General features: G+C 66.9%; 100 protein-coding genes and 5 tRNA genes (1 of these 105 running past the window's edge). 51 read left to right on the forward strand and 54 right to left on the reverse strand.

The features are described 5' to 3' along the window. On the forward strand, positions 1–2,369 hold the 3' portion of the coding sequence (locus IBJ82_RS35190) for a helix-turn-helix transcriptional regulator (RefSeq protein WP_194825359.1). It extends 511 nt beyond the left edge of the window; only the last 2,369 of its 2,880 coding nucleotides appear in the window; its start codon lies off the left edge, out of view; the stop codon is at positions 2,367–2,369. Here IBJ82_RS35190 and IBJ82_RS08035 read toward each other — a convergent pair whose 3' ends face one another. From IBJ82_RS08035 to IBJ82_RS08045, 3 genes are all read right to left on the reverse strand, one after another. Beyond that, a complete protein-coding gene (locus IBJ82_RS08035; RefSeq protein WP_056822409.1) occupies positions 2,370–2,639 on the reverse strand; it encodes a DUF4242 domain-containing protein in 270 nt (89 codons plus the stop codon). A gap of 70 nt (positions 2,640–2,709) precedes the next feature. Beyond that, positions 2,710–4,245 carry a Rieske 2Fe-2S domain-containing protein gene (locus tag IBJ82_RS08040; RefSeq protein WP_194825360.1) on the reverse strand — a complete coding sequence of 512 codons (1,536 nt, stop codon included), beginning with the start codon at positions 4,243–4,245 and terminating at the stop codon, positions 2,710–2,712. A gap of 101 nt (positions 4,246–4,346) precedes the next feature. Further along, complete coding sequence (locus IBJ82_RS08045; RefSeq protein WP_370585218.1) at positions 4,347–5,237, reverse strand: hypothetical protein; 891 nt, start codon at positions 5,235–5,237, stop codon at positions 4,347–4,349. A gap of 200 nt (positions 5,238–5,437) precedes the next feature. Here IBJ82_RS08045 and IBJ82_RS08050 point away from each other — a divergent pair, with 200 nt between their 5' ends. Then, complete coding sequence (locus IBJ82_RS08050) at positions 5,438–6,199, forward strand: lysophospholipid acyltransferase family protein (RefSeq protein ID WP_194825361.1); 762 nt, start codon at positions 5,438–5,440, stop codon at positions 6,197–6,199. A 32-nt stretch (positions 6,200–6,231) separates the two neighbouring features. Continuing rightward, on the forward strand, positions 6,232–6,753 hold the full coding sequence (locus tag IBJ82_RS08055) for an OsmC family protein (protein ID WP_194825362.1): 522 nt from the start codon (positions 6,232–6,234) through the stop codon (positions 6,751–6,753). Between the two features lie 11 nt (positions 6,754–6,764). On the opposite strand, the gene IBJ82_RS08060 is transcribed toward IBJ82_RS08055, so the two are convergent. Next, the gene (locus tag IBJ82_RS08060; RefSeq protein WP_194825363.1) at positions 6,765–7,556 is read right to left on the reverse strand and encodes a helix-turn-helix domain-containing protein; all 792 of its coding nucleotides are present in this window, start codon (positions 7,554–7,556) and stop codon (positions 6,765–6,767) included. An 85-nt stretch (positions 7,557–7,641) separates the two neighbouring features. Between IBJ82_RS08060 and IBJ82_RS08065 the strand changes: the two genes are divergently transcribed. Beyond that, positions 7,642–8,514, forward strand: coding sequence for an NAD(P)H-binding protein (locus IBJ82_RS08065; RefSeq protein WP_194825364.1), 873 nt, complete (start codon positions 7,642–7,644; stop codon positions 8,512–8,514). A 46-nt stretch (positions 8,515–8,560) separates the two neighbouring features. On the opposite strand, the gene IBJ82_RS08070 is transcribed toward IBJ82_RS08065, so the two are convergent. Next, positions 8,561–8,983 (reverse strand): hypothetical protein, encoded by a 423-nt coding sequence (locus IBJ82_RS08070; RefSeq protein WP_194825365.1) that lies wholly within the window; start codon positions 8,981–8,983, stop codon positions 8,561–8,563. Positions 8,984–9,211: 228 nt separating this feature from the next. On the opposite strand from IBJ82_RS08070, the gene IBJ82_RS08075 reads away from it, so the two are divergent. Beyond that, positions 9,212–9,283, forward strand: a tRNA-Gly gene (locus IBJ82_RS08075). A 34-nt stretch (positions 9,284–9,317) separates the two neighbouring features. On the opposite strand, the gene IBJ82_RS08080 is transcribed toward IBJ82_RS08075, so the two are convergent. Continuing rightward, the gene (locus IBJ82_RS08080; RefSeq protein WP_194825366.1) at positions 9,318–10,748 is read right to left on the reverse strand and encodes a lipase maturation factor family protein; all 1,431 of its coding nucleotides are present in this window, start codon (positions 10,746–10,748) and stop codon (positions 9,318–9,320) included. Between the two features lie 72 nt (positions 10,749–10,820). Further along, positions 10,821–11,450 carry a histone deacetylase gene (locus IBJ82_RS08085; protein ID WP_194825367.1) on the reverse strand — a complete coding sequence of 210 codons (630 nt, stop codon included), beginning with the start codon at positions 11,448–11,450 and terminating at the stop codon, positions 10,821–10,823. Between the two features lie 102 nt (positions 11,451–11,552). On the opposite strand from IBJ82_RS08085, the gene IBJ82_RS08090 reads away from it, so the two are divergent. After that, a complete protein-coding gene (locus IBJ82_RS08090) occupies positions 11,553–12,146 on the forward strand; it encodes a DUF6636 domain-containing protein (RefSeq protein WP_228536800.1) in 594 nt (197 codons plus the stop codon). Positions 12,147–12,213: 67 nt separating this feature from the next. Here the strand turns inward: IBJ82_RS08090 and IBJ82_RS08095 are convergent, their stop codons facing one another. The 11 genes from IBJ82_RS08095 to IBJ82_RS08145 form a co-directional block, all read right to left on the reverse strand. Next, positions 12,214–14,469, reverse strand: coding sequence for a cation-translocating P-type ATPase (locus IBJ82_RS08095; protein ID WP_194825368.1), 2,256 nt, complete (start codon positions 14,467–14,469; stop codon positions 12,214–12,216). A gap of 62 nt (positions 14,470–14,531) precedes the next feature. Beyond that, entirely contained in the window at positions 14,532–15,470 is a 939-nt protein-coding gene (locus IBJ82_RS08100) for a hypothetical protein (RefSeq protein ID WP_194825369.1), read from the reverse strand. A 131-nt stretch (positions 15,471–15,601) separates the two neighbouring features. After that, on the reverse strand, positions 15,602–17,017 hold the full coding sequence (locus IBJ82_RS08105; RefSeq protein ID WP_194825370.1) for an MFS transporter: 1,416 nt from the start codon (positions 17,015–17,017) through the stop codon (positions 15,602–15,604). A 137-nt stretch (positions 17,018–17,154) separates the two neighbouring features. Then, positions 17,155–17,781 carry a sterol desaturase family protein gene (locus IBJ82_RS08110; protein ID WP_194826159.1) on the reverse strand — a complete coding sequence of 209 codons (627 nt, stop codon included), beginning with the start codon at positions 17,779–17,781 and terminating at the stop codon, positions 17,155–17,157. 128 nt (positions 17,782–17,909) lie between these two features. After that, the gene (locus IBJ82_RS08115) at positions 17,910–18,647 is read right to left on the reverse strand and encodes a FadR/GntR family transcriptional regulator (protein WP_194825371.1); all 738 of its coding nucleotides are present in this window, start codon (positions 18,645–18,647) and stop codon (positions 17,910–17,912) included. Positions 18,648–18,772: 125 nt separating this feature from the next. Next, a complete protein-coding gene (locus tag IBJ82_RS08120) occupies positions 18,773–19,414 on the reverse strand; it encodes a hypothetical protein (RefSeq protein ID WP_194825372.1) in 642 nt (213 codons plus the stop codon). Continuing rightward, a complete protein-coding gene (locus tag IBJ82_RS08125) occupies positions 19,411–21,102 on the reverse strand; it encodes an ABC transporter family substrate-binding protein (RefSeq protein ID WP_194825373.1) in 1,692 nt (563 codons plus the stop codon). Before IBJ82_RS08125 ends, IBJ82_RS08120 begins: the two co-directional genes overlap by 4 nt. After that, positions 21,099–22,793 carry an ABC transporter family substrate-binding protein gene (locus tag IBJ82_RS08130; RefSeq protein WP_228536801.1) on the reverse strand — a complete coding sequence of 565 codons (1,695 nt, stop codon included), beginning with the start codon at positions 22,791–22,793 and terminating at the stop codon, positions 21,099–21,101. The genes IBJ82_RS08125 and IBJ82_RS08130 overlap by 4 nt, the downstream gene beginning before the upstream one ends. Positions 22,794–22,824: 31 nt before the next feature. After that, complete coding sequence (locus IBJ82_RS08135; protein ID WP_194825374.1) at positions 22,825–24,669, reverse strand: ABC transporter ATP-binding protein; 1,845 nt, start codon at positions 24,667–24,669, stop codon at positions 22,825–22,827. Further along, positions 24,666–25,634, reverse strand: coding sequence for an ABC transporter permease subunit (locus tag IBJ82_RS08140; protein WP_194825375.1), 969 nt, complete (start codon positions 25,632–25,634; stop codon positions 24,666–24,668). Before IBJ82_RS08140 ends, IBJ82_RS08135 begins: the two co-directional genes overlap by 4 nt. After that, a complete protein-coding gene (locus IBJ82_RS08145; protein ID WP_194825376.1) occupies positions 25,631–26,608 on the reverse strand; it encodes an ABC transporter permease in 978 nt (325 codons plus the stop codon). The genes IBJ82_RS08140 and IBJ82_RS08145 overlap by 4 nt, the downstream gene beginning before the upstream one ends. Positions 26,609–26,694: 86 nt before the next feature. Between IBJ82_RS08145 and IBJ82_RS08150 the strand changes: the two genes are divergently transcribed. Continuing rightward, positions 26,695–27,522, forward strand: a complete 828-nt coding sequence (locus IBJ82_RS08150; protein ID WP_194825377.1) for an HAD family hydrolase — start codon at positions 26,695–26,697, stop codon at positions 27,520–27,522. Positions 27,523–27,592: 70 nt separating this feature from the next. On the opposite strand, the gene IBJ82_RS35325 is transcribed toward IBJ82_RS08150, so the two are convergent. Beyond that, on the reverse strand, positions 27,593–29,986 hold the full coding sequence (locus IBJ82_RS35325; protein WP_370585220.1) for an N-acetylmuramoyl-L-alanine amidase: 2,394 nt from the start codon (positions 29,984–29,986) through the stop codon (positions 27,593–27,595). A gap of 217 nt (positions 29,987–30,203) precedes the next feature. Here IBJ82_RS35325 and IBJ82_RS08160 point away from each other — a divergent pair, with 217 nt between their 5' ends. Continuing rightward, positions 30,204–31,664: a SpoIID/LytB domain-containing protein gene (locus IBJ82_RS08160; RefSeq protein WP_194825378.1), complete on the forward strand. Its 1,461-nt coding sequence runs from the start codon at positions 30,204–30,206 to the stop codon at positions 31,662–31,664. A gap of 21 nt (positions 31,665–31,685) precedes the next feature. On the opposite strand, the gene IBJ82_RS08165 is transcribed toward IBJ82_RS08160, so the two are convergent. Next, entirely contained in the window at positions 31,686–32,186 is a 501-nt protein-coding gene (locus IBJ82_RS08165) for a MarR family winged helix-turn-helix transcriptional regulator (protein WP_194825379.1), read from the reverse strand. A 103-nt stretch (positions 32,187–32,289) separates the two neighbouring features. Between IBJ82_RS08165 and IBJ82_RS08170 the strand changes: the two genes are divergently transcribed. Further along, positions 32,290–33,297 carry an EamA family transporter gene (locus tag IBJ82_RS08170; RefSeq protein ID WP_228536802.1) on the forward strand — a complete coding sequence of 336 codons (1,008 nt, stop codon included), beginning with the start codon at positions 32,290–32,292 and terminating at the stop codon, positions 33,295–33,297. A gap of 12 nt (positions 33,298–33,309) precedes the next feature. Here IBJ82_RS08170 and IBJ82_RS08175 read toward each other — a convergent pair whose 3' ends face one another. Further along, positions 33,310–33,936 carry a TetR/AcrR family transcriptional regulator gene (locus tag IBJ82_RS08175; protein ID WP_056822348.1) on the reverse strand — a complete coding sequence of 209 codons (627 nt, stop codon included), beginning with the start codon at positions 33,934–33,936 and terminating at the stop codon, positions 33,310–33,312. 103 nt (positions 33,937–34,039) lie between these two features. Here IBJ82_RS08175 and IBJ82_RS08180 point away from each other — a divergent pair, with 103 nt between their 5' ends. The 21 genes from IBJ82_RS08180 to IBJ82_RS08280 all read left to right on the forward strand — a co-directional run bounded on the left by IBJ82_RS08180 (position 34,040) and on the right by IBJ82_RS08280 (position 62,258). Next, positions 34,040–34,750 (forward strand): SDR family oxidoreductase, encoded by a 711-nt coding sequence (locus IBJ82_RS08180; RefSeq protein WP_194825380.1) that lies wholly within the window; start codon positions 34,040–34,042, stop codon positions 34,748–34,750. Positions 34,751–34,806: 56 nt separating this feature from the next. Continuing rightward, a complete protein-coding gene (locus IBJ82_RS08185; RefSeq protein ID WP_194825381.1) occupies positions 34,807–35,565 on the forward strand; it encodes a MerR family transcriptional regulator in 759 nt (252 codons plus the stop codon). 74 nt (positions 35,566–35,639) lie between these two features. Further along, a complete protein-coding gene (locus IBJ82_RS08190) occupies positions 35,640–36,173 on the forward strand; it encodes a hypothetical protein (protein ID WP_194825382.1) in 534 nt (177 codons plus the stop codon). Between the two features lie 31 nt (positions 36,174–36,204). Continuing rightward, complete coding sequence (locus tag IBJ82_RS08195) at positions 36,205–36,615, forward strand: hypothetical protein (protein WP_194825383.1); 411 nt, start codon at positions 36,205–36,207, stop codon at positions 36,613–36,615. 24 nt (positions 36,616–36,639) lie between these two features. Further along, positions 36,640–37,185 (forward strand): hypothetical protein, encoded by a 546-nt coding sequence (locus IBJ82_RS08200; protein WP_194825384.1) that lies wholly within the window; start codon positions 36,640–36,642, stop codon positions 37,183–37,185. A 90-nt stretch (positions 37,186–37,275) separates the two neighbouring features. Next, positions 37,276–37,923, forward strand: a complete 648-nt coding sequence (locus tag IBJ82_RS08205) for a hypothetical protein (protein ID WP_194825385.1) — start codon at positions 37,276–37,278, stop codon at positions 37,921–37,923. 109 nt (positions 37,924–38,032) lie between these two features. Then, positions 38,033–39,271: a UDP-galactopyranose mutase gene (gene glf, locus IBJ82_RS08210; RefSeq protein WP_194825386.1), complete on the forward strand. Its 1,239-nt coding sequence runs from the start codon at positions 38,033–38,035 to the stop codon at positions 39,269–39,271. Beyond that, complete coding sequence (locus IBJ82_RS08215; protein WP_194825387.1) at positions 39,268–41,190, forward strand: glycosyltransferase; 1,923 nt, start codon at positions 39,268–39,270, stop codon at positions 41,188–41,190. Before glf ends, IBJ82_RS08215 begins: the two co-directional genes overlap by 4 nt. A 98-nt stretch (positions 41,191–41,288) precedes the next feature. Beyond that, positions 41,289–41,777 carry a phosphatase PAP2 family protein gene (locus IBJ82_RS08220; RefSeq protein WP_056822783.1) on the forward strand — a complete coding sequence of 163 codons (489 nt, stop codon included), beginning with the start codon at positions 41,289–41,291 and terminating at the stop codon, positions 41,775–41,777. A gap of 26 nt (positions 41,778–41,803) precedes the next feature. After that, positions 41,804–42,736: a decaprenyl-phosphate phosphoribosyltransferase gene (locus IBJ82_RS08225; protein WP_194825388.1), complete on the forward strand. Its 933-nt coding sequence runs from the start codon at positions 41,804–41,806 to the stop codon at positions 42,734–42,736. 4 nt (positions 42,737–42,740) lie between these two features. Then, positions 42,741–44,636 (forward strand): flagellar motor control protein ZomB, encoded by a 1,896-nt coding sequence (gene zomB / locus IBJ82_RS08230; RefSeq protein WP_228536803.1) that lies wholly within the window; start codon positions 42,741–42,743, stop codon positions 44,634–44,636. A 234-nt stretch (positions 44,637–44,870) separates the two neighbouring features. Continuing rightward, complete coding sequence (locus IBJ82_RS08235) at positions 44,871–45,941, forward strand: alpha/beta hydrolase family protein (protein WP_194825389.1); 1,071 nt, start codon at positions 44,871–44,873, stop codon at positions 45,939–45,941. 298 nt (positions 45,942–46,239) lie between these two features. Further along, positions 46,240–47,301 carry an alpha/beta hydrolase gene (locus tag IBJ82_RS08240; protein ID WP_370585221.1) on the forward strand — a complete coding sequence of 354 codons (1,062 nt, stop codon included), beginning with the start codon at positions 46,240–46,242 and terminating at the stop codon, positions 47,299–47,301. Between the two features lie 272 nt (positions 47,302–47,573). Beyond that, positions 47,574–48,575, forward strand: a complete 1,002-nt coding sequence (locus IBJ82_RS08245) for an alpha/beta hydrolase family protein (protein WP_194825391.1) — start codon at positions 47,574–47,576, stop codon at positions 48,573–48,575. A gap of 203 nt (positions 48,576–48,778) precedes the next feature. After that, a complete protein-coding gene (locus IBJ82_RS08250; RefSeq protein ID WP_194825392.1) occupies positions 48,779–50,572 on the forward strand; it encodes an alpha/beta hydrolase-fold protein in 1,794 nt (597 codons plus the stop codon). Between the two features lie 113 nt (positions 50,573–50,685). Further along, complete coding sequence (locus IBJ82_RS08255) at positions 50,686–51,189, forward strand: DUF732 domain-containing protein (protein ID WP_194825393.1); 504 nt, start codon at positions 50,686–50,688, stop codon at positions 51,187–51,189. After that, complete coding sequence (locus tag IBJ82_RS08260; protein ID WP_370585290.1) at positions 51,183–52,175, forward strand: cutinase family protein; 993 nt, start codon at positions 51,183–51,185, stop codon at positions 52,173–52,175. Before IBJ82_RS08255 ends, IBJ82_RS08260 begins: the two co-directional genes overlap by 7 nt. A gap of 140 nt (positions 52,176–52,315) precedes the next feature. Then, positions 52,316–53,335, forward strand: a complete 1,020-nt coding sequence (locus IBJ82_RS08265) for an LLM class F420-dependent oxidoreductase (RefSeq protein WP_056822285.1) — start codon at positions 52,316–52,318, stop codon at positions 53,333–53,335. 181 nt (positions 53,336–53,516) lie between these two features. Beyond that, on the forward strand, positions 53,517–55,427 hold the full coding sequence (fadD32, locus tag IBJ82_RS08270; protein ID WP_194825395.1) for a long-chain-fatty-acid--AMP ligase FadD32: 1,911 nt from the start codon (positions 53,517–53,519) through the stop codon (positions 55,425–55,427). A 98-nt stretch (positions 55,428–55,525) separates the two neighbouring features. Continuing rightward, positions 55,526–60,709: a polyketide synthase Pks13 gene (gene pks13 / locus IBJ82_RS08275; protein ID WP_194825396.1), complete on the forward strand. Its 5,184-nt coding sequence runs from the start codon at positions 55,526–55,528 to the stop codon at positions 60,707–60,709. A gap of 4 nt (positions 60,710–60,713) precedes the next feature. Next, positions 60,714–62,258 (forward strand): acyl-CoA carboxylase subunit beta, encoded by a 1,545-nt coding sequence (locus IBJ82_RS08280; protein ID WP_194825397.1) that lies wholly within the window; start codon positions 60,714–60,716, stop codon positions 62,256–62,258. A 60-nt stretch (positions 62,259–62,318) separates the two neighbouring features. Here the strand turns inward: IBJ82_RS08280 and IBJ82_RS08285 are convergent, their stop codons facing one another. The 3 genes from IBJ82_RS08285 to IBJ82_RS08295 form a co-directional block, all read right to left on the reverse strand. Then, entirely contained in the window at positions 62,319–62,672 is a 354-nt protein-coding gene (locus IBJ82_RS08285) for a Uma2 family endonuclease (protein ID WP_194825398.1), read from the reverse strand. Positions 62,673–62,689: 17 nt separating this feature from the next. Next, the gene (locus IBJ82_RS08290; RefSeq protein ID WP_194825399.1) at positions 62,690–63,217 is read right to left on the reverse strand and encodes a hypothetical protein; all 528 of its coding nucleotides are present in this window, start codon (positions 63,215–63,217) and stop codon (positions 62,690–62,692) included. A 147-nt stretch (positions 63,218–63,364) separates the two neighbouring features. Next, entirely contained in the window at positions 63,365–63,862 is a 498-nt protein-coding gene (locus IBJ82_RS08295) for a peptidylprolyl isomerase (protein ID WP_194825400.1), read from the reverse strand. 78 nt (positions 63,863–63,940) lie between these two features. Here IBJ82_RS08295 and IBJ82_RS08300 point away from each other — a divergent pair, with 78 nt between their 5' ends. Beyond that, positions 63,941–67,273: an arabinosyltransferase domain-containing protein gene (locus IBJ82_RS08300; RefSeq protein ID WP_370585222.1), complete on the forward strand. Its 3,333-nt coding sequence runs from the start codon at positions 63,941–63,943 to the stop codon at positions 67,271–67,273. Between the two features lie 186 nt (positions 67,274–67,459). Here IBJ82_RS08300 and IBJ82_RS08305 read toward each other — a convergent pair whose 3' ends face one another. The 5 genes from IBJ82_RS08305 to IBJ82_RS08325 form a co-directional block, all read right to left on the reverse strand. Beyond that, on the reverse strand, positions 67,460–67,600 hold the full coding sequence (locus IBJ82_RS08305) for a hypothetical protein (protein WP_165610232.1): 141 nt from the start codon (positions 67,598–67,600) through the stop codon (positions 67,460–67,462). 183 nt (positions 67,601–67,783) lie between these two features. After that, complete coding sequence (locus IBJ82_RS08310; protein WP_370585291.1) at positions 67,784–71,104, reverse strand: arabinosyltransferase domain-containing protein; 3,321 nt, start codon at positions 71,102–71,104, stop codon at positions 67,784–67,786. A gap of 135 nt (positions 71,105–71,239) precedes the next feature. Next, positions 71,240–71,752 (reverse strand): hypothetical protein, encoded by a 513-nt coding sequence (locus tag IBJ82_RS08315; RefSeq protein ID WP_194825401.1) that lies wholly within the window; start codon positions 71,750–71,752, stop codon positions 71,240–71,242. A gap of 215 nt (positions 71,753–71,967) precedes the next feature. Further along, complete coding sequence (locus IBJ82_RS08320) at positions 71,968–72,510, reverse strand: hypothetical protein (protein ID WP_194825402.1); 543 nt, start codon at positions 72,508–72,510, stop codon at positions 71,968–71,970. A 178-nt stretch (positions 72,511–72,688) separates the two neighbouring features. After that, positions 72,689–73,651, reverse strand: a complete 963-nt coding sequence (locus IBJ82_RS08325; RefSeq protein WP_194825403.1) for a YafY family protein — start codon at positions 73,649–73,651, stop codon at positions 72,689–72,691. Between the two features lie 83 nt (positions 73,652–73,734). On the opposite strand from IBJ82_RS08325, the gene IBJ82_RS08330 reads away from it, so the two are divergent. Then, positions 73,735–74,364: a TIGR03086 family metal-binding protein gene (locus tag IBJ82_RS08330; protein ID WP_194825404.1), complete on the forward strand. Its 630-nt coding sequence runs from the start codon at positions 73,735–73,737 to the stop codon at positions 74,362–74,364. Between the two features lie 36 nt (positions 74,365–74,400). On the opposite strand, the gene IBJ82_RS08335 is transcribed toward IBJ82_RS08330, so the two are convergent. From IBJ82_RS08335 to IBJ82_RS08345, 3 genes are all read right to left on the reverse strand, one after another. Continuing rightward, entirely contained in the window at positions 74,401–76,308 is a 1,908-nt protein-coding gene (locus IBJ82_RS08335; protein WP_194825405.1) for a galactan 5-O-arabinofuranosyltransferase, read from the reverse strand. 115 nt (positions 76,309–76,423) lie between these two features. Beyond that, positions 76,424–77,203, reverse strand: coding sequence for a decaprenylphospho-beta-D-erythro-pentofuranosid-2-ulose 2-reductase (locus IBJ82_RS08340; RefSeq protein ID WP_194825406.1), 780 nt, complete (start codon positions 77,201–77,203; stop codon positions 76,424–76,426). Further along, complete coding sequence (locus tag IBJ82_RS08345; RefSeq protein ID WP_194825407.1) at positions 77,200–78,627, reverse strand: FAD-binding oxidoreductase; 1,428 nt, start codon at positions 78,625–78,627, stop codon at positions 77,200–77,202. The genes IBJ82_RS08340 and IBJ82_RS08345 overlap by 4 nt, the downstream gene beginning before the upstream one ends. A 15-nt stretch (positions 78,628–78,642) precedes the next feature. On the opposite strand from IBJ82_RS08345, the gene IBJ82_RS08350 reads away from it, so the two are divergent. Then, on the forward strand, positions 78,643–79,140 hold the full coding sequence (locus tag IBJ82_RS08350) for a GtrA family protein (RefSeq protein WP_228536804.1): 498 nt from the start codon (positions 78,643–78,645) through the stop codon (positions 79,138–79,140). Position 79,141: 1 nt separating this feature from the next. Here IBJ82_RS08350 and IBJ82_RS08355 read toward each other — a convergent pair whose 3' ends face one another. The 3 genes from IBJ82_RS08355 to IBJ82_RS08365 form a co-directional block, all read right to left on the reverse strand. Further along, positions 79,142–79,765 carry a pyridoxamine 5'-phosphate oxidase family protein gene (locus tag IBJ82_RS08355; protein WP_194825408.1) on the reverse strand — a complete coding sequence of 208 codons (624 nt, stop codon included), beginning with the start codon at positions 79,763–79,765 and terminating at the stop codon, positions 79,142–79,144. Between the two features lie 168 nt (positions 79,766–79,933). Next, positions 79,934–82,108: a molybdopterin oxidoreductase family protein gene (locus IBJ82_RS08360; protein WP_194825409.1), complete on the reverse strand. Its 2,175-nt coding sequence runs from the start codon at positions 82,106–82,108 to the stop codon at positions 79,934–79,936. A 107-nt stretch (positions 82,109–82,215) separates the two neighbouring features. Continuing rightward, positions 82,216–82,722, reverse strand: a complete 507-nt coding sequence (locus IBJ82_RS08365; RefSeq protein WP_194825410.1) for a hypothetical protein — start codon at positions 82,720–82,722, stop codon at positions 82,216–82,218. A 194-nt stretch (positions 82,723–82,916) separates the two neighbouring features. Here IBJ82_RS08365 and IBJ82_RS08370 point away from each other — a divergent pair, with 194 nt between their 5' ends. Both IBJ82_RS08370 and IBJ82_RS08375 read left to right on the forward strand, forming a co-directional pair. Next, positions 82,917–83,501: a DUF4282 domain-containing protein gene (locus IBJ82_RS08370; protein WP_194825411.1), complete on the forward strand. Its 585-nt coding sequence runs from the start codon at positions 82,917–82,919 to the stop codon at positions 83,499–83,501. Positions 83,502–83,624: 123 nt separating this feature from the next. After that, on the forward strand, positions 83,625–84,470 hold the full coding sequence (locus IBJ82_RS08375) for a helix-turn-helix transcriptional regulator (protein WP_194825412.1): 846 nt from the start codon (positions 83,625–83,627) through the stop codon (positions 84,468–84,470). Here IBJ82_RS08375 and IBJ82_RS08380 read toward each other — a convergent pair. Beyond that, positions 84,454–84,873, reverse strand: a complete 420-nt coding sequence (locus IBJ82_RS08380) for a MarR family transcriptional regulator (protein ID WP_194825413.1) — start codon at positions 84,871–84,873, stop codon at positions 84,454–84,456. The genes IBJ82_RS08375 and IBJ82_RS08380 overlap by 17 nt on opposite strands. Before the next feature lie 85 nt (positions 84,874–84,958). Between IBJ82_RS08380 and IBJ82_RS08385 the strand changes: the two genes are divergently transcribed. After that, entirely contained in the window at positions 84,959–86,437 is a 1,479-nt protein-coding gene (locus IBJ82_RS08385; RefSeq protein ID WP_228536805.1) for an MFS transporter, read from the forward strand. 61 nt (positions 86,438–86,498) lie between these two features. Here the strand turns inward: IBJ82_RS08385 and IBJ82_RS08390 are convergent, their stop codons facing one another. Beyond that, complete coding sequence (locus IBJ82_RS08390; RefSeq protein ID WP_194825414.1) at positions 86,499–87,050, reverse strand: dTDP-4-dehydrorhamnose 3,5-epimerase family protein; 552 nt, start codon at positions 87,048–87,050, stop codon at positions 86,499–86,501. A 3-nt stretch (positions 87,051–87,053) separates the two neighbouring features. Then, positions 87,054–87,926: a glucose-1-phosphate thymidylyltransferase RfbA gene (rfbA, locus tag IBJ82_RS08395; protein ID WP_194825415.1), complete on the reverse strand. Its 873-nt coding sequence runs from the start codon at positions 87,924–87,926 to the stop codon at positions 87,054–87,056. Positions 87,927–88,170: 244 nt separating this feature from the next. Between rfbA and IBJ82_RS08400 the strand changes: the two genes are divergently transcribed. Continuing rightward, entirely contained in the window at positions 88,171–89,214 is a 1,044-nt protein-coding gene (locus IBJ82_RS08400; RefSeq protein ID WP_194825416.1) for an alpha/beta hydrolase, read from the forward strand. Between the two features lie 126 nt (positions 89,215–89,340). On the opposite strand, the gene IBJ82_RS08405 is transcribed toward IBJ82_RS08400, so the two are convergent. Beyond that, positions 89,341–90,039: a hypothetical protein gene (locus IBJ82_RS08405; RefSeq protein ID WP_194825417.1), complete on the reverse strand. Its 699-nt coding sequence runs from the start codon at positions 90,037–90,039 to the stop codon at positions 89,341–89,343. A 325-nt stretch (positions 90,040–90,364) separates the two neighbouring features. On the opposite strand from IBJ82_RS08405, the gene rfbB reads away from it, so the two are divergent. Further along, positions 90,365–91,366 (forward strand): dTDP-glucose 4,6-dehydratase, encoded by a 1,002-nt coding sequence (gene rfbB, locus IBJ82_RS08410; RefSeq protein ID WP_194825418.1) that lies wholly within the window; start codon positions 90,365–90,367, stop codon positions 91,364–91,366. 21 nt (positions 91,367–91,387) lie between these two features. Here the strand turns inward: rfbB and IBJ82_RS08415 are convergent, their stop codons facing one another. Both IBJ82_RS08415 and IBJ82_RS08420 read right to left on the reverse strand, forming a co-directional pair. Continuing rightward, positions 91,388–92,914 (reverse strand): DUF2142 domain-containing protein, encoded by a 1,527-nt coding sequence (locus tag IBJ82_RS08415; RefSeq protein ID WP_194825419.1) that lies wholly within the window; start codon positions 92,912–92,914, stop codon positions 91,388–91,390. Beyond that, on the reverse strand, positions 92,911–93,879 hold the full coding sequence (locus IBJ82_RS08420; RefSeq protein WP_194825420.1) for a glycosyltransferase family 2 protein: 969 nt from the start codon (positions 93,877–93,879) through the stop codon (positions 92,911–92,913). The genes IBJ82_RS08415 and IBJ82_RS08420 overlap by 4 nt, the downstream gene beginning before the upstream one ends. A gap of 228 nt (positions 93,880–94,107) precedes the next feature. Here IBJ82_RS08420 and IBJ82_RS08425 point away from each other — a divergent pair, with 228 nt between their 5' ends. From IBJ82_RS08425 to IBJ82_RS08435, 3 genes are all read left to right on the forward strand, one after another. Continuing rightward, positions 94,108–94,632 carry a GtrA family protein gene (locus tag IBJ82_RS08425; RefSeq protein WP_370585223.1) on the forward strand — a complete coding sequence of 175 codons (525 nt, stop codon included), beginning with the start codon at positions 94,108–94,110 and terminating at the stop codon, positions 94,630–94,632. Positions 94,633–94,741: 109 nt separating this feature from the next. Beyond that, positions 94,742–96,640 (forward strand): glycosyltransferase, encoded by a 1,899-nt coding sequence (locus IBJ82_RS08430; RefSeq protein WP_194825421.1) that lies wholly within the window; start codon positions 94,742–94,744, stop codon positions 96,638–96,640. 3 nt (positions 96,641–96,643) lie between these two features. After that, complete coding sequence (locus IBJ82_RS08435) at positions 96,644–97,549, forward strand: GNAT family N-acetyltransferase (protein WP_194825422.1); 906 nt, start codon at positions 96,644–96,646, stop codon at positions 97,547–97,549. Between the two features lie 76 nt (positions 97,550–97,625). Here the strand turns inward: IBJ82_RS08435 and rsgA are convergent, their stop codons facing one another. The 6 genes from rsgA to IBJ82_RS08465 form a co-directional block, all read right to left on the reverse strand. Continuing rightward, positions 97,626–98,657 (reverse strand): ribosome small subunit-dependent GTPase A, encoded by a 1,032-nt coding sequence (gene rsgA, locus IBJ82_RS08440; RefSeq protein ID WP_194825423.1) that lies wholly within the window; start codon positions 98,655–98,657, stop codon positions 97,626–97,628. A 259-nt stretch (positions 98,658–98,916) separates the two neighbouring features. After that, entirely contained in the window at positions 98,917–99,453 is a 537-nt protein-coding gene (locus IBJ82_RS08445) for a hypothetical protein (protein ID WP_228536807.1), read from the reverse strand. A gap of 64 nt (positions 99,454–99,517) precedes the next feature. Beyond that, positions 99,518–100,612, reverse strand: coding sequence for a glycosyltransferase (locus IBJ82_RS08450; protein WP_228536808.1), 1,095 nt, complete (start codon positions 100,610–100,612; stop codon positions 99,518–99,520). Next, entirely contained in the window at positions 100,609–101,451 is an 843-nt protein-coding gene (locus tag IBJ82_RS08455) for an ABC transporter ATP-binding protein (protein WP_194825424.1), read from the reverse strand. The genes IBJ82_RS08450 and IBJ82_RS08455 overlap by 4 nt, the downstream gene beginning before the upstream one ends. A 12-nt stretch (positions 101,452–101,463) precedes the next feature. Continuing rightward, positions 101,464–102,291, reverse strand: a complete 828-nt coding sequence (locus tag IBJ82_RS08460; protein ID WP_194826168.1) for an ABC transporter permease — start codon at positions 102,289–102,291, stop codon at positions 101,464–101,466. Between the two features lie 312 nt (positions 102,292–102,603). Continuing rightward, positions 102,604–103,182 (reverse strand): bacterial proteasome activator family protein, encoded by a 579-nt coding sequence (locus IBJ82_RS08465; RefSeq protein WP_194825425.1) that lies wholly within the window; start codon positions 103,180–103,182, stop codon positions 102,604–102,606. 86 nt (positions 103,183–103,268) lie between these two features. Between IBJ82_RS08465 and IBJ82_RS08470 the strand changes: the two genes are divergently transcribed. Continuing rightward, on the forward strand, positions 103,269–104,471 hold the full coding sequence (locus IBJ82_RS08470; RefSeq protein ID WP_056822759.1) for a cysteine desulfurase-like protein: 1,203 nt from the start codon (positions 103,269–103,271) through the stop codon (positions 104,469–104,471). A gap of 12 nt (positions 104,472–104,483) precedes the next feature. Here IBJ82_RS08470 and IBJ82_RS08475 read toward each other — a convergent pair whose 3' ends face one another. Further along, on the reverse strand, positions 104,484–105,467 hold the full coding sequence (locus IBJ82_RS08475; RefSeq protein ID WP_194825426.1) for an NAD(P)H-quinone oxidoreductase: 984 nt from the start codon (positions 105,465–105,467) through the stop codon (positions 104,484–104,486). 83 nt (positions 105,468–105,550) lie between these two features. Here IBJ82_RS08475 and IBJ82_RS08480 point away from each other — a divergent pair. After that, positions 105,551–105,638 (forward strand) — tRNA-Ser (locus IBJ82_RS08480). A 60-nt stretch (positions 105,639–105,698) separates the two neighbouring features. Then, complete coding sequence (locus IBJ82_RS08485; protein ID WP_194825427.1) at positions 105,699–106,367, forward strand: YdcF family protein; 669 nt, start codon at positions 105,699–105,701, stop codon at positions 106,365–106,367. Positions 106,368–106,536: 169 nt separating this feature from the next. Here the strand turns inward: IBJ82_RS08485 and IBJ82_RS08490 are convergent, their stop codons facing one another. Together IBJ82_RS08490 and IBJ82_RS34600 are read right to left on the reverse strand one after the other, a co-directional pair. Beyond that, the gene (locus IBJ82_RS08490) at positions 106,537–107,457 is read right to left on the reverse strand and encodes an alpha/beta hydrolase (protein ID WP_194825428.1); all 921 of its coding nucleotides are present in this window, start codon (positions 107,455–107,457) and stop codon (positions 106,537–106,539) included. After that, entirely contained in the window at positions 107,454–107,672 is a 219-nt protein-coding gene (locus IBJ82_RS34600) for a hypothetical protein (protein ID WP_228536809.1), read from the reverse strand. Before IBJ82_RS34600 ends, IBJ82_RS08490 begins: the two co-directional genes overlap by 4 nt. Before the next feature lie 178 nt (positions 107,673–107,850). Here IBJ82_RS34600 and IBJ82_RS08500 point away from each other — a divergent pair, with 178 nt between their 5' ends. Both IBJ82_RS08500 and IBJ82_RS08505 read left to right on the forward strand, forming a co-directional pair. After that, complete coding sequence (locus IBJ82_RS08500; protein WP_194825429.1) at positions 107,851–108,459, forward strand: TetR/AcrR family transcriptional regulator; 609 nt, start codon at positions 107,851–107,853, stop codon at positions 108,457–108,459. Positions 108,460–108,852: 393 nt separating this feature from the next. Next, complete coding sequence (locus IBJ82_RS08505) at positions 108,853–109,005, forward strand: hypothetical protein (protein WP_194825430.1); 153 nt, start codon at positions 108,853–108,855, stop codon at positions 109,003–109,005. Here the strand turns inward: IBJ82_RS08505 and IBJ82_RS08510 are convergent, their stop codons facing one another. The 4 genes from IBJ82_RS08510 to hisC form a co-directional block, all read right to left on the reverse strand. Continuing rightward, positions 109,006–109,374 (reverse strand): nuclear transport factor 2 family protein, encoded by a 369-nt coding sequence (locus IBJ82_RS08510; protein ID WP_194825431.1) that lies wholly within the window; start codon positions 109,372–109,374, stop codon positions 109,006–109,008. It lies immediately after the preceding gene. 157 nt (positions 109,375–109,531) lie between these two features. Then, positions 109,532–110,020, reverse strand: coding sequence for a PRC-barrel domain-containing protein (locus IBJ82_RS08515; protein ID WP_228536810.1), 489 nt, complete (start codon positions 110,018–110,020; stop codon positions 109,532–109,534). A 170-nt stretch (positions 110,021–110,190) separates the two neighbouring features. After that, a complete protein-coding gene (locus tag IBJ82_RS08520; protein WP_370585292.1) occupies positions 110,191–111,261 on the reverse strand; it encodes a nitric oxide synthase oxygenase in 1,071 nt (356 codons plus the stop codon). Positions 111,262–111,616: 355 nt separating this feature from the next. Beyond that, positions 111,617–112,693 (reverse strand): histidinol-phosphate transaminase, encoded by a 1,077-nt coding sequence (gene hisC / locus IBJ82_RS08525; RefSeq protein ID WP_194825432.1) that lies wholly within the window; start codon positions 112,691–112,693, stop codon positions 111,617–111,619. A gap of 89 nt (positions 112,694–112,782) precedes the next feature. On the opposite strand from hisC, the gene IBJ82_RS08530 reads away from it, so the two are divergent. From IBJ82_RS08530 to IBJ82_RS08550, 5 genes are all read left to right on the forward strand, one after another. Then, positions 112,783–113,499: a dienelactone hydrolase family protein gene (locus tag IBJ82_RS08530; RefSeq protein ID WP_194825433.1), complete on the forward strand. Its 717-nt coding sequence runs from the start codon at positions 112,783–112,785 to the stop codon at positions 113,497–113,499. Positions 113,500–113,592: 93 nt separating this feature from the next. Further along, positions 113,593–113,682, forward strand: a tRNA-Ser gene (locus tag IBJ82_RS08535). A gap of 40 nt (positions 113,683–113,722) precedes the next feature. Further along, a tRNA-Arg gene (locus IBJ82_RS08540) sits at positions 113,723–113,795 on the forward strand. A gap of 784 nt (positions 113,796–114,579) precedes the next feature. After that, positions 114,580–114,675: transfer RNA gene (locus tag IBJ82_RS08545), tRNA-OTHER, on the forward strand. Positions 114,676–114,721: 46 nt separating this feature from the next. After that, positions 114,722–115,153 carry a hypothetical protein gene (locus IBJ82_RS08550; RefSeq protein WP_194825434.1) on the forward strand — a complete coding sequence of 144 codons (432 nt, stop codon included), beginning with the start codon at positions 114,722–114,724 and terminating at the stop codon, positions 115,151–115,153. Positions 115,154–115,343 lie beyond the last annotated feature (190 nt).

Genomic DNA, 115,343 nt, shown 5'->3' on the forward strand with positions numbered 1-115,343 from the left:
CCCATCTGGTCGAGTCGACGGCAGGCGAGCGACTACTGGTGCTGGCCACCCGCCGGACCACCGCCCCTGATCTCACCGACGCGGTCAGCTTCGCCCTCGCCGATCTGCACCGCCTCGACGGCGTCGCCCGGATGGACCTGGTCGGCCTGAGTACCGAGGACGTGGCCGAATACCTCGTCCGAGCGGCCGGGGTGTCGCCCGGCTCGGCGAGATCGGCCGCGCCGGTGCTGCGCGATCACACCGGCGGGAATCCGTTCTTCCTTCAGGAATATTGGCACGACCTGGCGAATCGCGGCGGCCTTGCCGCGGTTCGTTCCGGCGTCGCCGCGCCGCGCTCGGTCCAGGACGCGCTCGCCCGCAGGCTCGCGGTGGTCGATGTCGACCACGCGCGAGTGATCGAGCTGGCCGCGGTGGCGGGCGACGCTGTAGATCCCGCGCTCGTGGCCGACGTGCTCGGCCCGACCGAGGTCCTCGCGGGGATCGACTTCGGCGTGCGCGCCGGACTCCTCGTCGCGGACGCCGCCGACGGTGAGTACCGCTTCGCGCATGCCCTGGCTCGCCAGGCCGTGCTCGACCGAATGTCGTCGAGCAATCTCGCGGCGGCGCACGCCGGGGTCGCGCGGGCGATCGAAGCGCGGGATCCAGCACTAGTCGTCGCGCTCGCGCACCATTATTTTCGGGCTCGCGCCGGCGGTTACGCGGACAAAGCGGTGCACTATCTCGTGCTCGCCGCCCACCAGGCCGAGCGGGGTATCGCCCACCGCGAGGCCGCGGTGCTCTACGAGCGCGCGGCGCAGGTGCGGGTCGCGCAGGGCCCGACGCGGGTCGAGCTCCTTTCGGCGGCAGCGCGTTGCCACATGCACGGCGGTGACTTCTCCACGGCTAGAAGGCTTTACGAAGATCTTTCCGCCGACGAGGACCCCCGCGTCCGGCTGACGGCCGCCATCGGGCACGAGGACGCGTCGTGGCGACCCTCCGCGAATGGTCAGCGTTCGCTGGCACTGCTGCGCGAGGCGCTCGCCGCCGCCGACCTGGATCACGACGATCCGCTGTCGGTGCGCGCCGGCGCGAGTATGGGGCGGGCCGCCGCGTTCACCGGCGATTCCCGGCAGGCTCGACAGATCGGCGAGGACGCACTGACGCGCGCCAGGGCTCTCGGCGACGAGGAACTGCTCGCGCACGCGTTGAGTACGACATTGTGGCAGGGCTTGCGCCCCGACTTGGCGCCTGAGCTGCTGGCCAGAGCAGTCGAGCTCAACGAGATCGGCGCGCGCCTCGGCGACGACGACCACCGCGGTCCCGCCGCCTTCCACCGGGCGTTATTCGCCTACCTGCTCGGTGACGAGCCCGCCTGGAGCAGCGCCCAGCGTGATCTGACCGAGCTGGCGCTCGCTCGCGGGCAGCCGTTCTTCCGCTATGTCGCCGGGTGCTCCCGCTGCGCGCACCGGTACGCGGTCGGCGACTTCGCGGGCACCGAGCGCATCATCGAATGGCTCGACGACCAGTTCACCCACGAGTTCGGCGGCGCCACCGAAGGCTCCTGGGGCGTACAGCAATTCATGCTCCGGCGGGTCACCGGTGGCCTGGAACAGGTCCGCCCGCTCATCACCGGCGCAGAGAGCTTCGACGACCACTGGTTGCCGGGCCTGCTCGCCCTGTACACCGAGCTGGAGATGTGGCCGCCCGCCGCCCGCCTGCTGACCCACCTGTGCGCCCGGCTCGACGATTACCGTTCCGGCGCGCAATGGGCCGCGGTACTGGCTTTCGCGACCGAGGCGGCGGTCCGGCTCGACGACACCGTGGCGGCGGTGACGTTGCGACCGTTGCTGGCCGAATACGCCGGGGCCAACCTGATGGCGGGCGCGAGCGTCGCGGTGTTCGGCAGCGCGGATCGCTATCTCGCCGAGCTCGACTCCGTGCTCGGCGCGCAGACCGCCGACCAGAACTTCGAGCGTGCCCTGGCCATGGACCGGCGGATGGGCGCGGTGACCCACCAGACCGAAACGCTGGCGGCCTGGAGTAGGCACCGTCTCCGTACCCCCGACGCCGTGGCAGGCCCTTCCGCGGCCGACCTCGCCACCGAGGCGCGCGCGTTGGCACGGCGGATCGGTCACCGCCGCATCCTGCGAGACCTCGACGCCGACCCGGCGCCGCATACCGACCACGTGCCGTTGCCGAACGGACTGACCGATCGCGAGGTCGACGTACTTCGCCTCGTCGCCGACGGCCTGTCCAACCGGGAGATCGGCGAACGGCTGTTCATCAGCGCCAATACCGCCGCCAACCACGTGCGCAGCATTCTGATCAAGACCGCGGCACCCAATCGCACCAGGGCCGCGATCTTCGCCACCGAGCACGGGCTGCTCTAACTACATCGAGGCGAAGGTGCCGTCCGGCGTGATCGTGCCGGACAGTTCCATGATCGCGTCGGCGGGGATTCCCGCGCGAACCGCCGCGGCGCGGATCGCGTCGACGTTGTCCGCCTCGTAGAGACAGAACGTCTTGCGTTTGTCCGAGGACAGGAAGGAGCTGAGCCAGCGCACCCCGGCCTCGTCATTGATCCGGTTGATCTCCGCGGCCGTCTCCGGGGCGACCTCCAGCTGTTCGGCGAAGTGCCGCTCCACCATGAATATCGGCATCGACTGTGCCCTTCATCGTGTTCTGTCCCCGAACTCAAGCTACCTCGGTCGCCGTCCCCGGTTCAAGGTTTCAGAGCTTGCGCGAGCGCAGTTCGTGGCCCTTGGAGGTCTTGCAGCGGCCCGACTCCAGGTCCCACTGCCAGCCGTGCAGGTTGCAGGTGAGGTTGTTGCCTTCCACCACACCGAATTTGGAGAGGTCGGCCTTGAGGTGGGGGCAGCGGCGCTGGACTTCCCAGCCCTCGAGTTCGGTGACGGCGGAGTCGTCGTGTGCCTCGGAGAACCAGCCGTCGGCGTAGGCGATCCGCTCGTCGGTGAGGCACTTGAAGAAGGTGTAGAGGAACTCGTTGTAGCCGCCGATGCGCCACGCCTGGAAGCGGGTGGACAGGAAGATCGTGTTCACCCAGTCCGGCTCGTTGTCGCGCAGCACGGTGCGCACCAGTTCCGGGGCGATACGGAAGCCGTAGCGGTAGCGGCCTTCGCCTTCCAGCGGCGCGCGCACGGTGCGGTGCGGGAAGTCCAGAACGATGGTCTCCTCGCCGACCACCAGGCCGACGGGGTAGCCGATGCCGTCGCTGATCAGCGCGCTCTGCTTCATGATCGGTTCGAACAGCTCACGCAGCGGCTCGAGCAGCGAACCCTCGCCGGTCTCCCACGTCGCCTTCTCCGCGGCCAGCACCGGCGCGAAACGCTGCGCCATCTCCTCGATGTAGGCGGCCTTGTCGCCGTAGATCCGATCCGGGTCGAACGGGTGCGCGAGGTCGAGTTCCTTGCCACGCACATCGGCGACCGAACCGGGGATCATCAGGATCCCGCCGGGGTTGCCGTGGATGCTCATCTGATCGAGGAACACGATCTGATCAGGGAAGATGTTGCCTTCGTCGCCGCGATCGTCGTTGAGATAGCGCAGCTCGGAGTCGAGGAACACCGGCGGACCTGCCGACGGCACCACCCAGGTCGCGCCGACCTGCTCGATGTAGGAGCGCGCGCGATCCATCCCGCGCTGACGCTTCTGCTTGCCGAAGTTGGCCTTGGTCCGCGCCGGGATGTCGTACACCGCCGGGTACCAGATCGCGCCCGAGTACTGCAGCAGGTGGATGTCGATCTCGCCGAACGCGTCGTGGATGACGTCCATATCCACCGGACGGGCGTCGTTCATGTTGAAACAGGTCGTCTCACCGTCGGAAATGAGAATGCCGGAGTCACCGATCGGGCCGTCGGCGGGCGCGCGCAACGCCACGATCATGATGTCGACGGAGCCCTTCGGCCCGGTGATCGTGTGCTTGACCGAGTCCTCGGTCTCGAAGAACTTGGTGAACCCGAGCGCCTCGAGCTCACGGCGCAGGTCGAGCACCGGGTAGTCGGGCAGCAGGATCGTCGCGTCCTTGTTGACGTACTTCGCCAGGTGCGCGGCGTCGAAGTGGTCGCGGTGCAGGTGCGAGACGTAGAGATAGTCGACATCGCCGAGGGACTCCCAGTCGAGCTGAGAGTTGTCCGGGAACGGGAACCACGACGCGAAGTACGCGGGGTTGACCCAGGGATCGCACAGGATCGTCCCGGCCTCGGTTCGGATATGGAAGCCGGCGTGTCCGACGCTGGTGATCTGCACGAGCTGTTTCCTCCTACCAGGATCTGATTCGCCGGATCTATGGCGAGCTACCGCCTCAGGCCCCCTGACTGCTTCGGCGTACCAGCCAACCAGGGTAGTGGCTAAATCGTTACGTCACCGATGCAATAGCCCTCAGCGGTCGCGACAACGGTGAAAGTGCGTGTCCGCGTGCCCCCGGGAGAGGTGGTCACAGGGACGTGAACTGCCAGGTAGTCGCCACGAACCTGGTCGGATCGTAGCTCCTCACCGGTGAAGGAGGTGACATTGCCTACTTTGCCCGAGTCGCCTGTCAGGGGGGCTGCTGTGGGGTTGCCGGTGCCCTCGGGATCCCAATTGGCGGGAGAGGCCTTGCAGGTCAGTGGATGGTCTGCTTCGATGTCGGCCGCATCGAGTGGTTTGCCGGTGGCGCGAGCGAGGTAGCGGCGAACGGTGTGGCGCGCGTCGGCATCGTCGTAACCGGGCTCGACGCCCGCCGCGGACACCCTGCCGCAGGCATAGCCGGACGCGACGGATTCACGGTCGACGGTGACGGTGGTGGTTCGGTTACGCCAGGTCACGGTGTCGGCGGTCGCGGCGCCCGGTGCGGCGAGGGCGGCCAGCACCGACTGCGGGTCGGCGTACATCTCGGCGACGGTGGCAGGGGGAATGGTCCAGCAGTTGTCCTGGAGCTCCTTCACCGTGCCGTTTTGTAGGTCGGCCGCCCAGCGGCGCACGGCGGTGACGGCATCGGCATGGCCTGCGACGGTGCCGACCTGCGGTGCATCGGGGGGGAGTGGACTGTTCGGCGCCGGTTCGCCGGGTGCGATGGCCTGGGTCGCCGTAGTCGTCGGCGCGGCTGACGTGGTGGACGCGGTAGTGGTTTCCTCGACCGGATCGCCCGGGATGCCCGACACCGAGTCGCACCCGGTGACCAGGGCCGCGACGGCGAGTCCGGCGACCAGCGCGTAGGCGCGGCGAGTCGTAGCGATCGGGGTCGACTGAGCGCGTTCCACTTCGACGTTCCTCAATTCCTAAGCCGTGGCACCCGCGTGCGATGCGGGCGGTGACTGTCGGGGCGAGCGGACTCGCCGGGTGTAGACCGGTGTGCGCGAAGCGGATTGGCTGCGCGGGCGAACGCCGCGATTCTACGGTGACCGGGCCCACCGAATGCACCCCTGCCGACGAGGAGATCTGCGACTACGCTTGCCTAATTGTGGAACCCCTCTACTTCTCGATCATCGGCGTGGCCCGAACACTATTCTTCCTCGAAGGTCTGAAGTTCACCGTCAAGGGAGCGGAGAACATCCCCGCAACCGGCGGCGCCGTGCTTGCGGTCAACCACACCGGCTACATGGACTTCACCTACGCGGGTCTGCCCGTGCGCACCCCTCGTCGCTACATCAGGTTCATGGCCAAGCAGGAGGTGTTCGACAACAGCATCTCCGGCCCGATCATGCGCACCCTCAAGCACATTCCGGTCGACCGCACCGCGGGCGCCGACTCCTACCAGTCGGCGGTGCAGTACCTGCGCGACGGCGAGCTCGTCGGCGTCTACCCCGAGGCCACGATCAGCCGTAGCTTCGAGATCAAGGAATTCAAGTCCGGCGCGGCCCGCATGGCGCTGGAAGCCGAGGTGCCGATCATCCCGATCACCATCTGGGGCGCTCAGCGCGTGTGGACCAAGGGCTTCCCGAAGCGTCTCGGCCGCACCAACACCCCCATCTCGATCGCCGTCGGCGCCCCCATCCAGCCCTACGAACCCGTCGCCGACCTCACCGCGCAACTCCGCTCCACCATGCAGGAAATGCTCGCCGAACTGCAGGAATCCTACGAACACGAGCCCGGCGCCTACTGGGTCCCGAAGCGGCTCGGCGGCAGTGCCCCGACCCTCGAAGAGGCCACCGCGCTCGACGACGCCGAAGCGGCCGAACGTTTCGCCCGCAAGGCCGAGAAGACGCAGGAGACCGAAGGCTGACGTTCGCCCTCGCGCGGGCATACGCTCGATAGATGACCACCGCGGCGGAGTTGAAGGCCCTGCAAGCTCCGGTGAAACAGCGCTACCGGGACGACCCGGCCGCCGCGGTCACCGCGCTGCGCGGTGCGGGCGCGTTCACCGACCCCGGCATCACCTGCACGGTGCGAACCTTCGCCGGCCCGGTCCGCGCGGGCCTGCACCGCGCCACCGGCGGTGACGACACCGATGCCTGCTCGGGCGACATGCTGCTCGAAGCGGTGGCGGCCTGCGCCGGGGTGACCTGCCGCAGCGTCGCCACCGCGATGGGCCTGCCGCTGACCGGCGCCGATGTCGAGGCGACCGGCTCGTTCGACGCCACCGGCACCCTCGGCATCGATCGCACGGCTGAAGTCGGGGTTTCGCCGATCGCCGTGACGATCTCCGTCACCACCTCGGAGGCAGTCGACGACACTGCTCTGGGCAAGCTCGCCGACCTCACCGAGCGCTACTGCGTGGTCGGCCAGAGCCTGCGGCATCCGCCGACGATCCGCGTGGTGCGCACTCCCACGCCGTGATCGCGAACCACTCAGCGTGGCATCTGGCAGCGGGTCGGTGCGGGGAGCTTGCCGCGCAGGTAGGCGGCGGGTGGGACGCCCATCAGGGTGCGGAAGTCGGCGGTGAGGTGGGATTGGTCGTAGTAGCCGGTGTCCGTGGCCAGGTGCGACCACGGGGTGTTGCCCGCAACGGCGAGCACGCGGCGCAGGCGTTGGATGCGGGCGAAATGCTTGGGGGACAGGCCGATTCCCGCTGTGAACAGGTTGCGTAGCTGGCGTTCGCTGACGGCCAGCTGGGCGGTGAGTTCGGCAAGTGCGGGGGCATTGTCGGCGGTGAGCGCGGAAATCGCCTCGCGAAGAACGATCCGGTGCGCGCGTTCCGTAGGTGATTCCGAGACATGCTGCGGCAGTTGCTCTTCCAAGTAGGTGATCGCCTGCTCGGTCGGCAGCTCTATCAGTTCCGACGCGAAACCACCTAGCGGACCCGGTAATTCGTCGAGGCTAAGGACCCGGTCGGTGAGTTCCGTGGCGGCGACGCCGAGGAGCTGACGTGTCACACCCGGTTCCAGCCGCAGCCGCACGCAACCGGCTGGCTCATCGGGTCGCGAGTAGGACGCCTTCGTCTGCGCGCCGACGACGAATGCTCTACTGCGGCCAGATTGTTCGGTGCGCAGCACCACCGTGGTGGTCGCCGCGGGAGGATGCGTGAACGGCTGAGCGAGATCGTCGAACACCGGTGTGCTGGTGAGTTCGGTGAGCCAGGGGCGCAACGATTCCGGTGTCGTCACGGGGGTCTCGATGTGCGCCGAGGTCAGATACTCCACCTGATCGACTGTAGGCGTCGCGAGCCGCGATGTCCGTGCCGATTTCTCCTATATCCGCAGGCAGCCCGGCGGCCATGCTCATTCCATGATCCTGATCACCGGTGCGACAGGCACCATCGGAAGCGACATCGTTCGACAGTTGGTTGCCGAGGGCGTCCCCGTCCGGGCGGCGACCCGCGACCCGAAGCGGACCGAGTTCCCCGCCGGGGTCGAGGTGGTTCGGGTCGACTACCGCGACCCGACAACGTTCGGGCCCGCCATGCGGGGTATCGAGGCCGCGTTTCTCGTCGGGATCCCCGGCCCGGACGACACCGGCACCGATGCCGCGTTGGTGGCTGCCGCGTGCGAGGCCGGTGTGCGGCGCGTGGTGAAGCTGTCCGCCGTCGGCACCGGCGATCCTCGGTTGGGTGTGCCGGGCTCCTGGCATGTGCCGGGGGAGCAGGCCGTGCGCGACTCGGGCCTGGAGTGGACGATCCTGCGCCCCAACACTTTCGCCTCGAATACGTTCAGCTGGATCGAACCGCTCAGCAGCGGTCACCCCGTCCCGAACCTCACCGGCGAGGGCAGACAGGCCGTGGTCGACCCGCGCGATGTCTCGGCGGTCGCCGTCGCGGCGCTGCGCTCCAACGACCACCACGGCCGCACCTACACCCTGACCGGCCCCGCCCTGCAAACCGGCCGCGACCAGGCCACCGTCCTCGCCGAGATCATCGACCGCCCGATCGCCGTCACCGATATCGCCGAAGCCGACGCCCGTACCTTCATGGTCGACGCGGGCCTGCCGCCCGCCTTCGTGGACGGCGCACTGACCGGCCAAGCCTTCATCCGCGGCGGCCACAACGAACTGATCACCGACGACGTCGAACGCGTCCTCGGCCGCCCACCCCGCAGCTACGCCACCTGGGCCGCCGACCACCGCGCCGCCTTCGTCGACGGCGCCGCGACAGCGCCCCGCTGACCAGGCGGACGGGTCCGGCGCGTGGCGGCGCACCGGACCCGTCGGCTCAGTTCATCGTCAGCACCCACGACCCGTTGCAACCCCTGCGGGCGTTCATATTGCCGTCGTAGACCCAGTTGAACCTGATCGGCGGGTTCGTGCGCACATTCCAATTCCCGGACGGCGAGGTCACCAGCTTGCCGTTGCGCGTCAGCACACCGACCTGGTCGTGGTCGAACTGCCACTTTCCGCCGCTGGTCGGGTAGTTCAACCGCACCGTCACCCGCCCGCCCGTGTGGTTCTGCACCACCAGACACGACCCCGGTTCGGTACGGCTGACCGCGTACTCCCCGAAACCATCGTCTTCCACGTTCTCCCCACTGTCGGTGTACTCCACCGGGTCGGTGAAATCGGCGTGCGCGGGCCCGGCCCCCAACACGGCCGCCGCCGTCACCGCAACGCCCGCCGCAATCATCCCCAGGGTCTTCACGAAGTTCCTCCCGTAGCTCCTGCGACCGATGCCGCGTTATGAAAAATTCTCTCCCGCAACCACTTACACAATCTTGTCGCCCGCTTAACGACGCGCGCCGACGCCCGCATCTCACCGCGGTCGCAGCCCAGGGGTGAGCCCGGATTTCGTAGTTCGGGAGTTTCGCGCTAGAGTTCCTTTTCGCACGACGAAGTCACCGGCGGTCGCCGGATCGGGTTCGGAAGGCACGCGGATGTGGCGCAGTGGTAGCGCATCACCTTGCCAAGGTGAGGGTCGCGAGTTCGAATCTCGTCATCCGCTCAACGAAAAGCCCGGCCATTGTGCCGGGCTTTTCTCATTGTCGGCGTCGTTCGAGGCGCTCGCGATTCAGCGGCGGCAGGAACTCGCCGATCAGTGTTCGGCGCCACCAGATCCGCTCGCGGAACAGTTCGGCGGGCGTACTGAAGTGGTACTCGTACAGCCGGGCGCGCAGGTAGCGCGGCGGTGCGTCGGGGAACGGGCAGTGCCGCAGCAGGCGCAGGGTGTCGGGGTCGTTGTCGAGCAGCCGGGTGACCAGCGGCAGCGCCCACGATCGCGCATAGGACGGGGACAGCGCGGCGAACCACATCAGCCAGTCCAGCCGCAGGTGATACGGCGCCCACTGGCGCGGGCGAAACCGTGGGGCCCCCGGTTTGCCCTTGAACTCGTATTCGCGCCACACCGTGTCCGGCTCCAGATGGGTGGCGTCGGTGCCCTCCAACACGATCTCCTGACGCACCCGGGTGATACTGCCGAACGCGCCATAGGTGTTGACCAGGTGCAACGGTTCGAAAGAGGCATTCATCGCCTGCCGTGCGGACAGCAGGTTGCGCACCGGCCAGAAACTCAGCACGACGACCATCGTGACGAAAGCGATGACAGCGCCGAGGAACCATCGGGGCGGCTCGGCCACCGCCGGCGCGTCCGGCAGCACCGGGTACGCGCTGACAGCGGTCGTCGCCAGGAGCAGGGGCACCCAGTTCAGCCAGGCGAAGTTGCCCGAGAGCACCAGCCACAACTGCGTGACGATGATGATGCCCGCCGCGACGCTCGCCACCGGCTGCGGCGCGAACAGCCCGAAGGGCACGATCAGCTGGGCGACATGATTGGCCGCGACCTCCACCCGGTGCAGCGGCCGGGGCAGGTGGTGGAAGAACCAGCTCAGCGGGCCGGGCATCGGCTGGGTCTCGTGGTGGTAGTACAGGCAGGTCAGGTCACGCCAGCACCGATCGCCGCGCATCTTGATCAGCCCGGCCCCGAACTCCACCCGGAACAGCAGCCAGCGCGCGGCCAACAGCACAAGCAGCGGCGGCGCGACGGTGTCATTGCCGAGGAAGATCGCCAGAAAACCTGCCTCGAGCAGCAGTGTTTCCCAGCCGAACGAGTACCAGGCCTGCCCGACATTGACGATCGACAGATACAGCGCCCACAGCGCGAACCACAGCGCCATCGACGCCCACAGCGGCACCAGATCCGCGGCCCCCAGCGCGAGAGCCACCGCCAACACCGCTCCCGACCAGGCCAGGGCGGCATAGAACCGATCGGAGTAGTGCAGGTGGAACAGGCTCGGTGACCGGCGAAACGGGGTCCGAGCCAGGTAGCGCGGCACGGGCAGCATCCCCCGCTCGCCGAGCAGTGCGCGAAATTGCAGCGCGGCGGCGAGGAACGCGAGCGCGTAGACCACCGCCAGGCCACGCTGGAAGATCAGCCTGCCCTGCCAGTACTCCGGTGCCGTGAACCACTCCATGCACCCGCTCCCGCACGGTCGGCCTCCCCGATTCGATTGTCCTCTTGCTGCTCGCGCGGCGGAATGCCCTCGTCAGCCGCTGAGTAGGACCCGCAAATCGTCATCGCGCCACCGCCCGGCAACCCCCGGGCACACTCGCAGATACTCCACGATGCGATCGGTGTCCCAACCGTGTGACTCGCGCAGTCCCGCGCCGATCATGGCGAGGTACCGGGCCGACGGTCGTTGCGGTGCAACAGTTTCCGGATCCCACGGCGCGGTGAAGGTAAGAATGGGCACACCGTCCCTCGTGCCCGCGTGCAGCACGGTTTCGTAGCGACCCGGCCCGAGACGCACCGCGCCGTCGGCGAGCACCCGCGCCAGGTCGAAGTCGGCGCCGGGCTCGCGGTACATCTCCTGAGCTTGGAGATCGGCGAACTGGTCGACGGTGAGCAGGTATCCCCGCGCCGCGGTCGGCCGCTCCTCGGCGGGCCGGTCGGCGTAGAAGGCGACGCCCCCGGTCCACACCGGGCTCTGCCAGGCAAAATACAGGCTGCCACGCAGCGTGAGGGCGGTGACGGCCGCCGGTGGAGTGGGATCGCGGAACCCCGGATAGGTGTGCGCGGTCTGCGGTGGCGTGCCGCCGCAGCGGTAGAAGTCGAAGCGCGCGGCATGCATATTGGAGCCGTACGCGGCGTACCAGACGTGCTGAGCTGGAGTCACGGGCTCACCTCGGTCACGGTTCTATGAGCGAAGGAAACGAATTCGCTCCCGCTCTCGATTCTTCCTTCGATAGGTCACCGAGGACATCGAGGGGGAGAGATCATGAGATCAGTCATCGTGGTGGCCGCGCTGGTGGCACTGGCGGGGGGACTCACCGCCTGCGACAACCAGGATTCCGCCCCGCTGCCCACCGTCGCTCAGCCCGCCGACTCGTCCACAGCCCAGACCGGCGCAGAACCGACCCTTGTGCCCGGCAATGCTGCCCCGACCGACCTGCCCTCCCGCGACGCCGCCACCGTCGACGCCCGCGACTACCAGCAGCGCGACAACTTCTACTTCCAGTCGCCCACCGGAAACATCCTGTGCGGCTTCGTCGAAGAGGCCACACTCGGCGTCGGCTGCCAGCTGGCCGATACGCGCGTGATCCCACCCGAACTCCCCACCTGCGACAATTCCCCGGCCCGCAAGGTCGCCGCCCATGTCTACGGCGGCACAGCGGAATTCCTGTGCACCAGCCAGGGTGTCTTCGTCGGCGAACCGGTGGACGGCACCAGCAAGGGTGGCGGCAGAACCCTGAACTATGGCGACACCATCATCGTCCGCGCCGCCGCCTGCACCTCCACCGAACAGGGCGTCCGCTGCGACGTCGGCGGCCACGGCTTCTTCATCTCGGCAGACCGGCAATACCTGTTCTGAACTGGGCAAACGGAAAGCGACGGTCTCCGTGGACCCCCTAATACGGAGACCGCCGCTTTCCGTAGTCCTACTGCGCGGTCGACTTGAACCGGCGCAGGCGCAGGCTGTTGCTCACCACGAAGACGGAGCTGAACGCCATGGCGGCGCCGGCGAGCATCGGGTTGAGCAGCCCCGCCATGGCCAGCGGGATGGCGGCCACGTTGTAGGCGAAGGCCCAGAACAGGTTGCCCTTGATCGTGGCGAGAGTGCGCCGCGACAGGCGGATCGCGTCGGCGGCGGCGCGGAGGTCGCCGCGGACGAGGGTGAGGTCGCTGGCCTCGATGGCGACATCGGCGCCGGTGCCCATCGACAGGCCGAGGTCGGCCTGGGCCAGGGCGGCCGCGTCGTTGACGCCGTCACCGACCATGGCGACGACCTTGCCTTCAGCCTGCAGCCGCTTGACGGTGTCGACCTTGTCCTGCGGCAGCACCTCGGCGATGACCTCGGCGATGCCGACTTCGTCGCCGATGGTGCGGGCCGCCCGGGCATTGTCGCCGGTGAGCAGGATCGGCGTCAGCCCGAGCTCACGGAACTGAGCGATGGCCTGCGCCGAGGTCGGTTTCACCGCGTCGGCAACAACGAGCACGCCGCGCGCCTTGCCGTCCCAGCCGATGGCCACCGCGGTCTTGCCCGCCGATTCCGCTTGCACCAGCACGGTTTCCAGCTTCTCGTCGAGCGGCTGCGACCAGTCGGCCAGCAGTCGCGCCCGGCCGACGATCACCGCGTGCCCGTCGACCACACCCTGCACGCCGAGACCTTCGACATTGGCGAAGCCCTCCACCGGCAGCAGCGCGCCGAACTCCTCCCGCGCACCCTTGGCGATCGCCTGCGCGATCGGGTGCTCCGACGAATCCTCCAGTGCACCAGCGAGTTCCAGTACCTTGCTGCCCAGTTCGCCCTCGGCGGGGATCACGTCGAGCAGGGTCATCTTGCCGGTGGTGACGGTGCCGGTCTTGTCCAGCACGATGGTGTCGACCTCGCGGGTCGATTCCAGCACCTCGGGTCCCTTGATCAGGATGCCGAGCTGCGCGCCGCGTCCGGTACCCACCATCAGCGCGGTCGGCGTGGCCAGGCCGAGGGCGCAGGGGCAGGCGATGATCAGCACCGCCACGCCCGCGGTGAAGGCGGCGGCGACCGAACCACCTGTGCCGAGCCAGAATCCGAGCGTGGCGGCGGCGAGCGCGATGACGATCGGAACGAAGATGCCGGAGATCTTGTCGGCCAGCCGCTGCGCCTGCGCCTTGCCGGTCTGCGCATCCTCGACGAGCTGTGCCATCTGGGCGAGCTGGGTGTCGGCGCCGATCCTGGTGGCGCGTACTACGAGTCGGCCGCCGACGTTCACGGTGGCGCCGGTGACACCGTCGTCGACGCCGACCTCCACCGGTACCGACTCACCGGTCAGCATGGACGCGTCGACCGCCGACGTGCCTTCTGTGATCACACCGTCGGTGGCGATCTTCTCGCCCGGCCGCACGATGAACTCGTCGCCGACGGCCAGCTGCTCCACCGGAATGCGCGTCTCGACTCCACCGCGAAGAACCGCGACGTCCTTCGCTCCGAGCTCGAGCAACGCCCGCAGCGCCGCGCCGGCCCGTCGCTTCGACCGCGCCTCGAAATACCGCCCGGCCAGGATGAATGTGGTCACGCCCGCCGCGGCTTCGAGGTAGATGCTGCCGGTGCCGTCCATCCGCGCGATAGTGAATTCGAACGGGTGCTTCATCCCCGGCGTGCCCGCCGTGCCCCAGAACAGCGCGTACAGCGACCAGCCGAACGCGGCGAGCGTGCCCATCGACACCAGCGTGTCCATGGTGGCGGTGCCGTGCTTCAGGTTGGTCCACGCGGCCTGGTGGAAGGGGAGCGCGCCCCAGATCACGACCGGCGCGGCCAGCGTCAGCGACAGCCACTGCCAGTTGGTGAACTGCAACGCCGGGATCATCGCCATCGCGATCACCGGCACGGTGAGCAGCGCCGACACGATCAGCCGGATGCGCAGCGAGGCCGTCGGGTCCGCTTCGGCAACGGGCGTTTCGCCGGTCTCGGGCTTCTTCGGCGCGGGGAGTGCCGCGGTGTAGCCGGCCTGCTCGACGGTGGCGATCAGCTCCTCGGGGGAAACGTCACCGGTGAAATCGACGCGCGCCTTCTCGGTCGCGTAGTTGACCGTGGCGGTGACCCCGTCGAGCTTGTTGAGCTTCTTCTCGATCCGGTTCGCGCAGGAAGCGCAGGTCATGCCACCGATCACCAGTTCTACCTGGCCGGTGCCCGGTGGGTGTGTCACGGTGGTCATGGGGTGCTCCTTCGTTCCTGATAGCAATTCTTGCTGAGAGGTCGCGGGTGAAACAGGTGGGGTCAGTGGCCGTGGCCGGGTGTGCCGTTGTCGGCGGGTGCACTGGTCGGGGCGGGGTTGCTCGCACCGGTGGCGTTCGGCGTGGCGACCCGCACCGTGAACTCGGCGGTGCGCACCACGCCCTGGTGCTGGAAGTCGAGGAACAGGCGGTAATCGCCCGCGCTCGGCGCGTTCACCACGAAATCGATGCCCGGCCCGGCAGGGGTGACTCCGTCGCCGGGTGAGCCCTCGGGGTGGACGTGCAGGTAGGCGAGGTCGGCGGCCCGTAGCGCGACCAGGTGGCCGTAGGCGCCGAGGTATGGCTGGAGGTCGGTGACCGGGGTGCCGTTACGGCTGACCGAGAGCGTCACCTTCGATGCCGTGCCCGGCGTGACCGCGCCGTTCAGCGCGACCGTGTACTCGCCGACCTGCGCGGTGGCGGCCGGGGCGGGGAGCGCCTGCACGTCGTAGTTGCCTGCCACGCGCAGATCGGCGCCGAGCGTCAGGTTCGACCCGCCCTCGGGGGTGAAATCGGCGTAGACCCGGTAGTCACCGCCCCGACTGAGGTTCAGCGGAACAGTCCAGGTCCCGGCCGGATCGAGGACGGGGTGTACGTGCTGGAAACCCGCCATGTCGCGCCGGACCACGATCAGGTGCAGGTCTTTGTCGTGGCTGTTCACGTACTTCGTGACCGGTGCCCCGTTCGCGTCGAGGATACGAAAACTCGTCGACGACTGCGGTGCGGTGGTGGTGTCGGGCTTGTCCAAGGCGAGCGTGTAGCCCTGATCGGTGGCGAGCAGGCCGCCCGGCATCTCCGCGGACGGTGCCGCCGCGGTCGCGTGCTCACCGTGCCCAGCCGGTTCGGAAGGTTCCGGACCGACAAGGTCGCCGACGACCAGAGCGATCCCGAAGACCGCCACGAGGCCGAGGGCGAATCCGGCGAACTTGCCTGTTGCGTTCATCGGGAATGCTCCGTTTCGGTTCAGTCTGCGAGTTCGAAGCCGGTGATGGCGTCGGCGAGGGCGGTGTGTGCGGGTGTGGTGCCCGCGATGGTCACCCACCAATACTTACCATACCCCCCTAGGGTAGGGTGTCAAACGGTCGCGTCGGCCTTGTTCGCGGCTGGGGTGCGCATGGTCGCCGCGGTGATGCCCGCGCCGGCAATTGCCAAGACACCCGCCCCCAGGAAGGCCGAGGAGTAGCCATCGGTCAGTGCCGAGGAGTCGCCGAGCTCGCTCGCGCCGAACGCGGCGGCCACCGCCGTCATGGCGGCCAGGCCGAGCGCCGAACCCACCTGGTAGCTGACGTTGACGATGCCCGAGGCCAGTCCGCCTTCCTCGGGACGGGCCGCCGAGATGGCGGTGCCGAGCGAGGGAATGAAAGCCAGCGACATACCCCCCGCGGCTATCAGCGAGGCGGGCAACACGTCGACCCAGAAATTGCCGGTCGGCCGCACCAGCGACATGACCCCGAGGCCGAGGCCGAGCACGATCAGGCCGGTGACGATCATCGGCTTCGCGCCGAAACGCTGCATCGCCTTCGGCGCGAGAACCACCATGCCGAGCATGATCAACGTGGTCATCGGCAGCAGTGCCGCACCAGACGGGAACGCGCTGTAGCCGAGTACCTGCTGTAGGTACAGGTTGAGGAAGAACCACATCGGTACCCAGGCGGCGGCCAGCGCGAACTGGGCGAAGTTGGCGGCGGCCAGATTCGGTGCGCGGAAGATGCTCAGCCGCATGAGCGGTTCACCGCGCCGGGCCTGGATGACGACGAAGCCGGCCAGCAGCGCGGCGGCCAGTGCCAGTACGCCCCAGGTCTCACCTGAAGCCCAGCCGACTTCCGGCGCCTGCACGATCGCGTACACCGCCGCAGCCAAGCCAGCTGTCACAGTGACGGATCCGGCGATATCGATGGATCCCTTACGCGCCGGGGCGGCGGGCATCAGCAGCGGCACAGCGATCAACGCGAGCACCGCGATCGGGATATTGATGTAGAAAACCCAAGGCCAGCTCATGTATTCGGTGATCACACCACCGAGAAACACCCCCGCGGTACCACCGGCGGGCGCGGCCGCGCCATACACCGCGAGCGCCTTGGTGAGCTCCTGCGGCGAGCCGCCGAACAGCATCATCAGCAGCGTGAGCGCCGAAGGTGCGATCAGCGCCGCACCACCACCTTGAATCGCCCGCCCGGCCAGCTCGACGCCGACACTGCCTGCCGCACCGGCGATTACGGAGCCGACACCGAGCACCACCCAGCCCGCGGCGAACACCCGGCGAGCACCGAGCAGGTCGGAAAGCCTCCCGCCGAGCAACAACAGACCGCCGAAGGCGACCACATAGGCATTGAACACCCACGTCAGATTGCCCGGTGTGAACCCGAGTTCGCCCTGCATCTTCGGCAGCGCGATCCCGATGATCGAGGTGTCCATGATGACCATGAACTGCGCGGCGGCGATCACCGCCAGCGCCCACCACTTCTGGGTGGATTGCGTTTGCGTAGTCACGACTTCGTCCTTTCGAGCGGAATGCTTCGGGTTCTCGGTACCATACCCCCCTAGGGTATAAATCTGTCAAGCAAAAACCCGGCTCGCGTATTGGTGCGAGCCGGGTCTGAGTTCTGCCCCGAGGTTGTACCTCGGACCTAGTCGGCGTGGAGGTTGCGCGCCGTGGGGGAGGTCGGTGTCGTGGCCGGGTCGGGGGCGGTGCCGAGTAGGCGGTCGGCGGTGCCGGAGGTGGTCACGGTGAACCAGTAGTGCTCGTTCTTGTAGTGGTGGTGGCGGTGGTTGCGCCAAATTGCGCGGTACAGGGCATGTTTCGGCTTGTAGTCGGTGTGGATCAGGTAGTGCGTCCACTCGTAGAGCAGGCCGAGGGTGGTGATGGTCAGTAGGAAGGTGAGGCCGAGGCCGGTGCGGGGGAAGGCGAGTAGGGCGATCGCGACCAGGGCGACGATCGTGAGCAGCAGCGACTTCGGCGGAATGAAGATCAGCGGGATGTCGCGCGGGTCGACGTGGTGCTCGCGGTGTTTGCGGGCCAGTTCGCTGTCGATAGTCAGCGGGCCGAGATGCCTTGGGCGCCAGTGCAACACGGTGACATGGATGATCCATTCGATGACCGGAAACGCGGCCAGGATCAGCACGGGAACAAGAGCGTCGGTGAGTTGCCAGTCGCCGATGGCGACGCGGGCAGTCACCGCGACCACGAAGACCGCGGCGATCATCCAGGGTGACGGATGCCGGAGGAATTCGCGGGCAGCCTCGCTCAGGGGCATGCTGCGCCGGATTGCGCGCGGCGAGCCGCGGTCGGGAGTTCGGCGGCGTTCGGTCGCACGGGTTTCGTCGGCGATGTCGTGCGACGTCGTTGTCGGACGGTGCTCGGTCATATCATTCCTCGGGTAATTCACGCCACGTCGAGGGCATGGATCAGGGCGGTGGTCGCCGGCTCGAGCAGTGCTCGAGCGGAATCGGCGGCCCGTTCCGGCTCGCCCGCGGCGATCGCGGCGGCCAGGTCTCGATAGGCGTCGGCGTTGCCCACCTCGGCGGACATGATCGGCGCCAGCGCGGCCAAGGCGGGTTCGTAGGCGGCGCGCAGCATGGAATACATCAGCCGGAAGGCGATCGAATCGGCCAGATCGAGGATGTGGTCCCAGAATTCGAGGGCGATCAGCTGCTGAGTAAGGGGATCGGATTCGGCGACAAGGGAATCGACGGATTTGCGCAGCACCGTCAATTCGCTGTCGACCCGCGGATCGGTCGCGCCGCGCGATCGAACCCGCGCGGCCGCGAGCTCGGCGATCTTCGGCCCGTTGTGCAGCCGCGCCTCGAGAATGCTGCGAGCGACCGCAGGATCGATGGAATCCCCCCGAAGCAACAGTCGCGGCAGCACTTCCAGCCCAGCGCTGCGCCGATAGTCGAGCACAGTCGTCGCCTCACCTTGCCGAACGGCAACCAGCCCGGCCGCGGCCAACCGCTGCAACGCCTCCCGGACAGCGGGCCGCGAAACCCCCAATGCCTCGGCCAACTGCCGCTCACTCGGCAACGTGCTCCCCGCCGCCAACTCCCCGCCCAGCACTTCGGCGGCGATCTGCTCGAACACATCACCGGAAACCGAGCGCTTCACCACGGGAGTCCATGCCATACCCCGATAATGCGCCTTCGATGGTAAGAGGTCAAGTGGTCATACCAGTTGTTGCGGAATTGAGGGGCTGACCCTCAGGCACTGAGGTGAGTATCGGCCGAGAAGAACGGCCCAGATGCGCCAGGTCAGCTGGGGTCGGAGCCTCGGATGGCGGAGAGCCAGGTGAAGGCAGCGGCGGCGACCGTGGTGGCGGCGACGAACGCGCCGAGCCCGCCGTTCATGACGTAGACCCAGAGCAGGCCGACAAGGGGAGCGCCGATCGCGGGCTGGATATCGAGGATCAGGCGACGGGCGACCCCGAAGGCGGGTGGATCGGTGGGGCGAGAAGGGTTGTCGACGAGCTTGCCCGTCGGCTCGGTGGTGCGAACGCGGCCCGAGGGGTAGAAGCGAGTGTTCCCCTGGCGGATGGATCGGCCGATCAGTTCTAGTTCGGTCGGGGTGAGCACCGACAACGCCGGCTCATAGAAAACCGGCTGCCACACCAGACGATCACCACTGCCGATCTCCAGCCACGACCGGCTGACCAGTCGATATTGCTGCCGAACCCGTTTACCACGCACCGTTCCGGCCGCAACCAACCCCGTCGGAAATACACCGAAGGCAAGTCCCAATTGATAAGCGGTGTAAGCGAGTACGGCGAGAGCGACCACGGCGAGCGCACTCAGCTGATCGATATCCGCGAACGGCATCCACGCGGCGATGACAGCGAGGGTGCCGCTCGTGACGAGCAGCGGATAGGTGAGTGCGCGCGCCGGGCCGGAACTCACTTCAGGAAGCCGACCTTGGTGTAATCGGCCGAGGCGAGACCGAACGCACCGAAGTTCGCCAGATTCTCGCGGGTAGCCACGGCTCCGGCCGACTGCACGAGCGGCAGCGAGAACCCTTCTTCGAAGATCATTCGGTCGGCCTTGTTGGCCAATTCGATCGCCTTCTGTGGATCGAGTTCCGCGATGGTCTCCTCGATGAGCGCGTTGAGCTCGGGGGAACCGATGCTGCCGTAGTTGCTCAGCTTGTTCGCCGGATCGTAAGCGTAGATCTGGGGAAGCGCACCGAGTGGGAAAATGCTCTTCAGCCAAGCGAATTGGGCGATATCGAAGTTGCCGGGATCGATGATGTCAGTGAAAAAGCTTGTGCCCGGATAGGTTTCGATGAGCAGCTTCACCCCGATCTCCGCCAGGTTCTGTTGTGTGATCGTGGCGACCTGGACCTGTACATCGTTCTGGGCCATCACATCGCGGATCACCAGCTGACGGCCGTCCTTTTCGCGGACGTCGCCGTTGAGTTTCCAGCCCAGTTCGTCGAGCATGCGGGCGGCCGCGGCCGGGTCGAAGGACACGGACTCGGCGTTGTCCTGGAAACCCGTCTGGCCGACCAGGTACAGGTGGTTGTTCAGCGGCTTCGGGTCGGTGACCAGACCGTTCTGAATAGCGGTGGCGATCGCCTGCCGATTGATGCCTTTGGAGATCGCGATGCGCAGTTTCGGATCCGAGAGCAGGGCACCGGGTGCGCCGTTGAAGGTCGTGTGCATGAACCGATTGGCCGGGGCCCGGCGGACCTGGATGCCGGGTGTATTCGTCGCAGTCTTGATCTCGTCGATGGTGCTCAACGGATCGACGGCGTCGAGTTCGTTGTTCTGCAGCGCGCTGAGTTGGGCCGCGCTGTCGAGGATGCTGTAGGTGACATTGGTGAGTTTGGGAGTGTCACCCCACCATTTCGGGTTGCGGCTGAGCACGATCCGCTGCTGCGCGCGGTCGATAGAGGTGATCATGAACGGTCCCGCCGACAGCGGCATATCGTTGCGATAGAAGTCGTCGAAGGCTTGCGGTGTGGCGGTGCTCTGCTGGGGATACAGGGGATTGAACAGCCCCTTCCACTCCGCGTAGTGCTCGGCGAAGGTCACGATCGCCTGCCTGTCGTCGACGCCGCGCTCGACCTTTTCGACGCTGCTGTAGGCCTGGGTCGCCGAGACCTTGAAAGCCGGATCACGACCGCTCAGCGCGCCGACTTGGGACCGCAGGTCGTTCCAGGTGATCGGGGAGCCGTCGGACCACACCGCTTTCGGGTTGATCGTGTATTCGATCGTCTGCGGGTTGGTGTTGGTGAGCTCGACGGAGGTGAAGTAGTTGGTGTCGGTGGTGAGATTTCCGGCGGCGTCGGCGGTGATAGTTCCCGGAATGGTCCAGCCGGTCACCTCGCTCACATAGCCGTCTGAATCGACATGGCTGCTGTTGAACGTCGCCGGGAATCCGGGAATGGCCAACCGAAGATTGCCGCCATCCTGCACGGCGTCGCGTTCCTGCGGATTGATGTCATTGACCGAGCCGATTGTGCTCGAACCCGATTGCACGTCCGAACCGGACCCACAACCGCCGAGCACCAACGTCAAGGCGCAAACAGGCACCGCGATGCGAAGACCGGCCCGGCGTAAACGCCTGGCGTGAGTAACAGTGGTCATTTCGTGAATCCGATCTTTGTGTAGTCGTAGGTCGCCAATCCAGGGGAGCCGATGTTGGCCAGGGTGGTGCGGGCGCCGAAGCTGCCGTCGGACTGCATCAGAGGGAGGGAGTGGCCTTCTTCGAATACTTTGCGGTCGACCTGGTTTGCGAGGTCGATGGACTTCTGGGGGTCCAGTTCGGTGAGGGTTTGTTCGATGAGGGTGTTGAGTTCGGGGGAGCCGATGCGGCCGTAGTTGGACTGGAGGTCGGTGGGGTCGTAGTAGTAGATCTGGCGGATGCTGCTCAGCGGGAAGGGGTCGCCCTCGTAGACGTACTGGGCGGCATCGAAGTCGCCGGGCTGGATGACGTCGGTGAAAAGACCGGCGGCGGGCTTGGTGTCGATGTTCAGTTGCACGCCGATGGCAGCCAGGTTCTGCTGGATGATCTGGGCGATCTGGACCCAGGTGGGGTCGTTGTACATGACGTCGCGAATGACCAGTTTGCGGCCGTTCTTCTCGCGCACCTCACCGTTGAGTTTCCAGCCGAGGTCGTCGAGTTGCTCGGCCGCGGCGGCGGGATCGAAGCCGAGACTGTTGTCCTGGTAGCCCTTTTGGCCCTGGAGGAAGACATGGTTGTTCAACGGCTTCGGGTTCTCGACCAGCCCGTTCTGCATCGCGTTGACGATCCCCTGGCGGTCGATGGCCTTCGAGACGGCCACCCGCACACCCTCTTCGGCCAGGATCGAGCCGGGTGCGCCGTTGAAAGTGATGTGGCGCCAGCGATTACCGGGAGCGCGACGCACCACCAGTCCCTCGGTGCCACGCACTGTCTTCACATCGTCGAGGGTGGTCAGGCGAATGAGGTCGAGTTCGTTGTTCTGCAACGCCTGGACCCACGAGGTGGCGTCGAGCACGCTGTAGGTGATGGTGTCGAGAACGGGCTTGTCGCCCCACCACTTCGGGTTGCGACCCAGGGTGATTCGACCCTGAGCGCGGTCGGTGGCGCTGACGACGAACGGCCCGGCGGTGAGCGTGATCGCATCGGTGAGGCTGGTGTTGAAGGCCTCCGGCGTGCTGGTCACCGACTTCGGGTAGAGGGCGGAGTTGCCGGAGAACTGACCGCGCCAGTCGGCGTAGGGCTTACTGAAGGTGAGGACGGCCTGTCGGTCGTCGGTACCTCGCTCCACCTTGTCGACGAATTCGAAACCGTTGGTGATCGCGATCAGATAGCTCTTGTCCCGGCCGCTCAGCGCGTGCGCTTGCGAGGCGAGGTCCTCCCAGGTGATCGGCGAACCGTCCGACCAGACGGCTTTCGGATTGATGGAATACGTCACCTGCATCGGATCGGAGCCGGTCAGCTGGATATCGGTGAAGAAATCGGTATCGACGCTGAGCTGGCCCGCCGCGTCGATCTCGAAGGACCGCGGCAGCATCGCGCGCACGATGTAGCCGATCTCGCCGTTGTTGCCGTCATTGGAGAGGATGTTCCAGTTGGCGGGGTAGTCGGTGGTCGCCAAGCGCAGGTTGCCGCCCTCACGCAGCTCGTCGACACCCTTGGGGTTGACGTCGCTGGTGGACCCGATCGCATCGCTCAACCCGGTCGCCGACTCGTCGCCGCCCGCACAGCCCGCCACGATCATCCCGGCCGCCACCACCACGGCAGCACATCGCAATCGGGCCCTACGGCCTGCTTGCATTCGACGGGTTCTCATGGCGCCTCCTCTTTCGGCTGGACCGACGTTCTCAGCCGCTGACGACGGGTTCCGGTACGGCCGCGATGAGCGAGCGCGTGTATTCGTGCTGAGGATCGGCGAAAATCTGCTCGGCCGGGCCGGATTCGACGATCTTGCCCTGCAACATCACCGCGATGTCGTGGGCGAGATTGCGCACCACCGACAGGTCGTGGGAGACGAACAGGTAGGACAGGCCGTGCTCGGCCTGTAGGTCGCGCAGCAGGTTGAGCACGCCCGCCTGGATCGAGACGTCGAGAGACGAGACGGGTTCGTCGAGTACCAGCAACTGGGTGTCCAGGGCCAACGCGCGGGCGATGCTGACGCGCTGCTTCTGGCCGCCGGAGAAGTCCGACGGGTAGCGATCGGCGTGTTCGGGACGTAATCCCACCTGCCGCAACAACTCCGGCACTCGACGGTTGACCTCTTCGCGAGACCGGCCGTCGATACGCAGCGGTTCGGCGAGGACGTCGAAGATCGGCAGGCGCGGGTCGAGGGAGGAGCTGGGGTCCTGGAAGACGATCTGCATCTTGCGGCGGATCTCGCGGGTGCGGGCCTTGGTGAGGGTGGCGACGTCGTTGCCGAGCACCTCGATGCTGCCCGACTGCGGTCGCGCCAGGTCCATGATCTGCGACAGGGTCGTCGACTTGCCCGAACCGGATTCGCCGACCAGCGCGAGGGTGCGACCCGCGCGGACCGAGAAGCTGATGCCGTCCACCGCGCGGACCTCGCCGGTGCGGCGGCGCAGCAGCACGCCGGAGGTGAGGGGGAAGGTCTTCACCAGGTCGGTGACGCGCAGGACCACCTCGTCGTCGGTGCGGTCGGGGTAGGCCGGGGCGGGGATCTCCTTGCGGTAGGCCTCGAAGAGCTGGTGGCTGCCGACCTCGGCCGTGCGGATGCAGGCCACCGAATGGCCGGGGCTCACCTTCTCCAGCGGGGGCTCGGCGGCGACGCAGTCGCCGATCGCGACCGGGCAGCGCGGTGCGAACGAGCACCCGGGCGGCAGGGCGTGCATGGCGGGCGGGGCGCCGAGGATGGGGATCAGCGGGGTGCGCGGCGGGCCGTCCATGCGCGGGATGGAGCCGAGCAGGCCGACGGTGTACGGCATGCGCGGAGCCGCGAAAAGCTCTGCGACCGGCGCGGTTTCGACGACTTTGCCCGCGTACATCACGGCGACCCGGTCGGCGACGGTGGCTGCGATGCCCATGTCGTGGGTGATCATGATGACGCCCGCGCCGGTGATATCGCGCGCCTCGCGCAGCAGCGCGAGGATCTGCGCCTGCACCGTCACGTCGAGCGCGGTGGTCGGTTCGTCGCAGATGATCAGGGCGGGATCGTTGGCGATGGCCATGGCGATCACCACGCGCTGGCGCATGCCGCCGGAGAACTCGTGCGGGAACGCCCTGGAACGAGCCCTCGCATCGGTGATGCCGACGAGTTCGAGCAGCTCGACGGCCCGCTCACCCGCTTCCTTGCGGCTCATCTTCCCGTGCGCGAGAAGGGCTTCCGCGATCTGATCACCGACGCGATACACCGGGGTCAGCGCAGAGAGCGGATCCTGGAAGACCATGCTGATCGAGGAACCGCGCAGCTTCGACATCTGCTTGTCGCCGAGGCCGAGCAGTTCGCGGCCGCGCAGGCGCACCGATCCCTGCACCCGTGCCTGATCGGGCAGCAGGCCGATCACCGCGAGAGAGGACACCGACTTGCCCGAACCGGACTCGCCGACGATGGCGAGCACCTCGCCGTCGGCGACGGTGTAGTTCACCCCGCGCACGGCCTCGACGCGGCCTTCCTCGCCGGGGAACGAGACCCGCAGGTCGGTGACCTCGAGCAGGGGTGCAGTCGACGCGGTCATCGCTTCTCGGCTTTCTTCAACTCCACCTGCGCCTCGTTCTTGTGCTCGGCGACTTCCTTGCGCGATTTGCGCGCGCCACGGGCGCCGGGGTCGAAGGCATCACGCAGGCCGTCGCCGACCAGGTTGGCGCTCAACACGATCGTGATCAGCAGGCCACCGGCGAACAGGAACAACCACGGGTAGGTGAGCGCCGATTTGGTACCGGACGCGATCAGCGAACCCAACGACACATCCGGCGGCTGCACACCGAAACCGAGGAAGCTCAAACCGGTTTCGGCGCTGATCGCCGCGCCGACCGCCAGGGTGGTATCGATGATCAGGATCGAGGCGATGTTCGGGATGATGTGGCTGAGGATCACCGTGCGGGTGGGCGCGCCCATATACCTTGCGGCGCGGACGAATTCGCGATCGCGCAGGCTCAGGGTGAGGCCGCGGATGATGCGGGCGGCGATCATCCAGCCGAACACGCTCAGCAGCACGATCAGGATGACGATCGACCCGGAACCCTTGGTGCGCGGCGCGAACAGCGCGATGATGATGAAACTGGGGACCACCAGCAGCAGGTCGACGAACCACATGATCGCGCGGTCGGGCCAGCCGCCGAGCAGTCCGGCCACCGCACCCGCTGTCGCGGCGACGAGGCTGGAAAAGATCGCCACGCAGAAGCCGATGATCAGCGACTTCTGCAGTCCGCGCATGGTCTGGGCGAGCACGTCCTGACCGATCTGGGTGGTGCCGAACGGGTGCTCGAGGCTCGGGGGTTTCAGCAGCGCTTTGTAGTCCATCTGCTGGTAGTCCCACTGCAGCAGCGGCGGCAGCACGAAACTGGCCACGAACATCAGCACCAGGATCACCGCGCCGACCACGGCGGGCTTGTTGCGCAGGAAGCGCCGCCACACCAGTTTGCGGCGACCGGCCGCGGCGATCTCGGGAGCGCCGACGGCGATGAGTTCGGTTTCGGTCATGAGACACGCACCCTCGGGTCGAGCAGGGCAAGGACGACATCGGAGAGCAGGCCCGACACCAGCACCACCAGGCCGGCGAACGCCGTCACCGTCACCACCACGTAGAGGTCCTGGGAATTGATCGAATCGATCAGCCATTCGCCGACACCGTGCCAGCCGAAGATCTTCTCGACGAAGGTGGCGCCGGTGATCAGGGCACCGAGACTGTAGGCGAACAGCGTCGCCATCGGGATCAGCGCGGTGCGCAGGCCGTGTTTGTAGAGCGCGTGATTGCGGGTCAGACCTTTGGCTCTCGCTGTTCGAATGAAATCGCTGCCGAGCACATCGAGCATGGCGTTGCGCTGGTAGCGGCTGTAGCCGGCCATGGCGCCGAGCGCCAGCGCCAAGGTGGGCAGCACCAAATGCTGTGCGCGGTCGACCATTTGGTTCCAGAACCCGTTGACCTGCGTGGCGGACGTCTCGCCCGTATAGAGGAAGATCTGCGTATCGGACATCGTATTTATCTGCAGGGCACCGTATTTCAACAGCGTCGCCAGCAAGAAGATCGGCGTCGAGATGATCAGCAGCGACAGCACCGTCGAGAAATAGTCGCTGAACTTGTACTGCCGGATTGCCCCCGCCGCGCCGATCAGCACGCCGAGCACGGTGCCGATGACCGAACCGAGAATCAGCAGCCGCAGACTCACCGCCACCCGCCTGCCCAGTTCCTCGCTCACCGGCTGCCCGGCCAGGGTGGTCCCGAAATCCCCGTGCACAACGCCGCCCAGCCAGGTGAGATAGCGCTGTGGGATCGGCTCGTCGAGATGCAACTGCTCGGCCTTCGCGTCGATCACCGACTGCGGCGGGCGCGGGTTGCGCTGCTCGAGGCTCTCGAGCGGATTGAATGTGAGTGAGGCGAGGCTGAACGTCAGAAACGATGCCAGCAGAAGGAGCACAACGTAGTTGAGTGTGCGCCGCAACAAGAAGCCGGTCATCAGTCCCCTCTGGATCGGGTAATCAGGCCCTGATCATAGGGACAGTCCGTCGTCCTCGCGTGGCGACGTGCGGCAGGATAGACCGGATGACGCACCTGCACCCGAAACCGCAGCTGGTGGCCAGCGACGTCGACGGCACATTGATCGACGACTCCGACAAGGTCTCGGCGCGCACCAAGGCCGCCGTCGGGGCGCTCGTCGCCGACGGCGCCACCTTCGTGCTCGCCACCGGCCGCCCGCCCCGCTGGATCGACCCGGTCGTCAGCGAACTCGGGTACGCACCGCTCGCGATCTGCGGAAACGGCGCGGTCATCTACGACAGCGCGACCGATCGGGTGCTGTCCAGTCACACCCTCGACGTCGACACGTTGACCTGGCTGGCCGAAGTCGCCGAACACGCGCTGCCAGGTTGTGGGCTGGCGACAGAACGTGTCGGGGCCAGCGCCCACGACGCCGTGACCCCGCAGTTCGTCAGCTCGCCGACCTACGAACACGCCTGGCTCAATCCCGACGACACCGTCGTCTCGCACGCCGAGGTCATCGACTCCCCCGCGATCAAGATGCTCATCCGGCTCAGCTCGGCCCGCAGTTCCGAGATGCGTGCCGCCCTCGCCCCGCTCATCGGCGACCGCGCCGAGATCACCTACTCCACCGAGAGCGGGCTGATCGAGTTGGCGGTGCCGAAGGTGACGAAGGCGTCCGGACTGGCCGAGGTGGCCCGACGGATCGGCGTCGAGAATTCGTCGATCGTGGCGTTCGGCGACATGCCCAACGATGTGCCGATGCTGGCGATGGCCGGGCACGGCGTCGCGATGGGCAACGCGCACCCGGAGGCTCGGGCGGCGGCGGACGAGGTGACCGGCAGCAATATCGACGACGGTGTGGCGATGGTGCTCGAGCGCTGGTGGCGGTAGGTCCGACACATAAAACGGCCGGTGCCCCTCGCTCGGAGGGTGCACCGGCCGTTCTTCGCCGTGACCGGGTTCAGCCGGTCGGGGCGGGCTCGGGGGCAGGCGGGTCAGCCGGGGCCTGTTCGACAGGTGCCGGTTCGACCGGGGGAGCCTGCTGTTCGGCGGGTACCTGTGGAGCTTCGGGCGGGGCAGGCACGGCAAGTTCGAGCGTGGGGTGGGTCGCCGCCTGTCCTGGCTTCGGCTGTCCGTTCATTTCCTGCTTGTAGGTCTCGTCGTAGGTCTTCCAGAACGTGGTGACGATGCCCGTGAGCTCGTTGAGCACCAGCGAACCGTGCTGGAAATCGGTGCGGAGACCGTTCGGGACCAGGTAGGAACTGGCGGTCGGCAGACCGAGCACGCCCGAGTCGGCGCCGAGGCTCAGATAGCGGTCGAGAATCGCGCCGACCACCTCGAACACCTCACCACCCTCGTCCGCGTAGACGAAGCCGTTGGCGAACTTCGCGTACTGACGGCCCTGCGCGCCGGGGAGCAGGTCCGACTGCGGCGCGCCGAGCGGCCCGTCGACCCCGCCCTTGGCCACCCAGTGCTTGGCGATCGCGTTGTCGCCGGACAGGCCGAGGAACTTGTCGACCATCGCGCCGAGTTCGGCCATGTTCCCCTGCGGGGCACGGGCCAGCTGACTCGGCGGGCGATTCGCCGTCGGGGGTGACGTATAGGTGCCGGAATTGCCCGCCGCGATCCCGCGGATGCGATCCATCAGCGCGTAGGCGGCGTCGCCGGGGCAGTCGGTGTTACCGACATCCCGGTGCGCGAACACCACCGGCAGGTCGACCGCTTCGTCGTACTCGTACGGGGTGAACTCGGTGCCCTCGGAGTACATCGTGGTCGTGCCCTTGGGGTTGATCCCGGCGAGCTTGGCCCGCCAGCCGATGAACTTGCCGATCGCGTTGAGCGACTCGTTGCTCGGGTCCTCGTTCTCGTAGTTGCCCATCAGCGCCACACCGGCGGTGTTCTCGTTGAAACCACCCGCGTGCGCGCCCTGGACGGCGCGGTCGAGGCCACCGTAGCGGCCCTCGAAGATCTGGCCGTACTGGTCGACCAAGGCGTTGTAGCCGATGTCGCACCAGCCGAGCGTTTCGGCGTGATAGGCGTAGATCGCGCGGACGATGCCCGCCGATTCGGAGCGGCTGTATTCGCTGCGACCGGCCGTGTGGTGCACGGTGATGCCGCCGACGCCGTCGTCGTAGGTGGGTTCCTGGCAGCGGATCGACTCGTCGGCACCCCATTGCGCGCGGGTGATGACCTTCGGTCCGCCACCGGGCAGCGCCGCGGCGACGTCGTTGAGCGCGGCATCGATCGCGGCCCGGCCCGGATTGATCAGGACGGCCTTGAGCGCGGCCTCGGTGAGGTGGGCCGGGTCGTGGTCGGGGCCCGCGGCGGGCTTGCGGGTGACCAGCATCTGCACCGCGGTGGTCTCGCCGACGTAGATCGGTTCGGTACCGGTAGGTGCGTCGGCGGGGGTCTGATCGGTGGCCCTGGTGTCGACCGGATCGGCGTTGTACCAGGGGCCCCAGTTGCCATCCAGCTGGCGAGCCCGGAGCTTGGTTGTGGTGTTCGCCAGGTCGCGGGCGGTGACGGCGACCATGCTGAACGGCGTGTCCTGGGTGATCTCCTTGACCTGCGCGCCCACCTGGTCGATGACGTCGGAGCCGACCGCGCCGGGGGAGAGGGCGGGGGTGTCGGGGGTGGTGCCGGGTTCGAGATTCTCCGGGTCAGCGATGAATGCGGCTCCGGTGGAACGGCTTTGGGCTACCGGCGCGCCGGCGGGAGGTGCGACCGCGGCGGGGGGCGGTGCGGCGGGCGCTGATGTCGGTGCCGGTTGAGCGGGAGCCGCAGGTGCGGCTGGAGGCTCCGGGGCAGGGGCCGGGGCGGCCGGAGCGCCGGGCGCGGGAGCTGCCGGGGCAGGAGCGCCCGGGGGCTGGGCTTGGGGAACCGCGGCCGGCGGAGCCGGGGGCGCGGTGGGGACCGAGGTGCTCGGGACCGGTGGGCGCGCAGGCGGTGCGGCGGGGGCGGGTGTCGCGCCGCCCGGCGTGGCCTGCTGCGTCGGGGTCGCTTGCGGCTTGGTCGGCAGCTGCGGCAGCTGGATCTCGGTGGGCAGCGCCACGCCCGGGGGGACCGGCAATCCCGGCGGGATCGGAATCGAGCTCGGCAACTGCAACATGCGCAGGTCCGACAGGTGCAGGTCGGGCAGGTCGAGGCCGGTCAGGTCGCGCAGCGGGACCGTGATGTCGGGAATCGAGGTCAGCGCGACCTCGGCCAGCTGCGTCGGCACGGCCGCGACCTGGGAATCGTTGGCGCTGCGGTAGTCGGTCGAGTCGCTGAGAGCGAACGCGCCGATCGGTGCGGCGACAACGAGGGTGGTGACCACCGGGAGCACGTAGGAACGTTTCGGCTTTCGGTATCTCACGTGCGACTCCTATCAGGGTCGAGCTCGTGTTTTTCCGCGCATGTGATGCTTGCTTCCTCAAACCTCACGCATCACACTAGTTAACATACGTCACATATCTCAACCTCAACTCGAGACTTATGTGATTGCTCGAATGTAGCCCTCGGATCCCGCCCGGCGACGACGACATGCCGACGCGAGCTCCGCCGGTCGAACCGTGAAACCGTGGGAGCACAGTATGAGAGCGAACACCAAGATCACCCGCAGTACCGGCCGTGGCGCCCGTCGCAGGGCTGTGCCGGTCATCCGAACCGTGCCGCTGCCGGTGCTGGTCAGCGGCACTGTGCTGGCGTTGACCGGGGCGATCGGACTGTGGCAGATCCTGCCGGGTCAGATCACGCCGACCGCCGGCGCGGGACACGGTCGCGGGATGAGCCAGGTCGGCGCCTTCGACAACGCGCGGGCGGGTTGGACGGCCGAGGAGATTCTCGGCCATTACTACCCCGGGGCTGATCTCGGGCAAATCGGGCCGACAGAGATCCGTGTCCGCCTCCAGGCGCAGGACGACGCCACCCTCGACACCTTCGCCGCCGCCGGTGCGCAGGTCGCCGGTCGCACGATCGGCCCCGGCGACGCGGCCCATCTCACTCCGCTGCCCGACGGCGGGGCGAACGTGGTGGTGACCGCGGGCTGCGACGGTGAAGTGCTGTGGCAGGCCGCGACCGACGATCCGTTCGTCTATCCGATCGGCGCCGGTGCGGGCAGGCCTGCCGAGGAACACCTGACCCTGTGCGGTGGCACGGCCTATCGTGGCGCGCTCGGTGTGGCGCTGGAAGGCGAGTCCTTTCGCACCGTCAACCAGGTAGACCTCGACGACTATCTAGCCGGCGTACTGCCCGCGGAGATGCAGGCCAACTGGGCCGACCAGGGCGCCTTCGAAGCCTTACGCGCACAAGCGATCGCGGCCCGCTCCTACGCGCTGGCCGAGAGTCGCTACGACTACGCGCAGACCTGCGACACCACCGACTGCCAGGCCTATCCCGGTACGGTGAAGGAGGATTCACGCAGTACCGAGGCCGTCGCCGCCACCACGGGCACGGTGTTGTTACGTGACGGGCAGATCCTGCGCTCGGAATACTCCGCGGCTCCCGATGGCGGTCGGCCCGCCGATATCGAAACCTTCGCGGTCGGGCCTGCGCCCAGTGAACTCGTCGAATCCGCCCCGGCCCCTGCGGTTCCCGCCGCACCGGCAGAGCCGGATCTGACCATCGAGGCGCTGGCGGGTGAGTCGGTGATCGACACCGAGTACCGGCGAATCGGCGGCGCCAACAGCGCGGTGGGCGAGCCGATCGGCCCGGAAATGCTGCTGCCGCAACGGGCAGGCACGTATCGGCTGTACACCAACGGTGTCATCGTCGCGACGCAGACGCTCGGCGCGCAGGTCGTCGACTTCTCCACGCTGCTCCAGCTCGTCCCCGACGCGGGTGATCAGTTGCCCACGTCGGCTTCGGGCAGGCCGAGGCTGAAGATGCCGGAAGGTAGTTTGCCCCAGTTGGGTTCACCCGGCGGTGCGGGAGGCGTGCAGATTCCCTCGGATGCCGATGTCAGGGGTGAACCTGTTCACGGCCCGGTGAACCCCGGCGTGCACGACGGCGGATACGGCCCGGTCGCTACTCCCGGCATCCACGACGGGGAGTAACCGCGCTCAGCGCTGCCCTGGTCAGTCGAGCGTGGTGTCGTCCAGCGCGATGGCCAGGGTGCGCAGCAGGTCGGCGAGCTGCTCGCGGTCCGTGGCGCCGAGGGCGGCGAGCAGGCGCTGCTCATTGGCCACGTGTAGCGGCAGCAGCCGGTCGACGAGTTCGCGGCCCTCGGCGGTGAGCTGCACGAAGACGCAGCGGCGATCGTCGGGGGACGGGACGCGCCGGACCAGGTTCTTCGCCGCCAGGCGGTCGATGCGGTTGGTGATGGCGCCCGAGGTGACCATGGCGGCACGGTTGAGCGCGCCCGCGGTGAGGCCGGTCTCACCGCCGGAGCGACGCAGTGTGGCCAGCACGTCGAACTCCCAGAATTCCAGGCCGTGACCTGCGAAGAAGCGCTTGAGATCCTGTTCGAGCACGCGCGAGAGTCGGGTGATCCGGCCGATGATCGCCATCGGTGACACGTCGACATCCGGGCGTTCGATGTTCCAGTGCTCGGTGATCAGGTCGACCGCGTCGCGCATCTCTTTTCCCTCTCGATTGAAACTCTTAACGTTCATCTACTTGACGCCGAGATATCTCGGCGAGTAGATATTTCAATGTTGAGATTATCAATCAGGAGTGAACATGACGACCGCAACCCGCTCCACCGGCTACGCGGGCACCCTCGCGCTCACCGCCCTCACCCCGATCGTGTGGGGCTCCACCTACGCGGTGACCACCGAGTTCCTGCCTCCCGACCGGCCGCTGTTCACCGCCCTCATGCGCGCGCTGCCCGCTGGGTTGGTGCTGCTCGCGCTGACCAGGGTGCTGCCGCACGGTCAGTGGCTCGGCCGGGCCGCGGTGCTCGGCGTGCTCAATATCGGCGCGTTCTTTCCGCTGCTGTTCCTGGCCGCGTATCGGCTGCCGGGTGGTGTCGCGGGGGTGCTCGGCGCGGTCGCGCCGATGTTCGCGCTCGGATTCGCCGCGGTGCTGCTGGCGGAAGCGCCGACGAGGCGCAAGGTGATCGCGGGTGTTGTCGGCGTTCTGGGAGTCTCGCTGGTGGTGCTTCGCGGCACTGTCGAACTCGATCTGATCGGTGTTGTCGCAGGTCTCGCCGGTGCGGCCTCGATGGCAGCGGGCACCGTGCTCACCAAGAAGTGGGGACGACCCGATGGCGTCGGCCCGCTGGCGATGACCGGCTGGCAGCTCACCGCGGGCGGACTGTTCATCGCGCCGCTCGCCCTGCTGATCGAAGGCGCGCCGCCCGCGCTCGACGGACAGGCCATCGGCGGGTACCTGTACCTCGGCGTCATCGGCACCGCGCTGGCCTACTGGCTGTGGGTGCGCGGAATCTCGCGGGTGCCGGCGACTTCGGTGTCATTCCTCGGGCTGCTCAGCCCCGTGTCGGCCGCGGTGATCGGGTGGATCGCTCTGGGTCAGGCGCTGACCGCTCTCCAGATGATCGGCCTCGGCGTCGCTCTCGCGGCCACCGTCTTCGGGCAGATGCCGTCCAAGTCTGTCGACGGTTCCGCCGGAGATGTTGCGGGAGAACAGGTGCCGCCTGTGGACGATCCGGCCGAACGCCGCAATGATGCCGAGCCGACGGTGAATTCGATTGCACCGGAATTGGTTTCGACGACTGCTCGGGTCTGAGCACTGATTCCGTCAGCCGCGCATCGCCTGCATCAACTGGTCCTCGGTGAGGGCCGGAACCGGCAGGGGGTGCGCGGCTTTCGCGCGTAGGCCGTCGAAGATGAGGGCGAGATTGCGCCGCCAGAGGTCGGGAGCGACGGTGCTGGTGGCGGCGAGAACGCTGATGTGGGACCAGGTGATGAAGGCGATGTCTTCGAGGGTCCAGTCCGGACGCAGGGCGCCCGCCTCCTGGGCGCGGGCGATGATGCGGCGCATGAGGCCGTGGCCGTATTCGCGTGCGCGCTCGACAGCGGCGCTGGGGGGATTTCGCAGGGCGAGATCGCCGAGAATGCGGTCGGAAGCCTGGAGTTCGCAGATCTTCTCGACCAGAAAGACGAACGACTCCCACGGGTCGGTGAGCGCGAGCGCCTGTTCGGCTACCCGGCCGCCCGCTTCCAGGCGGTCGGCGGCAGCGGCGGCGATCAGTGCGTCGCGGGTGGGGAAACGGTTGTAGAGGGTGCCGATCGCGACGCCCGCGCGGGCGGCGATGTCTTTGAGCGGGGCGTCGAGGCCGCGTTCTTCGAAAACCTCGCGGGCTGCCGTCACGAGCGCGGCGCGGTTGCGTTCGGCGTCGCTGCGCAATGGCTTGTCCTCGGGCATCCGCTGATCCTACAAATCTGGTGGTCGAAATATCTTGAGCATGGGTTCAACTTAGTGCTACGTTCGGCGTAACTTGAACCAACGCTCAACTTAGGAGTATTTGATGGGTACGCTCGCGATCTTCGGCTACGGACCAGGACTCGGCACCGGGACGGCACAGCACTTCGGCCGCAATGGTTTTCGGATCGCGGCGATCGGACGCGACCCGGTGGCGCGCGCCGCGGCCCTGCGTGCGGAGGGCATCGACGCCGAACCGTTCGTCGCCGACGTCACCGATCCCGCGCAGGTGCTCGACGTGATCGGCCGGGTCGAGGAGAAGCTGGGGCCGATCGATGTCGCGCTGCATTCGGCGGCCGCCGACATGTCGGTACGCAGCGCCACGACCATCGACGTCGACCTGCCGTCACTCGAGCTGCCGATCGCGCTCAAGGTGTACTCGCCGATCCTTCTCACCCGCGCCCTGCTGCCCGCGATGATCGCCCGCGGCAGTGGCACGCTGCTGTTCACCTCCGGCGCCTCCGAGGAGTACTTGCAGCCCTACCTGGCAAATGTCGGGGTCGCGCTGGGGGCGCAGCGCGCCTACGTGCGGCAGCTGGCGCGCGAAGTGGAAGGCACCGGTGTCTACGTCGGGCTGTTCGCGATCGGCTCGCTCATCGAGAACAGTGCGGTCCAGTCGGTCATCGATGCCAACCCCGACCTCGTGCCCGCCGGGCTGGTGCTGCCGCGGATCGGTAATGCCGAGCTGGGCGCGCGGTTGTGGCGCATGTACACCGAGCGCGACACGGTGGAAGTCGAAGTCGGCTTCGCGTCTTGACCTTGACGTAGCGTCAACTTGCAGAGTGGAGGGACCGACGAGAAAGGGAGCAGGTCATGGTGGGTGAATGGTCCATTCAGGACCTCGCGAAGGCCGCGGGAACCACCAGTCGTACGTTGCGCCACTACGGGCAGCTCGGGCTGTTGGAGCCGAGCCGGATCGGGGCGAACGGCTATCGCTATTACGACCAGACCTCTCTCGTTCGACTGCAGCGAATTCTGCTGCTGCGCGAACTCGGCCTCGGCCTTCCCGTGATCGCCGAAGTCCTCGCCGGAGAACAGGACACCGCCGGTGCGCTGCGGACCCACCTGGAACTGCTTCGGCAGCAGCAGGATCGGGTGGCGCGGCAGATCGAGTCGGTGTCGACCACTTTGCACAAGACGGAAAGAGGTGAACCGCTCATGGCCGCAGAGGTTTTCGACGGTTTCGACCACACGCAGTACAAGGACGAGGTGACCGAGCGCTGGGGCAAGGAGGCCTACGAGAGCGGTGACCGCTGGTGGCGCTCGCTGACCGATGCCGAGAAGGAGAGGTTCCAGCAGACCCAGCTCGACATCGCCGCCGACTTCGGAAAGGCCTTCACCGCAGGACTTCCGGTGGAAGGCGACGTCGTCCAGGCGATCGTCGCCCGGCATCGCGCCTGGCTCGTCAGCGGCGCACAGGGCAGGCCGGTGTCGAACGAATACCTGCTCGGACTCGGCGAAATGTACGTCGCCGACCCGCGCTTCCGAGCCAACTACGACGTGCACGGCGAAGGCGTTGCCGAGTACATCCTCGAAGCCTTCAGGGCTTACGTCGCAGCTCATCCCGCCTGACGGTTGTCGTCGAGGACATTAGGCTGCCGAAGACCGACACGCATGATGTGTCGCAGAGGTCGCGAGGGGGAGCGATGGATGACCAGCAAATTCCGCAGGGCCATGTGCCGCAGAAAATCGAAACGGTGTCGAATCCGCCCGTCGCGGTCGTGCTCGTCGGCGTCGGGTCCGTCGTGGTCGGACTGTTCGGGCTGAGCCGAGCTGTGGCAGCCCTCTCGTCTCTGCGCGCCGCCTCCACCCGGTGGAAACAGCCGGGATTACCCGTCGAATGGAATCTCCAGATGATGGAGCATCAAATCGACCTCGCGGTCGGCGCGGTGCTCGCGGTGTTGCTCGGGCTGGGCGGAGTGCTGATGTTCGGTCGGCGTGCGCGCGGACTGAACATGGTGATCGTCGGTAGCGGGCTCGCGATCTTCGCGCTCTGGGGCGCGGCGGCCATGTCTCCCGGGTCCGGCGAGCTGGTGGCTTTCATCCTGTACTCGCTGCTCCCGTGCGGGATTCTGGTCGGCTCGCTGCTGCCATCGAGTCAACGATGGATTGATTCCGGGCCGAACGCCCAGCTCGCACAGTCGAACACCCCGCACCCGCCGGTTCCGCCGTATAACTGACGGCGACGTCGACAGATTTGCGGGGGCAGTGGTGGAACAGGTGCGGCCGGAGCGGCCTTCGCGCGCGGTGACCGCGCTGATCGCGGGCCGGCTCGGGGTGCTGGTCGGCGCGGCGGGAATCTTCGTCGGCACGGTGACCGCGGTACTGCGGGCGGCGGGTCGCGAGCTCGACCTCGATTACGTGGGCGCGGGGATCGTGGGTGGGCTCGGGGTGGTCTATCTGGTCGGGGCGGTGCTGTTGCTGCGGCGGCGGATGGTCGGCAGGCGGTTACTGCTCAGCATGGCGGCGGTGATGGCGGGGGCGACTTTGCTGGTCATCGTGCTCAACGGGGCCAGCCATGGATGGGGGTTCGGGCCGCTGGATTTCTGGTTGATCGTCAATGTGGTGATCCTCGCGCTCAGTCTCAGCGAGCCGACGCGGCGTTGGACCGCTACGCGCTGAAGCGGTACGGGATACGGTCGGGGGATGGTCGTGCTGGAGACGAAGTCGAAGAGCGGTGAGGTGGCGGCGATCGTGGCCGTGTGCCTCGCGGGGTGCGCCGCGGTGGCGAATCTGGTGGGGACCGTGGTTCTGGTGCGGTCGTTCCTGAGCGATCCGGGCGAGCTCGACGACTCGCTGACCCTGTTCGCCACGCTCGGCGCGCTGGTGTCGGTCTTCGCGTTCGTCTACGGCGGCGTGCTTTTGGCGCGCCGGGACGAGACCGGGCGATGGGTGATCATGGTCGCCGCGGGCACGCAACTCGCCCTCGGAGTACTCGGCCTGCTCGCCACGCTCGTGAACTACGACTCCGGGTACGGAATCCACTGGTTCGCCGACGAATCCGTCGTTCGTTCACTTCTGATCGGCCTCGGTGGGGTACCCGGTGCCGTGACGGCGATCGTGAATCACAGTTGGGCGGCGGCACTTTCGGGTGCGGTGTTCGGTGGGCTCGTGCTGTTGGTCGCGGCACTGCCGCAAACCGCGGCGCACACCCTCGCTCGCCCGGAAAGTGTTGTCGGACCGACCGTATAGTTTCAGCAGGTCAGCATCGCGGCGGAGGGTGTTGCGAGGCCGCGACACGAGATAGTGGCTACAGGTACAGCTCGTCAGGAGGGGGACATCATGGGGTATCCGTACGGTCCACAGCAGGGCCACGACCCATACGCGGGACAGGGGTACGCGCAACCCGGCTACGGGCCCGACCCGTACGGCGGTCAGCCGGGCTATCCGCAGCCCTACGGCGCGCCCGTCCAAAACGGTTATGGCGCACCGGCTTACGGCGCACCCTATCCGTACGCGCCGGGCTACGGTGAGCCGCGAGCGGGCGGTGGCACGGCGATCACCGCCGCGGTCATCTCACTGCTGCTGTCACTGCTCGCACTGGCCGGCATCGGTATCGCCGCGGCGATCCTGTTCGGCGAGGACACCGGCCGCGCCGCCGGGGACGAGATTCGAGCCGCGGCGACCGTCAGCCTGCTGGTCGGGACCGCGGTGGGCCTGCTGTGGTTGCTCGGCGCGATTCTGCTGTTCCGTCGCAAGACCGCGGGCCGGGTGATCCTCATCCTGCTGTCCACGCTTGCCCTGATCTTCAGCGCGATATCGATCGTGGCGGCGGTCTCGAGCGGGTCGGAAGAGCCTGCGGTCACCCTGATCGGCGGCATCATCACCAGCATCATCCCCCTCCTGATCCTGGTGCTCGCCGCCGCACCGTCCACCGGCCGCTGGATTCGCGCCGGGCGGACCGGCGGATACCCGCCTCAGGGGTACTGACGGTGGACTCCGGGCCGGTCACTTTCGTCTGGGATGAATCGGCCCTGGTCAAGGCGTGGTCGGAGACTCCGCCGGGACAAACGGTGGTCTTCCGATACGCTGGGCACCCGTGACCGCCGCATCGTCCTCGGGTAATTCCGTCAACGCAGATTCCAACGCCCCGGCAAACCAGTACGACCTGATCGTGGTCGGCTCCGGTTTCTTCGGGCTGACCGTCGCCGAGCGTGCCGCGAACGTGCTGGGCAAGCGGGTGTTGGTGATCGACCGCCGCTACCACCTGGGTGGCAACGCCTACTCCGAACCCGAACCGGAAACCGGTATCGAGATCCACAAGTACGGCGCGCACCTGTTCCACACGTCGAACAAGAAGGTCTGGGACTACGTCACCCAGTTCACCGAGTTCACCGGGTACCAGCACCGGGTGTTCGGGCTGCACAAGGGCCAGGCGTACCCGCTGCCGATCGGCCTCGGCATGATCTCGCAGTTCTTCGGCCGCTACATCACCCCGGAAGAAGCCCGCAAGCTCATCGCCGAGCAGGCCGCCGAGGTCGAATCCGCCGACGCGCAGAACCTCGAGGAGAAGGCGATCTCGCTGATCGGCCGCCCGCTCTACGAGGCGTTCATCCGCGACTACACCGCCAAGCAGTGGCAGACCGACCCGAAGGAACTGCCCGCGGGCATCATCACCCGCCTGCCGGTGCGCTACAACTTCGACAACCGCTACTTCAACGACACCTACGAGGGCCTGCCCAAGAACGGCTACACGAAGTGGCTGGAGAACATGGCCGCCTCCGACCTCATCGAGGTCAGGGTGAACACCGACTGGTTCGACGTGCGCGACGAGATCGTCGCCGCCAGCCCGGACGCCCCGATCGTCTACACCGGCCCGCTGGACCACTACTTCGACTACTCCGAGGGCGAGCTGGGCTGGCGCACCATCGACTTCGAGACCGAAGTTCTCGAGACCGGTGACTACCAGGGCACCTCGGTGATGAACTACAACGACGCCGATGTCCCCTACACCCGCATCATCGAGCCGCGCCACTTCCACCCCGAGCGCGACTACCCGACCGACAAGACGGTCATCATGCGCGAGTTCTCCCGCTCGGCGCAGACCGGCGACGAGCCGTACTACCCGATCAACACCCCCGACGACCGCGCCAAGCTCCTCGCCTACCGTGAGCGGGCCAAGCAGGAAACCGCCGAGAAGAAGGTGCTGTTCGGCGGCCGTCTCGGCACCTACCAGTACCTGGACATGCACATGGCGATCGGTTCGGCGCTGAACATGTTCGAGAACGTGCTCCGCCCGCACCTGGAATCGGGCGCGGCGCTGGTGGACGAGGCATGACCAAAGCGATGCTCGAAGACGTGACCACCGAAACTCGCGCCATCTCGCTGCTGCAGCGGGTGATCCTGCCGCGACCGGGTGAGCCCCTCGACGTGCGGACCCTCTACCTGGAGGAATCCACCACCAACGCCCGTCGCGCCCACGCCACCAGCCGCACCGCGCTGTCGATCGGCGCGGAGTCGGAGGTGTCGTTCTGCACCTACTTCAACGCGCTGCCCGCCAGCTACTGGCGTCGCTGGAGTGTGCTGAAGTCGGTGGTCCTTCGCCTGGAGCTGGCCGGGCACGGTCGGGTCGACGTCTACCGCTCCAAGGCCGACGGCTCGCGAATTCACGTGCAGGGCAAGGAGTTCGCCGTCGCGCAAGGCGCCGACTCGGTGGACGTCGAGTTCGAAACCGATCTCGGCCCGTTCGAAGACGGCGGCTGGATCTGGTTCGACATCACCACCGACACGGCCGTCACGCTGCTGTCCGGCGGTTGGTACGCACCGCAGCAAGCACCCGGTACTGGCTCCATCGCGGTCGGCATGCCGACGTTCAACCGCCCCACCGACCTGGTCAAGACGCTCGCCGCGCTCGGCTCGGATCCGTTGGTACTCAACAACATCGCCGCGGTGATCGTCGCGGACCAGGGCAACCGCAAGGTCGTCGACGAGCCCGGTTTCACCGAAGCCGCCGCGACCTTGGGCGACCGGCTCGCCATCTGCGACCAGCCCAACCTCGGTGGCTCCGGCGGGTACAGCCGGGTCATGTACGAGGCGCTGAAGACCGACGCCGAGTTCATCGTCTACATGGACGACGACATCGAGATCGAGCCCGACTCGATCCTGCGCGCCCTCGCGTTCTCCCGGTTCGCGAAGTCGCCGCTGCTGGTCGGCGGGCAGATGCTGAACCTGCAGGAGCGTTCGCACCTGCACAGCATGGGCGAGGTCGTCGATCGCTCGATCTTCATGTGGTCCTCGGCGCCGAATGTCGAATACGACCACGACTTCTCGAAGTACCCGCTCAAGGACCGCGACAACTCCAAGCTGCTGCACCGGCGCATCGACGTCGACTTCAACGGCTGGTGGACCTGCGTGATCCCGCGTCAGGTCGCCGAGCAGATCGGTCAGCCGCTGCCGCTGTTCCTCAAGTGGGACGACGTCGAGTACGGCCTGCGCGCGCGCGAGGCCGGCTACCCGACCATCACCCTTCCCGGTGCGGCCGTCTGGCATATGGCCTGGTCCGACAAGGACGACGCCATCGACTGGCAGGCGTACTTCCACCTGCGCAACCGCCTCGTCGTCGCCTCCCTGCACCTGCCCGGTGACGGCAAGCCGATGATCGTGAACACGATCAAGGCCACCCTCAAGCACCTGCTGTGCCTGGAATACTCCACGGTCGCCATCCAAAACGAGGCGATCCGCGACTTCCTGGCAGGCCCCGAGGGCCTGTTCGACCTGCTCCCCACCGCGCTGGGCAAGATCCACGGCATGCGCAAGGAGTTCCCGGACGCGGTCGTGGTGCCCTCGTCCACCGAACTGCCGCTGGCCAACCGCCACGGTGTCGGCGCGGTCGGCGAACCGGGCAACCCGCTCGCCAAGGTCGCGCGCCTGGCCAAGGGCGTGGTGCACAACTTCCGCAAGGCCGACCCGGCCGCCTATGAGACGCCCCAGCTCAACGTGCCGACGCTGGACGCGCGCTGGTACCTGCTCTCGCAGGTCGACGGTGTCACCGTGACCACCGCCGACGGTCGCGGCGTCGTCTACCGCAAGCGTGATCCGCGACAGGCCCGCGACCTGCTCAAGGAAGCGATGCGCCTGCGCAAGGAACTCACCGCCCGCTTCCCGGAGATGCAGCAGCGCTACCGGGCCGCGCACGCCGAGCTCACCAGCACGGCGGCGTGGGAGAAGACCTTCGGCCTGAACGGAACCGAGAAGTGACTGACACCGAACTGCCCGAGCTCGAACTGGCCGACGAGGGCTGCTGCGGCGGCTGCGATTGCAGCGGCGACTACGTAGAGGTCCCGGTAGAGGTCGCGATCCTCAACGCCGTCCAGGGCACCATCGGCAACAACCCGGCCGTCGTCTCCGCCGCGCGCGGCATGTCGCATTTCGGCGAGCACGCGCTGGGCTGGGTCGGCATCGCCGCCGCGGGCTGGCTGGTCGACAAGCCGCGTCGTCGGCAGTGGGCCGGTGTCGCTGTCGGCGCTGTCGGCGCGCACGCCGCGTCCATCGTGATCAAGCGGATCGTGCGGCGTCCGCGCCCCAATGATCCGTCGGTGCAGGTCAACGTGTCGACGCCGAGCAAGTTGAGCTTCCCGTCCTCGCACGCCACGTCCACCACGGCGGCGGCGGTGTTGCTCGGTCGCCTGACCGGGCTACCCTTGCCTGCGGTGATCGTCCCACCGATGCTGCTGTCCCGAGTTGTGCTCGGGGTGCATTACCCTTCCGACGTGATCGCCGGTTCCGCTTTGGGGGCCGCGTCGGCTGCTGCCGTGCTAGCCGCCGAAAAGAGACTCCGACAGTGACCGCAACTGAAAGAACCTTGGCTGAGATGAGCGAAGAACCGTCCGCCGCCGTCCTTGACGAGGGTGCTGTGAAGGGCCCGCCGAAGACGCTGCTCGGCGGTGTCATCAAGGCCATGCGCCCACGTCAGTGGGTGAAGAACGTCCTGGTGCTCGCCGCACCGCTCGCCGTCGGACCGGAAGCGGTCGGCGACGCGAGCGTGCTCCTGCATGTCGCGATCGCCTTCATCGTGTTCTGCATGGCGGCCTCCGGCATCTACCTGGTCAACGACTCGCTCGATGTCGATGCCGACCGGGCCCACCCGACCAAGCGGTTCCGGCCCATCGCCGCCGGCGTCGTTCCTGTCAACCTGGCTTACGCTCTCTCGGCCGTGCTGCTGATCGCTTCGATCGCCGGTTCGTTCCTGGCGTCGTGGCATCTGGCCGTGGTGATGGCGATCTACATCGGCATCCAGCTGGCGTACTGCCTCGGCCTCAAGCACCAGGCCGTGCTCGATATCTGCATCGTGTCCTCGGGCTTCCTCCTGCGCGCTGTCGCCGGTGGCGCGGCGGCGGGCATCGCCCTTTCGCAGTGGTTCCTGCTGATCATGGCGTTCGGATCGCTGTTCATGGCCGCGGGCAAGCGCTACGCCGAACTGCAGATCGCGCTGGACACCGGCGCAAAGATCCGCAAGTCGCTGGAGTACTACACCCCGACCTACCTGCGCTTCATCTGGACGCTCGCGGCCACCGCGGTCGTGGTCTTCTACGGCCTCTGGGCATTCCAGCAGGACTCGGCTCGAGACACCCAGTGGTACTCGATCTCGATGATCCCGTTTACCATCGCAATCCTGCGTTACGCGGTCGACGTCGATGGTGGCGAGGCCGGTGAACCCGAAGAGATCGCGTTGGGGGACCGCATCCTGCAGTTCCTCGCTATTGCCTGGATCGGAGCGGTAGGTGTCGCTGTCTATCTCACCTGACGAGATGTTGGTAGCGGAGCAGGATTCAACCGAAGACGAGCAGCTACGCGACGACGAGTCGCCGCGTAGCGACGCGCGTTCCTCGGTTCTGTCCCGCACCATCTTCGTCGGTGGGGTGATATTGACCGCCGTGCTGTTCACGGTGGGTGCGTGGCAGCGGCGCTGGATCGCCGATGACGGCCTGATCGTGCTGCGCACGGTCCGCAATCTGCTCGCGGGCAACGGCCCGGTCTTCAATGTCGACGAGCGGGTCGAGGCCAACACCAGTACCGCGTGGACCTACCTGATCTGGTTCTTCTCCTGGCTCACCCAGGCCCGTCTCGAGTACGTGGTGCTCGTGGTGGCTCTGGTGGTCTCGGTGCTCGCGGTGGTGTTCGCGATGCTCGGCACCGCGCGGCTGTGGGGTGGAACCAGTGGTCAGCTGCTGATTCCGGCCGGTGTGCTGGTCTACATCGCACTGCCGCCCGCGCGTGATTACGCCACCTCCGGGCTGGAGAGCGGTCTGGTGATCTGCTGGGTCGGGCTGCTGTGGTGGCTGATGATCCGCTGGAGCCAGGCCGCTGTCGTTCGCGTGCCGGGCCTGTTGGGTCTGGTCTTCCTGGCCGGGCTCGCACCACTGGTTCGCCCCGAGGCCACGCTGATCGGCGTGCTCGCGCTCGGCATGATCTTCCTGACGCCGATGCCGCAGTTCCGGTTCGGGCCGGTCGTGCTGCGCGCGCTGATCGTGCTCGTCGCCGGGATCGTGCCGGTGGGCTACCAGGTCTGGCGCATGGGCTACTACGGCCTGCCCTATCCGAACACCGCGGTCGCCAAGGACGCGGGCGGAGCCAAGTGGGGCCAGGGGGCCACGTACCTGTGGGACCTGGTCGGCCCGTACTACCTGTGGATTCCGCTGCTAGTGCTGCTGATCGCCGGCGTGGTCGCGGGGATCGCGCGTGGCTTCGCGCTGCCGCGGTTGTCGGTGGCGGGCGTGCGGGCGTGGCTGCGTTCGCCGAGCGCGGTGGTCGTGATGGTGCTGGGCAGCGGTCTGCTGCTCACCGTGTACGCGGTGCGCGTCGGCGGCGACTTCATGCACGGGCGAATGCTGCTCACCCAGCTGTTCCTGCTGCTGTTGCCGGTGGCTGTGCTGCCGATCCCGACGCGTCTCGGGAAGGCCGATTGGTCGGTCGTGGCGCTGTTGATCGCGCTGCTGGGCACCGCGGGCTGGTCGCTGTACGCGTCGAACACGACCGCGATCACGACCGGGACCAAGATCCGCTCGTCGGGCATCGTCGACGAGCGCATCTACTACGTGCTCAACACCGGCAAAGACCACCCGATCCGGGCCGAGGACTATCTCGACTATCCGCGGATGCGGGCCATGGTCAACGACATCGCCGCCAATCCCAAGGGCGGCCTGCTGCTGAACTCGCCCGCGTTCACGTTCTGGTACCTCGATCCGCCGCCGGAGCCGATCCCCGAGGGGGGCTCCGGGCACACGGTCTACTTCCTGAACCTGGGCATGACGAGCATGAACGTGCCGCTCGACGTCCGCGTGATCGACCCGATGGGCCTGTCCTATCCGCTCGCCGCGCACTCGGACCGGCTGGCGGACGGCCGCATCGGCCACGACAAGAGTCTGCTGCCGGACTGGGTGGTGGCCGACTCGGGAATGGTCGACATCCACCCGTGGATGCCCTGGTACATGGACGAGCAATGGGTCACCCAGGCGCGCACGGCGATGTCGTGCCCGCAGACCCAGGCGCTGCTGGTCTCCGTCCGCGACCCGCTCACCTTCGACCGGTTCAAGCACAACTTCCGCAACGCCCTGGCGTTCTCGAAGTATCGAATCGATCGGATCCCCAAGTACGAGATCCAGCGTTGTGGTCTCATCGACCCGTTCCCCGAACCGCCGCGCTGAAATCGGCCCGGTCGGTCGGTATAAGTACCCCTCTAGCTATGACCTACACCGGCTGGCCAGCACTTATTTAGTGGTGTTCGCCGCTAAATCACTTTTCGGTAACGCCAAGCTATCGATGTAGCGATATGGTCACTGGAGGAACGGCCCGTCGGCGCACTGGTGTGCCGGTAATCAGTCGGCGGTCATTGCAACCGCGGTTCCGCGCGAACCGCATGAGGAAAGGCCCATAACAGAATGCGTGGCGGACGTCTCAGAGCCCGGGGAGCCGGCTGGCTCAAACGATCGGTGCTTCTCTCCCTGGCTGTAGTGCTGCCGATCGGTGCGGCGGTGGCCGGTCCCGCCGGCACCGCGACCGCGGCCTTCGATCCCACCGGTTTCGACTTCTGGGTCGACTCGGAAATGGGCCCGATCAAGTCGCGGATCTTCCGCGCGGCCGATGGCAACACCAATCGGGTCGTGTACGCGCTCGACGGTATGCGTGCAGGCGACGACCTCAGCGGCTGGGAGAAAGACACCAATGTCGCCCGCGCCCTGATGAACGCCAACATCAACGTCGTGATGCCGGTCGGCGGCCAGTCCAGCTTCTATGCCGACTGGAACGCACCGAGCAGCTACTTCGGTCTCGATGCCGGTTCGGGTGGTAGCTCCACCGGTTCGGCCGCGACCGGATCGTCGATGACCGGTTCGTCGGTCGCGCCCACCCAGGTGGCAGGCAAGAAGAATACCTACCGGTGGGAAACTTTCCTCACGAGCCACCTGCGCAACGCGCTGTCGGCGCGCCTGGGCTTCAACCCCAACAACAACGGCGTGTTCGGTCTGTCGATGGGTGGCTCCGCCGCCCTGACGCTGGCCGCCTACCACCCCGACCAGTTCAGCTTCGCGGGCTCGTTCTCCGGGTACCTGAACATCTCGGCGCCCGGTATGCGTGAAGCCATGCGTGTCGCGATGATCTCGGCTGGTGCCTTCAACATCGACGCGATGGCGCCGCCGTGGGGCCAGCAGTGGTTCCACATGGACCCGTTCGTCTTCGCCCCGCGCCTGGTCGGCAACGGCACCCGCATCTGGGTCTCCGCGGCCAGCGGTATCCCCGGCGCAGGCGATGTGTCCAACCCGATGGAGATCGTCCAGGGCGTTCCGCTGGAGCTGCTCGCGATGGTGAACAGCCGCGCGTTCCAGGTCCGCATGGCCACCCTCGGTGGCGGCAACGCCCACTTCGACTTCCCGATCACCGGCGTGCACAACTGGCGCAACTGGGAGACCGAAGTCAACCGCATGATTCCGGACCTTTCCGCGAACATCGGCTAGTCGAACCCGCAAGACCCGAAGCCGCCCGGTGCCTCGTCGCACCGGGCGGTTTTCTCGTTTTCGTCACGATCCGAGCGACACGCGGTGACGAATCATGTGCGACAGATCACCGGGAGTTGTGCTCCGGGTCACTTTCCAGCAACATGTAGACCATTCGTCACCGATTAATACACAGTGAGCATGCGTCGAGGTTGAATCGTCCGTTTTGCCCTGGATTGATTCCTCTCGACGTCCGATGAGGGATCCGACTGCGTAGCTCGGGGTTTGCGCGTTCGGTCTGCGAGAAAGGTCTAGTCGAATGCGAACACTGCGCCGCAAGTGTGGGCCCGTGAAGACCGCAGCCCCTGGTTCGTGGGCTCGGCGCTGGGCCGCAGGCGTATCCATGGCTCTGCTCGTTCCGATCGCGACGGCCGTTACCGGGGGAATCGCCCCCGCCTCGGCCGGATTCAACGGCAATGCCTTCGATTTCTGGGTCGATTCCGGGATGGGTCCGATCAAATCGCGCGTGCTGCGCGCCGCCGACGGCAACACCAACCGCGTCGTGTACGTCCTAGACGGCATGCGCGCACCGGAGAATCTCAACGGCTGGGAGATCGAAACCGATATCCCGAATGCGCTGGCCGCGGCGAATATCAATGTGGTGATGCCCGTCGGCGGTATGTCCAGCTTCTACGCCGACTGGAACGCGCCGAGCGATTTCTTCGGCATTCCCGGCAGCGGCGCGCCGGCCTCGGGTTCGGGCGCGGGCAACGCGCTGTCCGGCGGCCCCGGCAAGAGCTACCGCTACCAGTGGGAATCGTTCCTCACCGGCGACCTGCGCAACGCCCTCGCCGACCGCCTCGGCTTCAACCGGTACCGCAACGGTGTGTTCGGTCTGTCGATGGGCGGCTCGGCCGCGCTGACGTTGGCCGCCTACCACCCGGATCAATTCTCCTTCGCCGGTGCGTATTCCGGTTACCTGAACATCTCGGCCCCCGGCATGCGCGAGGCGATTCGCATCGCGATGCTCGACGCGGGCGGCTACAACGTGGACGCCATGGCACCGCCGTGGGGCCCACAGTGGCTGCGGATGGATCCGTTCGTGTTCGCCCCCAACCTGGTAGGCAACAACACCCGGCTGTGGATAGCGGCGGGCTCAGGCTTGCCGACCAATACCGACGGCCCGAACGTCGGCACCGTCAACGGGATGGCGCTGGAAGCCTTGGCGCTGGCCAACACTCGGGCTTTCGAAGTCAGGATGGCGACGCTCGGCGCCCGTAACGTCACCTACTCTTTCCCGGCCTTCGGCATCCACGCCTGGAACAACTGGAATGACGAAGCCCTGCGGATGATTCCGGATTTGTCCAACAACATCGGGTGAACATCACAGAACCGGCACCGCGAGTTTTGCGGTGCCGGTTCTGTCTGTCCCGATGACCACGCCACGCGAGGCCCACAGGGCCGAAAACCCCGCGGCGCCAGCCGCCAATATCCCTGCCCTTGCAGTTAATTCGCGCGTGGAATATCCTCCAGCGAGCGTAAGTGTGACCAGATCGTTGTTTCATCCGTCTGATCGACCGGGCTGTCGGGGCCGTGTCGGCGGCGGTCAGCGCGTCTGGCATGCCATAACAGCAGAAAGAGAGCGGAATTCACATGCGTTTCGGCAAGGCCGTCGCGCCGGCATCTCGTAGTTGGCGTAATCGAATTCTAGCTGTCGGCGCTGCAGCCCTTGTGCTGCCGATCGCCGCGGGAGCGGCCCCGACCGCGCTCGCCGCACCGGTGTCGGCACCCGCGCTGCGCGCACCGGCCGGTGGCTACGAAGAACTGATGGTGCCCTCGAAGATGGGCCCCGTGAAGGTCCAGGTGCAGTGGGCGCGCAACGGCGGCAACGCCGCGCTCTACCTGCTCGACGGCCTTCGCGCCCGTGACGACCGCAACGCCTGGTCGTTCGAGACCAACGCGATGCAGCAGTTCGCAGGCGACAACGTCACCCTGGTGATGCCGGTCGGTGGCCAGTCCAGCTGGTACGCCGACTGGACCGCCGCCAGCAACACCAACGGCCAGAAGACCACCTACAAGTGGGAGAGCTTCCTGACCGAAGAGCTCCCCGCCTTCCTCGAGGGCTACGGCGTGTCCCGCAAGAACAACGCGGTGCTCGGCCTGTCGATGTCGGGGCCGGCCGCGCTGCGCCTGGCCGCGCTGAACCGCGATCAGTTCAAGCACGCGTCCTCGCTCTCGGGCCCGTTGAACTGGGGCGCTCCCGGCATGCGTGAGGCCATCCGCGTGATGATGCTCGACGCTGGCCGTTTCAATGTCGACGCCATGGCCGCTCCGTGGAGCTCGGCGTGGCTGCGGATGGACCCGATGGTGTTCGCGCCCGAGCTGCGCGGCCTGCCGATGTTCATCTCCTCGGCCAACGGCCTGCCCGCCCAGCACGACAAGCCCGCCGGTCTCGGCGGTGCCTACAACACCGCCAACGCGATGGGCATCGAGGCCATCTCGTTCGTGAGCACCCTGGCGTTCCAGCGTCGCCTCAACACCCTCGGCATCAACGCCGTCTACGACGTCGGCGCCTCCGGTACCCACTCGTGGAAGTACTGGGAAGACGAGCTGTGGAAGGCCCGTCCGCACATCCTGAATGCACTGGGCGCTTAGTAGTTTCCGCTCAGCAACACCTCGAAGACCGGCTCACCCCCAGGGTGGGCCGGTCTTTTTGCTGTATCGGTCCCTCGCGTGTCCTCCCCAGTTATCGCTGCCGACTGCGGTACAACCGACGGTGAGGCTGTGTCCCAATTCCGGGATGAGGAAGGTCGCGTGTGATGAAACATCGTGTCTCGGTACATAGTGTCTCAGCGCCGATGCGGCGGATCCTCGGAATCGCGGCCATGTCGGCGGCGCTGTTCGCGCCGGCTGTGGCCGTTCCCGCGCAGGCCCAACCGGTGGTGTCCGGGGTGCAGCGGGTGGACTGGCTCTCGGATCGGCGAGTGGCGCTGTGGGTGTACTCGGCCGCCATGAAGACCCCGATCCAGGTGCAGATGCTGTTGGCGCGGGACTGGAATGCGCGTCCCGACGCGAAGTTCCCGATGATGCTCATGCTCGACGGTCTGCGCGCGCAGGACGACGAGAACGGCTGGACCAAGGACGCCGACGCCGAGGGCTTCTTCGCCGACAAGAACGTCAATGTGGTGCTGCCGGTCGGCGGCCAGTCGAGCTGGTATTCGGACTGGCTCGCGCCCGACAACGGCTTCACCTACAAGTGGGAGACGTTCCTGACCAAGGAACTCCCGCCGATCCTCGAACGTGACTGGCGAACCACGGATGTGCGTGGCGTGCAAGGACTGTCGATGGGCGGCACGGCGGCGATGAACCTGGCGGGCCGCAACCCCGGGCTGATGAAATACGTGGCCTCGTACTCGGGCCTGCTCACCACGACGACGCTCGGGATGCCGCAGGCGATCACCTTCGCCAACAAGGACGCGGGCGGCTTCGACGCGGGCGCGATGTGGGGCCCGCCCGGCAGCCCCGAGTGGGATGCGCACGACCCCTATCAGCTGGCCGACAAGCTCAAAGGCGTCAGCATGTATGTCTCCAGCGGCAGCGGCCTGGCCGGCTCGCACGATCAGCTCGGTGAAGTGCCGTTGATGAGCGAGAACTGGGCGGGCACCGGCCTGGAGATCCTCTCGCGGCTGTCGACCCAGAATTTCGTCGCCAAGCTCGAGAAGCTGGCGATTCCGGTGCAGGCGAATTACCGGCCCGCGGGCACACACACGTGGCCGTACTGGGATTTCGAGATGCGGCAGTCCTGGACGCAGGCCGCGGCGGCACTCGGTACCGATCCCGGCGGCTCGACCTGCGCGCTGGGTGGGGCGATCGGCGGGGTCGCGCAAGCGGCGAACTGGCTGGGCAACTGCCTGACCGCCGAGTACCCGGCCGGCACCGGAATGGTGCAGGACTTCCCGAACGGTCGGGTGTTCCACTCGGCCGCGGCGGGTACGCACGCGGTGGCGGGGCGGATCGGTGGCACCTACGCCGGTATCGGCGGCGCGTCCTCGCTGCTCGGCTTGCCCAACGGTGACGAGCGCGGCCTGCCCGACGGGCGCGGCCGCATGCAGACCTTCGAAGGCGGCTCGATCTACTGGACCCCGCAGACCGGCGCGCAGGTGATGCGCGGCGCGTTTCTCGAGGAGTGGGGCAAGCAGGGTTACGAGGGCGGTCCCGCCGGCTATCCGGTGGCCGCCGAGGCGCCGACACCCAGCCGTGACGGCTCGGTACAGGCCTTCGAAAACGGTCCGATGTTCTACAGCCCGGCCACCGGCGCACACCGGGTGCAGGGCTTCGTCCTGGACAAGTACAGCCAGCTCGGCTTCGAGACCAGCCCGCTCGGTTTCCCGGTAGCCGGGGAGGCGCCGCTGAAGGATCTCGGGCGCTACAGCCGGTTCGAGGGCGGCAACATCTATTGGAGCCCGCTGTCGGGCGCCTGGTCGGTGCGCAACGGCGCGCTCGCCGATACCTGGGGAGCGCAGGGGTTCGAAAACGGCAGACTCGGGTATCCGGTGAGTGACGAGTTCGCCGTTCCCGGCGGAATCCAGCAGAACTTTCAGACCGGGTTCATCGTGGTGCGCGACGGCAAATCCGAAGTACACGGGGTGTGATCTCGGGCTGAGAACTTTCTGAGCTTCGCCGCTCGGTGCCCGGCACCGCCGAGTGTCCGGCTAGCCTGGTCTGCGACCGCTCCCCTGACGAACGATCGAGGAAAGACATCTTCATGCATCGGATCTCTGGCAAGGTAGCCGGATCGGTCGCGGCCCTGGCTGCCGTCGCCCTGTTGTCCGCCTGTGGCGGCAACGACTCGACCGCGTCGCAGACGCCCACCCTCTCCAGCAGTGCCGCCGCGAAGTCGACGACGACGCCGCCCGTGGTCATCGAGCCGCCGGCCGAGGCACCGTCGAGCACCGCGCCGGAGCCGAGCGCGTCTGCCGAGGAGCCGACGCCCCTCCCGCAGACCAGCCCCGCCGCCCCCGCGGCCGGCAAGGACAAGGCGTTCCTCGACGAGTTGAGCAAGAACGGCATCACCCCGGGCGACCAGACGACCGCGCTGACCACCGCGACCTACATCTGCTCGACCAAGGGAACCGGCGCCAGTGACGCCGATGTCGCCACCTTCGTCGCCGCGATGGCGGGCACCGACCCGGCCTTCGACGCGTCGAAGATGGATGTCAACAAGGCAGCACAGATCTACATCGCTGCCGCGAACTCCACCTACTGCTAGTGACGCCCCGACCGACGCGACGCTCCCGCGGGTTCTGGCCTGCGGGGTGCTTCACCGTGCTGGCGCTGCTCGTGCTGGCGATCATCGTCATCGTGCTGCTCTGGTACCTGCTCGCGGGCCGATTGAAGGAGCCGGGGCCGACACCACCCGGCCCGCCGCCGCCGACCTCGCAGTCGGCGGATTGCCCCGATGTGATGCTGCTCTCGATCCCGGGCACCTGGGAGTCGTCGAGCGTCGACGATCCGTACAACCCGCAGGCGAACCCGATCTCGTTGATGCTCAGCGTTTCCGGGCCCCTGCGCGCGCAGTTCCCGGAAAACCGGCTCGAGGTGTACACCGTCCCGTACGTGGCGCAGTTCTCGAACCCGATCGCGTTCCCGCCCGACGGCCAGGCTTCCTACAACAACAGCCGCACCGAGGGCACCGCGCGCGCCACCGACGTGCTGGCTCAGCGCCACAAGGAATGCCCGTTGACGAACTTCGTCATCGCGGGCTTCTCCCAGGGCGCGGTGATCGCCGGTGACGTCGCCGCGCAGATCGGTGCGGGCAACGGCCCGATCCCGGAAGCCAATGTGCTCGGCGTGACGGTGATCGCCGACGGCCGTCGTACCGCGACCGGTCCCGGTCAGCCCACCGAGATCGGCGACCCGCCGCCGGCGGGCGAGGGCGCCGAGGTGGCGCTCAAGGGCGTCAATGTGCCCGGCATCAGCATGACCGGTCCGCGACCTGGCGGTTTCGGCACGCTGGCGCCGAAGGTGAACTCCATCTGCGCGCCCGGCGACATGATCTGCGACGCACCACGCCAGGCACTCAATCCGGCCAACGCGCTGGGCAGCCTCGCGGCGCTGATCCGCTCCGCGGGTAACCCGGTGCACGCGCTGTACGCCACGAATCCGGTGGACGGTGACGGCACAACGGCCACCCAGTGGACGGTCGACTGGGCTGCCTCACTCATCGAGAACGCACCGCATCCGCCCCATTCTTGACGGAGTTGTCACAGTCACAGTGGGGGCGTGATTGCCATGGATCATGCCTCGCTGTGACATCCGCACGCCGGATCGCTCGCACGCTGTAAAGTGCGCTGGGAATTGCGCCCGAGTACACACCAGCCAGGAGCGAAGAGTTCATGACCGAAGCTGCCGCACCCGTCGGTGAATTGACCGCGCTGGGTACGCCGCTGCGTCCGTTCCGCTTCGGAGCGGCCGGAGAGGGCAACAAGCAGGAGGGTGGCGCGCGCAAGTTCGTTCAGACGGCGCAGGAAGCCGAAGAGATGGGTTACGACACCTTCTTCGTTCCTGATCACCTGGGCGATCAGATCGGCCCGATCGCCGCGCTGGGCGCACTCACCCAAGCCACCTCCAAGATCCGCCTCGGCACTTCGGTGCTGGCGAACGGTTTACGCCATCCGGTCGTGGTCGCCAAGGAATTGGCCACCCTCGACGTCCTGTCCAAGGGGCGGCTCGAGGTCGGCGTCGGCGCGGGCTGGATCAAGGAAGAGTTCGACAACGCGGGCATCCCGTTCGAGCGTCCCGGCATCCGGCTGGAGAAGCTCGACGAGTCGCTGACCATCCTGGACACGCTGCTGCGCGGTCAGGAGTGCAATTTCGAGGGCAAGCACTACCAGGTGCGTGGCATCAAGGGCACTCCGCGCCCACGGCAGGGCCCGCGCCCGCCGTTGTGTACCGGTGGCGGCGGTCCGAAGATGCTGGCACTGGCGGCCAAGCACGCCGACATCGTCTCGGTCGTGCCGCAGACCACCAAGAACGGCAAGGGCCTGCTCTCGGGCATCACGCTCGAGAAGACGATCGAGAAGGTCAACATCGTCAAGGCCGCTGCCGGTGACCGGTTCGCCGACATCGAGCTGAACTGGGCCATCACCGCCATCGTCATCACCGACGACCGGGAGAAGACCGCCGAGATGGCGCTGCGCGCGATCGAACGCGGTCTGCATCCCGACCTCGAAGTCGACGTCGAACTGACCGTCGAGGAAATCCTGAGCTCGCCCTACATCGCGATCGGCACGTTCGAGGAAATCGCCGAACAGGTCAAGCGTGTGCGGCAACTCACTTCGATGTCGTATGTGGGCATCTTTCCCACCCAGATGGACGCGTTCGCGCCTGTCATTCCGCTGCTGCGGGAGGACTGAGCGGGGGCTCTCTGTAACATGACTCTGGTTTGAGAACATCTAGCCGATAGCGGTCACCGCGCAGACCGCTCGAAAATCCGCAGGCTGTCGACGCACGTTCGTGTGAGTTCGACGGCCGGTGGCGATATAGCGAGTCGAGGCCGCAGAGCTTGTCATCGCGTCCTCGCAAGGAGAAGAAGGAATGGAAGAGACTTTCGACGACTACCTGGACGCAACCGGGAATATCAACATTCCCGAGGGCCGGACCCTGGTCGATCACGTCGAGAAGCACACCCGTAACGATGCGAATACGCTCGCGTACCGCTACATCGACTATTCGCGGGAACGCGACGGCGAGGTGCACGAGCTGACCTGGCAGGAGTTCGGCACTCGGCTGCGCGCGGTGGCCGCTCGCCTGCAACAGGTGACCAACCCGGGCGACCGGGTCGCGATCCTCGCGCCGCAGGGCCTGGATTACGTGATCTCCTTCTTCGCCGCGATCTACGCCGGCACCATCTCGGTGCCGCTGTTCGATCCCGACGAGCCGGGTCACACCGACCGCCTGCACGCCGTCCTCGGTGACTGCGAGCCGTCGGCGATCCTCACCGCGACCTCTTCGGCCGCCGGTGTGCGCCAGTTCTTCCGCTCGCTGCCCGCCGCGCAGCGTCCGCGCATCATCGCCGTCGATGCCATCCCGGACACCCTCGGTGACTCCTGGGTGCGCCCCGACACCGCGATCGACGACATCGCCTACCTGCAGTACACCTCGGGTTCCACCCGGGTGCCCGCCGGTGTGGAGATCACCCACCGCGCGGTCGGCACCAACCTGCTGCAGATGATCAACTCGCTGAACATGAACGAGAACTCGCGTGGCGTCACCTGGCTCCCGCTGTTCCACGACATGGGCCTGCTCACGGTGATCCTGCCTGCGGTGGGCGGCAAGTTCATCACCATCATGTCGCCGAGTGCGTTCGTGCGTCGTCCCTCGCGCTGGATCAACGAACTGGCCGCCGTTTCCGACGGTGCGGGCACGTTCGCGGCCGCGCCGAACTTCGCCTTCGAGCACGCCGCCGCGCGCGGTGTGCCCAAGCCGGGCGAGTCGCTCGACCTGTCCAATGTGATCGGCCTGATCAACGGGTCCGAGCCGGTGACGGTCTCCTCGATGAAGAAGTTCAACGAGGCGTTCGCGCCGTACGGGCTGCCCAAGACCGCGATCAAGCCCTGCTACGGCATGGCGGAGGCGACGCTGTTCGTCTCGGCTACCCGCGCCGAGGACGAGGCCAAGTACGTCTACGTCGATCGCAACGAGCTCAACGCGGGCCGCATGGTGCGCGTGGACCAGTCCGACGAGACCGCCATCGCGCAGGTGTCGTGTGGTTACGTCGGGCTGTCGCAGTGGGCCGTGATCGTCGATCCGGAATCGGCGGACACCGCGCAGGGTCGCGAGCTGCCCGACGGGCAGGTCGGCGAGATCTGGCTGCACGGCAACAACATGGGCATCGGTTACTGGGGTCGCCCCGCCGAGTCCACCAAGGCGTTCCGCAACAAGGTCACCGAGCCGGTCGAAGGCGGGCACGCCGACGGCACCGGTCCCGATGCCGACTGGATGCGGACCGGCGACTTCGGCGTCTACTTCGAAGGTGAGCTCTATATCACCGGTCGCGTCAAAGACCTGGTGATCGTCGACGGGCGCAACCACTACCCGCAGGACCTGGAGTTCTCCGCGCAGGAGGCGTCCAAGTCGCTGCGTCCCGGTTTCGTCGCGGCCTTCGCGGTGCCTGCCAATCAGCTGCCCGCCGAGGTCTTCGCCGCCGACAGCCATTCCGGCCTGAAGTTCGACGTGGACGACGCGTCCGAGCAGCTGGTGGTCGTGGCCGAACGTGGTCCCGGCGCCGGTAAGGCCGACCCCGGCCCCATCGCCGACGCGGTGCGTGCCGCGGTGTCGCTGCGCCACGGCGTGACCGCTCGTGACATCCTGCTGGTGCCCGCGGGTTCCATTCCGCGTACCTCCAGCGGCAAGATCGCCCGGCGCGCCTGCAAGGCCGCCTACCTCGAGGGAACGCTGCGCGGTGGTTACACCCAGCAGGCTTTCCCCGATGCACCGGAAGAGTAATCGGCACGTCCGAAAAGGAGGTGACGCCCGGTGTGCCATGCAGGCCGGGCGTCATTCCACGGCGCGCCCTGTACGCAGACAGGTAGCTTGAGGAATTGATGGCTAACAACGAGGGCACGCCCACCCCGAACCCTGACGTCCCTGCCGAGACGAACGATCTCTCGGTGGCCGAGCTGCGTGAATGGCTGCGCCGCTGGGTCGCCGATGCGACCGGACAGTCTGTCGACGCGATCACCGTCGACCGGCCGATGGAGGAGTTCGGGCTCGCCTCGCGCGATGCCCTCGCCCTCGGTGGTGACATCGAGGACCTCACCGGTGTGGTGCTGACCCCGACGGTGGTCTACCAGCACCCGACGATCGCCTCGCTGGCCGAGGTCATCGTCAACGGTGAGCCGGAGCCCGAGCCCGAGGATTCCTCGGAGTACACCGCCGCGTTCGCGCCGTCGGAGGCGCACGATGTCGCGGTGGTCGGCCTGTCCACGCGTCTGCCGGGCGCGGGTACCACGCCCGAGTCGACCTGGGAGTTCATCATCGGGCGCGGTGACGCGATCCGTGAGCTGCCCGAAGGTCGCTGGTCGGAGTTCCTGACCGATTCGTCCGTGGCCAAGACCATCGACCAGGCCAACACCCTCGGCGGCTACCTGGACCAGGACGTCATCAAGGGTTTCGACGCCGAATTCTTCGCGATGTCGCCGATCGAGGTCGAGCAGGTCGACCCGCAGCAGCGGCTGATGATGGAGCTCACCTGGGAGGCGCTCGAGCACGCGCGCATTCCGGCGAGTGACCTCAAGGGCGGGCAGGTCGGCGTGTTCGTCGGCTCGTCCACCAACGATTTCCAGATGATCGCCTCGCTCGGCCTCGGCGACACCGATCCCGACGCGCCTGCCTCGTCCCGCGGATACGCGCTGCTCGGCGGTTCGACCGGCATCATCGCCAACCGCGTCTCCTACTTCTACGACTTCCGTGGCCCGTCGGTCACCGTCGACACCGCCTGCTCGTCGACCATCGTCGCCGTGCACCAGGCGGTGCGCGCGCTGCGTACCGGCGAGGCCGACGTGGCGCTCGCCGGCGGCGTGAACATGATCCTGGCCCCGGTCATCACCCTCGGGTTCGACCAGAACGGCGCCGTCGCCAAGGACGGCCACATCAAGGCGTTCTCCTCCGATGCCGACGGCATGGTTCGCTCCGAGGGCGCGGGCATGATCGTGCTCAAGCGCCTGGCCGACGCCGAGCGCGACGGCGACAACATCATGGGCGTCATCAAGGGTTCCGCGGTGAACTCCGACGGCCGTTCCAACGGCCTGTTCGCGCCCAACCCCGACGCACAGGCCGACGTGTTGCGCGCCGCCTACCGCGACGCGGGCATCGTTCCCAACACCGTCGATTACATCGAGGCGCACGGCACCGGCACTCCGATCGGCGACCCGATCGAAGCCGAGGCGCTGGCCCGCGTGATCGGCCGTGGCCGCGACGCCGACAAGCCCGCCCTGCTCGGTTCGGCCAAGACCAACTTCGGTCATCTCGAATCCGGCGCGGGCGCGGCGAGCCTCGCGAAGGTGCTGATGTCGTTCCAGCACAACGTGATTCCGCCGAGCATCAACTACGCGGGCCCGAGCCCGTACATCCCGTTCGAGCAGGCCAACCTCAAGGTCGTCGACGAGGCCACCGAGTACCCGCGCTACAGCGGCGTCGCGACCGTCGGTATCTCCGGCTTCGGTTTCGGTGGCACCAATGCGCACGTGGTGCTGCAGGAGTACGTGCCCACGGCCCCGGTCGTCGAGAACGTGACCGCTGAGCAGGTCGCCGCTGTCGAGGTCGAGGGCGAGGAGACCACCGGTGTGGTCGCCGAGGCCATCGCGATCACCGAGGCCGCTGTCGAGCCGGTGCAGCCGGTCGTCGAATGGGACGGCGAGCGCGACGAGCCGTTGCCCGTGGTCCTTGCCGTCTCGGCCTACCTGCCCTCGCGTCGCAAGCGCGCCGCCACCGAGCTGGCCGACTGGCTCGAAGGTGCGGGCAAGGATGTGCCGCTGGCCGACGTCGCCCGCGCGCTGGCCAAGCGCAGTCACCAGCGTTCGCGCGGTGTGGTGGTGGCCAAGACCCGCGAAGAGGCCGTCGCAGGCCTGCGCGCCATCGCCGAGGGCAAGCCGGGCGCCGGGGTGTTCACCGCCGATTCGCCCGCGTCCAACGGGCCGATCTGGGTGTTCTCCGGTTTCGGCTCTCAGCACCGCAAGATGGCCAAGCAGCTCTACGGCGAGAACTCGATCTTCCGCAAGACGGTCGACGAGGTCGACGAGCTGGTGCAGGACGAGGCCGGTTACTCGATCCGCGAGATGTTCCTCGACGACGAGCAGGACTACGACGTCGGCACCTGCCAGGTCGGCATCTTCACCATCCAGCTCGGCCTCGCCGCGTTGTTGCGTGCCCACGGCGCGGAACCGGCCGCGGTGGTCGGTCACTCGATGGGTGAGGTGGCCGGCTCCTACATCGCCGGTGGCCTGTCGATCGAAGACGCGGTGCGCGTGATCTGCGCCCGTTCGCGCCTGATGGGCGAGGGCGAGCAGATGCTCACCGACGACGAAGTGCGCAATATGGCGCTGGTCGAACTCAGCGCCCACGATGTGGCGTTGCTGCTGCCGAAGTACCCCGACGTGGAGTGCGCGGTGTACGCCGCGCCGACCAACACCGTCATCGGCGGGCCCCGTGAGCAGGTGGAGCAGATCGTCGCCGAGGTCGAGGCGATGGGCAAGTTCGCCCGCATCCTGCCGACCCGCGGCGCGGGTCACACCTCCCAGATGGACCCGCTGCTCGGCGAGCTCGCCGCCGAACTGGCAGGCATCGAGCCGACCTCGCTGAAGACCGGCCTGTACTCCACCGTGCACGAGGGCCTGTACTTCAAGCCCGGTTCCGAGCCGCTCCACGACGAGCCCTACTGGGTGAAGAACCTGCGCCACAGCGTGTGGTTCACCAACGCGGTCAAGGCCGCCGTCGACTCCGGGCACACCACGTTCCTCGAGCTGGCGCCCAATTCCGTTGCGCTGATGCAGGTGCTGGGCACCACCTTCGCGGCGGGCGTGCACGACGCGCAGCTCATCCCGACGCTCAAGCGCAAGGAAGACGAGTCCGCCGGTGTGATCGGCGCGCTCGCACAGCTCTACGTCCACGGCCACGCCGTGAACCTGAGTTCGCTGCTGCCCGAAGGTGATTACGCCGACGTGCCGCGAACCGCGTTCGTGCGCAAGCCGTACTGGCCCAAGGTCTCGATGTCCTCGGGCGGCGGCAACACCCGGGTGCCCGGTGCGCACGTCGCCATGCCGGACGGCCGTCACGCCTGGGAGATCCAGGCCTCCTCGGTGAGCGACCTGGCCGCGCTGGTGCAAGCCGCTGCCGCACAGGTACTTTCCGATGTGGCGGTCTCGGTTTCGCATCCGCACGCCGCGCTGCCCACCGCCGGCACGCTGACCACCACCTTGACTCCGCACCTCGGTGGCGCGTCGGTCCAGGTGCACGCCAAGTCCGCGGCCGGGTTCACCCTGCTGTTCGACGCGGTCGTCACCTCCGGCGCCGCTCTCCCCGAACCCGTTGCCGCCGTGGCGGTTCCGGCCGAGGAAGCCGCACCGACCGCCGCCGAGATCGCCATCGCCACCGGCGACCGCTGGAGCGCCGACAGCGGCGAGACCATCGAGCAGCGGCTGTGCGTGATCGTCGCCGAATCCATGGGCTACGCCGTCGAGGACCTCCCGATGGAGATCCCGCTGATGGAACTCGGCCTCGATTCGCTGATGGCGATGCGCATCAAGAACCGCGTCGAATACGAATTCGACATCCCGCAGCTGCAGATCTCGGCCGTGCGCGACGCCAGCCTCATCGAGGTGTCGAAGGTGCTGCGCTACGCGATCGAGCATCGCGACGAGGTCGCGGCGATGGCGGAGAAGCAGGCTGCCGCCAAGGCCGCCGGTGAAGATGTCGAGCTGGGTGTCGACGCCAACTTCGTCGAGGCTGCGCGGGCCGCGATCGCCGCGGGTGAGGATCCGTTGGCGGTGGCGAAGAAGGTCGGTGCCTCGGAAGCCGCTGTTGCCGAACCGGTTTCGGATGCCGACGCCAGTTCGCCTGCCACTGTCGCCGAACCGGTTTCGGAACAGGCGCCCGCCGAGTCGGCTGTCGCCGACATCGACTACTTCGCCGATGCGAGCGCCGACGAGGACAACGTTCCGCCACGTGACGCGGCCGAGCGCCTGACCTACGCCACGTGGGCAGTCGTGACCGGCACTTCGCCGGGCGGCATCTTCAACACCCTCCCGATCTTGGAAGAGGAGCTCGCCGAGAAGATGGCGGCGCGCCTGACCGAGCGGGTGGGCGCCGAAGTGACCCTCGATGATGTGCTGGACTGCGAGACCATCGAGCAGCTCGCCGATATCGTCCGCAACCTGCAGGACAGTGGCGCCGACGTGGAGGGCTTCATCCGTCCGCTGCGTGTCCGTCCCGAGGGTTCCGACACCGTCCCGCTGTTCGTCTTCCACCCGGCCGGTGGCAACACCCTGGTCTACGAGCCGCTGATGAAGCGACTGCCCGCCGACACTCCGGTCTACGGCTTCGAGCGGGTCGAGGGTTCCATCGAAGACCGTGCGCGCGAGTACCTTCCGGAGCTCCGCAAGATCCAGGGCAACGGTCCCTACGTGCTCTACGGCTGGTCGTTGGGTGCCGTGCTGGCGTTGCAGGTGGGTCACCTGTTGCGCGAGGAAGGCGCCGACGTGCGCTACGTCGGCCTGATCGACCTGGCCATGACGGTCGAGGGCGAGGACAACAGCCCCGAGGAACGCGTGCGTCGCCTCGAGCGGTACCAGGCCTTCGCCAAGAAGACCTACAACGTTCCCACCACCCTCGACCGGGACCAGATCGAGGAGCTGGCGGCGGTCTCCGATGCTGAGCAGTTCTCGATGATCAGTGACCTGATCAAGCTCTCCGGTGCGAAGATCCCCGGCGGTGTGCTCGAACACCAACGCACCTCGTGGCTGGAGAACCGCGCACTGCTGGCGGTGGCGCCCCGGCAGTACGACGGTGACGTGGTGCTCTACCTGGCCGATCGCTACCACGATGGCGCGATCGAGCTCGAGCCTCGCTTCGCTGATCGCCGGCCGAACGGCGGCTGGGACGAGTTCATTCCGAACCTGGAGATCGTCCACATTCCGGGCGACCACCTACAGATTGTCGACGAACCGCGGATCGGCCAGATCGGTGCCGACCTCGCCGCCAAGCTGGCCGCGATTTCCGCAAAGGGAGAGTAAGTAAGTGAGCACGACCGCCGAAAAGCTTGCCGATCTGCACGAGCGGCTCGAGCTCGCCAAAGAGCCCGCGGGCGCGAAGGGCATCGCGAAGCGGGCGCACAAGGGCATTCCCAGTGCCCGCGACCGGATCAACCAGCTGCTCGATCCCGGCACCTTCGTCGAGATCGGCGCGCTGGTGCGCAAGCCCGGTGACGCGACCGCTCTCTACGGTGACGGTGTCGTCGTCGGCCACGGCAAGGTCGAGGGCCGCCCGGTGGCGGTGTTCTCCCATGATCAGACCGTCTACGGCGGTTCGGTCGGTGAGGCGTTCGGTCGCAAGCTGTGTGGCTTGATGCAGTACGCCTCCAAGGTCGGCATTCCGCTGGTCGGCATCAACGATTCCGGTGGCGCGCGCGTGCAGGAAGCGATCAGCTCGCTGGCCTGGTACGCCTGGATGGCGACCAACCTCGAGCCGCTGTCGGGCATGGTTCCGCTGGTCTCGGTGATCCTCGGCAACTGTGCCGGTGGCGCGGTGTACGAGCCGATCTGCACCGATGTGGTGGTCGCGACCGAGTCCGCGCACATGTTCGTCACCGGCCCGAAGATCATCAAAGAGGTCACCGGCGAGGACGTGAGCCTCGAGGAGCTCGGCGGTGCGCGCACGCAGGCCCAGTACGGCAACATCCACCACGTCGCCAAGGACGAGGAGGCGGCCTTCACCTGGGTGCGCGAGTACCTGGGCTATATGCCGAGCAGCTGCCAGGAACTGCCGCCGGTGGTGAACCCCGGTCTCGAGCCGGAGATCACCGACTCCGACCGCGAGCTGAACACGTTCATGCCCGACTCCGACAACGCGGGCTACGACATGTACGACATCCTGCTGCGCATCTTCGACGACGGTGAGTTCAAGGAGATCAGCGCCGACACCGGCCAGAACATCATCACCGGTTACGCCCGCATCGACGGCCGCACCGTCGGTGTCGTCGCCAACCAGCCGATGTCGGCGGCAGGCGCGCTCGACGCCCGCGCCTCCGACAAGGCCTCGCACTTCGTGCGCCTGTGCGACGCCTTCGAGATCCCGCTGGTCTTCGTCGTCGACACCCCCGGCTTCCTCCCCGGTGTGGAACAGGAAAAGGTCGGCGTCATCAAGCGCGGCGGCCGCTTCCTGTTCTCCTACGTCGAGGCCTCGGTCCCCAAGATCACCCTGGTGGTCCGTAAGTCCTACGGCGGCGGCTACGCGGTGATGGGCTCCAAGCAGCTCGGCGCCGACATCAACCTCGCCTGGCCGACGGCCCGGATCGCGGTCATGGGTGCCGAGGGCGCCGTCAGCCTCCTCGGCGCCGCCCAGATCGCCGCCGCCCCCGAAGACCAGCGCGCCGCCATCCGCCAGAACCTGATCGATTTCTACAACGCCAACGTCGCCACCCCATGGGTGGCCGCCGAACGCGGCTTCATCGACGCCATCATCGAACCGGCCGCCACCCGCCTGGAACTGCGCCGAGCCCTGAAACTGCTCCAGGACAAGAAGATCCAGCGCAACCCGCGCAAGCACCACGTGTTGCCGCTGTAGATCGAACCCGAACGGGCCGCCACGGAAACTCTCCGAGGCGGCCCGTTCGCGCAGTCTGGATCAAATTTTCCCGAGGTCGATCTCCACGGGAAAGGGAACCGAGACATCGACCGCTCCTGTGAACATGTCGCCGGTCCGGTATGACCCGGTCGCCGGGTCGAGAATGTAGGTATAGATCAGCGGGACACCGTTGGCCGCCTGCTCGATCCGCCAGTAGAAGGCGATGCCCGCCTTCGCGTATTGGTCCACCTTGACGATGCGGTCGGTGGTCTCCGAACCGGGCGAGACGACCTCGACGACCAACAGCTTGGACGCACTAGGACTCCCAACAACCATTCCGTCCACGATCTCGATGCCCGCACACTGCTCCTCGGACCAGGTGTCGTACTCCGCTGCCGTGATCTGCTCGTGCATCCACAAGGAATGACCCGTTACCGTCGGTAGTTCGGGTTCGCGTTGTACCCGGCGCCCGGGTGCGGTGCGTGCGGTTGGTTCTGGGCGTGTGGCGCGTAAGCGGGTGCGCCGTATCCCGGAGCTCCCTGCGGCCACTGGCCCTGGGCTTGCGGATACGGAGCCGGTGCGGCCTGCTGCCACTGGCCCTGCGCCTGTGGCTGCCCATGCGGGGCGGGCATCGGCGCACCGGCGGGCGGGAAACCCTGCGGCGCGGTAGCGGCCCGGCGAGCCCGGCGCGACCGGAGATTGCTCCGCAGCCAGAACGCGGAACCGATGCCCATCACGGCGCCGCCGCCGATCAGCATCCACCCGGTGCGCTTGTTCAGGGATTGTTGCTCGGCGGCGTCCCGCTCCACCGACGAGCCCTTGCTGGTCGTCACGCAGATCTGGCCCGCCGACATGGCCTTGCCGTTGCAGTCGGCACCGCTGTTGAGCGTGAAGATTCCGCCGAAAACGAGGAAGGCGCCGAACACCACGCCCAGCGCCGAGTAAAGAAGGTCTTTCACGTATTCCCCCAAGAACTTTGAACAGTCGAGACACCGTACCGCTTGCGCTGCAACACCTTCACGATCGCATCGGCGACGACTTGATAGTCAAAAAAACGGGCCGCCACCGATGAATTCGGTGACGGCCCGGCACACTGCGTCGAGAAATTAGGCGACAGAGGCGGATTCGATGATGACGTCGTCGACCGGGACGTCCTGGTGGGGGCCCGCGCTGCCGGTGGTGACGGCGGCGATCTTGTCGACTACCTCGAAGCCGTCGGTGACCTTGCCGAAGACGGCGTAGCCCCAGCCCTGGCCCTGGGGCGCGGAGTGGTTGAGGAAGGCGTTGTCGGAGATGTTGACGAAGAACTGCGCGGTGGCCGAGTGGGGGTCGTTGGTGCGGGCCATCGCGACGGTGTACTTGTCGTTCTTCAGGCCGTTGGTGGCCTCGTTCTGGATCGGCGCCTGAGTCGGCTTCTGCTTCAGGCCGGGCTCGAAGCCGCCGCCCTGCACCATGAAACCGGGGATGACGCGATGGAACACGGTGCCGGCGTAATGGCCCGAGTTCACGTAGTTCACGAAGTTGGCGACCGTGTTCGGCGCGGCCTGGTCGTCCAACTCGAGCACGATCGGTCCGTAATTGGTTTCGAGATTCACCTTGGTCATGGAGTCGAGTCTAGGGAAGTCCACTACTAAGGCGTGCGACCCCTCACAAGTACCGAGGGAGAGATAGCATGTCGAACCGTGCCAGACGCCGCTACAGCCGTTCTTACCAAGCCTCCTGCCGAACCGGTGGCCTCCGCGAAGGACTTCCGGATCGCGCGATGGATCGCGATGGTCGCCGGGATTCTCGGGGCCCTGTTCGCGGTGGCCACGCCGTTTCTGCCGGTCACCCAGACGACCGCGCAACTGAACTGGCCGCAGAACGGCACGCTCGCGAATGTGGCCGCACCGCTGATGTCGCAGGTGCCGATCGATCTGAATGTGTCGATCCCGTGTAGCGCCGTGGCGACGCTGCCCGAGCAGGGCGGCATGCTGCTGGCGACCGCGCCCCCGCAGGGCGATCGAGCGGCGCTGGAGGCGTTGTTCGTGCGCGTGTCCGATACCGCCGTCGATGTGGTGGATCGCAACGCGGTGGTCGCCTCGGCGGACCGGTCGGCGATGGACGGGTGCTCGGCGATCCTGATCAAGTCCGATCGCAACCGCACGAGTGCGGAGTTCGTGGGGCTGAGCAAGCCGGTCGAGCGGCCGATCGCTGGTCAGCCGGGCGCGGTGGAAACCGTGCAAGTGCCCGTGCAGGGGCAGCTCGCCGGTGACCTGCGGCCCCAGATCGTCGGCGTGTTCACCGATCTCGAAGGCGCGGTGCCGGAAGGTCTGTCGCTGACCTCGACGATCGACACCCGCTTCTCGTCGAGCCCCTCGCTGATCAAGCTGGTCGCGATCGTGGCGGCCGTGCTGTGCACCCTGCTCGCGCTCGGCGCGCTGGGCCGTCTCGACGGCAGTGACGGGCGTGGGCACCGCCGCTTCCTGCCGCGCAACTGGCTGAAGCCGACCTGGGCCGACGGTGCGGTGGTCGGCACACTGCTGGTCTGGCATTTCGTCGGCGCCAACACCTCCGACGACGGCTACATCCTGTCGATGGTGCGTGTGGCCCCCGACGCGGGCTATATGGCCAACTACTTCCGCTGGTACGGCGTCCCCGAGGCGCCGTTCGGCTGGTACTACTACGTCATCCAGGTGTTCGGCGAGATCTCCACGGCCAGCCCGTGGGTGCGCGTGCCCGCCCTGATCTGCGCGATCCTGTGCTGGATGGTGATCAGCCGCGAGGTGGTGCCCCGCCTCGGCAACGCCGTGAAGCGCTCTCAGGTGGCGCTGTGGACCGGTGGGCTGGTGTTCCTGGCGTTCTGGCTGCCGTTCGACAACGGCCTGCGCTCGGAGCCGATCGTCGCCCTCGGCGCACTGCTCACCTGGGTTTCCATCGAACGCGCCATCGCCACCGGCCGCCTGCTGCCCGCGGGTATCGCGGTGCTGATCGCGGCGTTCACCCTCGCCGCCGCGCCCACCGGCCTGATGTGTATCGCCGCGCTGCTGGCCGGTATCCGGCCGCTGGTGCGGATCATCGTGCGCCGTCATCGCGAGTTCGGCACGCTCGCGCTGCTGGCTCCGATCGCGTCGGCGGGCGTGCTCGTGCTCACGGTCGTCTACGGCGACCAGACCTTCGCGGGTATTCAGGAAGCCAACCGGGTGCGTCAGGCCACCGGCCCGAACCTGGCCTGGTACGAGGACTACCTGCGCTACTACTACATGTTCGTCGAGACCGTGGACGGCTCGCTGGCGCGCCGTTTCGCCTTCCTGGTGATGCTGCTGTGCCTGTTCACGACGCTGCTGGTGCTGCTGCGCCGCCGTCAGGTGCCGGGGATCGCGTCGGGTCCGACCTGGCGTTTGATGGGAATCGTCTTCGGCACGATCTTCTTCATGATGTTCAATCCCACCAAGTGGACCCACCACTTCGGCGCCTACGCGGGCATCGCGGGTGGGCTCGCGGCGGTAACGGCGGTGGCGGTATCACAGAGCGCGCTGCGGTCACGAAAGAATCGGGCGATCTTCCTGGCCGGATTGCTGTTCGTGCTCGCGCTGTCGTTCTCGGGCATCAACGGCTACTGGTACGTGTCCAGCTACGGCGTGCCGTGGTTCGACAGGACCATCTCGGTGAGTGGCATCAACTCCAACACCGTGATGCTGATCCTGTTCGGCGTGGCCTTGGCGCTGGTCGGCTGGTACGCGCTGCGCGAGGATTACGTGAAGCCGGTGCCCTCGGCGAAGACCGAGCGCGGCAGAAGGATTCGCAAGTTCGCCGCCATCCCGCTGACCATCGTGGTCGGACTGATGGTGCTGTTCGAAGTGCTCTCGCTGGTCAAGGGCGCGACGCAGCAGTACCCCGGCTACTCGCTCGGCCGCTCCAACATCGACGCGCTGAGCAACAACTCGTGTGGCCTGGCCAACGACGTGCTGGTCGAACCCGACCCGAACGGCGGCAGGCTCGACCCGATCGTCGACCCGGCCCGTCCGTTCACCGACCCCAACGATCCGCTCGCGGGCACCGGCTCGGTCGGGTTCACCCCCAACGGCGTGCCGGGCGACCTGTCGGCCGACGCGGTCGAGGTGAAGCCGGGCACCGGTAACACCAGCAACCAGTCGGTCGGCGCGGCCTTCGCCGAAGGCGAGAGCGCGGGCACCGGCGGCGGCGAGGGCGCGCGCGGCATCAACGGTTCGACCGTGGCGCTGCCGTTCGGCCTCGACCCGGCCCAGACCCCGATTCTGGGCTCCTACCAGGAGGGCATGCAGCAGCCGGCCCACCTGGAATCGGCCTGGTACGGTCTGCCCGCCCGCTCGGACGACTCGCCGCTGGTCGTGATCAGCGCGGCCGGTCGCATCGCCTCCAAGGACGACTCGGGCTCCGACAAGTACGGCCAGGCGCTGTTCGTCGAATACGGCACCCGCAACCCCGACGGCAGTGTCACCACGCTCGGCGCCTACCAGCCGCGCGATATCGGCCCTGCCCCGTCGTGGCGCAACCTGCGTGTGCCGCTGGCCGACCTCCCCGCCGAGGTGAACGCGGTTCGCGTGATGGTCAACGACCCGATCCTGATCGGCGATCAGTGGCTGGCGTTCACCCCGCCTCGGGTGCCGAAGCTGCAGACTCTGGACACGTTCATCGGCCGTGACCAGCCGGTACTGCTGGACTGGGCCGTCGGCCTGCAGTTCCCGTGCCAGCGTCCGTTCGCGCACAAGAACGGCGTGGCCGAGGTGGCGAACTACCGGATCCTGCCGGACCGTCCGCTGGCGATCTCGTCGACCGACACCTGGCAGGCGCAGGAGTTCGGTGGTCCGCTCGGCATGACGCAGATGTTGGCGAGCCGGGTCACCATCCCGACCTACCTGAAGGACGACTGGGCCCGCGACTGGGGCTCGCTGGAACGCTACGACCAGTACGCGCAGGCCACCCCTGCCGAGCTGGAGACCGGCACCGCGCCGCGGAACGGCCTGTGGAGCCCGGGCCCCCTGCGGGTCTTCTAGCCATGCAGGTCTGGTAGTTCTCGGCCGCCTCGATCTGGACTGACCGAAGGGTGCGACGAAGGAGTACCCGTAGGGAGGGAAGATCGAGGCCCACAGGGCCGAGAATTCGCGGCGCCAGCCGCCAAAGATAAAGGCGCGGATCACAGGATGTGGTCCGCGCCTTTGTGGTCGTATGAGGGACAGGAGTCAGACGTTGAGCATGCGACGGTTCAGGTCGCGGCGTAATACCTCTTGTGAAGGCAGTCTTTCCAGTACCCGCATTACGGCCGGTCGTAGTTCTTGCTTCTCGTCGTTGCTGAGCAACTCGACGAGATCTCGTAGATCCATGTCATCGAAGGCTCCTGTCATACCCACCAGGGTACGTGCTCAAACGTGCAGGCACAGGACCTTTACCCTGGCATTTACAGGTGTTTCATCAAACTGAAACCCTAACGGGCGCTGAAGGTTTCATGAGAGACCCGCGCCAGTGCCTGGTCACTGCCCTTACGCTGCCAGTGTCTCTACGTACTCCTACTGTGCCCGAATTGCCGGTTCTTTGGCTCGTCCTGTCTGATCGATCACAGTCACGCCGATCTTCGCGGGCGGTGCGGGCTGGTACGGCGTGAACCGCTCCAGCGAGCCCCAGTCACGGCCCAGATCGTGGTCGAGATAGGTGGGCACAGTCTCGGCCTTCAACAGCAGATTTGTCCACCCGAGCGGGCCGCCACCGATGTCGTCCTGCCAGGCGTTGGACGCGTCCGAACCGACCCTATCGGGCATGATCCGCCACTGTGGGGCTTCCGCGACGCCGTCGTGGTGCTCGAACGGGCGCTGGCAGGGGAACGCGAGGCCGACGTGCCAGTCGAGCAGCACCGGGTCCGTCCGGCCGACCACCGAGTCGAGGGTGGCCAGTTTCGGCAGGCGCGGCGGTGTGACCGCGAGCCACTGCTTGCCGGTGATGTCGTTGTCGGCCGCGACCAGGCGCACCGCGTTCACGCCGTCGGGCAGCTGATCGATCGGCACGCGCAGGTTGCGCCACGACGGGGCGGGCCCGATATCCATCGGCGCGACCGAGCCGGTGACCTCGACGGAACCGTCGGCGGCGCGGGTGCCGTATTCCAGGCGCAGATCCTGGCCGTAGTGCACCACGCCGTCGGTATCGACGTAGCGGATCCGCCCGGCCGCGGTGACCACGAGGGCCTGATAGGCGGGATCGTCGCGCACGCTGTCGTCGAGGTCGACGCGGTACCACTGCGAGGTCAGCTTCGCCTGCTGCTGCACGCCGTCCTGGAAGGAGCCGAGGACCGGGGTGCGGGCGGGGTCCAGGCCGAACGGCAGGGCGACGGTGCTGCCGTTGATGCCGGGTTCGGCGCTGGTGCCGCCGCCGGTGCCCGCGCCGGTGGTCTCGGTGGTCTTGTTGGCGGAATCGGTGTCGACCGAGTTGGCGCCGCCGGCCACGGTTTCGTCGGCATCGGCGGTGAGATCGTCGGCGACGCCGTCCGGGGTGAACCCGGTGGATTCGGCGCTCAGCCCGTCGGCGGGGGCGCCGGTGTAGGGGGCGAGCAGTGAATCGGCGGTATTCGTCTCCACCAGAACGTCATTGGCGAGGCCGCACGTATTGCCTTGCAGCGAATTGATATTCGACTTCGCGATGGAGTAGGCGGGGTACTGGGTGATGGCGCCCTTGGCCATCGACGCCACCTCGAACAGCACGAGCAAGGCCGCGGCGATGGTCAGCGGCATGGTCGCGAAACGATCGAAACGCCCGGTATCCGACGGGGTTCGGTAGGGGTCGCGCAGGTGGAAATACAGCGCGACGAGAAGGGCGAGAATACTGAGTCCGAGGAACAGGGTCGAAACGCCCTTGCCCGCCACCATCGGCGCCTTGTCCCAGAACGGCACGCCGTAGCTGGACACGTACCACCAACCGTTGGAGCCGGTGAAGGTCATCGCGAGCAGGAACAGAACAGCCGCCGCGAACAGCGATCGATTGCGTGGGGCGCGAATTCCGTTGGTGCCCACAGCTACCGCTGCCAACGCCGCCAGCGAACCCGCGAGGCCCGCGTAGACGCCGAAGTGGTGGGTCCACTTGGTCGGCGTCCACATCATCAACAGGAGTGCGGCGAAGACGATGCCGAGGATGCGCACCGAGGGGCCGCGCGAGGTGCCGGGGATGCGGCCCTTGCGCAGGACCTGCAGGATGCAGACGAGCAGGCACAGCAGCATCACCAGGACGCCGAAACGGCGGGCCAGCGAGCCGTCGGGGGAGAGCATGAACAGCGAGTCCCAGCGGGTGCGCTCGTCGAACCAGGCGACGTTCGGGCCGACGAGGGTGCGGACTCGGGTGGCTTCCATGACGGTGGCCATCGTCTGGTCGGCGAAGACGATGATGAGTACCAGCGTGCCCGCCGCGACGCCGGGGGCCAGGAGCGCGGCATAACGGAAGATCTTGGCGCCGAGTGAGAGTCGCTCGGGCTTGCGGTCGGCGGGCGCGGCACTCTGGTCGGCGGCGTCGACCGCACTGTCGGCGGCGATTCGGCGTGGTCGCAGGCCTTGTGCGCGCTTGATGATGATCTGCATGACCGGGCGGGTGCCCGCGAGCAGCGCGGCGATGCAGATCAGGCCGGTCGGGCCTGCCGCCAGCGAGAACGCGGCGACGAGGATGGCCAGAGCGGCGGGCAGCAGTCGCGCGGTGGCGATGGCGCGTTCGATGAGGCACCAGGTGAGCAGGGCGCCCGCCGCGATCAGTGGTTCGGGGCGAAGGCCGTTGTCGTAGGGGAGCCAGAAGGCGAGGAACACCAGGCCCGCCGTCCACAGCGCCACCTTGTCGCGGCGCACGCGAGCACCGAGGCGGGGCAGCACTTCTCGGCTGATCACCGCCCAGCAGACCAGTCCGGCGGCGAGGGCGGGCAGGCGCATCCACGGGCTGGCGTCGGAGACCTTCGTCATCCAGGCGAGCAGTTCGTAGGACCAACCGAACGGGGCCTCCGGCACGCCGAACCAGCGGTAGTAGTTCGCCATGTAGCCCGACGGGCCCGACGCACGCGCCATGTTGAGGATGTAGCCGTCGTCGGAGGTGTTGGCGCCGATCACATGCCAGCCGAGCAGCGTCACGACCACCACCACGTCGGTGGGGGTGATCCGCCACCAGTGCCGGGGCAGGAAGCGGCGGGCGCGGCGGCCGTCGGCGGTGTCGAGCAGGTGCAGGGAGATCAGGGCGAGGAGAGTGAAGACTCCGGCGCCGATAATCGCCACCAGTTTCAGCGTCGTCGGCGTGGAGGTGAAGCGGGAGTCGATATCGGCGTGCAGCCGGGCGCCTGCGATGGCGGCCGAGTCGAGGTCGGTGTAGACGCCCACGATCTGCGGGCGCTTGTCGACGGTGACGGTGTTGCGGAACGGGGTGCCGTCCTTGCGCGTCACGCCCTGGAACTCGACGGTGGTGGCCGCGATGGTGGATTGGATCGAGATCTGGTCGCAAGCGGCGATCTCTTCGAGCGGCGCCGACAGCATCGGCACGTCGCGTGCCTGCACGGTGAGTACGCCGTCGCGGGAGGTGACGCTCAGGCCCCTGGCGGTCTGGCCGGAGTCGACCGGGATCGTGGTCAGCAGCGTGGTTGTCAGCGGGGTGACGTAGTCGCCCTGCGGCCCGCGCACATCGTTGTCGGGCAGCCCACTCAGCATCGTGCACGGAAGTTGCGCATCGAGCCGCTGCGGCACATACGACACCAGCGGTGCCTCGACGCTGGTCGCGCCCGCCTGCGGCCAGTCCAGGCTCGCGCGGTCCTGGCGCACCGGCAACAGCGGTGTGAGCAGGGCAAGCACGAACCCGAGCAGCCCACAGACAAGGGCGATCAGGCGGTATCGGGTGAACGCTCGTTCAGATCGGTCCGGTCGCACGGGGACTGATGCTAGCCATCGAACCTGTGCGCGGGTCGGCGCCGCTCCTATTGAGCGCGGGCGCGACAGCGTCAGTCAGCTGCGCACGGTCTAACCGGTGCGGCGGTCGGCCCAGTCGAGCTGGGTTCGGGCCCAGTCGGGGATCTCGGTGTCGGGGCGGGGGAAGGCGGCGAATTCGGCGCGCAGGTCGTCGGCCGAGACCTCCGGCATCCAGTCCGCGACGGCAACGGTGGAATAGTTGGTCTTGTATCGCGTGGGCCCCGCGATGAAGATCTCGGCGCTGAGCCAGGCCCCGGTCTCGGGGTCGTAGGACATGCGCTTGTGATCGGTGAGGTATTCGAGCACCTCGGTGGGCGGCATCAGGTTGGTGACCGTTCCGTTGCGCTCTTTGATCTGCACCCCGGCGACGGTCTGCTCGCCGACCTGCAGCGACCACAGCAGTGCGAATTTCTGGCCGGGTGCGAGCATGGCGATGGTGGCGTCGATGACGACCCGTTCGATCGCGGCGAGTGAGTCGAGCTGCTCGCGCGGTTCGGGTTCACGGCCGAGACGTTGCGTCCGTGTCAACAAAAGATCGATCCGCTCCGGTCGGTTGAGCGTCATAGCTATACCTCTGCATCCGTACCGATCAGCGCTACCAAAACCTGATTTCGGTCGGCCGAACTTCCAACATTTCGCAGCGTACTCGCCCCGCGACACCGACCGCGCGGTTTGTTGACACTGACCGGACATATTGTGGTCTATCGAGCTCCCGCACACCAGTGGCTATCGGGTGTCGATGGACACAGGGTCGGCGCCGTCACACCGCGGGGATCGGCTCACGCCGCCGATGCGCGTAGCGCGAACCAGCCCTCTCGCGGGTCGGCGAAGCCGTGATAGACCAGGGGAATGCGCTGGTCGATCGCGAAATACCGGTAGACGGCCTCCATCGCCTGGCGGACCGAATGCGCCTGGAAATCGTCGATGCGGCGCACGCCGATGCGCCGTTCGGGCAGCATCGCCAGCCGGGTGAGCTCGGCCGGATCGTCCACATCGAGCCCCCACGGCGCGGGTTCTTCGATGAGATGGTCGTGCAGAACCTCCCGCGCGACCGGCGGATCGTGGCGCGGGCCGGCGAACGCGACCTGCTGCGCGCGTGCGAGCCCGCGAGTGTCCAGAGGGGTGCGCACGGCCTGGATCAGGTCGATCAGTTCGGTGTCGGGGGTGGGTTGGAGTATTCGCCCGGCGACCGGGGCCTGTTCGAGTAGGTGCATCATCTGCCCGCCGAGAACCAGCGGTTCGGGCACCAGGAAAACGCTGATGCTCGGGCAGGAGCAGTTCAGGCCGGTGAGGCACACCCTCGTGTGCAACGGATCGGACATACGTCCTCCTCCGGTAGCGGGTCGCCGGGACCCGTGACGTGCAGGATCTGATTCCTACGCCAGCCGCCGAGGGGTTGTGCGCTCCGTCGGCGACGACCGTGCCGCACCCGTCAGTGTAGTGCCGGAGGGCGGGATGAACACCTGGTTCCGGCACGAATCGAACACGATCGGCACCGCTTCACGGTGCGACTGATTCGGTGTAGCGGCGGGCCAGGGTGCGCAGATGCGCGACCAGTTCCGGCGGGCCGTCGACGCGGAAATCCATCATCAACATGCTGAGGTAGATCGCGATCGTCTCCATCGCGTCGGCGCCGGTGAGCAGCACGCAACTGTGCTCGTCGATCGGCTCGACCACGCCGACCGCCGGGTTGATTCTGGCGATGACGGTCTCGGCGGGTTCGAGGACGGTGACGCGGGCGTGCACGCGCCAGCCGGTGGACGCGATGTGGCGCATGACGAAGGCGACGAGGTCGTCGTCCGGGAGTGCGCGCGGGGCGAACACGCGCGCGCCGGTCTCGGCGCGGGTGATCCCGGCAGCGGGAAGTGCCGTCCAGTCATGGGTGTTCATGCTGTAGGCGACGAGGTACCAGCGACGTTGCCAGTTGATCAGCCGGTAGGGCTCGAGCTCTGTTGTGCCGTCGAATGTTTCGACGGTGACGGCGGTGGTGCGGCGGACCGCGTCGGCCAGGGTGGTGAGGATGCCGGCGGCGACCGGTGCGTCCGGTTCGCGTGAGCCGGTGGTGGCCGGGCCGATCTCGGTGGCATCGCGCAGTGCGGAGACTTTGCGCTGCAGGCGTTTCGGGAGGATCTGTTCGATCTTGCGCAGCGCTCTGGTGAGCTGGTCGCCGATGTCGGAGACGGCGAGCGAGCCGTCGTGGGCTACGGCGATGGACAGCGCGACCGCGACGGCTTCCTCGTCATCGAGGAGCAGCGGCGGCATGGTCGCGCCTCGGCCGAGGCGATAGCCGCCGATCGCGCCCCGTTCCGCGTGCACGGGATAACCGAGTTCGCGCAGTCGCGAAATGTCGTTGCGCACGGTGCGTTCGGTGATGTCGAGGCGCTCGGCGAGTTCGCGGCCGGTGTAGCCGCGGTCTTGCAACAGGGCGAGTAGACGCAGGACGCGCGGGGTTGTCGCAGCCATTTTTCACCTCGTTGAAAATTAGGAAAGAAATGAGCCTAATAGGTTTCTAGGCTGGAGTCATCACCGAAACGAAAGGCACCATCATGAACAGCACCGCAGCCCTCGAAACCGTCTGGCGCGACGTGGTCGCCACCTCCTACCAGGCCCTCAGCGACGTCGTCGCCGGTATCGCCGACGACCAGTGGGACCTGCCGACGCCCTGCTCGGACTGGACCGTCACCCAGGTCATCCAGCACGCAGCGGGCGATCAACTCGCCTACGCCGCAGCCCTCGGAGTCGGCCCCGGCCCGTCCTACAACCCCTTCGACCCCTCCGGCGCCATCGACGGCACCGCCGCCGCGCTTGTCCGCGAAGCCGTCGACCAGACCGCCGCGGCCTGGGCCACGGTCTCCGCCGACACCGCCACCGTGCCCACGCCTCTCCCGCACGGCGATCTCCCCACCCCGGTCGCGGCCACCCTCGCCGCTCTCGACGCGGCGGTCCACGCCTGGGACATCGCGATCGCCACCGGTCAGCCGTCACCCCTCACCGACGAACTGTCGGTTCACCTCCTCGCGGCCGCCCGCACGATCCACCCGGCCCCCGGTTCGGGCGCCGACGCCGAGATCATCGAACCCCTCCGGCAGTGGGGCGCCTACGCCCCGATCGTCGAAGGATCGGCAACCACCCCCACCGCCGAACTCCTCCACTATCTCGGCCGCACCTCCGCGTGAGCGGGGATCGTCCGAGCGCGGCATCGGATCAGCGGATCAGCGGCGCACGGTGATCAGGGTGAAGGGACCGATCTCGGTGGCGGTGAAGGCGGGATCGGTGAACAGGGACTTGGGGAACGACACCGTGTAGCGCTTGACGTTCGGGTCGTTCGGGTAGACGTCCTCGGCCAGGCGCAGGGTGTAGTTGTCGCCGTCGTTGCGGAAGAGGAAGGCGTCGGGGGCCCGCCATGGCGACTTCGACAGAGCGTCGACCAGGGCGGGGGAGTCGGGGAGCTTGCTCCAGTCGGCGATGGTGGCGGCGCGAGCCTTGAAGTCGGACAAAGGGTTCGCGTAGTGGGAGGTGAGGGCCTGGAAGCCCCAGTAGGGGTAGAAGGCCAGGAAAGAGGTGTCGGCGGTGAGGACGACGGATTCGTCTCGGGGCCTGCCGGTGCGGGCCAGGATGGCCTCGTCGACGGCGTGGTAGTACGCGACCGCGGAGGGCTTGCGTTTGTCGGCGCGTTCCCCGTAGGTGCCGTCGGCGTTCGGTACGTCGGTGGGCACGGTGTCGGTGTAGGCGGTGTCGATCTCGTGGGTGAGGACGGTGGGGATCATCTGGGCGAAGGCGAGAGCACCGAGCACGGCGATCACCGCCGCGGCGGTCCGCAGGGGGGCGGGTTCGTTCAACGCCTGGTAGACGGCGGTCGCGCCTTCGACGAAGCCGAAAACGCCTGCGGCGGCGAGCAAGGCGAGCAGGACCGGCTCGAGTCGGAAGGACAGCAGGGTCGTGCCCGCCGCGGTCGCCGCCATCGAGAGCAGCGTCCACAGGTAGATCGAGACGACGCCGAGGCCGAGCGCCTGTGCGCGCCTGGATGATCCGGCCCTGATCACCAGCCACAGCACACCGAGCAGGCAGAACGCTCCGCGCAGGGAGAACTCGAGCATCGGGAACGCGAGCTGGGCGCCGGATTCGGGCAGATAGTGGAAGGCGTTGCCGGACGGCATCTTCGCACCGGACAGCATCTTCAGCAGATACGGCGCCCACACGACGAGGGCGAGCACGATGGCGAGACCGCCGATGGCCGCCAGCCTGGTCAGCGGGGCAATCGCCGCACGCCAGGCGGGCGCCGCGGCGGCCGCCACCACCCCCATGATCACCACGGTGAACGCCGCGATCGCCAGATACAACGTGTAGAAACACGCGGCCACCCCGAGGAACACCCCGGTTCCGAGCACCGCGCCCCACCCGCCGGAACGGCGATGCAACGCACCCCATGCCAGTACCAGCACCGGCGGAATGAACACCACGAGCACCGCGCCATAAGCCTCCGGCGAGGCGTAAGCCAACGTCATCGCCGTGACAGCGGTAGCGGCCCCCACCGCCATATCTGCCCGTACCAACTGCATCCACAACACCAGTGCCACCGCGGCGGCAATGGCGAGCAGCCCGATCGCGTACGGCTTGAACACTTCCCAGCCGTCCATGCCGAGCACGTTGCCCACGCGCCCGCCGATCCAGAACCACCCGGCCGGATAGAACGGCGGCAGATCCACATAGGTCATATCGCGCAGGGCGGCGCTGTCGGTGAGCCGCGTCAGATATTCGGTCCGGAATTCCTGATCCACCGAGACACCGAACAGGTACAACTTCGTCGCGGCCAGCGGCATCCCGAGCGTGACCGTGACAAAGCTCGAAATACCCACCCAGGACAGCAGTTTCGCCGCCATCGGCCACTTCCGCAGGCGGATCAACAGTACCGAGATCACCAGCAGCGCGATCGAAACAACCTGGCCCACCGTGGTCAGGGCGCGAGTCACATGGGAGGAGTTGAACGCGGGCCACTGCACCGCCGAGAACGCGAACAGTCCCACCGCGGCGACAACGAGTGCCACCACCGCGGCGGCGACCCCCTCACCGACCCCGGTCCAGATCCTGCGCCCCGCTCGCACCTCGTCATTGGTCGTCATCGGCGCGCAATCCTCCGGCTCCACTGTGCTCAACGGTCCGGGCCAGCCTAGTGGAGCCCCAACGCAGAACTGCCGCACCATCCGGGGATGATGCGGCAGTCCGAAACGCAGTCGATCAGATCGGGAGCTTGCGGAAGATCGGGCGCGGCACGTGACGCAGGGCCGACATCAGGAAGCGGGCCTCGCCGGGGGCCCAGACGATCTCGGTGCCCTTCTCCGACGCGGTGACGGCCAGCTTGGCGACGTCTTCCGGGTCGACGGTGAGCGGGGCTTCCTTGGAACCGGTGGCTTCCCAGTGGGCCTTGGTCGCCGAGGTGCGCACCTGCATCGGGCGGATGACGGTGACGCGAGGGCCGAAGGGGCGCAGCGCTTCGCCGAGGCCGAGGTAGAAGCCGTCGAGCCCCGCCTTGGTGGAGCCGTAGACGAAGTTGGAGCGGCGAACGCGCTCACCGGCCACCGAGGACATCACGATGATCCGGCCGTGGCCCTGTGCCTTGAACTTGTCGCCGACCAGCACGCCCACCGAGACACCGGCGGTGTAGTTGATGCCGACGGTCATGACCGCCTTGCGCTGGTTCTGCCACAGCTCCTCGGCATCGCCGAGCACGCCGAACGCCACGATCGCGACATCGACGTCACCCGCGGCGAACGCCGAATCGACGACCTTCGGGTGTGCGTCGGTGTCGAGCGCGTCGAAGTCGATGACGTCGACCTGGGTCGCGCCCGCGGCCTTCAGCGTGGTGACGGCGTTCTCGAGCAGCGGATCGCCGGGCAGGTTCGCCAGGATGATCCGGGCCGGGCTCTTGCGCAGGTACTCGGCGCAGATCGCGAGACCGATCTCGGAGGTGCCACCGAAGAGCAGGATGGTCTGCGGGTTGCCAACTGCGTTGATCACTGGAGCTCCAGCCTCCTGGCCATATCGGACATGAACACGCCATTCGGGTCGACGCTGCGGCGGACCTTGATCCATTCGTCGATCCGCGGGTACATCTTGTGGAACGCCTCGGCGGAAGTGCGCGAGTCCTTCGCGGTGTACAGCCGCCCGCCGAACTCCATCACGCGCCGGTCCAGATCGGTGACCAGCTCGTTGAGGCCCTTCTTGATCGGGAAGTCGACGCAGATGTTCCAGCCCGGCATCGGGAAGCTCAGCGGAGCCTGGTTACCCGGACCGAACAGCTTGAACACATTCAGCGCCGAGTAGTGCCCGGAAGCCTGGATGTCGATGATGATCCGCTTGAATTCCTCGACGGCCTCGGTCGGCACCACGAACTGGTACTGCAGAAAGCCGTTGGAGCCGTAGCCGCGGTTCCACTCCGAGATCATGTCGAGCGGGTGGTAGAACTGCGTCAGATTCTGCACCTTGCCGGTGTAGTTCCCGCCCATCGCGTAGTACGCCTCACCGACGGCCGACAGCGTCAGCTTGTTCATGGTGAAGTTCGGGAAGATATCCGGCACCGTCATCAAGTGGGGCGCGTCGAACGCGAGCGGCTTCTTCTGCAGCTTCTTGGGCAGCTCGTCGAGTTTGGCGAGGCGGCCTCGGGTGATCGTGCTGCGGCCGAGCTTGGGCAGCGGACTGATCACGTCGAACCACGCGCTCGAGTACGTGTAGTCCGCTTCGCTGCCGTCGCTGTGTGCCGCGATCGTCTCGTCCAGCGTCGAGGTCTTGACGCCGTCGTTGAGGAAGTACGCGGTCTCGGTGGGCGCCATCTCGATGGTGGCGCGCAGGATGATGCCGGTCAGGCCGTTGCCGCCGACAGTCGCCCAGAACAGCTCGGCGTCCTCGGTCGGCGAGATCGTGCGCACCGCGCCGTCGGCGGTGAGCAGGTCGATCGAGCGGACGTGGTTGCCGAAGCTGCCCTCGCTGTGGTGGTTCTTGCCGTGGATATCGGAGGCGATGGCGCCGCCGATGGTCACCTGGCGAGTACCGGGTAGCACGGGCACCCACAGGCCGAAGGGCAGCGCGGCCTTCATCAGCTGGTCCAGGCTCACACCGCCGTCCACCTCGACCATGCGCGAATCGCGGTCGATGCGGTGAACGCGGTTGAGCGCGGGCATGTCGATGACGAGCCCGCCCGCGTTCTGGGCATGATCGCCGTACGAGCGGCCTAGGCCACGCGCGATCACGCCGCGTCGCAGATGCGCCGGCTTCGAGTCGTTGTCCTGCGCCACCATGCTCACGGCCTTGGCGATCAATTCCGGATCGCTGGTCGAGAGCACTTCGGCGGAGGTGGGTGCGGTGCGACCCCAACCGGTGAGCTTGCGGGTGCGCGTGGGTAGCGCGAACGCGTCATCGTTGGTGGTCGAAATGTTCTCAGACATCGGCTAAGAGGCTACATGCATGGCGCGAGGAGCGACCGGTCTCGTAGTCTTCCTCACGTGCAAGCCCAACCGCATCTGCCGCTGCCCGCCGAAATTCCCCTGGTCGACGAGCCCGGCGGGACCGATGTAGACCTCAAGACGCAGATCGTGCGGTTCACGCTGACCGGGGGTTTGTCGGCTGTCGTCGACTTCGGACTGCTCGCTCTGCTGTCGAACGTGCTCGGTTTGCCGGAGATTCTCGCCAAGGCGATCAGCTTCATCGCGGGCACGACCACCGCGTACCTGATCAATCGGCGCTGGACGTTCAACGCCGAGCCGAGCAGGGCACGGTTCCTCGCGGTGGTCGCGCTGTACGCGGTGACCTTCGCCGTGCAGGTCGGGATCTACGCGGCGATGTACTTCGCGCTGGCCGACGAGTGGTGGCGTCAGCCGCTCGCGTTCGTCGTCGCGCAGGGCACCGCAACGGTCATCAACTTCGTGGTGCAGCGTGCGGTGATCTTCAAGATCAAATAAGTCAGCCCGCTTTGGCCTCGACATGCTGTCGGCCCGCCTTGACGCCGAAGTAGTCGCCACCCTTGGCGCGCACGTTGTCGGTACCCCATTCGCGCTGGTCCCGCGCGACCGGCACCATCTGCGGAATGTGTTTGCGGCAGTGGATGTAGGCCTCTTCGACATCGACGACGACCCACACCTGCGAGGTTTTCCCCCGCTCGGCAGGTGGCAGGTCGGTGACGGTGCCGCGCAGCTCGCTGTCGGCGACCATGCGGGCTTTCCCGTTGATGTGCAGGCCGATGAGGTCGCGAACGAAGTCGATCATCAGGATCCCGACGTGCGGGTTCTCGAGGAGATTGCCCAGGCTGGCCATCACCCCGTTACCTCGATACTCGGGGTACGCAATCGTGCGATCGTCGATCACGTGCAGAAATCCGGGCGTCCCCGCCCGGAAGCTGGAGTCACATTCCCCGTGTGAATCGGCGGTGGCGATGAAGGCCATGTCCATGCGAGCGACGAAATCCACCATCGTGGGGTTCAGGTAGTCGATCACCTGGTCGTCGTAGAAGCGCTCGGCCCTGTCCGAGGTTCCCAACGTGTCCTGTAGCTCGTGTTCTCCGTCGCTGCCGACGAATTTTTCGGGCATCGGGCCCCCTCTGCTAGCCGTACCGGTTGATGCGGGCCTCTAGACGAAACCCCCGCTGTGACCGCAATCTCACCCAGTCTAGGGGACTCTCACTGTTGGCGGGGCGTCTCCATTGTTGCGAATGGGATGAAAGCCGAGTTTGCGCAACAGTTTCCAGGCCAGGACCGATCAGGCCGGACCTACCGTCACCGGTACTCCGTTGAACACAGCGGTGCCCGACACCGCGTCGACCACCGAATCATCGGTCAGCACATTGGCATTCACTCCGGCATGCGCCAGCGCGACCGACTGGGTGGTGCTCGCGCCGTGGCCCCAGCCGTGCGGCAGGCTCACCACGCCGGGCATGATCGTCGGCGTCAGCTCCACTTGCACCGTCAACGAGCCGGCCGCCGAGGTGATCTCGGCCTGTTCGCCGAGGCCGAGACGGGTCGCGTCGTCGGGGTGTACCTGCAGCGTGCAGCGGTTGGAGCCGCCGACCAGGCCCGAGATGTTGTGCATCCAGCTGTTGTTGGAGCGCAGCTGACGTCGTCCGATCAGCACCATCGCGGGCGCGGTGCTCGCCAGTCCGGCCCGCAGGCGCGTCACGTCCGCCAGCAGCTGTGGCGGGGCCAGCTCGACCCTGTTCGACGCGGTCCGCAGGATGCCGGGCAGCAGCGGCCGCAGCGGGCCGAGGTCGATGCCGTGCGGGTTGTCGAGCAGGGTTTTCAGGCTCAGTTCCCCGCCGTTCCAGGCACCGTACGGGCCGAGCTTGAGCATCAGGTCGAGGCGCTGCTCGGTGGTGTTCGCGCCGGTCAGCTCCTCGCGGCGTTCGCTCATGTCGGCCTTGTGCAGGGTGCCCGCGATGACGAGTTCGTCGATCATCGCGAGCGGGCTCGCCGCGCCCGTTCCGGTATGGGGCTGACCACTCACCGCGGCCGCGAGGCGGGCCACCACCGCCGATTCCGACGGCCGGTCGCCCAGGGCGACCACCGGCGGTGAGTAGCGCGCGTAGTTGCGCACCGCGAACTGCAGCAGCGCGAAATCGAAGTGTGGTGACTGCACCGAGCGCGGCGGCGGCAGGATCACATTCGCGTGTCTGGTGGTTTCGTTGACGTAGCGATCGACACTGACCATGAACTCCAGCCCGGCCAGACCCTTGTCCAGTCGCGCACCGCTCGGCGCGGAAAGCACGGGGTTGCCCGCGACCGTCACCAGCGCCTTGATCTGCCCCTCGCCCGGGGTTTCGATCTCGTCGGCGAGGGTGGCGACGGGCAGTTCGCCCATCGACTCCGGCAGCTCGCGAACGCGGCTGGTCCAGCGGCCGAGCCGGAACGGCCTTGATCGCTGCACTCCGCCCGCCGCCGCGTCGGCGAACATGGCGCCGCCGGGGGAGTCGAGGTTGCCGGTGAGGGTATTGACGGCGTCGACCAGCCACTGGGTGAGCGTGCCGAACTCCGCGGTGCAGGTGCCGATCCGCGCGTAGACGGCCGACGTGGGCGCGGCGGCGAGTTCGCGGGTCAGTGTGCGAATGGTGTCGGCGGGGATGCCGGTGCGCTCGGCTACCGCTTCGGGCGGGAACTCGAGCGCGGCAGCGCGCAGTTCGTCGAGCCCGGCGACGTCGACGCGTACGTCCGTGAGACCTTCGTCGAACAGCGTGTGCACCACACCGAACAGCAGATAGGCGTCGGCGCCCGGCCGGATGAACAGGTGCTGGTCGGCGAGTGCGGCGGTTCTGGTTTCACGCGGATCGACCACGACCAGCTTGCCCCCGCGAGCCCGCAACGCCTTGAGTCGGCCGGGAAAATCGGGCGCGGTGCACAGCGACCCGTTGGACTCGAGCGGATTGGCGCCGAGCATCAGCAGGAAATCGGTGCGGTCGAGGTCGGGGACCGGGACCTTGAGCGGGTCGCCGAACATGAGCCCGGCCGCGACCTGTTTCGGCATCTGATCGGCGGAGCTCGCGGTGTAGATATGGCGAGTGCTCAACGCGCGGATGAGCGCGGGCACATAGAGCGCGCCCGCGACGGTGTGCGCGTTGGGATTGCCCAGGTACATGGCGGACGAGCCGCTGGGGATCTCGGCGAAGGCGGCCGCGATCAGGTCGAACGCCTCGTCCCAGCTCGCGGCGCGGAATCCGTCACCGTCGCGGATCAGCGGGGTGGTGACCAGGTCGGGATCGTTGTCGAGTTGGCCGAAGCTGGCGCCCTTCGGGCACAGGAAGCCCTTGCTGAACGGGTCGTCGCGATCACCGCGTACCGACAGCACCCGGTCGGCGTCGTCGAGAGTGATTGTGAGACCGCAGACGGCCTCGCACAGCGGACAGGTACGCAAAGCGGTCCGAGAAGACAGCGAACGAGAAGCCATATCTCATGCTTACGCCCACCGGGGTGGGCGATGGCCGGAAACGCCGAAAACCCGCGAGCTGCGACGTCGGGGAGGCGTCGCGGATCGCGGGTTCGGGCTGGTTCAGGTCAGCTGGCCAGAGTCAGCGCTGTGCGCTTGCCGGTCTGCTTGCTGCCGGACTGCTTGCGCGCCATCGCCGAGCGCACGGCCGCACCGAGGGCGACGACCGGCGGGATCCAGCGAGCCTCGGTGGGAGCGACACTCCAGGAGGCGCTGCCCGCGGCCAGCTGGGTCGGCGGCAGCGGGATGCTCGCACCGTCGGTGTGCACGATGACGCCTGCCTCACGCATGGCCTCGATCGCCATGGCGGCCTTGCGGACTCCGGTGACCAGGTGGATCTCGCGACGCTCCTGGCCCGGGATCTCGATCACGGGGCCGGACAGGTTGTTGGCGCGCAGGAAGCGGCGGACATCGCCTGCGATCTCGCCGGTGATCTCGATGGCCGAGACTTCGTCATCGGTGATCAAGCACAGACCGTTGGTGGTTTCAGCGACCGTCCATCCACGCGCGGTGTACTCCTGCGCGGCGGCACCTTTGTCGGCGGCCGTAGTGGTGGTCGGAAACGTCGTGCGCACTGTGTGTTCTCCATTCCCCGAAGAGCTCTGTTCCTGCGTTCATGGGCGTATCGGCGCGGGGTAGTCCACTTGTTACGCCGTTACCGAAAAATATTCGAGAGTGTCTGCTTCGTCTCAGTTCGGTAACCTTCGCTATCGCAGGTAAGGCGCCGCCGGGGTTGGCGTCGCGGGCGAAAGCGGGCAGGATTCGGACTATGACCGAAGCGCCTGGCACCCCCGAGTCGAACGACGAGGATGCCGAGGAGTTCGAAGCCGAATCACGTTGGCTCTCTTGGAAAGAAAGCGACGGAAAGCGTCCGGCTCGTCCCGTCGAGGGTACGTACGAGGCAGACCTGGCGCGCGACGCGGGGTTCGAAGAGCCCTTCCGCACTACCGGTTCGGCCAAGCAGTGGGCTGCCGAAGCGGGCCGTTCCCTGCTCGACGTGCAGTTCCGCAGGCCCGCGACCAGGACATTGCTGCCGCTCGCCTACGTTTTGGGCGTCGTTTCCTTCGGCATCGGCGTGCCGATCGCGCTCACGGTGCTGATGTGGAAGGCCTCGGCGCTGCTGGGAGTGCTCGCCGCGCTCGTCGCCGTGCCGCTGGGGCTCACCATCGCGGCCTCGGTGCGCCTGATGCTCGAATTCGCCGACAACGCCGCCCGGTTGGCAGGCCGCGTCGAGCACATCAGCGAACTGGCCGATGGCCTGTTCCAGGCCCTGTCCGATGTCGCCGAGCCGGTGAACCAGCTCTCCGAAGATGTTCGAGCAGTGCAGTTCTGGCGGTTCCGCAAGAAAAAGTAGGTCTTGCGCGGTGTCCGATTCATTGTGAAACAATCCGTACGCAGATCCGACGATATGTCGGCCGCGTAGGGCGGTCTCCGAAAGTTCTGTCCGGAGACCGGAGTTCGGATACAGGGGGGAAGTATGGCTTCACCACAGGGCGTCACGGGTTCCACGATGCCGCGCAGACAGTTGGGCAGGCACTTGCGTGACCTGCGCAATCGTGCGCGGATGACCACGAGAACCGCGGCGGCGCAACTGGAGTGGTCGGAAGCGAAGATCTGGCGGATCGAAACGGGGCAGACGTCGTTGCGCAGCCTCGACGTCGAGGCCATGTGCAAGGTGTACGGCGCGCCGGCCGATCTGGTCGAACCGCTGGCCGCCCTCGCTCGCGAAACCAAGGCACGGGGTTGGTGGACGAGCTACGGCGATGTGATCGCGGAGGGATTCGAGGTCTACATCGGCCTCGAGGAAGCCGCGTCGGGGCTGGCACTCTACGAGGACGGCCTGGTCCCGGCACTGTTGCAGACCCAGGACTACGCGAAAGCGCTGTTCGAGCAGACGATTCCGGACCTGACCGAGGCCGAGCTCGAGCGCAGGCTACGGGTGCTCGCCGCCAGGCAGGCCCTGGTCACCAGGGCCGATGACCCGTTGCGACTGGACGTGGTGCTGGCCGAGTCGGTGCTCACCCGCTTCATCGGCGACGAGCGCGTGCGCGCGGGTCAGCTCGCGCGATTGCGGGACCTGGCCGAGCGTGACACGGTGCGCATCCAGGTGGTTCCCGGCGATTCCGGCTATCACGCCGGTCTCGAATCCGGCCGGTTCGTGATCCTGGATTTCGGGGTCGACGATTCGGTGGATCGACCGGAGCCGCCGGTGGTCTACGTGGAAACCTTCGCGGGCAGCAGCTATCTGGACAAACCGGTCGAATGCGACCGCTACCGGCAGGCGTTCACCGACATCACCGTGGCGGCTACGGGCACGCTGTAGGGCTGTCCCACGAACCGGCGAGCACCGAACGGTGGGTGGGCAGGGCGCGGTCGTAGACCGCCCTGCCCTTGTCGGTGAGTTGGACGAAGATGGCGCGACGGTCGAGATCGCACATGCTCCGCTCGACCAGTCCGTCGCGTTCCAGTCTGGCCACCGCGCGCGACAGCGCGCTCTGGCTCAGGTAGATGTCCTGGGCCAGTTCCGTCATGCGGTACTTCTGACACGCCGCGTCGACCAGTCGGTCCAGCGTTTCGAATTCGCTGAGGCCGATCTCGTGGTCCTTTTGGAGCGCCTTCTCCAGGGCGCAACTCACGGCGGCATGTCTGCCGAGTAGTTCGCGCCACTGACCGACCAGCTCGGTGGGCGCTTCGGTGCGCCGAGCTGACGTTGCGGCCGGGTTCATGGCCCCACCTTAGTGGTCCGCGCCTGTTCATGCAACGGCATTTTATGTGTTGGCAATTAATGCACACGCATGTAATGTCCTCCGCATGACTTCGCCAGCAACGCTTTCGGCCGCAGATCAGGCGACCGATCCCACCAGGTGGCCCCTCCGGCTCTGGGGCATGCTGATCACTCTGTGCATCGTTCTCTTCCTCGACGGGCTCGACGTCTCGATGATCGGCGTCGCGCTGCCGTCCATCGGCGCCGAACTCGATCTGTCCACCTCCACCCTGCAGTGGCTCGTCAGCGGCTACATCCTCGGCTACGGCGGCCTGCTGCTGCTGGGCGGACGCACCGCCGACCTGCTCGGACGCCGCAAGGTCTTCCTCATCGCACTCGCGGTGTTCGCCGTCGCATCACTGATCGGCGGGCTGGTGAGCGACCCCGCCCTGCTGATCGCTACCCGTTTCATCAAGGGCCTGGCCGCCGCGTTCACCGCGCCGACCGGTCTGTCGATCATCACCACCACCTTCGCCGAAGGAAAAGCGCGCAACAAGGCGCTGTCGATCTACACCGTCTTCGGTGCGGGCGGCTACTCCATGGGTCTGCTGTTCGGTGGCCTGATGACCGGCGTCGGCTGGCGCTGGACCTTCCTGCTGCCCGTCCCGATCGCCGTCGCCGCGCTGATCGCCGCGTTCGCGCTGGTGCCGAAGGACGGCAAGGCCGAAGAGGGCGGACACGATCTACTCGGCGCGCTCCTGTCGACGGCAGGCATGTTGTTGCTGGTCTACACCGTGGTCACCGCGCCGGAAGTCGGTTGGGCCTCGGGCCGCACCATCGGTTCGTTCCTGGCCGTGATCGCCCTGTTCGCCGCGTTCGTCGTCACCGAGCAGCGCGTGAAGCACCCGCTGGTTCGCCTCGGCATCCTGCGTAAGGCCTCGCTCGTGCGAGCCAGCCTGGCCATCATCGCGGTCGCCGGTTCGTACTTCTCCTGGCAGTTCATCGTGACCCTGTACATGCAGGACACCCTGGAATGGTCGGCGCTGAAGCTGGCGATGGCCCTGCTGCCGGTGGGCATCATGGTCGTCGGGTCGGCGTTCTTCTCGGAGAAACTGATCGACCGTTTCGGCACCGGGCCGGTCATCGCGGTCACCCTGAGCGTGATGGCCATCGGCTACCTGATGTTCCTGCGGCTCGACACCGCGCCCGACTACCTCACCATGCTGCTGCCGGCCATCCTGCTGATCGGCATCGGCTGGGTCGGATTCCCGGCCATCAATGTGCAGGCCACCAGCGGTATCGACGACGAAGAGCAGGGTCTCGCGGCAGGCGTGCTGCAGACCTCCATGCAGGTCGGCGCGGCCATCGTGCTCGCGGTGACCACCGCCATCGTCACCTCCGGCGGGCACGGAACGAGTGCCACTCCGCAGCAGATGCTCGACGCCTACCGGCCGGGCCTCGAGTTCGCGGCGGGCGTCACCATCGTCGGCGCGCTGGTCGCACTGACGGTGTTCCTGCCACGGTTCCGCAAGCCGTCCCAGGACGCACCGGTCGTCGAGGCGAAGGTTCTCGAACCGGTCGCCTGATCGGACAAACGACGAACGGCACCACCTCGCACGGGTGGTGCCGTTCGACGTTTCACGTGAATCAGTCGGAAAACTTCGGCGCTGCTTCGTCTTTCGCCGAGCGAACGTAGGTCAGCGGGCGACCGTCGCGGCCCTCGGTCGGCCAGGCGATACCGAGACGCGGATCGAAAGCGTCCATGTCCCTGTCGAATTCGGGGGAGTACTCGAGCGAGCACAGGTAGGTCACCGTCGAGCGGTTCTCCAGCGAGAGGATGGCATGGCCGAGGCCCTCGGACAGGAACACCGAACGGCGCGACACGTCATCGAGCAACACACTGTCCCACCGGCCGTAGGTCGGCGAGCCGGGGCGCAGGTCGACCACCACGTCGAGGAACGCGCCACGTACACAGGTCACATACTTGGCCTGACCGGGCGGATCGTCGGTGTAGTGGATCCCGCGCAGCACCCCGGCCGCCGAGACCGAGGTGTTCACCTGGTGCAGCTCGAACGGGCGCCCGGTGGCCTTCTCGAACTCCGAGGCCTTGAACGACTCACAGAACATGCCGCGGTCGTCGCCGAGCAGACGCGGGGTCACCACCCAGGCGCCGGGGATCGCCAGTTCACGAAACTCCATGCGCTACCAGTCTTTTCCGCGGTCGATCAGATCCAGCAGGTAGCGGCCGTAGCCCGAGCGCACCATCGGTTCGGCGAGCTTGCACAGCTGTTCGTCGGAGATCAGGCCGCGTCGCCACGCCACTTCCTCCGGCACGCCGATCTTGAGGCCCTGACGTTCCTCGATGGTGCGCACGTAATTGGCGGCGTCGAGCAGGGAGTCGAAGGTGCCGGTGTCGAGCCAGGCGGTGCCGCGCGCCAGCACGTCGACGCTGAGCCGGTTCTGCTCGAGGTAGGCGCGGTTGATGTCGGTGATCTCGTACTCCCCGCGCGCCGACGGGCGCAGCTCGCGGGCGATCTCGACCACGTCGTTGTCGTAGAAGTAGAGGCCGGGGATGGCGTAGTTCGAGCGCGGGACCTTCGGCTTCTCCTCGATGGAGACCGCGCGGCCGTGGTCGAACTCCACCACGCCGTAGGCGGTGGGGTCCTTCACCCAGTAGGCGAACACCGCGCCGCCGTCGACGTCGTGGAAGCGTTCCAGGCTGGCGCCGAGACCGGGTCCGTGGAAGATGTTGTCGCCGAGGACCAGCGCCGCGGGTTCGGTGCCGATGTGGTCGGCCCCGAGGACGAAGGCCCGCGCGAGGCCGTCGGGTTCGGGCTGCACCACATAGCTGATCGCGACGCCGAACTGACTGCCGTCGCCCAGTAATCGGGAAAACGCGTCGGCGTCCTCCGGCGTGGTGATCACCAGAATGTCGTCGATCCCTGCCAGCATGAGGGTGGACAGCGGGTAGTAGACCATGGGTTTGTCGTAGACCGGGACGAGCTGCTTGCTCACCCCGCGCGTGATCGGGTGCAACCGTGAGCCGGTGCCGCCCGCCAAGATGATTCCGCGCATAGGTGGCAAGTCTGCCAGTTCCGTCCTCCTCAGCGTCGGGGAGGTTCCGACACGTCGGCGAATTGGTCACGAAGGTTTGGTGACCGGGCGTGTCGGGCGATAACTGAGACAGACATGACGCTCATCTGATTATGTGAGTGTCGATGTGTGAAACATCACTGTGTTAGATGTCAGCGCCGACATCCGATCCGGGGGGCTTACGCCTGGTCTGGGGTCGACGCGCCAGCTGTGAGGTAGGTGCGCGATGGTAACCACGAAGATCACCGGCGTGATGGGTGGGCTCGCGCCCGTGGCCCCGATCGGCACCACGAGTAGGCCGGAGCCGGGCATCATCGTCAACTCCGGCCGGACCAGCACCTCCTCGCGAGTCCTGATGGGTGCCTGCCTCGGCCTGATCGGACCGCTGCTGCGCACCGTGCCCATCAACCGGGCCACCATCCCGGTCGGCGCCGTCGCTGTCGACCTGTTGTCGCGGCTGCGACCCGAACCCCACGGCATCGAACGCGAGCAGATCCAGCTCAGCGATTTCAAGATGGAGATGGTGCGGCCCGCGGGCGGCTCACGCGCACTGCGCCACGGCGCGGTGCTGTACATGCACGGCGGCGGATTCGCGGTCTGTGGATTGCAGACGCACCGCGCGATCGTGGCCGGACTGGCACGGCGCACCGGGCTGCCCGTCCTCAATGTCGAATACCGGCAGCTGCCCGGTTCGATCGACGCCTCGGTCGACGACTGTGTGCTCGCCTACCGCTGGCTGCTGCGCCACGGCGCCGATCCGTCGCGCATCGTGTTCGCCGGTGATTCGGCCGGAGGGTTCCTGACCTTCGCCACCGCGATCCGCTCCCGCGAGATCGGCCTGCCGCTGCCCGCCGCCCTCGTCGGCCTCAGTCCGCTGCTCGATCTCGACTACCGGGCCAAAGAGGGGTACGTCAATGTCAACCGGGACGCCTACCTTCCGCTGAAAGGGCTCGAGGCGGTTGTCCACCTCGGCGCCGAGCACGAAGGTCCGCTGGATCCCGCGCTGTCGCCGGTCAACGCCGACCTGGCGGGAATGCCGCCGGTCCTGCTCATCGCGGCCGAAGACGAACTGCTGCGCTACGACTGTGAACTGATGGCCCATCGGCTCACCGCCGCGGGCGTGCCGAACACGCTGGAGCTGTGGCGTGGGCAGGTGCACGCGTTCATGAGCATCCTGCCGAGCATGCCGGAGAGTCGTTCGGCGCTCGGCCGGGTGGCCAAGTTCGTTCGCGGCGCGGTGGAACCGGCCCAGCGGGCGCGCACGGCCTGAGAACGGCTCGGGCGGTTCTGATCACGGTCGGCCGACCGAGCCACCCTCATCACTCGGACACAAAGAAGCGGCCCCAGCTCGGATTTCTCCGGGCCGGGGCCGCTTTCCTTCTGTCCTACGGCGAAATTACTTGGCCGGGGGGGTGAAGGGCTGGCTGATCGTGGCGAAGTACTGGATCGCAGCACCGATCGCGACCGGGGCGGTGACGAAGATCTGGCCCAGGATGACGCCGAGGGCGCCGATGCTGGTAGCGCCGACGACGCAACCCGCGAGCGGGCCCGCGCCGAACAGGGCGAGCAGCACGCCGGTCGCGACCAGGCCGATCGCCGCACCGGTGACACAACCGATGGCAGCGCCAGCGAGGCCACCGCCCAGGGTGCCGATGGTGGCGCCCATGGAGATGGTGGAGGTCAGACGGCTCCAGGCGGCCTGCTCACGCTCGTACTCGGTCTTCCACGGCGCCACGTTCTCGTAAGGCAGGGCGACGGGCTTGTAGACAGCCTGGGCCGGGTCCAGCTGCGGGGTCAGGGTCGCGGTGTTGCCCGAGATCTCGGCCGCGATCGGCAGCTCGAACTCGTCGAGGCGGAAGGTCAGCGGGGTACCGGCGACGGTGGTGCCGTTGGCAGCCTTGATCTTGAAGGCGCCGTCTTCGACGACCAGCGAGCCCGCGTCGGTGGTGATGACGGACTTGGAACCGTCGACAACCTCGGCGGAGTAGTTGATCGGGGCGGCCTCTTCGACCGGCGCGGCGTTGACAGTGCCGGCAGCAACGCCCATGGCAGCGATCAGCAGCGCCGACGTGGCGGCGAATTTCCTCATCAGCATTTTTGTTGAACCTCAAGTTTGGAGCGTGCGGAGGGGACGTGTAGATCAAAAGCTCTCGCAGCTAACCAGAGGTGAACCCGCTGTGACTGTTAGTTCAAGTTTTGTTCACCATTGATACTCCGATGCCGGTGCGCTGATAGAAACCTGAGCGTTGACCGGGGTTTTTCTCAGTAAAACCAACTCCTAGTCTTAACCTACTTGCAGGTAGTATGACATAGATCACAGTGTAAATAGCGGCCGGGTCACAGGTCAGAGACGTTCCAGCAACGCATAACGGCAGCCCTTTCGTCACGAGGGCTCTAGGAATGCCCGTATCGTTGACCGAGTGCGAGTGCTCGTAACCGGCGGGGCCGGGTTCATCGGTGCGAATTTCGTCCAGCAGACCGTGGCCACGCGCCCGGATGTCCAAGTGACCGTGCTCGACGCGCTCACTTACGCGGGCAACCGGTCGTCGCTGGATCCGGTAGCGGATCGGATCGAATTCGTGCACGGCGATATCGCCGATCTCGACCTGGTCGACAATCTGGTCAGCGGGGTGGACGCGGTCGTGCATTTCGCCGCCGAATCCCACAACGACAACTCCCTGGCCGAGCCGTGGCCGTTCGTGCAGACCAATATCGTCGGCACCTACTCGCTGCTGCAAGCCGTGCGTCGCCACGATGTGCGCTACCACCACATCTCCACCGACGAGGTGTACGGCGATCTCACCCCCGACGAGCCGGGTTTCACCGAATCCACCGCCTACAACCCGTCGAGCCCGTATTCGGCGACCAAGGCGGGTAGCGACATGCTGGTTCGCGCCTGGACCAGGTCTTTCGGTATCCGCGCCACCCTGTCGAACTGCTCGAACAACTACGGCCCGTACCAGCATGTGGAGAAGTTCATCCCCCGCCAGATCACCAATCTGATCGACGGGGTGCGCCCGCGCCTGTACGGCGCAGGTCATCAGGTGCGCGACTGGATTCACGTCGAGGACCACAATCGCGCGGTCTGGGACATTCTCGAGCGCGGCCGCACGGGTCGGACGTATCTGATCGGGGCGCAGGGCGAGCTCGATAACCTCACTGTCGTCCAGCTCATCCTGCAGGCATTCGATCGCGAGCCCACCGATTTCGATCATGTGACCGATCGCCCCGGCCACGACCAGCGCTACGCCATCGACGCGAGCCTGCTGCGCGAGGAACTGGGCTGGTCACCGCGCTACGCGGACTTCCGGGCCGGCCTGGCCGACACCGTCGCCTGGTACCGCGACAACGAGAACTGGTGGCGACCGAAAAAAGCCGATACCGAACGCGCCTACGTGGCCGCGGGCGAAAAGACGCTGTAACCCCCACCGTCGTCTGGGGAATTATCCCCAGACGACGGTGTAATACGTTGCGGCGGTAGCGATAAGCGCGAAAGTCGACGCACAGGCCACGGTGATGGCGGTTCCGCGGGTCGGGATCACCCCGTCGGCATTCGAGAGCCGCAGCGGTACCACGCGGGCAAGTACGGCAAGCGCCATGATCGCCAGCGGCACGAAATACCGGCCCTGTACACCGTCGATGATATAGAAATCGACCGGCGTGAACGACATGTACAGCGTCACATAGATCATCGCCACACTCGCGAGCACCGTGAGCGCCACGATCAGCGTGCGACGGAAAGTGGCTGTGGCAGTACTCATTCGGTCGATGATCCCGAAACTTACCGCGAAGGCGAGCAGGCACGCCAGCATCGAAATCGCGGGCACGTCCACATACGCGAAGCCGAGTTCACCGAAGAACTGGTTGAACCAGCGATGGTCGCGCAGCGCGATACTCTCGCCGAAGGTGTGCACGAATTGCACCGGGTCGCTGAGGATTCCCCTGAGCTGATCGCCGGGTCGCACCTGACCCCACTGGTGCGGCGGACGCATCAGGCCCATGCCGTCGCCGGTGGGCGCCGCGATCTTCGTCCAGGCGAGGAAAAGCACACCGCCGGTCACCGCGAATGCCCACGGCACGAATTTCAGTTTTCCCGTGAAACCGAGCCGGTCGGCGGGGACAACGACGACGAGCATCGCCAGCAGCACGTAGGTCGGTTTACTCAGCGGCAGCGCGATCGTCGCGGCGAGCAGTGCGGCGGTTTCGGCTCGGTGCAATCGATCACCGACGAAAAGCGCTTTCAGCAGCAGCGCCGACACCATGATAGCGAGTGCGTTGGTGAGCGTGTCCGCGGTGACGGTGCCCGCCTGGAACAGTGCGATCGGCAGCACCGCGACGGTGAATACCAGCCACTGGCTACGCCGCTCGCGCAGCGCGAAGAGCCCGAATCCGACCACCGCGAGATAAGCCACCAGCCCGGCGAACCGTGACAGCAAATACATGCCACCCACGTTGAGGCCGAGCGCCTCGCCCAGCCGAATGCCGACGGCCGCAGGCACATACGGCACCGGCGAGTAGGCGGCGGTGTTGGTGAACCACATCTGCCGTGTAGTCGAGGAGATCTCGGCCGCGCCGAGCCGGTCGTAGGCGCCGGGGTCGGCCACCATCGCGTCGGGCTCTTCGGGGTTGTCGTTGTAGTCGTGGAACGCGTAGCCCATCAGCACGTCGACGGAGACCGGAATCTGCCCGCCGTAGGCCACACCGCGGTCGTCGACGATGCGCTGGGGGAACACCCCACCGTGCGCGACCTGGTAGGCGCGGCCGAACTGGGTGATCTCGTCGTGGCCCCAGAAGGCGGGCGTGAGCACGGCGAACACGGCACCGAACACGGTCGCGACCATCGCGAACGCCACCGTCGCGGCGCCGAACCGCTGGGTCAGCCCGCGCACCGGCGCCAACGCTCGATCCTTACGCCCGGGGGTCTTGCTGAGTTCGACAGCGGTCGTCTCGGGCTCGGTAGAGGTGGTCACCGAGGCTCTCCGGCCGCGACGTCCTCACGCACCCCGGCGGCCGAATAACGCAGGTAGACCAGGCGCGCCGTCTCATGGCGCGAGCGACGGATGCCGTCGAGGATCAGGCCGGCGGTCCAGGCGAGGCTGCCGAGCAGCAGCAGCGTGAAGGCCAGGAACAGCGTCGGGAACCGTGCCACCAGGTGGGTGTTGTAGTAATCGATCACGATCGGCACGGTCAGGATGACCGAGATCAGCCAGGCAACGGTGCCGAACAGGCCGTAGAACGCCACCGGGCGTTCGTGGCGGGCCAGGCCCAGGATCAGCGCGAGGATCTTGGTGCCGTCGCGATAGGTGCGCAGCTTGGACTCGCTGCCCGCGGGGCGGTCACGGAAACCGACCGACACCGAGGTCTGCGGCACGCGCAGGTGCAGCGAATGCACGGTCAGTTCGGTCTCGATCTCGAATTCCCGCGACACCGCGGGGAAGCTCTTCACGAACCGGCGCGAGAACACCCGGAAACCGCTCAGCATGTCTTCGACGTTCTCGCCGAAGACCTTGCCGACCACGCCGTTGAGCACCTTGTTGCCGGTCTCGTGGCCGCTGCGATAGGCGCTGGCATCGTCGGCGTCCTGCTTGCGCACGCCGAGAATGTGGTCGTAGGGGCCCTCGAGCAAAGTCTTGATCATCAGCGGAGCGGCCGACGCCTCGTAGGTGTCGTCGCCGTCGATCATCAGATAGACGTCGGCATCGATATCGGCGAAGGCGCGGCGCACCACATTGCCCTTGCCCTTGGTGTTCTCGTAGCGCACGATCGCCCCGGCCTCGCGGGCACATTCGGCGGTGCGGTCGGTGCTCAGATTGTCGTAGACATAGACGACGATCCCCGGCACGGCGGCTTTGAGGTCGGCGACGACCTTGGCGACCGCGGCCTCTTCGTTGTGGCAGGGAACCACGGCGGCAATGCGAAGCTCGGTGGAGTCCACCCGGGTCAATCCTCGGAGTTAGGCAGCAGTGGGACACCGGGAGGCTACAGGATTTCTGGCGGCGCGGGCGCCGCGTGTTCGCGGCCCTGAGGGGCCGCCGGTCAGGCACCGTTGCTTGCTCCTTCGTCGCCTACGCAACGGCGCCTGACCGGCGACCCGGCCGCGAACCGGCCACTTCGTGGCCGCCCCTCCCTAAGGGTCGGGGGTGGGGTTGGCTACCGTCATGGCGTGTCGCAATCAGTTGAACCGCCTGCTGTTCCCTTCATGTCGAAGGTGATAGCGGGATTGCGGCAGGGTGCGGCGTTCCTTGTTGTGGGGGCGGTCGGGTTTCTCGTCGATGCGGGGACTTACAACCTGTTGGTGTTCTGGGGTGGGGGATTCTCCTTCTCCGAGGGTGTGCTCTATCACTCACCGCTGGTCGCCAAGATCATCGCGATCGTGGTGGCCACGGTGGTCACCTACTTCGGGAACAAGTGGTGGACCTACTCGCACCGCAAGTCGGACAGCCCCGCTCGCGAATATCTTTTGTACGCGATCGTCAATGTGGTAGCGATCCTCCTGCAACTCGGCTGCCTCGGGTTTTCCCGATATGTGCTCGATCTGTCGTCACCGCTGGCGGACAACATTTCCGCCACCGTGGTCGGCCAGACGATGGCAGTCGTATTCCGCTATTGGGCCTACAGCAAATTCGTTTTCACCGGCTCGTCGGCAAGCGATGAGCAACACGCGCGGGGTGCGGCTACACCTCACTGACCACGCGAGGGCGGCGCGCGATTGATATCCTCGCCCCGCCCGCCGCGACGCCCACTTTTACGTGACTCCCTGCGCCGGCGCAGTCGATACCGAGAATTTCGAGGACTTCATGGAGCAGTCGGCTACCAAAGCCGTGACCGAATCGAACGATCGGCGCGAGGCCGCGCCCGCATCGCTGCGGGGTGAACACTCAGCGCCCGAGCGGCTCGTGCTGGCGCGAGGCATCTTCACCGGGCCGTCGGCCCGGGTGAGCGATGACCTCTACGCGGTCGTCAAGGGGGGTGCGGCGGTCCGTGAACGGCACTCGCTGCACCTGCCGAAGGGCGCGACCGCACACACCAACACCTACTTCGGCCGGTTGGCTGCCAGTTACTGGCAGCGTTGGACCACTGTCACCGAGGTGTCGGTGGGTGCGCAGCTGACTGTCGGTGACAAGGCGAACGTGCGCCTGGTGGCCTCCGATATCGCCGGGCACCGCCGCATCATCGCCTCGCTGGTGGCCACCAGCAGCGGGTACGTCTCGCTCACCGCGCCGCTGGATCAGTACGTCGACGGTGGCGCGCTGTGGCTCGAGTTCGATGCCGTCGGGGGCGAACTCGACATCACCGAGCTCGCCTGGACCGCGCAGGCGCCCGAGAAGGTCCGCCCGGTCGCCATCGCGATCTGCACCTTCAACCGGGCCGAGGACTGCGCGCACACCGTCGCCGCGCTGGCGTCGGACGCGACCGTGCTGGCCGCGATCGACGCGGTGTACGTCGTGGACCAGGGCACCGATCTGGTCGAGGATCGCCCGCTGTTCCAGCAGGTCCGCCCTGATTTCGGCGACAAGCTGCGCTACATCCGCCAGCCCAACCTCGGCGGAGCGGGCGGCTTCACCCGTGGCCTGTACGAGGTGTCGGCGGCCAACGAGCACGCCGACGTCATCCTGATGGACGACGACATCCTGTGCGAGCCCGAGACCGTCCTGCGCCTACAGGCGTTCGCCAACCTGACCGTCGAACCGACCCTGGTCGGCGCGCAGATGCTGTTCCTGCTCAACCCCGACTACCTCAATGTCGGCGCGGAAGAAGTGCATCTGCACGAGCTCAAGCACGGCCAGAAGGTGCCGAAGGCGCTGCGCAACACCTCCATGCTCAAGAAGAACCAGGAGCGTCGCGTCGACGCGGGCTACAACGCCTGGTGGACCTGCCTGATCCCGGCGGAGGTGGTCGCCAAGATCGGGCTGCCGGTGCCGATCTTCTTCCAGTGGGACGACGTGGAATACGGCATCCGGGCGCGCGAGCACGGTTTCGTCACCGTCACGCTGCCCAACGCCGCCGTCTGGCACGCCGACTTCTACTGGAAGGACTACGACGACTGGGCGCGGTACTTCTCCACCCGTAACTCGCTCATCGTCGGCGCCCTGCACACCGATCTCGACGGCAAGGCGATCACGCGCGAGTTCTTCCGCTACATCGCCGAGCACCTCGTCGGCATGCAGTACGGGCTGGTGCACACCACCCTGCAGGGCATCGAAGACTTCCTGAAGGGCCCGAAGGCGTTGCGCGACGGCGGTATCGACGCGCTCGCCGCCGCCCGCAGCACTCGCAACGACTACCCCGAAACCATCAAGCACCCCGCGGCCACCCCGCCGGTGAACTCCGCCGACATCTCCGTGCGCCGGGCCAGCGGCGAACCGAGCCGCGTCAACCTGGTGCTGATCAAGCGCGCGATCACCCAGTGGACCGGCCGCACCCAGCCCGGTCTCATCGGCGTCACCCGCGAGGACGCGCACTGGTGGCACATCGGCCTGTTCGAGCACGTGGTGGTCACCGACGCTTCCCAGTCCGGCGTGCGAGTGCGTCGCCGGGACAAGGCTCGTGCTCGTGCACTGCTCATCCGCGCCTACCGCACCTTGCGCAAGCTCCGCAAGGAACTCCCGGCATTGCAGGCCGAATACCGCAGGGCCGTACCGGAACTCACGAGTCGTGAGAACTGGGCGCGACTGTACGGCATCGACCCGAGCTGACCCATGACCCGTTTCGTCCGGCCCGCCTCCGCTGCTGACGCGGAGGCGGCCGCCGGGCTGCTCGCCGAATTGCACGCGCATTTCGAGGTGGACCGTCCGGCCGACATCGTGCGCCGTGCGCGGCGGGTTGCCGAGGATGCCCGGCGACCGGTGCTGCTGATCGTCGACGGCGAAACGCCGGTCGGCTTCGCGACCTACGACGTATTCCAACCGGCCAAGTGGGGGCCGGGTGGGCTACGGATCTCGGAATTCCTGATCACCGAGTCGGCGCGCGGTACCGGTGCGGGTGCCATCCTGCTGGCCGAATTGCAGAAGGTCGCGCGTGCCGCGGGTGTTTCGGTGAGTGAGCCCAATCAGGCTGCGCCCGATGTGTTCACGACGGTGGAGCGCTATGTCGGTTCCCATGTCATCAACTTCGCTTACGAGCGGCGTCGTGCCGAGCACTGGTTGTCGCTCCGTGCGGAGGCAGCGGAAAAAGGCTGGCCCGCACCACGTCTCAACGACCTGTGGCACACCGAACTCCACGACGATCCCGAGCCCGGCCACCTGTATGCCGAGGGTGAGGTCCCGTTCATCCTGCTGCCAGACGGCCGGGTGGTCACCGCACGATTCCGGACGATCTATGTCAAGGAATACCTCGGTCACGGCCCGGAGAACCGCTGGACGCTGGCCCTGTCCGGGAGCGAGTTGCGCTCGGTGGGTGGCGGGCTGGAGATCGACCACAGCTGGTCACGAGCGGAGAACCGTCCCGCGCTCGCGGTGCCCATGGACGACGGTCGACTCATGGTGAATTACTCCTACTACGCCAGCAATCACTTCGGCTCCGACCGGGGCACCATCGACTACTTGATCGATCTGGCCGAGGCCACCGTGTCCCAACGCGACTACGTCACCTTCGAACAGGACTAGCGAGATCATCAGGCACTGACGCGGTTCGGCTATCGGCCGTTGTTCGCGTGAGTGCCTGATGATCGACTGCTCGGCCTCAGCGGCGGCCGCGTTCGCGGTAGTTCTTCCGATGCTGTTTGCTGATGTCGCGCCAGACTCGTTCGCGTTCGGCGGCCAGGCGCTTGTCGGTGCGGGCCGCCATCCACTCGTTCTCCCTGGCGAGTTTGCGATAGCTGGTCAGCCTGCGTTCGGTGATGGTGCCATCGGCCAGTCCGGCCTGGACCGCGCAGCCGGGTTCGGTCTCGTGGGCGCAGTCGGCGAAACGGCAGTCGGCGGCAAGGGATTCGATGTCGCTGAAGGTCTTGCCGATACCTTCAGCGGCGTCGTAGAGGCCGATGCCTCGCAGTCCGGGAGTGTCGATGAGCGTGCCGCCGCCGGGTAGTGGTCGCAGCTCACGGTGCACCGTGGTGTGGCGGCCTTTGCCGTCCACCGCGCGAACCGCGTTGGTGGCGAAAACTTCCGCGCCGAGCAGCGCGTTGGCGAGGGTGGATTTGCCCGCACCGGACGGCCCGATCAAGGCGACGGTGCCGCTGAGTACAGCGGTGAGCACATCGAGACCGACCGCGACGGCGGCCGAGACCGCCACCACGGTCGCGCCGGGCGCGACCGCACGCACCTCGTCGAGCGGAAGGTAATCCGCCGCATCGGCTTTGGTGAGCACGACGACCGGCTGGGCGTTGCTCTCCCAGGCCAGCGCCAGCATCCGTTCGATCCGCCCCAGATCGACATCACCGTCGGCGGCAGAACAGATCAGCACGGTATCCACATTGGTGGCAAGCACCTGGGCCACCGAGCGCCCCGACACCGACGATCGCATGATCGCCGAGCGCCGTGGGAGCAGTTGTCGCACAGTGCCTTCGGCATCGAGTCCGACCCAGTCGCCGGTGCACAGTCCGGTGATGTCACGCGGGCAGGAAGCGCGCGCCTGGCCGTGCGGCGTGACCACATCGCATTCGCTGCGGTCCATCCGGACGATGCGGGCAGGCGCGAGATCGCCGAGGAGCGGCAGATATTCAGAAGCTACGGCTTCGGTCCAGCCGTAAGGGACGAGCAGGTCGTAGTCGACCATCGTAAGAAATCCTTCGTCGGGTGCCGAACCCGAACGACGGGTTCAGCGAGGAGAGGTGATGTCCGGAGCAACCTGGGCAGGCGCACAATCGCGCCGCCCGGCCACGGCAATCCACACGCGTGTACTCACGGACATCCACCTCCTCTCCAACGTTCGATTTCCTCACTCTGCCCCAACGCTCCGGGGCAGAGCAACCTCTTTTCGCCTCGGCGGCGCCGATATGTGTCAGCGCTTGCCAGGTCGACTGTGCAACAGTCGATTACGGAACGAAGACCTCGGTGGTCTGGGGAAGGTTGGGCTTGTCGGTGCGGACCGTGACCTGGACCCGACCGGGGCCGGTGTTCGCGATCACATCCTGGACCGGGTAGGTGCTGGTCTTGTCGGCCGGGATGAAGCGGGTCACCGAGCCGGTGGCGCCGTTGTCCAGGTTCTTCCAGTCGACGACGACGTTCACATCACAGGCCAGCAAGGTGGGTGCCCAGTTACCGAGCGGGGAGAATCCCTGCGAGAGGGTCAGCGCGATGCTGTGGGTGGCGCCGGGGGCCACGCTAGGGGAATTGAGCGGTCCGTCGAACGCCGTGCCCGCCACGTTCAGGATGCCGACGCAGACGCCGTTGCCCAGGGTTGCCACCGGTGCGGTCCGAAGTTGGTTCATCACGCAGGAGCGTGGGCCGACATTGGACCAGCCGAGCTGGCAAGTGTCGTCCGCTTGGGCGGTGCCGGGTGCGGCGAGACAGAGCGCGGCGCCTGCGAGCACGGTCGCCGCGGCGGAGGCAAAACTCTTTGCAAAGGTCACGTTTCGCATAGTAAGACCGAACCGCCGATTGTTGCCAGAGGGAACTACCCCCTAGTTTCAGGGGCTAGTCCGGTTTGCCGAAGTGCTCGTTGCGACCGAGAGACCGCAGCCGGAACCATTCCTTGAGCCCGGCCGGGTCGCGGCGAGTCACCAGGAAGAACCAGGAGAAGCGGATCCACTCCTGCGGCAGCAGCTTGCGCATACCGGGCTGCGACATCAGGTAACCGCGATTGCGGTAGGTGAAGTAGCGCTTCACCGGGTCGTCCGGGTACTGGGTGTGCATCCGCCCGCCCAGGATCGGCTTGAACTCCTCGGCACCGTTGGGATGCAGGTAGGCGGTCTGCAGGCAGGTGCCGAACGGCAGCCCGGAGCGGACGAGGCGGCGATGCACCTCCACCTCATCGCCACGCACGAACAGGCGCAGGTCGGGCACACCGATCAGATCCACGGCCTTCGCCGAGATCAGCGCGCCGTTGAACAGCGACGCGATGCCGGGCAGGAAGTCCTCGTCACCGAGCTCCGAACGCAGTCGCCGCCACACCACGCCACGGCGCAGCGGGAACGCGAGACGATCCGGTTCGTCGATATCGCAGACCACCGGCGACACCTCGACCAGGTTGTGCCTGCGCGCGCAATCGATCAGTTTCGCGAGCACTTCGGGGCCGTCGGGGCGGCCGTCGTCGTCGGCCAGCCACACCCAGTCCGCGCCCTGGGTGAGCGCGTGCAGCATGCCGAGCGCGAAACCGCCCGCGCCGCCGAGGTTGTGGCGTGAGCCCAGGTAGGTGGCCTCGATCGGCTGCTGTGCGACCAGCTCGGCCACCGCGTCCTCGTTGGCATTGTCGACGACGATCAGATGGTCGACCGGACGTGACTGCGAGGCAAGCACTTTCAGCGATTCGGCGAGCAGCTCGCGGCGCTTGTGCGTGACGACCACCGCGATGATCCGCGCGGTCGGGCCGGTGTCGGTCGTGATGTCGGCGGGTTCCGCGCCGACCGGCAGCTCCGCGTCGTCGGCCAGCACAACGGCTTGCGCGGGCTCGGGATCATCGGGCAGCACAGCGGCAGGTTCGACGGGTGCCGGAGTCGCCTCTAGTCGGTCGGTCATGCTGAACCCACCCGGCACGGCAGCCGGGGCAGCCTCGTCACGTTGACCGCTCATACCTGATTCTGCTCCAGCTTCTTCTCGCCCGCCGCGCCGTCGGCGCCCTGGGTTTCCAGATCGCGCAGCACCTGTGCCACATGATTACCCGCCTCGGGCCCTTCATACGCTCGCACAACGTCCTCGATCCCGCCCTGTTCGCGGATCTGACCGTGGTCGATCCACATCGCGGTATCGCAGAGTTGGGCGAGGAATTCGTTGGAGTGGCTGGCGAACACGAGGATGCCCGACCGCGCGACCAGCGACTGCAGCCGCGTGCGCGCCTTCTTCATGAACTCCGCGTCGACCGCGCCGATGCCCTCGTCGAGCAGCAGGATCTCGGGATCGATCGAGGTGACCACACCCATCGCAAGCCGCACCCGCATACCGGTGGAGTAGGTGCGCAGCGGCATCGACAGGTATTCGCCCAGCTCGGTGAAGTCGGCGATCTCGTCGATCTTGGCCATCATCTGCTTGCGCGTCTGGCCGAGGAACAGGCCGCGGATGATGATGTTCTCGTAGCCGGAGATCTCCGGGTCCATGCCGACGCCGAGGTCGAACACCGGGGCCACCCGGCCGCGGATGCGCGCACTGCCGCGCGAGGGTTCGTAGATGCCCGACAGCAGGCGCAGCAGCGTCGACTTGCCCGCGCCGTTGTGGCCGACCAGGCCGACCCGGTCGCCTTCTTTGAGCGAGAGGTTGATGTCGCGCAGCGCCTCGACCACCACCACGTCGGAGCTGTTGCGCCCGATCGCGCCGCCCGCCTTGCCGAGGAACGCCTTCTTCAGCGACCGCGACTTGGCGTCGAAGATCGGGAACTCGACCCACGCCTCATGGGTTTCGATACTCACACGGCTCATCGAGAACTGCTCCTAAACCCAGTACGGGACGCGGGCACGGTACTGCTTGAGCGCCAGGACCGCGACGGCCCAGCCGACGACGGTGAACGCACAGACGACCGCCCAGTGATGCCACTCCGACGGTTCGCCGAGTAGGGGAGCGCGCACGATCTCCAGGTAGTGATAAGTGGGGATGATCTCGAGGAGCTTGGCGCGGTCGCCCGCGCCGCCGACCGAGTTCTCCAGCGCCTTCGTCGACCACATCACCGGGGTCAGCACGAACAGCATCAGCGTCATCGAGCCCAGGATCGGGGCGATATCGCGGTAGCGGGTGGAGAAGATGCCGAAGACGATCGTCACCCACATGGCGTTGAGGAACAGCAGCAGGATCGCGGGGATCACCAGCAGGAACGACCAGTCCAGATCGCGCCAGATCGAGAACGCCACCACCAGCACCGCGTAGATCGCCGCATTGTGGGCGAAGAACAAGAACTGGCGCCAGACCAGGCGATAGACGTGCACGCTCAGCGCCGAGGGCAACTGTTTGATCAGTCCCTCGTTGGCGATGAACACATCGGAGCCCTCGAGAATCGAAGCCTGGATGACGTTCCACACGATCAGACCGACCGTCACATACGGCAGGTATTCGCTGATCGGCTGATCCAGCAGCGTCGAATACAGCAGGCCCATCGCCAGCGCCTGCAAACCGGTCGCGATGGTGATCCAGAACGGACCGAGCACCGAACGGCGGTAGCGCTGCTTGATGTCCTGCCAGCCCAGCGACAGCCACAGCTCGCGCTGATGTAGACCGTCCCGCATGTCTTTGAACGCACGCCCGAAGGTCTGCGAATCCGACACCATCGGCGTCTTCACCAGCAGCGGCGCGTCGGCGGTGTGCTCGGCAGCGGCGGCTTCGGCCAGCTCTGCCTCGGTGGGGGTGTCTTGGGGATGCACGGGGCTCTCTTCGGTACGCGCGTCACTGCGATCGGAGACCGAATCAGGACGAGCGGCAGCGGCGGGCACGGTCCCCGACCTTACAGGGTTGTTTTCCGGCTGGCGCCGGGTGTTCGCGGCCCCGGGGGGCCTCGATCTTCCCTCCCTCCGGGTACTCCTTCGTCGCACCCTCCACTCAGTCCAGATCGAGGCGGGCCGCGAACAAGAGACTCGGGGGGTTTACAGGTACTGACCGCCGCCCACATGGCCGCCTGCCTTGGCGTCGCCCGCGTGCATTCCCGGCGGCAGCGCACCCTGGCGCATCTGCTCGAGCTGGGCGCGGGCGGCCATCTGCTGGGCGAACAACGCGGTCTGGATGCCGTGGAACAGGCCCTCCAACCAGCCGACGAGCTGAGCCTGGGCGATGCGCAGTTCCGCGTCAGAGGGCACCGAGTCGTCGGTGAAGGGGAGGGTGAGGCGTTCGAGTTCCTCGCGGAGTTCCGGGGCGAGGCCCTGTTCGAGTTCGCGGACCGAGGACTTGTGGATCTCCTTGAGGCGCGAGCGGCTGGCGTCGTCGAGCGGTGCGGCGCGAACCTCTTCGAGAAGCTGCTTGATCATCGTGCCGATGCGCATCACCTTGGCGGGCTGCTCGACCATGTCGGTCAGCGACTCGGCCGACTCGCGCGCGGCCTTCTCGTCGTCGGGCACGACCTGTGCGGTGAACGCGGACGCGCTGTCGGCGTCGGCGGGCACGGTCAGTGGACGGCCGTCGGGACCGATCACGACGATGGATTCGGGGACATCCTCCGAGTGCGTCATATCCCCATCATTGCGCGTGCGCCGGCTTCGCGCTAAAACCCCTACGCGGTTACACCGGGAGGCCCCCTGCCCTTAAAGTGGCCACCATGACTTATGACGTCGCGAGGGTTCGGGGCCTGATACCGTCCCTGGGCGACGGCTGGATCCATCTGGACCCGCAGGCGGGAATGCTGGTTCCCGATTCGGTATCTCGCGCCGTCTCAACGGGTTTCCGTACCTCCTCGTTTTCCCACATCGGCCGCCACGGTGCGGCATCGCGCAGCGGCGCGATCCTCGACGCCGCCAGGGAAGCGGTCGCCGATCTGGTCGGCGGAGATCCGGCCGGCGTCGTGCTCGGCCCTGATCGTGCGGTACTGCTGGCCTGGTTGGCCGAATCACTGAGCTCACGCCTGGGCCTCGGTACCGGCATCGTGCTCTCCCGCCTGGACGACGAGGCCAACGTCGCCCCGTGGCTGCGCATCGCCAACCGGTACGGCGCGCATGTGCGCTGGGCCGAGGTGGAGATCGAGACCTGCGAGATGCCGTCGTGGCAGTTCGAGGAGCTGATCGGCCCCACCGCGCGCCTGGTCGCGCTCACCGCCGCATCGCCGATCGTGGGTTCGGCGCCCGGCGTCCGGGTGGCGGCGGATCGGGTGCACGACGTGGGCGGCCTGCTGGTGGCCGACGCGTTCGGCGCCGCGCCCTACGCGCTGATCGACATCGACGACCTCAATGCCGACGTGGTCGCGCTGAGCGCACCGTCGTGGGGCGGGCCGCAGGTGGGCGCGCTGGTTTTCCGCGACCCCGCGTTCCTCGACCGCATCCCCTCGATGTCGCTCAACCCCTATGCCAAGGGTGCTGAACGCCTCGAAGTGGGCGGACATCAGTACGCCCTGCTGGCCGGGCTCACCGAATCGATCGACTTCCTCGCCGGACTCGACGAACGCGCCACCGGCACCCGCCGCGAACGCCTCGAGATGTCGATCACCTCGCTGCAGGACTATCACGACCAGCTCTTCGACCACCTCATGCAGGTGCTGGAGAAGGTCGACAATCTCACCGTGATCGGCCGCGCCTCCACCCGCATCCCGACGGTCAGTTTCACGATGGCCGGGATGCAGGCGGAGAAGGTGGCGGCCAAGCTGGCCGATGCCAGGATCGGCACGGTCAGCGGCGTACACGGCGGGAGTCGACTGCTCGACGCGCTCGGCGTGAACGATGAGGGCGGTGCGGTGACGATCGGTCTGGCGCCCTATACGACCCGCCACGAGATCGACCAGCTCGGTCGCGCCCTCAGCGCCCTCGAATAACCCGTGGCTCTGTCAGTCGCCTACGCGCAGGATCACCTTGCCGAAGGTCTGTGACTCGTCGAGCATCTCGTGCGCGCGGGCGGCCTCTGTGACCGGCAGTTCGGTGGAGATCACCGGAACGATCTCGCCCGCCACTACCTGCGGCCACAGCTGGGCGCGGACCGCCGCGATGATCTCGGCCTTACTGCCCGGACCCATTCGTGGGCGGCTGCGCACATTCGTCGCGTGCACCGAGCCCCACTTGCGCAGCAGCGCCGCGACATTCAGCTCGCCGGTAGTGCCGCCCTGCATGCCGATCACCACCAGCTGTCCGTGCGGGGCAAGCGCTTCCACATTGCGTTGCAGGTAGACCGCACCCATGTTGTCGAGGATCACGTCGGCGCCGCCCTCGTCCGCGACCACCGCGACGAAGTCCTCGGTCCGATAGTTGATCAAGATCTCCGCCCCCAGTTCGGCACACTTGGTCAGCTTCTCGGCCGACCCGGCCGTCACCGCCACCCGCGCCCCGAGCCCTCGCATCACCTGGATCGCGTGTGTCCCGATCCCGCCGCCGCCACCATGGATCAACACCAGCTGCCCCGACCGCACACCCGCCGTCATCACCAGATTCGACCAGACCGTCGCCGCCACCTCCGGCAACCCCGCGGCCGCGATCGCGTCCATCCCCTCCGGAATCGGCAGCAGCTGCGTCACCGGCACCGCCACCAACTGCGCGTACCCACCCCCCGCCAGCAACGCGCACACCCGATCCCCGACCTGCCAGTCCGCGACCCCCGCCCCCAGCTTCACAATCGTCCCCGAACACTCCAACCCGAGTATCGAACTGGCGTCGGCAGGCGGCGGATAGAAACCCTTCCGCTGCATCACATCAGCCCGATTGACCCCCGCCGCAGCAACTTCCACCAACACCTCACCGGGCCCCGGCTCCGGATCGACCGCCACGGTCCACTCCATGACTTCCGGCCCGCCGAACCCGTTCAGTTGAATCGCATACATGGGTGCAATCCTGCCCCCGCCGACGTCACGGAACCAGAACCCACGCCGCCTCTGATCTGCCGATCAGCTACGATCCAGGGCAGGGAGACGTGGCAGAGCGGCCGAATGCACTCGCCTTGAAAGCGAGCATGGGTAAAACCATCGGGGGTTCAAATCCCTCCGTCTCCGCCAAAGACCGCAGGTCAGCCAGTGGACTTTTGCAATCTGCTGCCCGACCGAGAGGTGCTGCCGATGCCGACGCCCGCCTGTCCCGCCGCGGTTCGTCCCGATGTCGAGACACTGTGGCAGTACAACCAACTCGACCATGACATGCGACCGACCGACGTCGGCATCGGTCTCGGTAGCCATGATCTAGGCGTCGCCACCCAGACCGCCCAGCTCTATCAGGCCGGCATGTTCCCGCTCATCGTGTTCACCGGCGCGAACGCCCCGACAACAGTCGAACGATTCCCGCGCGGCGAAGCCGTGCACTACAGGGAACACGCCATCGAGCGAGGAGTGCCCTCTGAGGCGATCCTTCTCGAACCGAAAGCCGAGAACACCAGCGAGAACATCGATTTCACCCGCGCCGTGCTCGCGGATCACGGACTGGCCGACTCGATCCGAAGCGCAACCCTCATATCGAGGCCGTACCAGCAGCGACGCAGCTACGCCATATTTCGCAAGCACTGGCCGGAGGTCGAGGTCATCTGCTCGTCCCTCCCGCTCGAACTCGACGAATACATTGCCGCTATCGGCGATGCCGATCGGGTCATCGACACACTGGTCGGCGACACCCAGCGCCTCTGGCTGTACCCCGAGCGCGGTTGGGCTATCGAACAAGATGTCCCATCTGCCGTGAAGGACGCCTACGACCGACTCGTCAACGCCGGGTACACCTCTCGACTCCTTCCCGCTTGACCTACGGCAGCACCACGCGGTCGGCCGCCGGGCCGAATCCGAGCAAGGGGTATCCGACGCACGATCAGCGGGATGAGCGCGCACTCCAGTTCGCTGGAGCCCGCCAGGTGATGTAGCCGCATGGACGATCCCGGGCGGTACCGACCGAGCGGAGTTCGTCCTGTTCGCGCTAGGAGGAGGTCTGGCGTGCCGATCGGGCGTGCCTGGTGAGGAATTCCAGCTCGACTCGGAGCACGTCGGAGTGGTCGATCCCGCCGTGATAGACGTCGTAATGCCCGCCGCGGCTGCGGTAGAGCTCGCCGCGGGGTGCTCGCGCGGCGGCCTGGGTGGCGGGTCCGGTGGGGGCCATAGTGTCGGATTCGGCAACGACCATCAGTAGAGGGCATCGGATGCGGTGGGCGATTCGGACGGGGCGATGGACAGCGATCTCGAGCAGTGATCGTGCGGTGATGCGGTTGGGCCAGGGCTCGCCGTCGGTGGGGGTGAGTCGATGCAGTCCGGTCAGTGAGTCTTCTGTCGCGATCACGCCGAGGCTGTCGGGTCCGACGCTGAGCGGCAGGTATTTCGGCGGGTTGCCGACGACGCCCGAGAGCGCGTCAGCCACTGCGGTGGCGGTCAGGCGCAGCGCACGCGGTAGAGCCACATTCCCCATCCCGGCCAATCCGTCGACGAGGGGACATTGCGCGATGGCTCCGGCCAATGCCGGATCGGTAGCGGCGATATCGAGAATGTGCATGCTGGCGAAGGAGGTTCCCCAGATGAACAGCCGGTCGTTGTCGATCGCGGCGTGGCGGCGCGCCCATGCGAGAGCGGTGCGGTAATCCTCGCGCTGGCGGCGGATCGACAGCAACTCGCGTGGTTCGCCGCCCGAGCGGCCCCAGTGCCGGTAGTCGAACACGAGGGCCGCGAATCCGTTGTCGGCGAAGAACTCCGCGAACGGTGCCAACCCGGCCGCCTTGACTCCGCCGATGCCGTGCGCCATCACTACCGTCGGATGCGGAGCCGGTGACGACGGCAGGTACAGCCAGCAGTCCAGTTCGGTGTCCGCGCCTGCGGGGATACGCACGTGCTCTCGGGTGGTGTTTGTCATCGCTGGTCCTTCGCGTTGGAGTTAACTGTGATGGTGCCGCCCGCGGATCGGGCGAGATCGGGGCCGAACAATGCGCCGGGGGTTAACGCGCCAGGGCTGCCGTCGCCGTCCGCGAGCCGGGCCGCGACCGTGGCCGCGACGCGGCTGGTGATTGCGTAGCTCTCAGCCGCCTCCAACCGAACGCTGGCCAGCACCGCCGGGCCCAGGCCGTCCACGACGGGTATCGCCGCGACTCCCACGGATCACGATCCGATGCTCGCTGGTGAGCGTCTCGGCACTGATACTTCGCCCGGCGCAGCCGGCCGCGCCGATGATCCAGATTTCAGCCATGGACATACGCTACGTTGTGTCGCGTATGTCTGACAAGGGGTAATCCGCTACAATTCGTAGCGTATGTCTGACAAGGAAAAATCCGCCGGGATGGGCCGACCCCGCAATACGGCCTTGGACACCGCCATCGCCACCGCCGTCGAACAGTTGTTGCTGACAGACGGTTACAGCGCAGTCACCATCGACCGAGTCGCTAACGTGGCCGGCACCACACGCACCGCGCTGTACCGCCGATTCCCAGGCCGCGTCGCCCTGATCGCCAGCGCCCTGGCCGTGCATTTCGGCACCGATCCAGCACCTGACACCGGCACCCTGCGCGGCGACCTGATCGAGCTGCAACGTCTACAGGTCGAGTTCTTCCGCACGCCGATCGTCGCAGCAGGCATCGCCGGCCTGCTCGGCGACATCAGCGGCGACCCGCAATGGAGTGCGTTGTTCCACGAAGCCTTCATGGCGCCACGCCGCCGATCCACCCAGGCAATGTTCCAACGCGCCGTCGACCGCGGCGAGATCCCACCGTTCACTCACCCCACCGTCGTCTTCGACATCCTGACCGGCCCCCTGCTGCTGCACGCAATGCTTCCGGCCACCGGCCCCCTCGACGACGCCCTCGTCGCCGCCACCGCCGAAGCGGCCCTGCACCTCCTCAACGCCGGCATTCGCGACGCGTAATCCGTCATACATGGTCGGCCCCATCGGCCGAGGCCGGATCGCATCCGCTGAGAGTTCGGTAGATAATCGAACGTATGTGCGAATCGATCCGGCTCTATCTGCGCAATGGGCGCTGGACGGAACCGGCTCCCCGCTACTGTCCGAACGGTCACCGGCTCGGCCCCGGCCGGGTACTCATCGGAGCGGTGCCCTGTATCCGGATCGGCGGTCACCATCGAACGCACACGTGCCGGGTCTGCCTCACGACGACCTACACCCCACCGCTGCACGCCGACTGTGATCACTACTCATAGAAATAACCACTCCCGAAGGTGCCATGCAGTGGTCGCAACTCCGGCGCCGCACTCGTACGCGCGCTGGTCTGGGAGGAGATCAGCCCGAAGCGGCGCGCAGATGAGTTGGCTCCCGCCCGACATCGCCCGCGTAGTGCTGAGCGGGCTCACCGGGTACGTCGACACACCAGGCACAACGGTGCACGATGTCACCGGGTCGCCGGCCCGCGACTACCACCGGTGGGCCGCCGACCACGTCGCTGATTTTCGCTGACTACCCTTCGTCCCACGCCTGGATCGAGGTCTGGTCGACAATGCGGCCCTCGCGCAGATTGGCCATCGAATGCGCCAGAACGCGAGTGCCGTCCGGGTAGCGGCACGATTCCACGAAGGCGATGTGGTCGCCGTCGATCAGGACGCTATCGAGAGAGTGGGTCATCTCCCTGGCGCACACGTCGTCGAACATCGCGCTGATCGCCGAGCGGCCGTGCATCACCCGGGGATGGCTGGGTTGGTCGCGGTGATCGACCATGCGGATCTCGGCATCGTCGCTGTAAAGCGTCAGCAGTGTCGCGGCATCGCGGCTTTCGATTCCGCGGCGCAGTGCATCGGCATCGAATCCTGAGCTGGACGCGGTGCTCATCTGGGTCTCCCTCGCTCGTCGAAACGAGCCGGACCAGGGCGATTCGGCCCGTACGAGAACCCTACGCTCGCCCGCGACCGGGCGAAACCCGTTCGGACCTCCAGCCGCCCACCGGATGGTGGGCGGCTGTTCGACTGATCGAACGGTGCGCTGTGGGCTAGGGCGCCTCGCGGCGTCGGTCGTCGATCCCCTCGGTGTCGACGCGCAGCTGCTCCTCCGAGCGCACCATCGAGTCGTCGGTGTGCCTGGCCTGCGCGGGGTTGCCGTGGGTCATCGGCATCTCGTCATCGGGGCGGATCTGCTGGCGACCGTAGGTATTCCACCCCGCGGCCCGTGGATCCACGTGATAGTGCTCGAACAGCTCCTGCTCGGACTGCGCGCTGATCCGGCCGCCTTCATCGAGGTGGGGCGCGGACTTCACCTGCTCCTTGGCGACATGCAGGTGCAGGGCGTTGTCGTCGGCCCGATGCTCGGCGCCTGCCAGCGGTACCAGCGAGTCGTGGCTGAACAGTCCGGTCGAGACAGCGGCCCAGGTCGGCGAGCCGGAGTTGTTGTCGATGTAGATCTGCTTGACCTTGCCGATCTTGTCGCCGTGATCGTCATAAGCGGTGGCGCCGATCAGCGATTCCAGGGTTGCCTTGGTCATGATGATTCCCTCCTACCTGACGCGGAGGCCGAACGCGGACATGTGAGGTCCGTTCGTCGGTCCCGCTGGGTTGTTGGGCGATCAGTCGGTCCGCAGCGCCCGGCACGACCGGGCTCGGCTACGTGACAGCCAATACCCGGCCGTGCACGGGCCAAACAACCCGCCGTAGATCAATCTCGGCGGACAAAATTCGGTCGAATGTCCAGGTCGGGTTCGTCATAGTACCGGTGGAAGGTGGGCGTGAGCCCGGACGAGATGGGTGGATTGACCCAACTCCAGTCGGTCGGGCACGCGCGCCCTGCTGCTTCCTCGCGCTGCACGTGATCGCAGAACTGCTTGGCCACGGTGTGGTGGTCGACCATGTGTACGCCGGAGGCTCGAAAGCTGTGTAGCACAGCATGATTGAGCTCGATCAGCGCCTTGTCCCGCCACAGCGTCCGCACCGATGACGTGTCGAGACCCATCATGTCGGCGATCAACGGCAGCATGTTGTAGCGATCGGCGTCGCTGAGGTTACGTGCGCCGATCTCGGTGCCGACATACCAGCCGTTGAAGGGAGCGAAGGGGTAGCAAACCCCGCCCACATCCAGGTCCATATTCGAAACAGCGGGCAGCGCATGCCATTTCAGGCCGAGCGCGGCGAACCACGGGTAGTCGGGATGGATCAGGTCGACCTCGCGGACCAGCTCGCGCGGAACGTCGAAATACTGCACGTCCTCGGTAGGCGTGCTGATCAGCACCGGCAACACGTCGAACGGCGTGCGCTCCCCGCGCCAGCCCAGCTCCAGCGCCTGCTCGGTGGCCGCGATATTGGCCGGATCGCCGGTGACGGTGCCGTCGCCGTTCGGGTATCCGGCATAGCGGATCAGCTGCGAACTCTCGATCCGGTATTCACCACCGCCGGGCACGGCCGCCGGGCCGACCGTGATCATCGATTGAATCGCGCCGCCATTGGTCGCCAGACGCAAATGCTGCCAGCACACTTCGGAAAGTTCTCGCGCGGAAGTAACCAGACGGGCATCGAGTAGTTTCAGCGATCGCCAATGTTTGCGGCCCACGCAGCGAGCGTGGTTGCGCCACGCCAATTTCGCGCCGATCAGAATCTCTTCGGCGGTCTGTGTGTAGGTGCCGGTATCACGCAATTCGGCGAGCGCCCCGAGGCGACGCTGGGTGGGCAGGTGCCCGAGTTCGGGGTAGCGGAAGAACTCGTCGCAGTCGTGTAAACGGCGATCCAGCTCGATCGGCGGCGGCGCGGTAACCGCGACCTCCGCTGCCAATATGACTGTAGGGGTTGGGGTTTCGCAGACTGCGGGGCGAGAGCTCTGGTTCACGGTACATCTCCGGTCGGGCAGCAGGGTGCGGGGCCGTGCGGGCGTACCCTCCGTCGCGGGAAGATTGCCCGCCGAGAACACATTCACTCGACCGGTGGCGCGCGTCGACCAGGTAATCGGTTGGTCGTCGCCGCATGCATATTCATCCTGTTCGAACACCGAAATCAGCCCTGAGCCAGCCTACGACCGGTGTGCTGGCAGTGTGCTCGAATTCGCGGTAATCCCACCGCAAACCAGCGTCAAGGGTTGCTGACCATGTCCCGGACTAACGGAATCGGGCCGCCGTTTCGGGTGCGGTGGCGAATTCGAGGAACTGCTCGTTCTCGTGCGGATCGCCGACCGTCACCCGCACACCGTCGCCGGCGAACGGCCGAACCAGCACTCCGGCAAGGGCACTCGCCTCGGCGAACTCGATACTGCGCTCGCCCAGGGGCAACCACACGAAATTGGCCTCGCTCGGCGGCACCTCGTAGCCCGCGGCCAGCAACGCGTCACGGAGCCGATGCCGTTGTGCCACCAGCACATCCGTGCGATCGAGCAACTCTCCACGCGCCTGCAACGAGGCGATCGCGGCGACCTGCGCGATCCGGTTCACGCTGAACGGGATATGCACCTTCAGCAGCGCGGCGATCACCTCGGGATCGCCCACCGCGTAGCCGACGCGCAGCCCGGCCAGACCATAGGCCTTCGAGAAAGTGCGCAGTACAACGACATTCGGCCTGGTGCGACCGATCTCGACGCCGTCGGGGCGAGTCCGCGGGGTCAGCCGCAGGTACTCGTAGTAGGCCTCGTCGAGCACAACGAGAACATGCGGGGGCACTCGATCGAGGAATCGTTCCAGCTCGGCACGCCCGTGGGCGGTGCCGGTGGGGTTGTTCGGGTTGCAGACGAAGATCAGCTTGGTGCGCTCGGTGACCGCGTCGGCCATCGCGTCCAGATCGTGCAGGTAGTCAGGGGCGAGCGGCACCTGCACCGCGGTCGCGTTGCCCACCTGCGTGACGATCGGATACGCCTCGAACGAGCGCCACGCGAACACCACCTCGTCGGTGGGTGCGTCACAGGTGATCTGCACGAGTTCCTGGCACAGCGCCACACTGCCGCAGCCGACCGCGATATTGGCAACGGTGACGTCGAGGAACTCGGCCAGCGCCACCCGCAGCTCGCCGACCTGATTGTCCGGGTAGCGGTTGGCCTGCTCGGCGGACTCCGCGATCGCCTTCGTAGCGCTCGGCAACGGACCGAAAGTGGTCTCGTTGGACGCGAGCTTCACCGCATCGGGGTGGTTACGGCCGGGAACGTAGGCCGGGATGGTGGCGAGGTCGGGACGGATGTGCGCGGTCACGCCTCCACCCTACGATGATCGGCCGCCGTGACATGCGGCGCGGCCTTCTAGGCCTACCCAAGTCCAGTTCTGCCGCCTACGCTGGGTTAATGCCGGGCACTTACGACGATGTCGCCCCCTTGCGGCCGGTGGATGTAGACACGGACACCGTCGGGAGACGCACTGCCGTGCCGATCACGGTGGTCGAGCCCGAACGGGTGGCCCGCGGCGGCATCGTTGTCCTGCACGAATCCCGTGAATTCTCGTCCCAGCTGCTCGACCTGATGCGTGCGTTGTCCGCCGAGGGCTGGATCGTCGTCGCGCCACATCTGTTCGACCGCATCGCCGACCCGCTGGCACAGGACGTCTTCGGCGAGGAACTCTTCGACGACTTCGACGCCGGCTTCGACTGGCTCACCGGTCGCGGAGTCTTCCCCGACACCATCGGCGTCCTCGGCTTCGACAGCGCGGGCACCGCCGCTTTCCTCGTCGCCGCCACCCGCCCCATCGGCGCCGCGGTGAGCGTGTCCGCCCCCGGCATCACCGAACCGCTCCACGATCAGAACGCCGCCCTGGTCGATGTCGCCGCCGACCTCCAAGCCCCCTGGCTCGGCCTCTTCGGCGCCGACGACCCGGCCACCCCACCCGAGGCGGTCGACCGCCTGCGCGAGGCCACGGCTAAGGCGGATGTGGCCAGTCTCACTATCAGCTATCCCGGCCTGAGCCACCGCGCCGATCGCCCCGACCCCGAAGACGAGGCGGCCGCCGCCATCCGCATCGATTCCCAGACCCGTATCTACGACTGGTTCGACAGCAATTTACGCTGATTGACCAGGCGTTTTGGACTACTACGACTGCTCGTGTAATCTTCATTCCCGGCGGTTCGACAAGGACCGGTGCCCTCGAAAGAGAAGGCTCCAGGAGGCGTGCCAGAGCGGCCGAATGGGACTCACTGCTAATGAGTTGTCCCTTCACGGGGACCGGAGGTTCAAATCCTCTCGCCTCCGCCACACCCAGTTCGCTGGGTAACAACTGAAGATGCACGACCATGCGCCCGTAGCTCAACGGATAGAGCACTTGACTACGGATCAAGAGGTTAGGGGTTCGAATCCCTTCGGGCGCACAAAGAACCGCCCCTCACCAGGATTTACTGGTGAGGGGCGGTTTTACGTTTCGGGGAATCTCGCCGGTCCGACAGTCCGCCGTTCGAGGTAGTGCCGCTCGGTTGTATCCAGCTTCGCATGCGACAACTGGGCTTGTGCTCGAGCCGGACCGAGGTCGTTACGGACCACCGCCGCGACAGTCGGACGGAAGCTACGCGGGGTGAGCGGCGTTAGAGGGCGTTCGTGTACCCCGCAGTTTTCTGGAGACCTTGCTTAGTCCCTGTCCAAGGCCTGCAGCGTGCCGACACCCTCGCAGCTAGGCATAACGAGTGTGGCCATTATCTTCTGGCAGCGGTGAAACATCCACTCCCGATGAGCCGATTCGACCACCGTGGCCTCCAATAACGCAGATAGCTACCCTATGTACGTTGATCACTCACCTGGCGTAGCTCTGCTCATCGGAATGCTTGTGTTCACCACCCTCGTGGTGGTGACACTTCGGTGGCGCGGCAGGTCCTGGCTCGGAGTGGTGCTCGGTGGTGTGGCCGCGGCGCTCGTAGGCTACGTCGTGGGCCTGGAGGTGATCGTTCTGATCTGGAGGCGATCGTTCTGATGTGGTGAAGAACGTTGCCCTCGGAAACAATCCCCTGTGTTCGCACCCGGAAATCGGCAGAAGAGGACGTTCGATGGCGGACAGCTCGCATGGAACCGACCTCCCGAAGTTGTCACGCAGGTGCCACAACTCGTGCATACGACCCCGGACACGACGAAACCCCCACGGAAGCATTTCAGCACTTCGCGTAGGGGTACGGACGTCAGTAGACTCCCGGCGGACGGTCGCCAGTCGGCTTGAAAGCGAGCATGGGTAAACCATCGGGGGTTCAAATCCCTCCGTCTCCGCAAATGCCGGGCTCGAGGCCCGGCGCTCAGCTCGAGGGGAAATCTCATGACCGGTGTCGTACCCGGGCCCGCCGTTCCGGCGCAGCAACAGTTCCGTGCGGTGCCGGGGGAGACCGGCATCGTCGTCCACACGTGGAAGCTGCCGATCGCCTTCGGTATCGGCACGAAGGTCGCGGTCAACGGCTATCCGATCCCGAACACCAAGTGGGGTGCCAACTTCGTTCCCGGACCGCCCGGTGTGCACACGGTGGCAGTCGACGCGACGCAGTGGGGGATGGCCTACGGCGGCAACTTCGCCCAGGTTCAGGTCTTTCCCGGGCACACCACCGAGGTGCACTACACCGCGCCGGCGCAGATCTTCAAGAAGGGCGCGCTGGCCGCCGAGCGTCAGCCCGCGCCCGGTGCGGTGCTCAGCTACGTCGCCATGGTGTTCGCCGTCATCATAATCGCGGCATACGTTGCGCTGATCGTCATGTGAGCAAGCCGCCCACCGGGGTGGTGGACGGCTGCATCGACTGATCTGACGTTGCTCCGTGGGGTCTTCACTTCGTCCCTCAAAACATGCTGGTAGCAGCAGGTTTGGGAGTACATCAGCGGACAATCGCAGAGCAACGGAACAATGAAGAGGTAAGGGTCGAATCCCTTCGGGCGCAACGAGATCGACCCCG

Origin of the sequence: Nocardia sp. XZ_19_231 (assembly GCF_015355705.1) — a bacterium.
Classification (GTDB): Bacteria; Actinomycetota; Actinomycetes; order Mycobacteriales; family Mycobacteriaceae; genus Nocardia; species Nocardia salmonicida.

What these genes read in the sequence shown, in the direction of transcription:
- IBJ82_RS08035 (WP_056822409.1), bottom strand. Translation starts at nt 2,639, where the DNA reads ATGCCGATATTCATGGTGGAGCGGCACTTCGCCGAACAGCTGGAGGTC.
- IBJ82_RS08055 (WP_194825362.1), top strand. Translation starts at nt 6,232, where the DNA reads ATGACCACCGCGGCGGAGTTGAAGGCCCTGCAAGCTCCGGTGAAACAG.
- IBJ82_RS08065 (WP_194825364.1), top strand. Translation starts at nt 7,642, where the DNA reads ATGATCCTGATCACCGGTGCGACAGGCACCATCGGAAGCGACATCGTT.
- IBJ82_RS08080 (WP_194825366.1), bottom strand. Translation starts at nt 10,748, where the DNA reads ATGGAGTGGTTCACGGCACCGGAGTACTGGCAGGGCAGGCTGATCTTC.
- IBJ82_RS08090 (WP_228536800.1), top strand. Translation starts at nt 11,553, where the DNA reads ATGAGATCAGTCATCGTGGTGGCCGCGCTGGTGGCACTGGCGGGGGGA.
- IBJ82_RS08095 (WP_194825368.1), bottom strand. Translation starts at nt 14,469, where the DNA reads ATGACCACCGTGACACACCCACCGGGCACCGGCCAGGTAGAACTGGTG.
- IBJ82_RS08100 (WP_194825369.1), bottom strand. Translation starts at nt 15,470, where the DNA reads ATGAACGCAACAGGCAAGTTCGCCGGATTCGCCCTCGGCCTCGTGGCG.
- IBJ82_RS08110 (WP_194826159.1), bottom strand. Translation starts at nt 17,781, where the DNA reads ATGCCCCTGAGCGAGGCTGCCCGCGAATTCCTCCGGCATCCGTCACCC.
- IBJ82_RS08115 (WP_194825371.1), bottom strand. Translation starts at nt 18,647, where the DNA reads ATGGCATGGACTCCCGTGGTGAAGCGCTCGGTTTCCGGTGATGTGTTC.
- IBJ82_RS08125 (WP_194825373.1), bottom strand. Translation starts at nt 21,102, where the DNA reads ATGACCACTGTTACTCACGCCAGGCGTTTACGCCGGGCCGGTCTTCGC.
- IBJ82_RS08130 (WP_228536801.1), bottom strand. Translation starts at nt 22,793, where the DNA reads ATGAGAACCCGTCGAATGCAAGCAGGCCGTAGGGCCCGATTGCGATGT.
- IBJ82_RS08135 (WP_194825374.1), bottom strand. Translation starts at nt 24,669, where the DNA reads ATGACCGCGTCGACTGCACCCCTGCTCGAGGTCACCGACCTGCGGGTC.
- IBJ82_RS08140 (WP_194825375.1), bottom strand. Translation starts at nt 25,634, where the DNA reads ATGACCGAAACCGAACTCATCGCCGTCGGCGCTCCCGAGATCGCCGCG.
- IBJ82_RS08145 (WP_194825376.1), bottom strand. Translation starts at nt 26,608, where the DNA reads ATGACCGGCTTCTTGTTGCGGCGCACACTCAACTACGTTGTGCTCCTT.
- IBJ82_RS08150 (WP_194825377.1), top strand. Translation starts at nt 26,695, where the DNA reads ATGACGCACCTGCACCCGAAACCGCAGCTGGTGGCCAGCGACGTCGAC.
- IBJ82_RS08160 (WP_194825378.1), top strand. Translation starts at nt 30,204, where the DNA reads ATGAGAGCGAACACCAAGATCACCCGCAGTACCGGCCGTGGCGCCCGT.
- IBJ82_RS08165 (WP_194825379.1), bottom strand. Translation starts at nt 32,186, where the DNA reads ATGCGCGACGCGGTCGACCTGATCACCGAGCACTGGAACATCGAACGC.
- IBJ82_RS08170 (WP_228536802.1), top strand. Translation starts at nt 32,290, where the DNA reads ATGACGACCGCAACCCGCTCCACCGGCTACGCGGGCACCCTCGCGCTC.
- IBJ82_RS08175 (WP_056822348.1), bottom strand. Translation starts at nt 33,936, where the DNA reads ATGCCCGAGGACAAGCCATTGCGCAGCGACGCCGAACGCAACCGCGCC.
- IBJ82_RS08180 (WP_194825380.1), top strand. Translation starts at nt 34,040, where the DNA reads ATGGGTACGCTCGCGATCTTCGGCTACGGACCAGGACTCGGCACCGGG.
- IBJ82_RS08185 (WP_194825381.1), top strand. Translation starts at nt 34,807, where the DNA reads ATGGTGGGTGAATGGTCCATTCAGGACCTCGCGAAGGCCGCGGGAACC.
- IBJ82_RS08190 (WP_194825382.1), top strand. Translation starts at nt 35,640, where the DNA reads ATGGATGACCAGCAAATTCCGCAGGGCCATGTGCCGCAGAAAATCGAA.
- IBJ82_RS08200 (WP_194825384.1), top strand. Translation starts at nt 36,640, where the DNA reads ATGGTCGTGCTGGAGACGAAGTCGAAGAGCGGTGAGGTGGCGGCGATC.
- IBJ82_RS08205 (WP_194825385.1), top strand. Translation starts at nt 37,276, where the DNA reads ATGGGGTATCCGTACGGTCCACAGCAGGGCCACGACCCATACGCGGGA.
- IBJ82_RS08215 (WP_194825387.1), top strand. Translation starts at nt 39,268, where the DNA reads ATGACCAAAGCGATGCTCGAAGACGTGACCACCGAAACTCGCGCCATC.
- IBJ82_RS08225 (WP_194825388.1), top strand. Translation starts at nt 41,804, where the DNA reads ATGAGCGAAGAACCGTCCGCCGCCGTCCTTGACGAGGGTGCTGTGAAG.
- zomB (WP_228536803.1), top strand. Translation starts at nt 42,741, where the DNA reads ATGTTGGTAGCGGAGCAGGATTCAACCGAAGACGAGCAGCTACGCGAC.
- IBJ82_RS08235 (WP_194825389.1), top strand. Translation starts at nt 44,871, where the DNA reads ATGCGTGGCGGACGTCTCAGAGCCCGGGGAGCCGGCTGGCTCAAACGA.
- IBJ82_RS08240 (WP_370585221.1), top strand. Translation starts at nt 46,240, where the DNA reads ATGCGAACACTGCGCCGCAAGTGTGGGCCCGTGAAGACCGCAGCCCCT.
- IBJ82_RS08245 (WP_194825391.1), top strand. Translation starts at nt 47,574, where the DNA reads ATGCGTTTCGGCAAGGCCGTCGCGCCGGCATCTCGTAGTTGGCGTAAT.
- IBJ82_RS08250 (WP_194825392.1), top strand. Translation starts at nt 48,779, where the DNA reads ATGCGGCGGATCCTCGGAATCGCGGCCATGTCGGCGGCGCTGTTCGCG.
- IBJ82_RS08255 (WP_194825393.1), top strand. Translation starts at nt 50,686, where the DNA reads ATGCATCGGATCTCTGGCAAGGTAGCCGGATCGGTCGCGGCCCTGGCT.
- IBJ82_RS08265 (WP_056822285.1), top strand. Translation starts at nt 52,316, where the DNA reads ATGACCGAAGCTGCCGCACCCGTCGGTGAATTGACCGCGCTGGGTACG.
- fadD32 (WP_194825395.1), top strand. Translation starts at nt 53,517, where the DNA reads ATGGAAGAGACTTTCGACGACTACCTGGACGCAACCGGGAATATCAAC.
- pks13 (WP_194825396.1), top strand. Translation starts at nt 55,526, where the DNA reads ATGGCTAACAACGAGGGCACGCCCACCCCGAACCCTGACGTCCCTGCC.
- IBJ82_RS08285 (WP_194825398.1), bottom strand. Translation starts at nt 62,672, where the DNA reads ATGCACGAGCAGATCACGGCAGCGGAGTACGACACCTGGTCCGAGGAG.
- IBJ82_RS08295 (WP_194825400.1), bottom strand. Translation starts at nt 63,862, where the DNA reads ATGACCAAGGTGAATCTCGAAACCAATTACGGACCGATCGTGCTCGAG.
- IBJ82_RS08305 (WP_165610232.1), bottom strand. Translation starts at nt 67,600, where the DNA reads ATGGATCTACGAGATCTCGTCGAGTTGCTCAGCAACGACGAGAAGCAA.
- IBJ82_RS08315 (WP_194825401.1), bottom strand. Translation starts at nt 71,752, where the DNA reads ATGACGCTCAACCGACCGGAGCGGATCGATCTTTTGTTGACACGGACG.
- IBJ82_RS08320 (WP_194825402.1), bottom strand. Translation starts at nt 72,510, where the DNA reads ATGTCCGATCCGTTGCACACGAGGGTGTGCCTCACCGGCCTGAACTGC.
- IBJ82_RS08325 (WP_194825403.1), bottom strand. Translation starts at nt 73,651, where the DNA reads ATGGCTGCGACAACCCCGCGCGTCCTGCGTCTACTCGCCCTGTTGCAA.
- IBJ82_RS08330 (WP_194825404.1), top strand. Translation starts at nt 73,735, where the DNA reads ATGAACAGCACCGCAGCCCTCGAAACCGTCTGGCGCGACGTGGTCGCC.
- IBJ82_RS08335 (WP_194825405.1), bottom strand. Translation starts at nt 76,308, where the DNA reads ATGACGACCAATGACGAGGTGCGAGCGGGGCGCAGGATCTGGACCGGG.
- IBJ82_RS08345 (WP_194825407.1), bottom strand. Translation starts at nt 78,627, where the DNA reads ATGTCTGAGAACATTTCGACCACCAACGATGACGCGTTCGCGCTACCC.
- IBJ82_RS08350 (WP_228536804.1), top strand. Translation starts at nt 78,643, where the DNA reads ATGCATGGCGCGAGGAGCGACCGGTCTCGTAGTCTTCCTCACGTGCAA.
- IBJ82_RS08355 (WP_194825408.1), bottom strand. Translation starts at nt 79,765, where the DNA reads ATGCCCGAAAAATTCGTCGGCAGCGACGGAGAACACGAGCTACAGGAC.
- IBJ82_RS08360 (WP_194825409.1), bottom strand. Translation starts at nt 82,108, where the DNA reads ATGGCTTCTCGTTCGCTGTCTTCTCGGACCGCTTTGCGTACCTGTCCG.
- IBJ82_RS08370 (WP_194825411.1), top strand. Translation starts at nt 82,917, where the DNA reads ATGACCGAAGCGCCTGGCACCCCCGAGTCGAACGACGAGGATGCCGAG.
- IBJ82_RS08375 (WP_194825412.1), top strand. Translation starts at nt 83,625, where the DNA reads ATGGCTTCACCACAGGGCGTCACGGGTTCCACGATGCCGCGCAGACAG.
- IBJ82_RS08380 (WP_194825413.1), bottom strand. Translation starts at nt 84,873, where the DNA reads ATGAACCCGGCCGCAACGTCAGCTCGGCGCACCGAAGCGCCCACCGAG.
- IBJ82_RS08385 (WP_228536805.1), top strand. Translation starts at nt 84,959, where the DNA reads ATGACTTCGCCAGCAACGCTTTCGGCCGCAGATCAGGCGACCGATCCC.
- IBJ82_RS08390 (WP_194825414.1), bottom strand. Translation starts at nt 87,050, where the DNA reads ATGGAGTTTCGTGAACTGGCGATCCCCGGCGCCTGGGTGGTGACCCCG.
- rfbA (WP_194825415.1), bottom strand. Translation starts at nt 87,926, where the DNA reads ATGCGCGGAATCATCTTGGCGGGCGGCACCGGCTCACGGTTGCACCCG.
- IBJ82_RS08400 (WP_194825416.1), top strand. Translation starts at nt 88,171, where the DNA reads ATGGTAACCACGAAGATCACCGGCGTGATGGGTGGGCTCGCGCCCGTG.
- IBJ82_RS08405 (WP_194825417.1), bottom strand. Translation starts at nt 90,039, where the DNA reads ATGCTGATGAGGAAATTCGCCGCCACGTCGGCGCTGCTGATCGCTGCC.
- IBJ82_RS08430 (WP_194825421.1), top strand. Translation starts at nt 94,742, where the DNA reads ATGGAGCAGTCGGCTACCAAAGCCGTGACCGAATCGAACGATCGGCGC.
- IBJ82_RS08435 (WP_194825422.1), top strand. Translation starts at nt 96,644, where the DNA reads ATGACCCGTTTCGTCCGGCCCGCCTCCGCTGCTGACGCGGAGGCGGCC.
- rsgA (WP_194825423.1), bottom strand. Translation starts at nt 98,657, where the DNA reads ATGGTCGACTACGACCTGCTCGTCCCTTACGGCTGGACCGAAGCCGTA.
- IBJ82_RS08450 (WP_228536808.1), bottom strand. Translation starts at nt 100,612, where the DNA reads ATGAGCGGTCAACGTGACGAGGCTGCCCCGGCTGCCGTGCCGGGTGGG.
- IBJ82_RS08455 (WP_194825424.1), bottom strand. Translation starts at nt 101,451, where the DNA reads ATGAGCCGTGTGAGTATCGAAACCCATGAGGCGTGGGTCGAGTTCCCG.
- IBJ82_RS08460 (WP_194826168.1), bottom strand. Translation starts at nt 102,291, where the DNA reads ATGGTGTCGGATTCGCAGACCTTCGGGCGTGCGTTCAAAGACATGCGG.
- IBJ82_RS08465 (WP_194825425.1), bottom strand. Translation starts at nt 103,182, where the DNA reads ATGACGCACTCGGAGGATGTCCCCGAATCCATCGTCGTGATCGGTCCC.
- IBJ82_RS08470 (WP_056822759.1), top strand. Translation starts at nt 103,269, where the DNA reads ATGACTTATGACGTCGCGAGGGTTCGGGGCCTGATACCGTCCCTGGGC.
- IBJ82_RS08475 (WP_194825426.1), bottom strand. Translation starts at nt 105,467, where the DNA reads ATGTATGCGATTCAACTGAACGGGTTCGGCGGGCCGGAAGTCATGGAG.
- IBJ82_RS08485 (WP_194825427.1), top strand. Translation starts at nt 105,699, where the DNA reads ATGCCGACGCCCGCCTGTCCCGCCGCGGTTCGTCCCGATGTCGAGACA.
- IBJ82_RS08490 (WP_194825428.1), bottom strand. Translation starts at nt 107,457, where the DNA reads ATGACAAACACCACCCGAGAGCACGTGCGTATCCCCGCAGGCGCGGAC.
- IBJ82_RS08500 (WP_194825429.1), top strand. Translation starts at nt 107,851, where the DNA reads ATGTCTGACAAGGAAAAATCCGCCGGGATGGGCCGACCCCGCAATACG.
- IBJ82_RS08505 (WP_194825430.1), top strand. Translation starts at nt 108,853, where the DNA reads ATGAGTTGGCTCCCGCCCGACATCGCCCGCGTAGTGCTGAGCGGGCTC.
- IBJ82_RS08510 (WP_194825431.1), bottom strand. Translation starts at nt 109,374, where the DNA reads ATGAGCACCGCGTCCAGCTCAGGATTCGATGCCGATGCACTGCGCCGC.
- IBJ82_RS08515 (WP_228536810.1), bottom strand. Translation starts at nt 110,020, where the DNA reads ATGACCAAGGCAACCCTGGAATCGCTGATCGGCGCCACCGCTTATGAC.
- IBJ82_RS08530 (WP_194825433.1), top strand. Translation starts at nt 112,783, where the DNA reads ATGCCGGGCACTTACGACGATGTCGCCCCCTTGCGGCCGGTGGATGTA.
- IBJ82_RS08550 (WP_194825434.1), top strand. Translation starts at nt 114,722, where the DNA reads ATGACCGGTGTCGTACCCGGGCCCGCCGTTCCGGCGCAGCAACAGTTC.